The organism is Alicyclobacillus fodiniaquatilis (assembly GCF_042678105.1).
In the GTDB taxonomy this organism is placed as follows: Bacteria; Bacillota; Bacilli; order Alicyclobacillales; family Alicyclobacillaceae; genus Alicyclobacillus; species Alicyclobacillus fodiniaquatilis.
On sequence record NZ_JBHUCX010000067.1, the window covers coordinates 1 to 98693 of the forward strand.

A 98693-nucleotide genomic window follows, 5' to 3' on the forward strand; every position below is an offset into this window, starting at 1 on the left:
GACAGATACTCAGTCAGTTAATCATATACTTTCCAGACCGAGTGGAGAACTATATCCGCTAGTTTTATCGAACGGAGTTTACACAAAATTATTGACAGACCCCACTGCCGCAAGCATGACGGTTCTAGCCATACTTGCGGCTACGACAAACAACCGTCACCTCTTGATAGGAACCCACTATGCCATGAACACCTTTGACAATGTTCTTATGATTCCCGTTGCACTCGCGGCTCGTCTCATGCTGTTTCACCTCAATCAAACGCATCTTGCACGATCCCGAGAGTGACAAGCGCTCCTCTGTCATATCAGTGTATCACCATGCAAGCATGCGATTAGGCTGGTCTTCGTCATTCGCCCCGTTTATCAAAAAGATATATGCACATTATTGTTCACGTATAGGTTTCATTGCATCAACGATGAGAGAAACGAACCCGAGTCTACCATTTTGATTTCTGTGATCGAAACGCTTTGAGCGGTAGATAAATCCGTTGGCTTCATCCCAATCTCTAGAGTGGAATTGCCCTTCTTCATCGCACCATTCCAACAACTCCACTCGAAAACCTGCTTCTTCGAACATTTTTGTTATGGATCGATATGTATGAACTATTTTATGACTGGCGGCTGGATGAGCGATAGGTCCAGGTCCTCCAACTTGTACCCCGTTTTGATATTCCTCGTCAGGAAAAAAACCATCGGGAACCGCACATCTGATATATCCACCTGGCTGTAGAAAGTCAAAACAGATTTTTGCCGCTTCCCGTCCTTCGTCATAGGTTAGGTGTTCCCAGACATGCTCTGCCAGAATTGCATGCAAAGTATCTGCTTTAAATCTTTGTCCCCAATCATCCCTCTGTAGCAAATTAAGTTCGGTCTCTTGGGTTTGTATCCAACCTGGATTGTTATTATATTCGCCAGCCCCAACAACAACTCTCAATTTTTCTTCAGTCATCAGCGGTCCTCCGGTTCCAGATATTCGTCTACTCATGTCCCAATTGGTGTGTCAATGATGGTGAGATTGCGCTTTGTTATCTCCTAGCCACTGTGCCATCAATTCCAATAGTTCTAGCGAACCCTCCCGTTCCATAGGTTCTATATTGTGTGATTCCCTACATATGGTTTCGATATTGTCATCTATCGTTGTGGCTTCGAGTAACCTCACAAACCCAGGTCTAATGTCATTCATTGCGTTAAAATACCTTTTCTGTGGTTCGATGAAGGCTAAATGATCCTCAAAACCTCTACGACTTCTTGTGGCATCGTTATCCTTACGAAGTCTCAATTGATTTTCGCCGATATGTAAAATAAAGTACTTGTCTGGAAATCCAATCTTGCCGTCAATGATATTCGTTCTATAAGAAGTTCGTTATCGTTTCTAGGCTCTGATTGAACAATGAAAAATTGTAGGACCAGTTGTACCACATCGGTTGGAATAGGTCCCCGTCAAATAACACGATTTCGTAATCCTTAAGTTTCTCTTGTGCAATTGCCCATCGCTCGACTTGCTTTTCAAAATACCAAAACAACGGCTCTGGATTGGGGCGATTGCGCCATAAAGCATTGACCTCTTGGATATGATAGGCATTGTATCTCTTGGATAACGCTCTACAAGTCGTAGTCTTACCCACTGCACTTGCTCCGTCAACACATATCAATGGCATCCTTTGTCCTCCTGTTGGATCATTCTGTCTATGCTCTATTTTCTCACAGCCCCATGGGGTAAAAACGCGTGAACCCCTTTTGTTCCATTGACGATTTGCGTGATTCTCAGATCCACGATCAAACTCGACAACGCCAAGGCTTCTTTACGATCAAATCCATATAGTTCCTGTAATACTTCCAACATGCCTTCTAATGCAATCACGGTTGCTTCGTTTAAGTCTTCATGAAACCCGAATGTGATCCATCCATTTGCCGTTTTGGCCCTTGGCATCGAGAGCTTTATATCCGATCTCAGGTTGAAGGTCAGATCAACAAGTTCCATAGGACATTCCAATGCGGGAACGCCGACTTCTCCATCTCCCTGCACCGCGTGGCCATCGCCGACAGAGAATAAACCGCCACATACCGCAATCGGAAGATATAGCGTACTACCTGCTACGAGTTCCTTACAATCGATGTTCCCTCCACAAAAACGAGGAGGAAAGGTTGGCTGCATGCCTTCTAGATCTGGGGGCATACCCATAATCCCCATGAGCCAGGTACAACCTGATTGATTTGAATTTCAAGAACCATCCCTGGCCGCGCACCTTTCATCTCGACTGGGCCGCACAGTGCATGCCCTTGTTCAGGTGTCTCAAGCCGCTTCCTCGTGCCATCTTCAGCGAAGGGTTCTAACCCCCATCCCGCATCTAATGTGGTAAATCTAACGGTGTCACCGCTTTCAATTGATATAATTGGCTTTCTATCACGTGAAAAAGGGCCATGAAGCGTTTCTCTGCTTGGAGAAATATAATGAACCGTCATTAAGCTTCCCTCCACTCATATCCATAAATATCTATTTTTGTTAAGTATAACGTATATAGCCGGTGTTAGCTTAAACACCCACATAAGACTAAGGCCCCTGTACTCAGCGCGATTACCGTCCAAGGCGGTAAATATTTGTTCCAGTTCGATCCGCTGTAAACCGAATACAAAAACAAGCCCGGAAAAGTAAACCGGACTTCAATGCTTGTTCCATATTCGTTTCAGTTCCTCATAAAAATTTCCCCGCGTCCCAACCAACAAAATCAACACGAACGGCTCAATGCCATCTTCTTCGACCACGGCGTACGCCACACGATGTTCACCGTCCACATAACGGAAACCGACAGCGTATACGCCGCTCAGATCGCCAACCTTTGGATCGCCCTCAAATGGAGATTCGCAAATGTCTCGCATCGTCTCTTGATATTTACGCAACAGCGGCTTGTCTTTGAGCTTTTTCAAAACCTGTTTTGCTCGCGATGACAGTTTGTATGGATAATCACTCATCAGTATTGATCAACTCATCCATGAAGTCATCGCCATCCGACTCAGAGCCACTGAGAGCCTCTTTTCGCGCATCCGTGACCAGTTCTTTCATGGCGGCCATCATACCCTCTCGTCGCCTTGCAAACTCTTTTTTTAGTTCCTCGCCGGTTAGGCCAGCGTCCGCCAAGTCGTTTATGATCTCCTGTGAAAAGTCCATCGGGTCTTCTGGGCGCACAGGTTCCAAAATGAGGCACCCACCTTCAATGAAAGCGTGGAGCACTGTCCCCATATCCAGTTGTTCAAAAAATTCCTTTGGAATCGTGACTTGCCGTTTTCCAGTAATACGGACATATTTGTCCATACCAGAGTGCCCCCTTTCCAGCACATTCTTAGCATATGCCGATTGCGTCATGTTTAAACGACCTCCTTGTATCCTTGATTCAAGGATACAACAGAATCTAATCATCGCAAAAAAAACTATAAAACCGCCCCATGTGTCCGAGATCGGCTTTTATAGTTGACATCACTAGCGTTACCTCGTTCGTCAATGATCCGCGTTCATGATTCGTTTCATCTCTTATGACGTGGATCATCAACTATCTATGGTCGTTCGTAAAACAAAATGGATTCACCTTGAGGCAGTGAATCCTTTTGCAGTACAAATCAGCGAGGGGATTTTTCAATCCCCTGTCACTGACCGCCGAATGCCAATCACCGGCCCAACTGTTCTGCCAAAAACGCAAATGCGGCTTCCTGGGCATCGGCAGGAAATGCGTGAGGGCCGTCGAAAAAGCGCAGACGCACTTCAGCGTAAGCGCGCGCGGCGTCGGCAAATGCCTGAACCCCGCGCTGCGGAAAGATGGGATCCTTTGATCCTTGGCTGATAAAGATTGATTTTGCGTTCAACAATGGAGCCAGTCCTGGCGTGTCGCCGAGTTTCAACAGACCGGGAATATACCAGGCGATGTTGTGTTGAATCCCTTCCTCGGTAAACGACTTTGCGGTGCCGATGCCGCAACTCGAAACGCCCACCCGCACACGGTCGTCCAACAACAGTGTGAACAATACGTTCTGGCCGCCCAAGCTATGGCCGATGGTCGCCAGGGAATCCGTCAGCACTTCTGGCCTAGACAAAAGATAATCCGTGACATACATCGCATCCAGTGTGTACTCTCGCTGTAGACATGCCCCTTCCAGCAAAGCCTTGGTGCCCAGAAATTGTTCGTGCGCCCGGCCAAAAAAGGCGTTGTTCCGCTCCTCGAAGCCAATGGCATCCCAAGTGACAACCACATAACCGCGCTCGGCAAGTCTGTGCGCATAATGCATATCCGGATTGCCGGCAATTCCAGCAGGCTCGCTTTTGCCCAAATGATACTCGCCATTGTGCTGATGGTGGGCCAAAATCGCCGGACGCGGCTGGTCGGTGCGCGGCAGAAGCAGATAAGTCGGAATGACGCGTCCACCTGCGCTCAACAGCAGCTTTTCGCGTCGGTACAGCGGCAATTCGACTTGGTCCACGACAGTGGCCGTGACCTTCTCGCGGTTGTGTAAACCGCCGCCAAGCACTTCTACAAATTGCTCATACAAGTCGTTCACCAACGTATGCCCCCATCCCAAAATTGACGAACTTTTCGCGACATCATACTGGCAATGGCTCGATACTTACAAAATGTTCAGCACATTACGAGCTCGACGTCCGCTACAGACGTTGATCGCGACAGCTGACCTCGCGTTTCTTCCATTATAAATGACCGTATTGCTTGGGCGCGATCACGATGCAAAGAATGACGAACACATCGCCAGCCTCTGCATCGCGAAATTAGCAATATTCCAACACGCCAGCCTCAACGAATATCTTTCGGCTCATCCGTCGGATGTTCAATCGTCAGGCCTTCTGCATGTTTGCGCCGCATGATGTTTCGCTTTTTCCGCACCTCTTTTGACTCCAGCACAATCGCCAAATCGTAGTTCTCGGGATACAATTCCTCACGCGAAAGATAAGGCGATATGCGCTTGACATTGATGGTCAATTTCTCTTTCTTGACGATGACACCCAACTTCCCGCGCGCATCAGGCAGTCGATAGACTATCCCGCTTTGCTTGAGCGGATGAACCCACACCCTATCCCCGATTTGAAATGCGACGTCACTCGCTTCCGATTTCTGCGGTCCCTCACTTGGCAATCGCTTGCGGATACGTTCCCGTACTAATCCACTTTGAGCGGCAGTCGACTCAGATGTCTTCTGTTCCGACTGCGAACTGTCCACCGACGTCTGCGCCCCCCGCGCTTCAGGCGTCCCTTCCATCTGTACAGATGCATTGCGTTGATCTCCAGCAATCTCGCGCGAGCGCGCGATGATTTCTGGCGCCACACCCAACTTCAGCGCAATTTCAAATGCGTAACTGCGTCCCGCCTCACCAATGCGCAAGCGATATTGCGGTTCTAGTGTCTCGATGTCAAATTCCATCCGCGCGTTCTCAAAGCCAGCGGATCGCTTCGCAAACTGCTTGATCTCGTTGAAGTGCGTCGTCGCGACAATGGTGGCGCCGCGCCGATACAGTTCCTCCAGCACGGCGATGGACAGTCCAATCCCCTCGCCGGGGTCTGTCCCTGACGCCAATTCGTCGAGCAGAATTAACGTGTTGGGCCCTGCCGCTTCCAGAATCTCGATCACGCTTTTGACGTGCGCCGAAAACGTGCTCAACGCGTGCTCGATGCTTTGACCATCGCCGATATCGACGAACACATCGCGAAAAACCGCAAATTCACTGTCCGCTTCCACCGGAACCAAAAGTCCAGACTGTACCATCAACGAAAGCAACCCAACTGTTTTCAAACTGACCGTTTTGCCCCCTGTATTGGGACCGGTAATCAGCAACGCCCGATATCCTGCCGTCGGACCAATGGCAAAATCAAGCGGCACGCGCTTTCCTTCAAGCAGTGGATGACGTCCGCCACGGATGACAATGCGCCCCACATCGTTTAGACGAACGGATCGCCCGTCGAGCACCTTCGCGTATTTGGCCTTGGCGAACAGAAAATCGTAGTGGCCGACCAATTCCAAATTGGCTGTCAACGCCTCGGCATCCGCTTCCACCAACCCAGTCAGCCTGCTTAACACCCTCGTCTTTTCCAAATCTTCCTCCGCGCGGCAGGCCTCCAGTTCCTCCTGCAGCGGCAAAATGTCGGCAGGCTCGATAAAGACGGTTTGCCCACTGGCTGATTCATCTATCAACGCCCCCTTCACACTCCGCTTGTGATCCCGTTTGACCGCCAACACATAGCGTCCGCCGCGCATGGTGACAATGTGTTCCTGCAGATAACTGCGATACTTCTGCAGCGTGCTGTCCAATTTCTTTTTCACGCGCTCTTCGATCACGCCCGCTCTTTTGCGCAACTTGGCGAGCGTGTCACTGGCGTGATCGGCCAGTTGCCCGTGCTGGATACACCGATTCAACTCGGCAAGCAAAGGCTCCAAATCGTGCAGCGCCCACACATACGCGGCAACGCGCGGCGCAATGGACTCTTTCTTCGCCATATAGCGCTTGAGCTGTTGCGTGCTATCGATAAACCGCGCCATGTCTGCCAATTCCCGTTCGGACATGAGGAATCCTTTACCAAGATGGCTCATCCCCATTTCAATCCCTTCCAGCGATGGGATCGGCACACTGGAGCCGGTATTGACGATGGCCAACGCTTCTTCCACTTCGGCGAGTTGTTGGGAAATCTTTGGCAAATGATCAATCGGCGCCAGCGCTGCCACATGTGCTTTGCCCAGGTAGGACATGGCGTAATGGCGCAATTCATCTTTCATTTTGTCATATTCCAGTTGTTGCATCACTTTGTGATTCAAGGCGTAGACCCTCCCGCTGGTCTTATTGTGAAACCATGTACACATCCCTGCGGAACGGAGGCGTACCTCCTGCATCGCCCTGACAACTTCGACGTATGCCGAATACAAAACATAAAAAGGCAGGGAAGAACCTCCGGTTCATCCCTGCCATACGACGCGCCACATCAGCTGCAATTGTGCACAATGATGGCGTCATCCGCTAAATGCGCATAAAAAAAGCGTGCATCAGTGCACGGCTTTACGCAGATATGTCGGTATCTGGCGATGTTTTCCCGTTGTCCTGAACGAATTTCCGCAGGCATGTTGAAGCGTACCCAAATACAACACATCAAAAATGTGCTCATACGCCGTGCGCGCATTGAAAAAACGAATCTCCATTCGTCAATGTCGCACATGTCTGCTGCCTAAGGTCAAAACGACCTCACGGCTGATATGAAATTCATTTAATTCAGAACAACGACCTTTGACATAAAAACATCCCCCTAACAAGTTGCAATAAAAGCGTAAAACCTTTTGCGCGCTTTGTCAATTGCGCTTTGCAAAACGGGCAACCTGCTTTATCATCGCGTTTCCGTAACCTCGCCAGACGCGTATCGCTACTGACGAAGTTGTTCGTAACGGAAACAACTTGTCACGTGGTCCATCACCAGGCCTGTGGCCTGCAGATACGAATAGATGATGGTTGGTCCAACAAAATTGAAACCGCGTCGTTTCAAGTCTTTGCTGATCCGTTCCGATAAGGCTGTGCTGGCTGGCACTTCAGCCAAACTGGCCCAATGATTGACCAGCGGCTTCCCATCGACATATTGCCACAAGTAGTCGGCAAAACTGCCAAACTCGTCTTGCACTTGCAGAAAAGCTTTGGCATTGCGAATGGCAGCGGCGACTTTCAACCGATTGCGCACGATGCCTGAATCGGCAGACAACAGGTCAGCCACCTTCTCCGTTCCATATGCAGCGACACGTTCAACATCAAAGCCGTCAAACGCGCGGCGATAATGTTCTCGTTTGCGCAAAATCGTATACCAGCTAAGCCCTGCTTGGGCGCCCTCCAAAATCAGGAGCTCGAACAGCTTTTGGTCATCGAAAACGGGCACGCCCCACTCCTCGTCGTGGTAGGCAATGTAAAGTGGGTCCGCATTGACCCAACCGCATCTTTGCAAATGATCCCTCTTTTCTGCAACATGGCCACCAGCCACAGTGGCCATTTGATGTCTCCATTCACCCGTTACCGCTTTTCCTCTTCCATGCCAAGCACTGCTGGCTGCACGTGGATGGAGCGACTCGCCACCATACTCCAGTCCATTTTGAGATAACGGAATCCGTAGGACAAGCAGATCAGCACAATCAGTGTGCACAAAGAAAACCATGCGCCGCTTTGACCCAAATGAAATACCGTGGTCAGGACAATCGTCAACGGAATGAACACAATCCAGTTTAAGATCAGCGACATTCGGAACAAAAACGTCGTATCGCCGCTGCCGCGCAACCCGCCGGAGAAGATGATGCCAGCGCCGTCAAACAATTGAATAAACGAGGCAATGTGAATCAATGAGACAGCCAGTGTATACACAGCGGCATCTGCAGTGTATATCTTGGCCACACGCAAGGCAAACAACCACAAAAAGATGGAGAACAACGCCATGAATATCAACCCGAAACCGACTGTGTACAAGCCGCCTCGTTTGGCGTCAAGCGGCCTTTTTCTGCCTACATCCTGACCGACAATAATGGTCGCGGCCGCAGAAAAGCCGTTTGCAGGCATAAAGCCGAGCGACAGAATATTCAAGGCCATCTCGTTGGCGGCGACGGCGACTGTGCCTAACCGCGTAATACAGGCGGTAAACACCAACATGCCCAGACTCATCGACAACTCCATCACGCTCAACTTGGCGCTTTCCCAGATAATAAGACGCATAGGTTCCCAGTGGATGCGTTGCCATACACGCGTGCTGAACTTGCGCTGATACAGCACATAGTAAACAAACAAACTCGAGGTAAAACCGATACCCTCCGTGATAACCATACTCCAGCCAGCGCCATCGAGCCCCAAACCATGAAAGGAAAAAGCACCGTAGGTCAAGATGTACGTGAGCACAATCAGCGCTGAATTGGTGAACATGGAGATCAGCATCGGTGTTTTTGTATCTCCGACAGCGCGCATATAGGCGTAAAACACGTTTGTAAACATCGAGAACAAAAAAGCGAACATGCGAATGCGCAAATAAGACGTCCCAGCGTGAATCAGGGATGGATTTGCCCCCACCCACGTCAAAATTTCGCGCGGCAACGTGAGACTGGCGACGAACCAGAGCACATCCAGGACGAGCGAGAGCAACAGCGCAATTTGCATGCGCTGGTTGCCTGCTGACATCGACTTTTCGCCATAATTCTGCGAGACCAAGTAGTTGATGGATTCGTTCAAACCCGCAAACAAAGCCCAACAATTGTACATCAAGATGTTGCATATCCCGACAATCGCAATCGCCGACGCACCCAACCGACCAACGATGATCAGCGTCAACATGCCTGTTAACGTCTGTGATGAAAACGTCGCAATGGACGGCAACGCCAACTTCAAAATCCGTCTCCCCAGCGGCAACACAGATTCCTTCTTTCCCGAAATGATGGTGAAATCCCAGATGCGGCAAAACAATGACCAAATGAAGTTTGAACGCAACGACCAGATGGCACAAAAAAGAGGCTACAGGTAAGCGACCCGTAGCCTCTGTCCTATCTATCGGTCAGAAGTGAGGATGTGCTTACGTCTTGACATCGGTTTGCAAATCAGCAAATTGGTTTGATGCTCCATTTGCCAAAGTCGTCTGGCACACCCATTTTGCACCAACAACCACCCATGTCAATCCGTACAACATATCCACCACCACCTTTAAAATCGTGTCAAATTCGCAATGCTTAGACAGTATATCTGAATTCATCATCGGCGTACAGCACAATTTGACCGACATTTGCCAGACATGCGCAGCGCCTTCATGAATCCTTATTCGCGTTCCACTCCGCCACGTAATCCGCCAGCACCTGATGCAGTGCATGACCAATTTGCACATATGACGCATCATCCAAATTTGCAAGCGACACGCGGATGGACCATTCCGGCCCATAAAATCCGCCGCCGTTCAACAAGACAATCGACGAATTCTCCGCCAAGCGGAACAGGATGTCGATAGGTTCATAATTTTTTTGCAGATAATCTGTAAATGCTTGTCCGTAATGGTGATTCGCCCACTCTTCCAAATCAAACTCGGTGTAATAATCCGCATCCTTCGGCAAATTGGGTTGCGGCAAATCCAGCCCCTCATACAACAGCTTCATCCGCCGCTGGCAAATCTCTTTGGTCAGCTGCTTATATCGATTCTCCTTATCCAAGAGGGCAAAGGCCGCAAAAAGAGCCATTTGCACCTGTTGCGGCGTAGATAATCCCGCAGTGTGATTGAGCGCAACCTGTCGGCTATCTGCAACCAATCGGTCGATAAATCGCAGTTGTTCAGGATGTTCGTTTAACGACGCATACCGGGCGTGCAGCAAATTCACTTGTTTCTCCGGCAACTGCTGCAGCAGTTTGTCAAATATGTTATCTTGATGAATCGCGACGACACCAAGCCGCCAGCCCGTCACGCCAAAGTACTTGGAAAATGAATACACGCCAATGGTGTTGTGTGGCAGATCCGCCATCAACGAACGATAACCATCCACAAATGTGCCATAGACGTCATCGCTGATGATCATCAAATTCGGATTCTTGTGCTGAACGATGTCCACCAACTGCTTGACTGTGTCCTCGGACATTGCCACCGAAGGCGGATTGCTGGGATTGACGAGGAATAGCACTTTAATCGACGGATCGACCAATTTTTCAATCTCAGAGGCCGGGTATTGCCATGTGTGATCCCCATGCGCATCGAGATCTGAGGCCTTGATTTGCACCACGTCAAATTGATAGCGCGCCAAATGGGGAATTTCGACGTATGGCGGAAAAATAGGCACCATGATGGCCACTTTATCTCCACGTGAAAGCAGATAGTTCTCCAGCAAGGAATCAAATATGTAGCACATTGCTGCAGTTGCGCCCTCGACGGCAAACAAATCGAATTTACCGCAAGCAGGATTGTTCTCGCACATCTCTTGAATGAGAAAATCATGGACAATCTTCTCAACTCGCACAAGCATCCGATCAGGCATGGGATAATTGTCCCCGATGATGCCATCGACCAACTCGTGCACCCATTCATCGGCGGCAAATCCTTGCTCCTTGACGCCATACTCCACAATGGATGCAAGCAATTTGATGCCTGGTATATGCGCATTCGCTTTGATGTACGCATCTAAGCGAGACGCTGCGCCTTCAATAGCCGGTTTACCCGCCAAATCCTGCTCATCCCAAACCCTGCGGCTCTCCTCAACGGCAAATTGGCCCAACGCAAAAAAAGCCTCTCGCGGCGTCGCGGCAATCCAATTGGGATTCCCCCGCCCAGCGTTGAGCATCGCACGCGCGCTTTTCTTCTCATTGTCCTCAGCCAGATGGATCAGTTTATTTTTAAATTCAAAAGGGCTAATTTTTTCAAACGGACGCTCTATGTCACGCTGTGCGGCAATCTTTTTATCCATAGCTGCTAAACTCCTCTCACAGACCGCTGCTCCCACATATCCCACACGGTATTATTTGCCCGGGAATCCAGAACTATACTTGCCACTTCACGCTGGGCGCGTCCAGCGTTCAATCAAAAAAGCAGGCGCACACCTTGGATGCGCGCCTGCGAAAAGGACAAACTGGCGTTGGCCTTTCAACCAGCCAGACCGTTCATATCTTTAGTTTGACAGCGTCCAATCGGGTGCCACAGGCCATGCGCCAAGCGGTCCGAAATGGCTGGCTGGAATGTTCAACTTGCTGCTATACACCGTCACATCTTGCAAATCCCACAAGAAGACGAGCGGCAATTGTTGGTTTACAAACTTGTTGAACTTTTGGAACTGCTCACCACGACCCGCTTGCGTGAAATCGGACGGCAGTGCCCAAGTGTTGTAAATCAACTTGTCGATCTCGGTGTTCGAATAACGACCGAAGTTATCTGGGTCTTTTGTTCCCCACATGCCACGCGGATCAGGGTCGGCACCCAGTTCGTTGGACATCAGCCACATATCAATGTTTGAGTCATTGTTTTCCAAGCGTGAGATGAGCGTGTTGAAATCAAGCGGCGTGTCAACGACCACGTCCAAGCCAACCGCCTGGAGATCTTGTTGAATCGCCGTTCCTTCACTTTGCGTCACGGTGTTGCCACTTGAATAAACCAAATGAATTTGCAACGTCTTGCCTGTTTTCGGATCAATTCTCCATTGTCCTTTTTTGACATAACCCGCTGCGTCCAACAGTTGTTCGGCTTTCTTCGGATCGTATTTGTACTGGTTCAACTGGCTCGCAGGTGTCGCGGCCCAAGAAAAGCTGTCCGGCGTCGGCGAGTTGATAGGTACCGCCATCCCCTTGTACAACCCTTGGATCATTTCCTGGCGATTCAATGCGTACTCGATGGCTTGACGCACTCTCACATCTGAGAAATACGGTTTTTTATCTTCTAATCCCAAAAACGAATATTCGAGACTGGGATCCGTATGTTCCGAGACGCCAGGCTGCCCTTTCAGCTTCAGCTTATCATCAGAGGGAATGCCGTTGATGGCATAATCCAACTGGCCGTTCTGAATCATACTTGGCTCGACATCTGGACTCACATACTGCAAAACGACGTTTGCGATTTTGGGTTTTCCCCGCCAGTAATCCGGGTTCGCCTTAAACTTGTCCACGGATTGACCATTCGCAGATGTCGGAATATACGCGCCTGAGACGACCGTCGGTTTACGGTCAAATGGCATGGTCAACCATTTGGAAAACGGAATATTTTTCAGCACATGCGCTGGCAGCGGCGTGATCCAAGCTAGATCCGCAGTCAAAAACGCAGCGTCTGCCTGATTGACGTGAACCTGAAATTCCTTGTCATTGATGATCGTAAAACCGCCTGTATCGGCAAAGGATTTCGCCTTGCCACTTTGAATCTTGCTTTCCCCGACCACGTTATCGACCAGATATTCAGATTGCCCCTGAAGATGTGGCCCGTTATAAGCGGGTGAAGCCAAAAAATTCATATCCAATAAAACGTCTTGGGAAACAATCGGCTTCCCATCCGACCAATTGGCGTTCGGCTGAATCCAGCAAGTCAAAGTTTTGTGATCCGCCGAATATTTATACTTCGACACCAACCAAGGTTCGATACCCAATTTGTTGTTAAAGTTCAGCAGCGGATCGAAAGACAATTGCCACATTGCACTTGTATATCCACTGGAATCAAGGTTGGGAATGAATTCGTCATTCCACTTGGTCCCTTGCGCCACGTGAAGTGTCGTGTCGGTCGATGTACCGCTCTGTTGTGTGCTAGATGTGTTTGTCTGATTGCCGCACCCAGCAAGCAATATCGCGGTTGAAGCAACCACAGAGGCGCCTGTCAGCCATGCACGCGTCGTTTTTCTCATAAGAGCAATCCCCCGTTTTCCACATTCACATCCTGCAGATAGATGAGGTAGCTGTCAGATGACAGCACCACCATGTCTCCACGTGTGAATCTGTCTTGAAAATGATTCTGTACCTTGGTGTGCGCCATCCGCGATGCCTGGATTGACTGGCATTTTCATGATGCTGTCGGTGCGGGACGCATCACGCATAGCAGTATGTCGTTTCCTTTGCCGCAGCAACTTATAGCATTTGCCCAGCCCTGCCAAATATGCGCTCTATTATCTTATAAAGCATATAGGTACAGTGGGATTATAGGGATATGCACTCATCATGTCAACAATTCTCCATTATGAAGAATAAAAAAAATTTCGCACACCGAAAAGAAAGCCTTTTCAAGGCTATGCTGAAAATAAAGCCGGTACCTTTGCACGCATCACTCGCGATGCCTCGATTGATTGGAATTTTATGGTTATTATGGTGGGGACGCGTCACGCTTGGCGGTCTACTACGCTCATATATGGCGATCTCGTTGCTTGATTCATGCTCATAGAGGTACAATTGCCTTCGTCATGCGGTATGCCGCAATCATGTTTGTAAGGTGGTTCTGCGATGAGTGCCAAGCTTACACCGAAACATCTTCAATTGAAAGAACAGATTAAAGAGTGGATCGTTCTCGGGACGTTTCTGCCCGGGCAACAAATTCCTACAGAGCACGAGCTGGCGCAGCAATTTTCCATGAGCCGTCATACCGTTCGCCAAGCCATCGCTGCTTTGGTGCATGAAAAGTGGCTTTATCGCACACAAGGCAAAGGAACCTTTGTCAGCAATCTCCCGCTGTCTACGTCTGCTTCTCTGACACCAAAATCGCAGAGCCATTTGATTGGCGTAGTGACTACCTATATATCCGATTATATTTTTCCCTGGATCATTCGTGGCATTGAGGCGCAACTTCGTCCTAGAGGGTATGCGATTTTACTGTTGAACACAAACAATGACTTCAACCAAGAGGCGCAAGCCCTGAGAGTCATCTTGGAGAAACAGGTGGATGGCGCCATCATCGAACCGACGCGGAGCGCCTACCCCAATCCGAATATGGATCACTATTTTTCCTTGCTACAACAACAGATTCCCATTGTCATGTTGAACAGTATGTACCCGGAGCTCAATGCGCCATCTGTGCGCATCAACGATAAAAGAGGCGGCGAACTGGTGACAAGCCATCTGGTTGAGCATGGGCATCAACAAATAGGTGGCATCTTTAAATCTGATGATTTGCAGGGGAAGTTCCGCTTTCAAGGGTTCCTGCAGGCACTGCAGGCAAACAGTGTGACTTTCCAAGCAAAACTAGTGAAATTTTACACCACTGACGAACGGCACAGTATTGCGCAACAATATGTGAACCTAGTCTTGCAACTGCCGTCCGGTGAACGCCCCAGTGCAGTGGTGTGCTATAACGATGAGATCGCCATCGATTTGATGCAGACATTCAAGCAACACGGCATCAGCGTGCCCACTGATATATCTGTCGTGGGATTTGACGATTGCCAGTTGGCATCGGCTGGGGATATCAAGTTGACGACCATCAAACACCCAAAGTTCGCCATGGGTGAACAAGCCGGTGAAATGATTCTCAAAGCCATTCAAAAAGAGCCGACGGATGATCTGATGTTCGAACCCGAACTGATTGTCCGTTCATCTAGCAAATAAACGGCCATGCTGCGACATCATCAGCATGGCCGTGATGTGTAAAATTCCATTCCACGCGAAAGCATCCTCGCTCGCCTCGCTCGCGCCCATACGGACGCTTCAATGCTTCAACGTTGGTGTAAATCTCATATCACCTGTTCGTCATATGAGCACCTGCGCATGCTTACACATGACTGCGCGAATTTCAAAATAGCTGACTTCTGCCGGCAACTGCGCTTTGAGCGGCTTCAGTTTTTCCACACCCACTTCCGCAATCGCCGCCAAAATCTGCTGTTCATGTTCACTATTAATGATGGTGTCCCAATCCATCGCATGGCCTTCCTGCGCGCTGCGAATGATGTGATTCTCAATGGTGATGCGGGACATATCGCGTTTTTTGGCGATGTCAGCAATGGTTTCCCCCGCTTGGTACAACTGATAGGAAACAAGATGACTCGGTGTCTGGCCGTCGTCCACTCCAGCTTCACCTGCGTGCTGTGTCGCTTGCGCACCAACCGTCCGCATGTGCGTTGCCCGTGTTTGCTTGGAATCTTCTGTTGAAGCCGCTGCATACGCTTGTAGACAGGTCAAAAAAGCGTGACCATACTTCGCAAATTTGAGTTCACCGACCCCCTTCACCGCCAACATGCCCTGCTCATCCGTCGGACAAAGTGCAGCCATTTCCCGCAGCGTGCTGTCCGAAAAAATCACATACGGCGGCACGTGTTCGCGCTGCGAAATCTCTTTGCGAAGCGCGCGCAATTGCTCAAACAACCCATTGTCCAAGCGTTGCGCCTGTGTTTGTTGCACGACTTTGACAAACACCTGCGCTTCGTTCTTCAGAACTCGCGCTGCCTGTGGTAACAATTGCAACACCGGATACTGTCCTTCTGACAGCTTCAAATATCCATCCGCCACCAGCGTATGGATATAGCCGACAATCTCTTTCTCTGTGCGCCCGCGCATCAAGCCATAGGTCGGCAAGGCGTCAAACCCCAATTGCCGTATCCGCTTTTCCTTTGCGCCACGCAGAATACCGGCAATCAACGTGGTGCCAAACCGCTCCTTCGTTCGATACACACAAGAGAAAATCTGCTGCGCCAACACGGTGATATCCTGCAATTCGAACGCTTCATCACAGTTGCTGCAATGATCACAACGCGCTGGCGCATCCTCCCCGAAATAGCGCAGGATATACGCGCGCAGACACATGGTCGTATGGCAGTAATCAATCATCGCCTGCAGTTTTTTATATTCGCTCACTTTGCGCTCGGGCGCTGAAGTCGTTTGTTCAATCAAGAACTTCTGCACCTGCACATCCTGCGGACTGAACAACATCACACATTCGCCTGGATCCCCATCGCGCCCAGCGCGCCCAGCTTCCTGATAATAGCCCTCCAGATTTTTTGGCATATTGTAGTGGATGACAAACCGGATATTCGATTTGTCGATCCCCATGCCAAACGCGTTTGTAGCTACCATCACCCGCGTTTCATCATAGAGGAACTGATCTTGACTCGTGGCGCGTTCATCATCGCTCAATCCGGCGTGATATCGACCGACCGCATGCCCCTTCTGGCGCAAAAATTGGTATAGACCGTCCACTTCTTTCCGGGTTGCCGCGTAAATTACCCCCGCCTGCCCAGGATGATTCGCCAGATATTTGAGCACATAATCCTTTTTATCTTGGCCGTGCAACACCGAAAACGCGAGATTTTCGCGATCAAACCCCGTGACGAACACGTTCGGGCTTTGCAAAGACAACAGTTCGCCAATATCTGCGATGACTTCTGTGGTCGCTGTCGCCGTAAATGCCGCGATGACAGGACGATTCGGCAATTTGGCCAAAAATGGCGCAATGGCGCGATAACTCGGCCGGAAATCATGCCCCCACTGCGACAGACAGTGCGCTTCGTCAATGGCGACAAGCGCTGGCTGCAGCGACTGCAACAGGTTGACAAACGCCTCCACTTCAAGTCGCTCCGGCGCGACATAAAGCAGTTTGAATTCGCCGCGCCTCGTGCGTCGCAACCTGTCTTGCGCCTCAGACGCCGTCAATGTGCTGTTGATAAACGTGGCTGCAATGCCCAAGCTCTGCAATGCGTCCACCTGGTCTTTCATCAGCGAAACTAAGGGCGAGATGACCAACGTCAGTCGCGCATACATCAACGCAGGCAATTGATAGCAGATGGACTTCCCGCCGCCGGTCGGCATGATGCCAACCGTGTCTTGCCCATGCAAAATGCTGGAGACGATGTCGCGCTGTCCGACCCGAAACGCGTCATATCCGTAGTATTGTTTTAAGAGCCGCTCGGCTGCTTGCAATTTCGCGCTATCTTCACCCATCATATCCGTCCTCCGAGGTATGTCCCTGCTTCCATCGTAAACCAAGCTGCAACGCGCGTCGATATCGGATCGAACAGTGATCATATGGTGAAATATCAATTTCAGACAAAAGCTCGTCAAAAGCGTGCATTCTTTTTGGCAGAAGAACAGTTTATTGTAGAGCTATCTTGAAACTCAACGTTTGTCAAACCTAATCACAATGGAGGCGTTTACAGATGACCTTGCAGGTTGCTGCTGATCGACTGTCCCCACTGACGGAAGAACAACTGAATCAGTATGAGAACGACGGGTACATCATTTTGCGAAAAGCGTGCAGCGATGACCTCATCGATATGTACAATGCACATATTCATCATATACGCGCGCAAGATGACATGCCGGAGTGGGCGGTGCCCAAAAGAGGGGCATGGACGGACGCAGACAGGTTTTCCATTCGCGTTTTCAACCCGCACTTACACGACGGTTTCTCATTGCAGATGCTAAAACTTCCAATTGTCCGCGGCGCTTTGGCGCAAGTGTTGGGCGACGAAGCTGTCGGCGTGCAAAGCATGTATTTTTATAAAGAACCTGGCTCACATGGTCAAGCGGCCCACCAGGACTACTACTACATTCGCAACGAGCCGAATACACTGACTGCAGCGTGGATGGCGCTTGAAGATATCGACGAGGAAAACGGTTGCTTGTTTGCCATTCCCGGCAGCCACAAGTTAGGGTTGCTTCCACATGGCAAGGTGAAAAATGTGGAGGAACATGAGCCATGGACGGATGAAACAGAAGGGGCGGATCTGTCAAAGGAAATTCCCCTAGTGATGGAGAAAGGAGATATTGTGATTTTTCACAATCTCTTAATCCACTCTTCCCGTAAAAACCGTTCTACAGATCGCTGGCGCAGATCATATGTCGGTCACTATATCCGTCATGACTCAGTGATTGAACGGGAAGATTTGAAGAAGAAAATCCCACTATATTGATTTTTCAAAGGGGGGACGACATCCAATATGGCGATGCGCAGTTGGAGCAACCAAAGTCCCCCTTTTTATGCCCAATGCGTCAGTTGCGGTTCTGTCGTCTATCCACCAGGCGGGACATACGGCCCGCGCATTCAACAGTACCTTCAATTGGTCATCCTGCATACAGGTCACGCCGAGATCCACATCGATGGCCAGATTCATCACCTGTTGCCAGGACACGTCGCTTTGCTGCACCCTGGTCATCAGGAGGAATTCATCTTCTGCAAAGAGGCGGAAACTTGGCACCGCTGGATTGATGTTCTGCCACAGTCGATATCCAATCGTGGCGAGCAAATGCTCGATCACCTGCCGTTTGCCATTCCGCTGTCAGATGCGATGAACCAACTGACAGATTTGCTCTACGCGTTATCCCACAGCCCAGGCGCAAACAAGAAGGATGCGCACATAGGCGCTTTAGGTGTCAGCGCACTCTTGCTTTACATCGCTGAAAGCCAGCAGAAGGGGGCAGCGTGCGCAACACATCCGTCGTTCCTGTCTGTCAAAGCGGAAATTCACGAGAACTACGCGAAACCGCTGACCCTGAAAACACTCGCGCAAATTGCGAATGTCTCTCCCGAATATCTGATCCGGTTATTCCGTCAATATGAGCAGATCACGCCGATGCGCTACTTGTGGAAAGTCAGGGTGCACCGCGCCGTCGAACTTCTGCGCAACACCGGCTTGTCATTGGCAGAAATCGCCGAGCAGACAGGTTTTCAAACAAGCTACCATCTGTCCCGTTTGGTCAAAGAGCACATGGATGCGACACCCACTGAAATCCGTCGCGCCAGTTGGCGCGGCACCCTCTACGAATGATTGTAAATGATGCCGCAAATCTAATCTCTGACTTGGCCTTCGCCGCGCACTACATATTTGTAACTGGTCATTTCGCGCAAACCCATCGGTCCACGGGCGTGCAACTTTTGCGTCGAAATGCCAATTTCCGCGCCATAGCCGAACTCAAAGCCATCTGTAAAACGTGTCGATGCGTTGTGATAGACCACGGCTGCATCGACACCGTTTAAAAATGTCTCCGCTGCATCCGCGTCCTCTGTCACAATCGCTTCCGAGTGCAGACTGCCGTATTGCGCGATGTGTGCCATCGCTTCCTCCAGACTGCCCACCACTTTGACGGCCAACGTAAAATCGAGATACTCGGTTGCCCAATCTTCTTCCGTCGCAGGCAATAGTTCACCTGACTGCCAAGCGAGATTTGCACCCTTCAGAATGGCCAGGCTCTGTGCACACGCCCGGAGTTCAACGCCGCGCGCGAGCAAGTCACGCGCCACCTGCGGCAACCAGTTTGCAGCAACAGATGCGTGAACCAACAAGGTTTCTATCGCATTGCAGACAGACGGCCGCTGTGTCTTCGCATTGATGACAATTGGCTGTGCTTTCGCCAAATCCGCTTCTTTGTCCACATAGACGTGACAATTGCCAACCCCTGTCTCGATGACCGGGACTTTGGCGTTTTGTACCACACGTTGAATCAGACCTGCTCCGCCGCGCGGAATCACCAGATCTACCAGACCACGCGCTTCGAGCAACACATCGACAGAGGCGTGATCGACCATTTCAATCAGTTGAATCGCTTCGATGGGCAGGCCAGCGTTTTGCATCCCTGTTCGCAATGCGGCCACCAGCGCCTGATTGGAGCGCAGCGCCTCGCGCCCGCCGCGCAGCACGATGGCGTTGCCTGTCTTGATGAGCAGACCTGTGGCATCGACGGTGACATTCGGGCGCGATTCGTAAATCATCGCAATGACGCCCATCGGCACGCGAAGTTTGGTGATTTCCAAGCCGTTTTGCAGCTCGTTTTTGTCCAGCACTTCCCCTACAGGATCCGCCAACTCCGCCACCTGCTCCAAGCCTTCCATCATCTGCAATATGCGCGTTTCATTCAGCAACAGCCTGTCGATGCGCGCCTGAAGCTGCCCTGCAGCCTGCGCATCTGCCACATCAGCTGCGTTTGCCGCGATGATGCCTGCCCGCTGTTCCCACAATGCGGCTGCCATGTTGCGCAGTGCTTCATTTTTCACAGCCGTGGATGCGGCTGCCAGTGCACCTGTCGTCCTCTTTGCGCCTTCAAGCTTGTTGAGCACATGTTCTGTCAATGTCGTGGATATTGTCATCCGAGCGCGCCTCCTTTGCATACGACCATATCGTTGCGATGGACAACCTCTTGTAAATTGTAAAGCCTCTCGCCTGCTTGGCGCTGCATCAGCAACATCGCCAAATCACGCGAGGAAAAATTGACGACCCCTCGGCCAATCATCAACCCTTCCTGTGTCACCAGTCCGATGACCGCGCCTTCCTGAAAATCTCCCTCCACCCCAGTCACACCAGGCATCAACAGGCTTTTCGACTGGCGGGTCAACGCACTCGCTGCACCGGCGTCAACGATGATGCGGCCATCCAAGCGCGATCCATGCATCAACCATGACTTGCGTAGGCCGACACGAGATGGCGTCGCGTGAAATGTGGTGCCAACGCGCTCCCCGCGCGCAATTTTAAGCAAAACATCAGGTTCCTCACTGGCTGCGATCACGACATCTGCGCCCGATTGCACCGCGATTTTCGCAGCTGCGATCTTCGTGCGCATCCCGCCTGTCCCGACCGAGCTGTTCGAGTCACCGGCCATCCGCTCCACGTCATCGGTGATCTCCCAGATATCCGATATGCGACGAACATCCCCGCCCGCTGCCGGATTCCCAGTATACAGTCCATCGATATCCGTCAGTAAAACGAGTCGATCCGCCTCCGCCACCAATGCCACCAGACTGGCCAGTGTATCGTTGTCACCAAAGCGAATCTCCTCGACCGCCACCGTGTCATTTTCGTTGACGACCGGCACAATGCCGTTCTTCACCAGGGTCAGTACCGTATTGCGCACATGCACAAAGCGTTTGCGATCCTCCACATCCGCGCGCGTGAGCAGCAGTTGTCCAATCAGAATTTGCTCATCGCGAAACAGTCGTTCATACGTATCCATCAACAATCCCTGGCCGACCGCCGCCGCTGCTTGCTTCTCTGGAATGGTGATGTTGGCGCGCCGCCATCCCAATTTGCTCAACCCAGCTGCGACTGCGCCAGAGGACACCAGCAACACCTGCCAATCGCCTTGGCGCTGGATGTTGGCCACTTGCGCCACAAGCTGTTCCATCTTTTGCACACATAAACCGCGCTGGGCATCGGCAATGGAGCTAGACCCCACCTTTACCACCATCCGCCGTCGCGTTCTCCCAGACTTCATCTGCCTACCCCTCCTTTGCCAGTAGCTTTTCTCCATGCAAAAAAGCCCTTCATCCTGAAGGACGAAAGGGCTTTTCCGCGGTACCACCTTCATAGACGTCTGCACAAAAGATGTCAGATGACAATCCGACACATTTGCTTGAGCGTCCACTCTACCCGAGTAACGGTCGGTACCGTTCCGCTTTTCACGGAATGCTCTGGAGACGGGGAGCGAAAAAATTTACACCGACGCAGGCTTGCAGCCATGGACCTGCGCTCTCTGACGGTTGACCATTTCGCTAAACTCCATCATTGCGTGTTATGCAATTCACGTTTCACTGACGATTTCGTCATTTATATACCAATACACGCAGAATGTCAAGGAAGTTGAAGTGAAAATCACACTCTAGTCGTTGAATCGCTCAAGTCCAGCCAGTTTCTTTCTTCGGCAGTCAACTGAATATCTGCAGCCTCGCGGCAAGATTGCATCTCAGCCTCATTTTGCGGTCCGATGATGGCACAAGCCGGGAATGCCTGATTCAATACATACGCAAGGGCGATTTGAATGGTCGTAACCCCTTTTTCTTTCGCCAGTTGCTCTGCTCGGCGATAGCGCGTCCAGTTCGCGTCATTGTAAAACACGCGCACCAGATCCGCATTGCTCCGATCCTCCGGCGTAAATCGCCCTGTGAAAAAGCCGCGCGCCTGCGAAGACCAAGACAACAGCGGCATTTGCGTCTTTTCGTGCCATGCGAGCGTCTCTGCGTCTGCCGATACACAGCCTGCCCAATATGGCTCAATCGCTTTGGCAAGACTCAAATTGGGGCTGTTGAAAGCAAAGCCTTTCAGGCCGTGCGCCGCCGCGTAGTCATTCGCTTCCTGCAGTCGCTCATGTGTCCAGTTGGAAGCGCCAAAACAATGAATGCGACCAGCCTCCAAGTGTTCGTTCAACGCTTCCACAATGGGCCCGACCTCGACGCTTGGGTCATCCCGGTGCAACGCGTATAAATCGACGTAATCTGTTTGCAGCCTGTCGAGACTGATGGCCAACTCTTCGTCAATCGCCGCCTTGTTCACACGCGGACCGTCCGCATTGTGATGCGCGCCTTTGGTCAATATATTGACATCTTTGCGATTATTGCGAGATTGTGTCCAAAGACCAATCGCCTTTTCGCTGTTGCCGCCAGCATAGATAAAGGCGGAATCGATGGTATTGCCGCCGATTTCTACGAACGAGTCCAGAATTTCACCCACGCGTTCAATGTTGTCAGGATGGAAATAATCTGAACCCATCACCAATTGTGAAACCGGTTTGTTTACGCTTGGAATTTCGATGTACTTCATGCTGAATCGCTCCTCATTCTCTCAAATTAGGCAATGCCGTCGCTTGTCAGATCATGCGCGATATCGCTGATAATGCATGGCGGCGTAAGCCACATGGCGGGTTTATTCAACGCTGTGCAAAACGCCCGATTCCGCAATGCTGACCCGTTTATGCTCGCTGGCCGACTGCAAACAAGCATCAATCAACCGCATATTCTGAATGGCGTCTTCGGGCTCAAAGCGCAAGGGTTCCTCTTGCCAGACACTGCGCGCAAAACTGTCCGCCTGCAGCGAGTATTGGTTCAGAGGCTCGAACACCTCTTCACGCCGCTCCCCGCGCGAAATCACGTAAAAATTCGGATTGCCGATGAAAGCCGACGGCACTTCGATTCGTCCCGTCGTCCCCAAAATCTCCAAGGTGTTCCGACCATCTGCCCACATCGCGCAGTCGAACGTCAACCCGATATCATCTGGAAATTCCACCAAACCAGACGCCATCATGTCGACCTCATCGTGCTCCGGTGAAAAGAACGCTTGCACGGTCGCCGCCACAGGCTCTGTTCCCAAAATCAAGCGGGCAGCGCTCAATGGATAACAACCGACATCGTAGATGGATCCGCCTCCCATAAAGCGTTTATAGCGCACATTCCCGCTATCCTTTGCATTGTTGAATGTAAAGGTGCCATGGATGCCGCGAACCACTCCAATCTCGCCCGCCTCGATGATCTCCTTAATGCGCGTATAGCGAGGGTGGTGGCGATACATAAAAGCCTCAACCAGTTGAACGCCCGCCTGCCTACAAGCATCGACCATCTCTTCAGCCTCTTTCGCGTTCAAGGCAATCGGCTTCTCACAAAGCACGTGCTTGCCTGCCGCCGCCGCGCGAATGGTCCATTCCTTGTGCAGATGATTGGGCAGCGGAATGTAGACCGCATCTATCGTCGCATCTGCCAACAAATCTTCATAACTTCCGTACGCTGTCGCAATGCCCAGTTCATCCGCCGTCTGTTTGGCCTTTTCCATATCCCGGCTGGCAATGGCCGCAACGACACCGGTTTCCGACTGTTGAATGCCTGGAATGACGGCGCGCTTCGCGATACCGGCACATCCCAGGACGCCCCAACGCAATTTCTTATCGCTCATTTTAATTCCTCCATCATTCGTTGACGTCTTGAGACGCAGGGTGCAATTTCAAACAAACAGGATGTGATTGGGTATAGACTTCTCCCGTCGCATGCGGCATGCCATCCGCATCCAGTTGCATCACCACCACATCATTTGAGTCTTGATTTGCAACCAGGAGAAATTTTTCGTTGGGCACGACCGCAAAATTGCGCGGCGTCTGTCCACTGGTTGACGCAAATCCCACTGATTCCAGCTCGCCGTTTGCAAGAATGCGAAAGGCTGCAATGCTATCATGTCCCCTGTTAGAACCGTACAGGAAGCGGCCTGATGAGGTCACATGGACATCTGCGCAAGTGTTGCTGCCTGCAAAGTCATCCGGCAATGTCGTCACCGTTTGCAGCGGCGTCAAGGCCATTGAGTCCGCGTCATACGCGTAGGTCGTCACGGTTGAACTCAGTTCTTCAATCACATACAGCACACGCAACGTAGGGTGGAACGCGATATGACGCGGACCTGCTCCTGGTGTTGTTTGGGTCGTCGCGTGCAGTGTGAACGTCATCTGTGCCACATCATGGCGGTACACGTAGATGGTGTCCGTCCCCAAATCAGTGACCAACAGATAATCGCTGTTCGGAACCGTGACGATGGTATGTGGATGTGGCGCCTCTTGCCTATCCGCATTGACACTATGTCCGACATGCGCTGTCTCATGTCGCATCTCGCCAATGTTACCGTTTTCCTCAATCGGAAAGACACAGACGCTGCCACTGCTGTAGTTGAGAGAATAGAGCCATTTTCCGGTGTCATCTACACTCAGATAGCACGGTGCGCTCCCCGCCGTAGATTGGCGATTGATTTCGCGAAACACGCCGTTACTTGGCTCAACCGCGTAAGAGACAACAGCCCCATTCTTTGTCTCACTGACAGCAAATAGCTGGGTCGCGTCTTCCCCCAAGGCCAAAAAGGAAGGGTTTTCAATCCCAGATACGCCGCCGATGTGCTTGAGCTTCCCCGTTGCGGTGTCAAACAAGAGCAACTGTATCCCCGTTTCATCAGAAGCGGCATAAGCGCCTGAGAACACATACCAGTACCGATTTGTCACATCGTTTTTCAATGCCAATTCTACACCTTCTTTTTTCATTGTGAAACCCGTTTCAAAGTTCAAGAGATTTCGAGACGCCTTGCCGCTGCGGCCGAGGCGCAAGGACAAACGTCAAGCCCATCGCCAGGACGCTTATCAGCGCAACCATGACAAAACTACCTTGCAAATTCGCTACATCTCCGATGATTCCTGCTAATGCGGGCCCGCCAAACATCCCTAGGGAGTATATCGCCTGATAGAATCCCATCGCCGTGGCGCGACGCTGTGGATCGATGTGCTTGATGGCCAGCCCCATCAAGACCGGCATGCAAAGTCCTTGACCAAACCCGTTGAAACACTGTGTCACATACAGCCAAGGCAAGGCATGTACGAACGGAATGGTGCCAGTGAAAATCGCTGCGATCACAAATCCGACCACCACGACGTTTCGCTCGCCCAATTTACTCGCCAATATCCCCCCGCTCAACAGAGAAGCCACCGCATTGGGAAGCGTTGTCACGAGCGCCAGCCAACTCAAGTCCGCCTTGCTGGCCCCCAAGTGAACAGCCGCATCCGGCGTAAAGCCGAACATCGTCGAAAAAGTGATGATCTGGGCCAAAATCGCCAGAGACGACACGCCAAGCACAATTTTGTCTTGTCCGACTTTCAGCAAATCAGCCGGTCGAATGCCCACTCTATCTGGGTCCGGCGGTTGATCCCGAATCCACAAGGCCATCACGCAGGCCACCGCGCCGCCTGCCACCGCCAGCCAAAAAGCCGCGTGCCAACCGTACACTTGCGCAAGCAAACCGCCAGCCGTCGTCGCCACCATCTGCCCAATGGACGTGTAAAAACTGATGATCCCCATCGCCTTCGGGGCGCTGTCGTGATCGTGATAACTGGCGTACAACACGGTAAACACAACCCAACTGGCCGCTGCCACGCCTGCCAGCGCACGAAACAAGAGCGCCGATACCACCGATGAGCTGAGCGCGAAGCCGAGGCTGCTGAGCGTGCCGACCACGATGCCGGCAATGATGAACGGTTTGCGGCTGCCGACACGGTCAGACCACACACCGAGCGGGATACGTATGAGCATTTGCGTAAATCCGTAAGCGCCGACGATAATGCCCGCCATGGTCAAAGAGCCGCCAAGGGATTTCACATACGGCGACAACAACGGCACGTATGTATACGTGGAGAACCAATATAACATTGTCACAGTGTAGTATAATGGGAGCCGATTGGAGACCATGCCAACCCTCCATTCCAAAATTTCAATTCTACCTTGAAAATCATGTGGCATATTGGTGAGGTGCCATCCGTGATGCCTTGATTGATTTGCATTTTCATGGTGCTGTTGGCGCGCTCATTACACCTGTGTTCAGTTTAAAAACAGGGCTGTGCTCGGCCAACTGTGACGAAACCGTGTCGTCCCCCATAGCCGTCGCTTCATGTGCGAACATATAGGAATCGTGTTAGGTATCACAACGAGATAGCGGAGACACGTGAAAATCCATCAATTGTTCACAGGTCTCCTCGTACAAGCTGTTTGGTTGACTGACAATTGCCGAATCTCTGTTTACATTTTGTAAATGAAAAGGTGACAACGATGCAAGAGGCATATATCAATGCAAATCCATTAATTCGATCCGTCGTTCACAAGCCGTTCACTGAAGCCATTCGCAGCATTGGTCTGCCCGCATTTCCCCAACTGGCGTTCACGGACAGCATCTCTCCCTATTTGCACGTGCCCGGCAGTCTCTTCGAAGATGATGAACACACCCGCGCGAAACTCTGGAATTCAGTCATGCATGGCGAGGTGATCGCCACCGATGTCTGGGACGACATGCCCGTCTTTTACGTGCGCGGCGGCTTTGGCGGCAGGTGCATGGACGTGCGCCTGATTTATCGCGATAGGCAGTGGGCGCTCCAATCCGTCGTGTCGATGCATCACCGTCCGCTTATGCGCACGCCTTGGTTTTTGCGTCTCGTCACCATCGCTGCAATTGTGGTGGCCGGCATATTAGGTTATGTCTTACATCAACCGAAACATGCCCCGACACCAGCCGTCAACGCCATGCCAACAACACAACCGAAAATACCGTCAACTACACCGGCGACGAAGCAAGATGCAAAAACACAGCCAAGCACACAAAAAAATACCACTGCACCCACCAAGACAAAAACCGCGAAACCGCCCACGCCAACCACGTTCACATTCACGTTAGAACCTGGGATGCCGTTGAACGACCTCTCCAAGTTCCTGAATGAGCACCACCTTTTCAGCGGCATTGTCAAATTTGACATGGCGATGAAAAACACGCACATCGACCAAGCCGTCAGACCTGGCAAATACACATTTAAAACTGGTATGAGCGAGAAACAACTGCTTCAGGTCCTGAAAAATGGACCGAACAATTAAAATAAGTGGTAAAAAAGGGGCCAGACGGCCCCTTTTACTGCTTACCGCGCTTTGCCATGCGCCACTGGTATTCGTGGCGCCGCCTCGGCGCCCACCCACATTCTGGTGAATTAAATCCGCTTCAAGTCAATTCCATGGATTGCGCTTCGCCGCATTTGGCAACACACAACAAAAAATAACTCATGCTGTCAGCCAACGCTTCCCAGCTGGCCTCAATGACATTTTCCGATACACCGATGGTCCGCCAAATGTCATACCCGTTCGTGGATTCAATCAACACGCGCACTTTCGCAGCCGTGCCGTCCTTCTCGTCGAGCACACGCACTTTGTAGTCGGTCAGATGCATCGTGTCAATCACCGGATAAAATGGCCGCATGGCTTTGCGCAGCGCTTCATCAAGGGCGTTGACCGGGCCATTGCCCTCCGCCACCGTGTGCACCATCTCGCCTTGCACAGACAATTTCACAATGGCCTCCGATGTGATAGCGGAGCCGACTTGCTGTGTCGCTTCCACCCGCATGGACTCAAATTGGAACAATTCTTCATACCCGCCAAGCAGCTTGACGAACAATAGTTCCTGTGACGCCTCGGCGCCCTCAAACTGGTAGCCCTCGTATTCCAATTGCTTGATTCTGTTGAGCAACGTCCGCACTTCTTGTGTGCGACCCTCAATATTGAGTCCCAATTCCTCTGCACGATGCTGAAGATTGGAAAGCCCAGACAACTCGGATACGAGAATTCGGCGCTCATTGCCCACAAGCTCTGGGCGTATATGCTCGTACGTGTCCGGATTGCGTGCAATGGCGCTCACATGAATGCCGCCTTTATGCGCAAAAGCGCTATGACCGACAAAAGGCTGGTAACTGTGCGGCACTAAATTGGCGATCTCGCTGACAAAGCGAGACAGCTCCGTCAGATGAACCAAATGCGCTTTGGTCGGCAGACAAGGCCGCTCCAGCTTCAGTTCAAGATTGGGGATGATGGATATCAAATTGGCATTGCCACACCGCTCACCGATGCCATTGATGGTGCCATGCGCCATCAATGCCCCCTCTTTGACCGCAGCGAGCGTATTGGCCACGGCCAACTCGCAATCATTATGAGCATGGATGCCGATGGGCACGCTGACCACTTGGCGCACCTGTTTGACGATGTCTGCCACCACATCCGGCAGTGTGCCGCCATTGGTGTCGCAAAGCGTCACCCAATCCACGCCAGCATCCGCGGCCGCCTGAAGCGTCGAAATCGCGTATTCGGAGTTGTGGCGATATCCATCAAAAAAGTGTTCAGCGTCAAAAATCACTTCTCGATCATGTTTTTTCAGCCACGCCACCGTCTCGACAATCATCGCAAGATTGTCAGCCAGCTCAACGCGCAATGCCTCATGCACATGAAAGTCCCACGCTTTGCCGACGATGGTGATGACCGGCGCGCCCGAATCCAAGAGTGCGCGCACCCCTTCATCTGTCTCCACTGTGGTGGAAGGGCGTCGCGTACTGCCAAATGCCGTAATTTTCGCATTTTTTAACGTCAATTCCGACTGAGCACGTCGAAAAAAATCCTGATCTTTGGGATTGGCGGCCGGAAAGCCACCTTCAATATAAGCGATTCCCAAATCATCGAGTTTTTGGGCGATGCGAAGCTTATCTGCTACAGTTAGACTGATGCCCTCGCCCTGAGTGCCGTCACGAAGTGTAGTATCTAATAATCGAACGCGGTTCATAGTACCTCCTAGCTGCGCAGCAAGCCAAATTATTTAGACTATTTATGTATCTTACCAGATGATAATCCACCTAGCCAGACTCGCGAAACATGGCAACGGTTACATTTTTATCAGGTAAACTGTTCCAGATTGTCCAAGCTGATTGATTTTTAACATGACAAGTGTACGATGGAGTTGAATCAGTATTTGAATTTTTCTAACTGCATTCATGCAGCCCATTTCTACTTGTTTGAACCACGTGCCTTGTGCCATGGCTTAAACAACAATAGGTGAATGTATCGGGAGGCGGCGAATCCATGGGCGTAGAAGTAAAACAGCAACACGCAATCTCCAAAGCGCAACTTGACAAATTCGCATCGGATTATCAAAACAGTCCTCAACACCGCGCCTTGGCCAATGCAATTCAAAAGAATGGCGTCAATGCAGTCGCCATCAATCAAGCATCTCTGATCAATATGCAGTATACGTTCTCACATGAAATCAAAACAGGTGAAATCACGAACCAAAAGCAGAGCGGCCGTTGCTGGATGTTTGCGGGGCTCAACACCCTTCGCGTACCCGTGGCCAAACAATGCAATCTCGACTCCTTCGAACTCTCCCAGAACTACCAGATGTTTTGGGATAAATTCGAAAAAGCCAACTACTATCTGGAGAGCATACTGGAAACGTTGGACGAAGCGACAGACAGCCGCCTTGTGGCTTGGTTGCTGAGCGGTCCGGTGCAAGATGGCGGCCAATGGGATATGTTTGTCAACTTGGTCGCAAAATATGGCGTCGTGCCAAAATATGTGATGCCCGAGACCTTCCACAGCAGCAGAACGGGCGTCATGAATCATCTCATCACGCTGAAACTGCGTGAATACGCTGTCAAACTGCGGAATCTCTCCAGCAACCAACACGCCTCGGTCAATGAGCTCCGGCTGGAGAAAGCGCAAATGTTGAGCGAAATCTACACCATGCTCTGTCACTTCCTTGGGCAACCCCCCAGCCAGTTCGACTTTGAATACCGTGACAAGGACAACGAGTTTCACCGCGATGCCAACCTGACGCCACAGCAATTTTACGAAAAATACGTCGGTGTGAATCTCGACGACTACGTGAGCATCATCAATGCGCCGACCCAAGACAAACCATTTGACAGAACCTATACAGTGAGATACCTCGGCAATGTCAAGGACGGCAAGCAGGTATTGTATCTCAACGTCGAGATCGACCAACTGCGTGATTTGGCTTTGCAGCAATTGAAAGATGACGAACCTGTCTGGTTCGGTTGTGACGTCGGCAAGATGTTGGATAGGGATGCGGGCATCATGGACACCGCGCTGTATGATTACGAAGCTGTGTTGGGTGTGCCGTTCAACATGTCCAAAGCTGAACGCCTGGACTACGGTGAAAGCTTGATGACACACGCCATGGTCTTCACAGGTGTAAACGTGGTTGACGGCAAGCCGAACCGTTGGAAAGTGGAAAACAGCTGGGGTACCGACCCAGGGAACAAAGGATTCTTCATCATGAGTGACCCTTGGTTTGACGAATTTATGTACCAGATTGTGGTGCAGAAAAAATATCTGCCAGCGCATCTGCAGTCGGCATTGGAACAGGAGCCGATTGAGTTGCAACCATGGGATCCAATGGGCTCTTTGGCGATGATGCGCTGACGGTTGCCTATTGAACTTAAGATGCATCTTGTGACAAAAAGTCGCTAATCTTCCATAAAGGAAGCGTGAGCGGCTTTTTGTCGACCAAGATGAACGCGTTAAACTGTTAGAACTCTGAAAGATAGACGCCTTTATGATCCGCTTTTATGATGAAGCGCCATTCACTGCAGCTTTCATCGCCTTCCATACAGAGCCTGCCACATCGGTAAATGCGACATTCCCAATTTGCACATCCAAGTAGCTTTGTCCGCGCTTGTTCGCCACAACCGTGAACTTTTGCCCGTCTGTCGTGCTAAAGACCATTGTGGCCTGCTGCTGGGTTGTACCTGTCGCTTGGTTCGGCGCATTGGCAGCCGTGGCACCTGAACTGCTCGCGGAACCGCCGCTTGAGACGCCAGGCGGATCGATTTGAGTGAGTCCGTTGACTGCAGCGACGAGGTTCTTGATGGCTGTCGGATCTGTGACAAGCTCATCCGTTGTCCCTGCTGCAGACTGGGATGATGTCGTGGCATTCTGCGCACCAGATTGATTGGCCAACGTGATGTCCACTTGCGTCACATTCGCAGGAATCAGCGTATCCGCTGGACGTTGCGGCAGAACCAAGTCGGTCACCCAATACGAAATCAGCGTCTCGTCCGATCCCGCCGCCTTAAAGCTCATGGTCACATTCATTTGCTGATTCGCTGGTTGTGTTGTAGGCGCAAAATCCAGGCTCTCGGTATAGTCACCCGTTTTGAAGTTTATCGCCTGGCCGGAACCAGTTTGATGATACCCCTGCGCTTGATAGGCTTTCTTGAACCACGCTTCCACATCGGCAACGTGGGCATTTACGGCGTACTCGGCCTGGCCGCTTTGAATATAATCTTCCATAGGCAAACTGTCGTTGGTATCTGTAAAAGAAATGCTCGATGTTTGAAAGAGCGGATTCATCGGCAACGTGACGGTGACTGGCGCGGCAGGCGGAACTGGCGGCGTTGGCAGGCCCAGCTTCGTCGCATCTGTGTTCGCCAAAGCGAGCGAGAACGTCGCATTCAGGTCCCCGGATATCGGCGTGGCAGGCGGATTGGGCAATTTCCCAGCCAACGCCCAAGTGCCCGTTGTCCACTTGCTTTTGATACCCAATTTGTCAAATGTCTCTTTGACGTAATAGAGAGGCAAATATGTCGTCCCACCCGTTCCGTTTTTCTGCAGGAGGGGTCCATATTGCATCGTTGTCGAGTTGACCAAGGTCACAAATTGGTCTTGTTTGACTGCGTGGTAGTGGAGGTTGCTTTTGATGGACAACTCATTTCCCACAGGCAACATCAAGACCAATTGGTTTACACCATCGACCCACTCTGCGCTTAACCCGACATCGCTCGCCACATCCTTGACATCTTGAGCAGGAATCCAAGTCGTCAACTGATGTGATGTTGGATCCGGCGCTACAATTGCGCGCAGGGACAAAACTTGTTTGCCGCCCAGCGTGACATTCACCTGCTGACTCGTTGTCGCTGCGTCTGCAGCAGGAATACTTGCCATAAAAAGGAGTGTGGAAGCCACAGCCCCAATGGACAACCCATTTACAACTTTCATCTACCATTCCGCCCTTTCCAAAACATAACATGCTACAAGTCCATTTTTATCCTGACGTATTATAAAGACGTTCGAGTATACCAGTCTGTTACACATACGTGAAAAAACGAATCTGTGGTGGACAATACCAGTTGTTTGCGCTTTAAAATGATCTTGCGCTGTGTTACCGTCAAATGGTGTCAGGGCCTTTGCCCATAGGAAATTCAAGACTACTTCAGGTGGGTGAAGTCACAAAGTGAATCAACAACAAAGATATCGAAGAGCAGATGCGAAGAAGAAGCCGGAGAAGCCAAAACATGCAAAACAACCAACTGGCAAGCGGAAGCTGCGTTGGATCGCATTCATTTGCGTTTGTTTTGTATATTTTTGCGTGTCTACGTCACTGTGGATATTTCACGGCCCTTTTCCGTCCGTGCGAAACTACGTCATCGACACAGTCGACGAGACAAGACATGGTTACTTGCTAAGACCACTGTCCCTATATACGCTATCAAATTCCGTCATCCAAGCGAACGCTTTATCCAATGGTGGAATGGTGTCAAAAACCATCCCCATCAACGAGATTCCAACACAAAATTACGACAACGGCGATGGCACTATTCATCTGTACACCTATCATGGAGAAACATTCACCGCGCACATCATGGTGATCGACAATCCAAAGCGCATCAAAGTCGCTACGACCAAATACTTGGGTAAAAGCGGTGAAACCGTACAACAAATGGTCGCCATTGCAGGCGCAGTCGCTGGCGTGAACGGCGGTGCCTTTTCCGATACGGATCAGCAAGGGACTGGTGCCAATCCGCTCGGCATCACCATCCACGACGGAAAAGTCATCACAGGTGCTCACTCCAGCGAAAAGTACCCGGAGATTGCGTTCACAAACGGCGGACAGATGATTGCTGGCGACTATTCGCTCGCGGAACTTCAGCAAAAAGACGTACAGGAAGCACTGAGCTTTGGGCCTGTCCTGGTGTTGAACGGACAACCGGTTTCTGTGCCTGACCAAGGGTACAATCCGCGGACGGCCATCGGCCAAACTGCGGACGGCAAAGTCATTCTGATTGTCACGGACGGGCGCGGTCAGTATGGACAACTTGGCGCGTCAATGACGGATATTACCGAATTGATGCTGAAATATCACGCGAAAATCGCGGCCGATCTCGACGGCGGATCGTCAACGACTATGGTCTACAACAACAAGCTGGTCAACACGCCGGTGGACTTGACAGGCGCGCGCAGCGTGGGCACATCGATTGTCGTCATGCCGCAGGATGGGGGTGAGTGAGCATGCTTAGAAAGCGAACATTTGGCCGCTTGTTTCTGTTATTTGTCGTCGTGCTCACACTCACGCAGGTTCTGTTTCTGCATCACCTAAACAGGTTGTTTAATAACCAAGAAGCGAAAACCAATCAAGAAATTCAACAAATCTTGAATCCTACGATCTCGCTGTCGTCCCGTGAACGTCAGATTTTAACGGGACTGAAACAACAGTACCAAGGCGTCACCGTTTCACCTGACGGCCAGTACGCCACATACGTGGATACAGCCAGTGATGGAACGGATGTCGTACACGTGGAGTCGTTGGATACCGGAAAACAGGTCAGCGAAGCGACTGACTTGTACCCGGTTCAATACCTCGATTGGCTTGGCGATGAAGAGGTTTTTGTCGGTGAAGAGAAAGCGCCCGGCGAATTGGAATTGAATGCATTCTATGTATCCAACGGCCAACAGGCCGATCTCACGGCGTCAAGCGTACCCGAGTTCTCAGAGCTTTCCTCTGATGCGGAAATCACCAAAGTGACATACAGCAACCAGACGAACGATGTGTTCGTACTGGTAGAGTCAGGCGGCGGAAGCGCTCTGTATCATATTGGCACAATGGAGGATGTCCAGAGTGTGCCGTTCAGTGGCGGATACGTGAAGAATATCGCGCTCTCGCAAACCGGAGACAACCTGTACGTCGAAGATAACCAGGATGGCACATGGGACGTCGTTCGCCTGCAGCAAACAAGCGCGACCAGCAGCTACAGCCCGGACTACGATGTCAATGAACAGGTGGTTCAAACAAATGCCGCCTTAATCAACGTCGTCGGAAATGTGCTTTATTTTGGCAAAGTGAATCAGAATGGTTTGGTCACCGCTGTGTACAAAGAGGGAACAAAAGGGAGCACGACCCTAGTGAAACGTCTCTCCAGTCCGACTGTCGCGAGCAAAATCAATGTCTCGGGCGACGGTCAGATCACCGTCAATCCACTTGCCGTCAGCAGCACGGCAGTTCAGGAGACCTAACAGATGACAAGGAACCGTCCCACAGACGCTAACCACAAGGGACGGTTCCTTGCATTAAGGCAAGTACACCAGTTAAGACAAGCGATAAAAACGTCACCACAAATGTTCCAAATAGAAAACCATCGAGGTCATCGCATCATGATTTCAACCAACTGTTCACCAGAGCTTGATTATCCTGTATCCATTTTTTCACGCCCGCCTCTTTGGTGGAAGCGTTGATGTCGTTCTCCAACTGGCCCAGTTGGTTTTGTGTCAATGTAAAATGTTTTAGCCAATCAACAGCCTGTGCGTGACTGCTCATCCAATCCTTATTGGCCTCCGCCTGAATCGTCCCACCCTTGCCGAACACGCCTTTTGGATCAGCCAGATACTTCAGTTTGTATGTTGCAAAAGCCCAATGTGGACTCCAGAGGACGACAGCGATATCCTGCTTTGCATCGTAGGCTTTTTTCAAAGCACTCAACATCGCAGGTGAAGAACTCGAAACCAACGTCGTATCTAGCCCATACTCCGAAATGGCTTTCTTGACGAGATCCATCTCCACGGAACCGGGATCGATACCTACAATCTGATTTTCTTGCGACGGAAGCTTTTTCAAATCAGCAATCGAGTTCACGTTTTTCATATAGGTGGGGACGACCAATCCTTCTGTCGTCTGTCCTTTGTACCATTTCCCAAGTGTCGCGACGTTGTCTTGATACTTCTTGATATACGGAGTCTGCTCAGGCAGCCATGAATCAAAGAAGACATCGACGCCACCTTGGGACAAGCCGACAAACATTGGACCGAGTGCAACAGATTTCAATGTGACATGGTATCCCTTTTGCTTGAGTAGTTGCGCCCACAGATAGGTGGTCGCGACATCCTCATCCCAATCGATGTAGCCGATGGTGATGTTTTTGTCCGTCTGCTGTACACCAACCGCTTCGTCCGGTCCCGTGCCGGGGACATGTTGTGTTCCGCACCCTGCTGATACCATTCCACATAAAGCAGTTCCTACCAACGCGACACTTATCCTTTTGCTCAACTTCACTCGCATCCCTCCGCGTGATTTTACTTGTGCAACGAGCGTCCACAAAAGACAACTCACCTCACCGATGAACGACCACCTCTTCACCTTCTACCACGACATTGAAACTCGGCAGACACCGGGTGTCATCAGCCAACATGCGTCCGCCCCGCAACACATCATATTCGCGGCCGTGCCATGGACAGCGCAAAATTTCCCCCTCGCGAACATAGCGATACTCGCCAGGTGTATCTGTCGGCGCAGTTGCACCACATAGCTTGCCCTTGGCCATCGGCGCGCCTTGATGGACGCATCTATTGGACAGCGCATAGTATTCCCCGTCAGGGGTCCGGCAGATCACGATTGAAATTCTCCCCAGCATCGCCTCCTTTATCTCACCAGGCTGCAGTGCATCCACTTTGCAGATGACATGTCTCATATCGGCTCCCCTCCTTCTTATTTGACTTGGGTTGTTACGACTGCCCCGCATAGCGAGACGAGTGCGCTGGAAGTTTAGGATAAAGCGCCTTCGCATTGTCGGAAAAAATCTTTTGTTTCAGCGCCTTCTCCAAGGAAGGAAGCGCCTGAAACGGCGAATCATAATCCCAATGCGGATAATCCGTCGAAAAACAAACCATCTCGTCAGAACCCATTTGTTCGATGATGTGCATAAATTCCTGACGATTCATCTCTTCCATCGGCTGTGTGGTGAAACGCACATGTTCGCGCACGATGTCGCTGGGCATCCGTTTGATCCAGGGCACTTCGTGGCGCAAATCGCGATACTGCTGATCCATCTTGCGCATCAAGTATGGCGCAAACGCAAAGCCGCCTTCTATCATCAGCAATTTCAATCCAGGAAATTTTTCAAACACGCCATTGAAGACCATATTGGTCACCTGCATCATGTGGACAGTCGGAATCAACGTATGCCACTCAATAAAATACCGAGGAAAGCGACCGAAATGCACCGGCGGCTCGTTGTGGTGCATGGCAATCGTCAGATTGTGCCGCTCGGCCGCCGCAAAGATGGGGTGATAATATGGATCCCCCCACAAAAAGTCATCCATGGGCAGCAATACCTGCACCATTTTAGGATGCGGTCCGATCCGCTCGATTTCGCGCACCGCCGCTTGAGGGTCCTGTGCGGCAATGTGCACAGATCCGTAGAGTCGGTCATCTTGCTCCAACCAATGTTCAACCTGCCAGTCGTTGTAGGCTGTCGCCAAGGCGACGGCCATTTCATGCCAGCCGTGCATCGAAGATGGCGATGGATCAAGCGCGCCGGTCAGAATACCAAACTGATGTTGACAGGCATCGAGCAATTGAGCGCGCATAAAATCGAGATCCGTCCCAGCCGGACGTCCATCTGGAACACGCGCATCTGCCCTATCGACACCAGCCACCGCGGGTTGCGTATAAGGCAAATGCTTCTCTTGCTTCCATTCGCAATCTGTCACATATCGTCGCCATGGATTGTCTAGATACGACACCAAATCCCGATACAACACACGTTCGTGTATATCTGTGTCCACCAGATAAGGAACATCATTCGACTTGTCTGGCGTTTCACGGTCTAGCATTTACTCACCCTTCCTCATCTTGATTTGGGAATGGGACAATCGTTTCTCCACGTTCAAATACAGTTGTCAACTGTTGAAGCCATGTGTAATAGCGCTTTGCTTCTGCCAAGTGATGGAGATCTCTATGTGCCTTATCGCGCACGTCCGCATCCAAATGAGCATCCTCAAGCAAAACGCAAATCTGACGCTCACTCTCGCTGATGCCTTTCATGTTCAACTCAACGGCGCGCCCCCAAATTTGTGTAAAGAATTCGACAAATGAACGGAATTGATCTCGCTCAACCTCATATAGATCTTTTCGAACACCCGCGACAAACTTCTTGCGTACCAACTTCAGCCGCGCCAACTCTCGAACGCCTGTACTCATGCTGGTCTTGCTCATGCCAGTTTCTTTGCACATTTCGTCCAGCGTCATGGGCTCATCACGAAAGACCATGGCTCCATACAACATCCCCATGGAGCGGTTTAGGCCATACATCTCCATCGTTTCGGCCTGGGATTGAGTAAAATGGCGGCGCGCCTGTTCCAAACGTTGATAATCTTCCATCATCACAACACCGTCACTTCAAGTTTGTTTATCACGTTTGTACGGTATATACTGTACAAACAGAATATATCACACAAATCATGCAATATCCAATCACGTTCACCTGTGATCTGTTGCATAAAGTCCTCCACCCTAAAGAAGACGCCGACAAATAATATCCCCACCGCATTTATCGAAAGGAAGGAAGCCATTGAGTGTCGATCCATTGATTCAAACCATGTCCCGCCAACTGTATATCAACGGTGAATGGACAGCGGCGCACACACGTGCAACTCGCCCTGTCATCAATCCGTTTAATCAGAACGTCCTGACAGAAGTTGCCGAAGGCAATGAGGAAGATGCAAAATCAGCCATCAAAGCTGCCCGCGCCGCATTCGACACAGGGCCATGGCCACATCAGCCTGGGGCAGAACGAGGCGAAAAATTGTGGGCCATCAGTGAACAAATCAAACGCCAGCGCACAGAACTCGCCCGCCTGGAAACATTGGACACTGGCAAAACGCTCACCGAAAGTCTTGCGGATATGGACGGCATCGCCAATGTCTTTCAGTACTTTGCTGGACTGGCGGACAAATATTGCGGCGAGGTGATTGACGCCCCCATGCCAAACGCGGTGAGTCATGTATTGTATGAACCGATTGGCGTCTGCGCACTCATCACGCCTTGGAACTATCCCCTGCTCCAGGCCGCGTGGAAAGTGGCCCCGGCCCTAGCCGCAGGCTGTACGATGGTCCTGAAACCTAGTGAATTGACGCCCCTGACCACGCTCAGGCTGGCGCAAATCATCCATAAGGTCGGCTTGCCGAACGGCGTTTTCAACGTCGTCACTGGCGCTGGCAGCACCGTCGGCGCCGCACTCGCCCATGCGCCCGCGGTAGACCTCGTCTCCTTTACAGGCGGCGGCTCGACCGGGAGGAGCATCATGCAAGCGGCGGCAGGCAATTTCAAGCGCGTCGCCCTCGAATTGGGCGGTAAGAATCCCAACATCGTGTTTGCAGACGCCGATCTTGATGCAGCGCTCGATCACGCCCTAAACGCCGCCTTCTTCCACGCGGGCCAGGTGTGCTCAGCTGGCGCGCGTCTTCTGCTTGAGGACAACATTCACGATCATTTTCTCGAACGGTTGGTCAACCGCGTCCAGCACATTCGCTTGGGCAATGGCCTCGATGCGGCGACGGAAATGGGACCGCTCATCTCACAAGCACACCGCGAAAAAGTGGAACGATATATCCGCTTGGGCATCGACGAAGGCGCCACGCTGTTGACAGGGGGGACTCGTCCAAGTGCGCCGTCACTCGCGGCTGGATTTTTCTTGGAGCCGACCGTATTTGTAGATTGCCGCGCTGACATGCGAATCGTTCAAGAGGAGATATTCGGTCCGGTGCTCACCGTTGAATCATTCGCGACCGAAAAAAGCGCGATTCACCTGGCAAATGACACCGTGTATGGACTGGCAGGCGCCGTGTGGACTCAGGATGTACAACGCGCCCAACGGATGAGCAAAGCATTGCGCTTGGGCACTGTGTGGATCAACGATTTTCATCCGTACTTCCCACAAGCGCCTTGGGGTGGCTACAAACAGTCGGGCATTGGCCGCGAACTCGGCCATCGCGGTTTAGAGGAATTTATGGAACAAAAACATATTTTTCAGAACCTAGCACCACAATCGCTGCACTGGTTTGGCAGAAATGACCGCATAAGATGAAAAGTGTCTCACAACATGCAGAACAAATCAGACCGCCTGGAGCAATCGCCAGACGGCCTGATGCATGATGTAATGCATACGATGGATATTTTCCTCCTTCCTGACTTACACATATAGTTTCTTTAAATCCTGCCAAAAACGTGGATAGGTTTTTTCCACACATTGAGCCCCTGTGATGACCATCCCGCCTGTTTTGCTGCCAAGCACAGCCATGCTCATGGCGATACGGTGATCATCATACGTGCGAATCGACACCTGTTTTGCACTGTCTGCTTCCGGCGCCGACCAAAACGGAATCTCAACCCAATCGGGGCCTGCAGTGACTTCAATGCCTAGTTTCCGCATCTCTGTGACAGGCACTTCAATGCGATCACACTCTTTTATCCGCAATGTGGAAAGTCCAGTGATTCGCGTTGTACCTGGAATAAAGGGCGCAATGGCAAATAGCGTCACCGCCACATCAGGCATCATTTCCATGTCCAATGGCTCACTCATTGCATTCAATTTGCCGGCTTTGGGACCGATGATGGTGGTCGTTGCGGCGGTCCGAATGACGCGTGCGCCAAGTCGCTCGCAGATATCGAAGAAGCCATAGTCCCCTTGTTTTGTACTATTTCCAAGGTTGTCGATGGTGACTTTCCCGCCATGCACCGTCGCCAGCGCACTGAAATAGGATGCGGCTGATGCATCACCTTCAACAACGAGATCGACAGGGTGGTATGTCTGAGGGCGTACAGTGAATGAGCGATAGTTGTCGTTCTCCACGATCACGCCAAACTTCGCCATCTCATGGATGGTGATGTCGATATACGGTTTGCTGACCAGTTCTCCCTTGACGTCTATGCGTAACCCGCGCTCGAAGAGCGGCGCAATTTGCATCAACGCAGAGAAATACTGACTGGACTTATCGCCATTCATCGCGATGGTATCGGCGCTTTGACCGATTCCCGTCACTGTTGCTGGTAAATATCCATCATTGGCAGACTCGACATCGGCGCATATGTGTCGCAGCGCATCCAAAAGGTATTTGTTTGGGCGTACGCGCATGGACTCGTGTCCATCGATATGCGTCGCGCCTTTGCGCAACGCGCACAAGGCCATTAAGCTGCGGGTGGATGTGGCGCTTTGTCCCACATTGAGGGTCACTGGTTCAGTGGGAAAGTGCCCATTTAATCCGTGTACGATGAGCGAATCATCTGGCGTCTCATCAATGGGGATGCCCATCTTGCGCAGGGAATCCGCCATGCGAAACGTATCATCACAGAAGCCTGGGGATCTTATCGTGCTTGTTCCATTGGCCAAAGCCGCCAGGGCTAAATCCCGAATGGTAATGGACTTGCTGCCTGGCATGCGCAACTGGATTTGAAATGGTTTGTCTATTTTCTCTACGGCTTGCTCCACATATGTAACCTCCAATTGTGATACGAAACTTGGCAGCAATCTCTCATTCGATTTTACGATACATGGTATCAGGTGTGGGAATGTTTTCTTCCGTTGTTACGCCCGACGGCGAAATTGAATATGTCACGCGCCGATTCATGAAAAAGCCTATATTTACCTAGACAACGGAGTCAGGAATGACAATCGCCGCTCACTGCGTCACTCGTACAGCTTTCTCAAGCATTTCTAGTCCGACTTTGATTTGCTCCCTCTCCTCGTCCTTTAACTGGCTTAGAGCAGCAATCAGAGGCGCATCGAGTGACGCCGGCAATTCTCTCGTCACATAAGCATCCACTGCTTCGGAAAGATACAAGCGTGAAAACCGCTTATCCGCAGCATCAGCACGCCTTTCGACATACCCTTTTTTCTCAAGTCTATCGATGATACCGGAAACTGTACTATGCGCCATGCCCAGTCGCGCGCTCAAGTCTTTTAACGAGACACCCGGCAAATGATACAACGCTTGAAACACGTTGACTTGCGCCCGGGTAAGCCCACTTTTCTGTGCCTCGACTTCCCATGTTTGATCAATGAGTTTGTTGAGATTCTTGACAACTTTCCTTATATAAACTGCGTCATCAATCACGGATGTCATATACTCAATCCTCGCGAACCTTTTTTGAAATCATCATGATTTATGGCTTGACAGAGAAATCATAACAGATTACATTATACGTCGCAAACGACATGTCGTATACGACGTATATATCGAGGTGATTTCTATGCTGTTGATTGCATTCATTCCTGTTCTTCTCTACCTGTTTCTAGAGTTTGCCCGTCGCGATCCGATAAAAGAAGCCAAAAAGAATCGTGGCTCCAGCATGCTGATTGGCTCCGTTTTTGCGTGGATGTTCATCATCCCGACTATCATTCATTTGTTCGTGCATGTTTGGCTGTTGCCCACTTATACCATCGCCGTTGGCGTCTTCATTAGTTTTGGCGGCGTTTGGATTCGATACGCTGCTATGGCGATGCTGGGGCGGTTTTACAGCCGCAATGTCGGGATTCAGGAAAAACATGAATTGATTCAAACGGGGTGGTATCGTCTGATTCGTCACCCCGGCTACCTTGGTACATGCTTGACCTTTCTCGGTTTTGCGCTTGCCACAGCATACTCGCTGTCCGTTCTGTTCGATGGGCTCCTGTTCTTTAGTGCGTACACGTATCGAATCCGAGTTGAGGAAACTGTCTTAGTGGCACATTTCGGAGATGCCTATGTGCGGTATCAACAAAAAACGTGGAGATTGATTCCGTTCATTTATTGAATATATTACACAAAACGGTCATTAATGTTACAAATCATTGCTTTGCTGATTGACTCACTTATTGACAGAAAACTGCGATAACCGTACCATTAAATAAGGACGAAAAACGTCCTTCAGGGACAAATAACGTCCCTTGGATGGGGGGTTCTTTAATGAACAAGGGAATTATTGAATATGCCGACATCATTTTGCCCCGCTTGCGTTATCAGTTTTGTCCTATGTGTCGAACTTCCTTATCGACTGCCGTCATCAATGACGATGACATCAGACGAGTAATATGTCCTTCGTGCGGATGGGTTCACTATCCTACCAATGCGATGGGCGTCAACATCGTCATCAGAGTGGGGAAAAACGGAATCGTCGCCTTGCTCCCCCCCAATTCACCGAAAGAAGCGCCTGCAGCGCTCCCTGGCGGACATATCGAATATGGAGAATCGCCCGATGAGGCCGCAGTGCGAGAGGCGAAAGAAGAGACAGGATTAGATGTTGAAGTGGTACGATTTCTAGGGTGGGAATTCAAACGTAATTTAGGGTATCCAGGCCCCATGGCTAGTTTCTTTTTCGAAGCAAAAGCCGTTGGTGGATGCCTTAGTGAAAGCGAAGAAGGTAAGGTTCAAGTCTATCCAATTGATGATTTTCCAGCCATATCACCAAAGCGCAGTGGTAGTTTTCATACATTGAGGTTGTTTAAAGAGCACCTCTAAATCGAGATTTTGACGACCTCTAACGATAGCGATCGCGTTGAAAAGCATGGCTTATCTACTATAAACACACCTGCCATCAGCCTTTAAACAGGTGTGTTTTTGCTGTTCAATTGGCGGCAGAGGTATTATACAATTCAACGTCTACTGCGACACACCAGGATTTGTCCTCTAGAAACCAGTACCCAGGTGATGCATTATGATGTTCAACCACGCGAAAATCCGTTATATCCCCTGATGCCGCTGACAAACCATCAGGCAGTTGTCCATCCCAAGGCGCTGGAGTTGTGCCAAAGCCAGCCATCGGGATCGAAATGGACTCAAATTGCATTGCCGGGTGATATACCCCGTCCTGCCCACTCTCAAGTCTTTGTCATTATCGGATTTCCAATTCCATGCGCACACTTTTCACATTCATACCCATCGCGTGATAGAAATCAATCGCCCGTTCATTAAAAGCCAGCACGCCCAATTCCAGACTTGAAGCGCCGACGCTTTTCGCATAATCCTTCACCTTTTGGAACAGCAATTTGCCGATCCCTTTGCCACGACACGCTTCATCTACACAGATATCATTGACATACAAGCTTCGCCGCGGAACTAGAATCGGGCGGTTTGGCGCTTCCTGTACCTTTAAAATTGTATATGCAACAAGTTTGTCATTTCCCACGACAAGAATTTTGCTTTTTTCATCGTTCAACAGCTCCGTGAAATAATGCAAATCAAGCGTACTTTGGGCTGATCGATATAAATCAGGTCGATGCTCGACGTGGATTTCATGTACCTGACCATGCAGTTGTAAAATGTCAGCGTAATCTTGTATGTCTGCCTCTCTGATTTGCAACGCCAAAGTTCGTCCTCCTTACACATCATACGATCATCAGGATTGAGCTCTATCATACTACCTATAGCGGCAACGTGAGAATGTCTTTTCAGCAGCGAACACAGGAACATGGCGACAGGATGTCAAAATCAATATCTGAATCGTTCTGCTAGAAACGAAGTCTCTCCGTATCCGATGGGCACAAAAATATCACTGTATGCTCAAAATGAGGAGTGAATTACGAGTGGACTACACGACGTTTGGAAGAACAGAACTCCAAGTCAGCGTGATGGGGTTGGGCGGCGGTGGACACAGCCGCTTAGGTCTCAGTCAGCAAAAATCGGAATCGGAATCTGTGGAGATCATTCAAAAAGCGCTGCAACTGGGCATCAACTTTATCGATACCGCTGAAGCGTATGGCACTGAAGCTCGGATTGGCAAGGCTTTGTCAGCGGATCAAAGAAAAAACGTGATCCTGTCGTCAAAATACACTTTGTATGCTGACGCAGTGTTGAGAAAGCCAGCGCAACTTGAACAGAGCCTGGACGCAAGTCTGAAGCATCTCAACACAGACTACATCGACGTTTATCATTTACACGGCGTAAGGTTGCAGGACTACGACTATGCACAATCCTACTTGGCCCCGGAGCTATTCAAGATGAGAGACAAGGGGAAGATTCGCTTTCTCGGAATCACAGAGGCGTTCGTGCCAGATCCTTCGCATATGATGCTCAGAAGGGCCGTACAAGACGATATTTGGGATGTCGTCATGGTTGGTTTTAACATATTGAATCAGAGCGCCAGAGAAATCGTGCTGCAACCTTGCATTGAGAAAAATATCGCGGTGTTGGACATGTTTGCCGTAAGAAGAGCACTCACCCGTTCCGATATTTTAGCCGAGTTTGCGCGTGACATGATGAATCAAGGTCTGCTGCCAGAAAATGCAGTAGATTTGCAGAATCCACTGGGCTTCCTGATTCATCCTGAGGGCGCGGTCAGTCTGCCGGACGCCGCTTACCGTTTCGTCCGATATGAACCAGGCATTCACTGCGTTCTGTCTGGCACAGGCAATGTAGCGCACCTAGAAGCCAATGTCGAATCAGCCAACAGAGCCCCGTTGCCCGATGCGCATGTGGCAACGCTGCGCAAATTGTTTGCCAATATTAACAGTGTCTCTGGCAATTAAACGTAAATGGAGCAGCGTGTCGAGCTGTCACACGCTCCTCTTCTTTACTTCAAAAATGAAAGCAAGTATACCGAAGTCTATTATACGCAAACGAATTCACTACTTCCGAGTTTAAACAATCATTTCTATAATGATAGAGAACGACTGCGGCGCGAATGATTCAATTTGAATTGTTTGCCACTCTGATGGCTGTTTATCGCCTTCGATTTAGCCCCGCTTATCGCAGAAGTGAATGCCCTTTCTGCAGCGCCAGCTATCCGAAATGTTAGGAGGGTAACCAATGGATTATGTACGGCTTGGCAATTCAGGTCTGAAAGTTTCACGAATTAGCCTCGGATGTTGGATTTTTGGGGGTCCCAATCCCGCCTACGGTAAGCCTGGCAAAGTTTCTCCTTTGGAGTCCGCCCGAATCATTGATAGAGCTTTGGATTTAGGCATCAATCTGCTAGACAATGCGAATCGATACACCGGTGGCGAGGCTGAAGAAATTCTTGGCAAGGCCATCAAGGGGAGAAGGTCTGAAGTCGTGATTGCCACGAAAGTCAGAGGGCGCATGGGACCAGGTCCGAATGACGAAGGATTGTCGCGTGGGCACATCATGCGGGAGGTGGAAAATAGCTTACGAAGACTCGGCACAGATTATATTGATCTCTACCAAGCGCATTCGGTTGACTGGGAGACACCGCTTGAAGAAACATTGCGAGCGTTTGATGATTTGATTGCCCAAGGCAAAGTCAGATACATCGGCTGCTCTAATTTTCCTGCCTGGGTGTTGACCAAATCTTTGTGGATCAGCGACGTCCACAATCTGACGAAGTTCGTATCTCTGCAACCGATTTACAGTTTGGTCAATCGTGAAATTGAGAAGGAAATTCAACCGCTGTGTGTAGACCAAGGTATCGGGATGATCTTATACAGCCCGTTGGGCGGCGGCGTGCTCACGGGAAAATATGAAAACGGCGTACCAGTTGGTAGCCGCGGTGAAGCTGAACCACAACTGCTCGAACAGCGTGTGCACCCCTTCGAGCGAGGATTGCGAGTGCTGAAAGAAATAGCGGATGAAGTAGACAAAACACCCGCCCAGGTCGCGCTGAACTGGGTCATTCATCGACCCGCTGTATCTTCGGCCATCATTGGGGCAAGTCGGGTGGAACAGTTGGAGGAAAACGTAGGCGCTGTCGGTTGGCGCTTGCCTGCGGAACTTTCCCAAAAACTCGACGAGGCATTTACCGTCTAAAGTGCTGGCCTATATGTGATTTCAAGAGCGATTTGCTCATGAATTCCGCATCATTAAAACGAAATGGTATCATCAAACAACAACTTGAGGAGGACACAACATATGAGAACAATGCGTCTTGGCAACAGTTCATTAGAAGTGCCGGTCGTTGCAGTCGGCTGTATGCGAATCAGTTCATTGGACAAAGCGGAAGCAGAACGTTTTGTCCAAACATCCCTGGAGGCAGGCGCGAATTTCTTTGACCATGCAGATATTTACGGTGGCGGCACATGTGAGGAGATCTTCGCCGATGCCATCCACATGAACGCGGACATTCGCGAAAAGATCATCCTGCAATCGAAATGTGGCATTCGAAAAGGCATGTTCGATTTTTCCAAAGAACACATTTTGGAGGCAGTCGATGGCAGCCTGAAACGGTTGAAAACGGATTATCTCGACATTTTGCTTTTGCATCGTCCAGATGCACTCGTCGAACCTGAAGAGGTCGCAGAAGCTTTCGATATCCTTGAAAGTGCGGGTAAAGTGCGGCATTTCGGCGTTTCCAATCAGAATCCAATGCAGATCCAACTGCTGAAAAAATTCGTCAAACAAACGATTGTAGCAAACCAACTGCAATTAAGCATCACCAACGCCACCATGATCTCCAATGGCGTCAACGTGAATATGGAGAATGCGCCTGCCGTGAACCGGGATGGCAGCATCCTTGATTACTGTCGCCTAAATGACATCACCATTCAACCCTGGTCCCCTTTCCAATACGGATTCTTTGAAGGCGTATTTCTCGACAACGACAAGTTCCCGGAATTAAATCAAAAAATCGACGAGATCGCCAAAAAATATGATGTCAGCAACACGACCATCGCCATCGCGTGGCTCTTGCGCCATCCGGCAAAAATGCAACCAGTGACTGGGACAATGAACATTGGCCGGTTACAGGATTGCTGCAAGGCGAGCGATGTCTACCTGACACGCGAAGAATGGTATGAAATCTATCGTGCGGCAGGCAATGTGCTTCCGTAACGAGTGGCTCATACTCGGTGACTTCTTGTACCCTGTGTACATAGGTTTCTCGTGAAGTGACCAAATGGGTCTGCACAACAAGGCAACCTCAAGTCTGTATTGACTGGGGTTGCCTTATTTTTAATAGGACAAACGCTGTCAATCACATGCACCATTTGCGGCATAAAGATGACTATAGCCCAATCCCCTTCAAGCGCGTCCGCATCTGATCGGCGACAGCTTTGGCCCCAACGTCTGCCGACACACCAAGGTTTGCAATGACCCGTTCTTGGACCGCCACCGGCTTGTTTTGGCTGAGTTTTGCCACACCTTGCATGTCCGTGATGTCTATGCGAAAACCGACAATCGCTTTCATCATGTTGCGATAAAACATTTCATCGGCTTGCGACGGCAAATCCGAATCTGGTTCGTAAAAACGCACGGTCCGCTCCAACACCTCAGCCAACTCACCTTCACTTTCGATCACGCTGCATTTCCCATATACATGTACAGCCATGTAGTTCCACGTCGGCACAGAGGCGGGCAATTCATACCAAGCAGGGGAAATGTAAGCGTGCGGTCCCGAAAATACCGCCAACACCGTCCGCCCATCAAGATGCTGCCACTGTGGATTCTCCTTGGCCATATGGGAGAACAGGGCGTTTTGTTCGGCATCATAAAAGAACGGAAGGTGCGTGGCCAACGGTGTTCCGTTGTCGTCACTCATCAAAATGCCAAAGCTGTGCTTTCGGATGAAACTTTCGATTTCCGCCGGATCGCTCATTGTAAAGGGTTTTGGTATATACACGAAGCCACTCTCCTCCGAAGGATGTGAACACACCCCCACCAGGATGTCATTCTTGTGTTTCTCCAACCTTTTTGAATTTCCTTTGAGCCCCTTGAACAACCGCAATTCGAGAACGTCTCTCAATATGCGAATTTGAAAGACAATCTCCCTGACTTCGATCCCCCCTACAACCCCGCACTCCGTCTAGACGCTGTCAAAGATGAGTTTTATCATGAATGAAGGGTAATCAGGACATGTTTACTCTGTGGCTCCATACGGACAAACATGATTAAAGTATCCTAGTTTACCATGTCACTTACTAGTAAACTTATGGTACGGTACTAGCTAAATCTGGGGTGACGCCTTCCTGCAAGTCTTCGGACTGGGGGAGGTCGGACGATGTACGTGACATATCAAGCACTAGGGGTAGCACTTCAGGGGAGCATGTTGCTACTTGCTCTTCTAACACTCATAGTAACGATCATAGTCGCTTTTCGTTCACATAAATAAAAGTCACCCCGTAACGGTTTAGCGGCCTGTTCGGGGTGACTTTTTGCTACGCCACGTAATGTGGCTTTGAATTAAGTCGTCCGAGTGCGGGAAATTCCGTCACTCAAGGCGATGTACCGTAAGGTGTCGGAGTAGCAGCTCCGGCACCTTCTTAATTAGGATAGAGCTTTTGTCTATATTTTATGCGAGAAGGTCTACAAACACAACAACAATTAGTGACTATTCCAGATCTATCAGTTTAGACGTTTTTCTCCATGCGCATATGCCGTTGCTTGGCCAAGCTATGAAAAGTATTGCGTTCTTCTTTAGCTTTCCCCGGCATTCCTAAAAGAAAGATGATTTGATCTCTCCGCCATTCACGAACCCGAAATCACCCGTCGCAAGACATGCGCATAGTAATACTGGCGCCGCTCCAATGTCGAGGCATCCGCAGAACTCGAAAGAGGTTGCTTCCATCCATTACTCGTGACTCGTATATTACCGGGTCGAAGGTCGCCGTGGTCCACAGAATCGGGAATCGGATATTTTTCGATCTCGCCTAAAACATCGCTAAAATGCGATTGTCTAGAACGCAACAATGAGATCTCCTCTGCCTTCAGCTCATATGGTGAACCGTCCAGCAGACACATTCCTTCATCAACTAGCTCATCAAGTTTCTTACGCAGCACAGGCAGCCTCAAATCATAAAACGGATACGGCGCTTCATGGTTCAAAAAAGGCAGCGCATCGATTTGCAACTGCGCCCATTGGTCAATCACCGAACCGAGCAAATCGAAGGCTGAATCAGCAGGGAGATCATAACCACCCATGTCCGACATCAGAAACACATTGAGCGGTACATCCGCCGCAACCCATTCGGGTAATTTGGCAATGCCCCATTCTCGCACCCTGTTTGTCATTGCGATTTCCCGAATATAAGCAGAACCAGGTATTTTCATGTAAAAGTCACCCTGGTTCGTCGGACATCGAAACACAGTAGAGACAAAGGCGTTCTTGATCTGTTGAATCTCCCCGTTCACCGTCATGTTTCTATGTCGCATTTCAGCGCTCATCCATTCAAGATATGGCGTATAGCCATCCGTGCCAACCCAAGGCATCAATTCACTTTTTGAGTAATCCTCTGACAGGTTCATCAGCACGTTCTGCAAGAAAGGGTTGGCGTCATATAAAGCAGCCACACGAACACTGGGGACAAATTCCCCTGTTTGCAGACCGATACTTGGATCCACCAATTCAAAGAGAAAAATTGTGCTATCCATATCTTCAAGCTCAATAATGTATCGTCGAAAGACTGGAATACCGTACGCCTGTTCAAACCAGCGATTATACACATGCGGATTTTCAAGCCCGATGTGATGATCCACCATTTCCGGAAACTCAGGAATGCGCATATCCCCGTCCTTCGTCACAAAAACGCTTTTTCCATTGTCTGCGGAAAGAACGAAATACAAAGTTCGATTGCCCAAATTGGTTCCCCCTGTGTTACATGATCATGCTTCTTCATAGGCAACACGCCCACAAAAAAAGGGCTCCCCTGGTCACTTACGTTACCCGTGGGGCAGCCCTATTACAATACGCAAAATACAATCGGTCGATATCTACTCTACTTCACGCCAATTACAGCTTGATGATCAAAGGTTCATAACCACTCAACGTTAAATCAATGGCCTTGGTGTGATGGAGCGTCTGAACTGGTGACGTACCCGTCGTTGGATTGTAGATCTCCACATCATTGGACGCCTTCGCTAAATTCACCGTGACACTGCTCGATCCACTTGCCTGTTCGTCCCACACGGCCAAGTAAAACTCACCATTGCTCTTTTGCATCAATAAGTCATGCACAGTGGACGGTTCATTTGGAATGGAATAATCAAGTTGACCCGGCGCTTTTTTCGATCCCGCTTGTCCCTTTGTTCCCTTATCTGCCAAAATGGTCGTCAGATTGTGCATATCCACCCCAGATGGCTTAGGCTGATAATTGGTGTCGACAAGCCCCCAATAGCCTTGAACGGGATCATCCCGCAGCATATACAAGAAGGTATACTTCCATCCTCTTGCGAAATTGGACAGGTACACGTCCATCAGTACGTCTCCCTGTTGCGCCTCGCTCAGGCTACCGCTCCCTTGTGTGTTCCAACCTGTTTCCGTCATCACCCGCGGCAGTGTCTTCAATTGTTGGTCAGAATAACCACTGAATCCACCATTCCAAGTTTGACCATACTCGACATACAATCCATCCCAGGAACTGTTCAAAGTCGGATCGCTGGCATTCCAGGCCATATTGTCAATCAAACTGCCCACGTGACCCATGACGTAGGTATGTGTGTTCGCATAGTCAGCGTATTTCGTGCCGGCCGGCATCAGCGTGTTGGCGCCATTCGGAATGGTCAGGTACTGTAGTCCGACATTATCTGGTTCACTGCCCCCCGCCTCACTCGAAGCAAACACAGGGATTCCCTTGAGCAGCGGATCGGAATGGACGGCGCTGTATAAGTCTCTTTGAAAATAGGCGACGGGGAGAAACGTAGAAGAATTTGACGTCTGTCCGTCATAGGTCACCGGCTGATTATTCGGTTCATTTGGCCCCTCCACATCCAACAATGCGCCAGCCTTGCGCAATTGGTCGGCGATCTCAATATTGCTCGAAACGCTGGCGCCACCGTCGGCCAAAAGATCTATGGTATCCCCTGATTGCTTATGGAGTTGAATCCAATCCTGTACGTAATCAGGATTCGCATCTTCGCGAGTATGGTGTATGCCAAGGTAATTCAATGCAGTGGCTGTCTGCGACGCATTGTCTACTCCTTGGCCAATATGTGTATTGACGCCGAGTGAATTCAGAAAATCACTCACTTTAACAGCCGTTGTTCCGGTTTCAGGATGATGTGCGTTCCCACTCGTATCTGCAAAAACAGGAACGACAGCCATGACCTGCGATGCGATAGATGAGACCGCAAAAATAGAAACACATCTTTTTACATGCTTTTTCATGCCAACACTCCTCGTATCCTTTTCGTGTGCATCTCATTGCATGATGTACAGCAAACGATTGGGATGACGATACTCACAGCGATCCTGATGCTGCAAGTGACAACCCAACAAAATAACAATATGCGGTCACATAAAGCTTCACCCCCTTAAGTGGGATAAAAGCATTTGGATACATAAATTCCTGATGTCATGCGGAAACATGCGCACGATGATGGAAAAAATCGAGGTTGAATAAAAGGTGAATTCTATTAAAATTTTCCGATGAATGTATACGATCACGGCACTTGACATTGTTACTAACCAGGTGCCGTGATGAATTAATTCAAGACCCAACTGAGCCGATTAATACATTGACTCCGCAACTTTTTCCGAGGTAGAAATTGGTACCTCTCCATATATCGCAATAAGCAATCCCTTTGAATTTGTCCAACAAATCGCATTGGGCGAAACATATTATGTTCGGATACCTCCGTCACTTGCTTGTTGCCGAGTTGCACTTGATGCACGACTTCGTTTGGCGAATCTTTTCATCGCATCAACTATCTCTTGCGCCGCCCATCGTCAAACCGCTGATAAAGGATCGCTGCATGATAATAAACACCGCCACAGGCGGTAAACTGGCAAGGGCGGCTCCCGCCATCATCACGCCATATTGAGCGTCACCGCCACTTGATGCGTCGCTCAATAAGGAATAAAGGCCTAAGGGCAAAGTAAATTTCGATGAATCGTTCAACATCACCAAAGGCCATAAAAAATTGCCCCATGCTGCGACGAATGTGATGATCGCCAACGCCGCAATGGCCGGTTTAAGCAAAGGCAACACAATCCTCACAAAAAGCATGAATTCATGACAACCGTCAATACGTCCTGCATCCAGCAACTCGTCGGGAATGGTGGTGATGAATTGCCGCATCAGAAAAATCCCAATCGGTGGCGCGATAAAAGGGACGATGAGCGAAACGTACGTATTGGCGATGTGCATGCGGGCCATTTCGCTGTAGAGCGGGATGAGAATGCTCTGAAACGGGATCGACAACCCCATAATGATGATGGCGAACAACCAACCTTTGCCCGAAAAGCGATATTTCGAAAATCCGTATCCTGATAAGGCGGAGAGCAGTACCGTAAGCACTGTCAGTATCACTGCTACAAGCACACTGTTCCGATACCAAGCGAAAAAAGGCCACTGCGCAAAAAGAGCAGCGTAATTCTGCACGTCTAAAGCGCGCGGCAGCGAAAATGGAGATTGGAAGATTTGAGCTTGGGTTTTAAAGGAGCTGATAATCATCCACAAAAAGGGGATCACGATGATGATTCCCCCCAGCCAAACAAAGATGTTGAGGATGATATCTGATACTCGAATTTTCATGTGTGGGCCCCCTGTTTATCGGGTGGAAAATCTGCGATATTGAATCAGCGAAATACAAGCGACCACGACCAAAAGCAACATGCCCATGGCTGAAGAGTAGCCGAGATGTAAGTAAGACATGCCTTGTTGGTAGAGGTAATTGGCGTAACTTAAACTCGAATTTAAAGGACCGCCGTTTGTGAGAATAAATGGTTGATCAAAAATCTGCGACGATCCCACAAATGTGGTGATGAGGACAAATACCATCATCGGCGACAGGGATGGGAGCGTGATATGCCGAATCAGCCGCCAACGATTTGCGCCGTCCAATGCAGCCGCTTCATATAAACTTTCGGGAATCGCTTGCAGGCCAGCGATAAAATATAAGGAGTTGAGGCCCGTCCATTGCCAGGCAACGAGGCCGAGAACGGATATCTTAGACCAAAAAGTGCTATCTAGCCATGGGACAGCAGGGATGCCAAAAATGTGAAGGAAAGAATTTAATAAACCGAAATCTTTGTCATAAATCATGTTAAATACGATAACCACGGCTACAGCAGGCGTCACAATGGGCGTAAAGTACAACACTCTGAGTATCTTTTTACCAACCACGCGTTTACTGCTTAACGCCATCGCCAAAGGCAAAGATAAGAAAAAAGCGATGATCAAGCTGCCAATGATGTAGACGACTGTGTTGACCACTGATTGTATAAAGTAAGAATCCGTGAACAGATGGACGTAGTTGCTCAGTCCGACCCATTGCATAGGGGAAGCTTGATCCCATCGCGTAAAACTGAGAACTGCTGCGAACCCCAGCGGGTAGACAAAGAATATCGCAAACAAGATGTAAAACGGGCTAATAAACAGGTACGGCGCAATGGTCCCCCGCCGGGCCTTCCTTCGCAGTCGACGCGCTTTTGCAGACACCGTTGTCTTTGTTTCGTTCGTGCCAATCATCCATTCATCCTCCATGGTCTGTCGCATTCACAACCGTAACCCTTAATACCCGAAGAACTCCTGCGCTTTCAATTGTTGCGCTATACTCGAAATCGCTTTCTTTTGGTTCGACTTGCCCAAATAGATGGATTCTAGCGCGTTGTCTAGGTAAGTTTGGAACTCGGATTCCAAAGGGCTTTGCCAGAACGAAGGTATATCTTTTGCTGCCTGTTCCCATACAGAACCGATTTTCTCCCCACCAAAATAGGAGAATTTTTGATTCGTCACAGCGGGATCCGTCATTGCCGACTTCATGTTGGGAAAATAGCCAATGTCGGCAAACCGCTGCACTTGTCCTTGTTCTGTCGCGTACACGTAACGCAACAGACTCCAAGCCAATTGTGCATTCGGACTATTTTTCGCCACCGCAATGCCCGTGCCACCCCATGTGCTGGTTGTGTAGTTTGAACCTGGCCATTTGGGCATGGTCTGCAAACGCCATTGCCCTGACATTTTGGAAGCCGAAGACTCCAATTCCGCACCAGCATACCAATCCGGCGCGATCACGCCGGCGACCTTCCCCTGCTCGTAATCCTGGTAAATGCCTGGCCCCCAAAACGTGTTGGAATTCACCATTTTAAACACGCCATGGCTGATGGATTTCGTGATATAGTCCAATGTCTGATAGGTCACCGGCTGATTGATGGTCAAATCACCAGATTTGTTAAAAAAGGAACCGCCGTGCTCATAAAGCAAATTTTGAAATACGGCTGCGCCGCCGTCCTCCGAGATGGGCGCCATGGCAATCCCATGTTTGCTTAATTTCAATCCATCTTGATAAAATTCGCTCCAGGTTTTTATCGGTGTCTTAATCCCATACTTCTTGAATATTGCGGGTTGATAGTAATAACTAACGGGACTGAGCGCGCTTTCAAGGGCGTAGACGTTTCCCTGATAGGTGTAAGGAGAGAGCTTAACGAGATCTTGCCGTGTTTTGCCAAGCAGCGGAGTTAAATTCAACACGTATTTAGATAAGATCCCCGGTTTCATAAACAGCGAAAAGTGACTAATTTCCAAGTCCAGAAAATTGGGCAATTGTTCATTGGAAACCATGGCCGTTAACTCTTTGTTCCAAAAATCACCGGCCGGAAACACCTGTGCTTGAAAATGAATACTGTATTGTGGATATTGCTTGGCCCAAACCTTCTCCTCCTTTTTGAAAAGATTTGCGTACTCTTGATCATGCGTCCACATCGTCAATGTGATATTCTTTTTTGCCTGCTGTTGTCCAGAAGCAGGTGTACTGGCGCATCCACTTAAGAGTTGGGTCGTGACAGCAATGCCAAGCAGACTGAAAGCAATTTTCCTTCTCAATACCTTCCCCCCAACCTAGAAACAGATTTCTGGTATTTCATTTTATGGACTGTGTAGACGGTTTCAGAGGTTTTTGGTGCTTCCCGACACATTTGAGAATCTATCAGCCCATATCTTCAGACACTACCTTTCAAAGTGATAAGATATATATTGGCGTATAGCTTGAAATAGCATTCACGATACGGCTGATTTTTTATACGATTCTGCTACTGATGCACATTCATCCGCGTTACTACATAGTCAACGAGGTCGTGTTGAGCAATAAATGCGATGCTGCGCACAACAAAAAAAGAGCCGGAAGTTCCCTTCCGACTCCTTAAAACACGCCGCAACCGACTACAGCACCGGAAACTCGCCAATGCGCAAGCGTGCGCAACCGTATGGCACCAATTCCAACCGCGTCGCTTCACCCGGATATGGCCGCGGGTTCAATGGCGGATCGCCTGCCGAATGCTGTTCCATCAGCCAGTTGGCTAGTATTTTTCCTTCTGTCACAAGCTTGACGGGCGCACTCGCCGTTTGATAGGGCTGATGGCTCACCGCCTGTTCTGTGCGTTCAAAAGCCGCATCCCGCACCAACGCATACTGCCAGGCACTCGTCGGATACACTTCCCAGTCGTGGAACCGTTCACGTTCGCGTACGCGAATCCACTGCTCACCAAGCGGCAGCACATAAACCAACGGGCCGCTCTGCACGTTCACTGCATGGTTGTTCCGCTCGTCCAATTCGACATCCATCGGCAGGATCATTTCGATGCAATCGCCATCTTGCCACAGTCGGTCAATCCGGGCGAACCCATTTACAACTTGCAACTGCTGCCATTGCTTGTTCACCCTGACTTCCGGCCGCTTGCACCATCCCGGAATGCGCAACAAAATCGGAAATGCTGCCGCTTTGGAAAGTGCCACATCCATACGAATTTGTTCGCGAAACGGATATTCGGTTTGCACTGTCAAAGAAAGGTCCGTGTCATCCGCCACACTCGTTTGTAACTGGCATGGCGCATACGAAACAGCTGCGATCCCGCCATCATGTGTGCCCATCCACAAACTTGCGGCCAATTTTGGCCACCCTTGATGCATATTGGCTGTGCAGCAACCAAAATTCGGTTCAAGCCCAAAGCGGTTCGCATCGGGCGAATTGACCCAAGGCCGCTTGGCCGCATTGCACATGACCTGATTGACCTGTTGATCGTACTGATGAGAATCCCACTCCGGCGATATCGCTGCAGGTAACGCATTGAAGCCGACCTTTTCCAGAATGTCGCCAAACAAGCCGTCACCGAGGATGCGAACGAGATTTTCCATGCTAAACATATACTCCACCACGGCGCAAAGCTCGACCCCTTGGCTGGGATGTGTGCCGGACAACCACTCATCTCCCGAAAACATGCCGTGCGCCTGACCGTGATACCGCATCAAATCTGTGATACCCTGGTAAACTGCCTCGCGTTCTTCGTCACGCCCCGTCTGGCGATAGATGACTGCGGGCGCTTTTACCGCCATGGCGACGTTGACCACATGGATGCGGTGATCCCACTCATTTTGTTTGCGCTGATATGGAAACTTGCGAAAAATCGCGCCCCAATCGATCATCTGCCCTTGGATGGTTTCAGCTAATTCAAGCAGGACGCTATCCTGTGTCCGCTCATAGAGCCAGTGAATGGACAGCAACAAGTCCGCGCCGCGCGCCTGTGCCCACTCTTTGAGCGGCAAGTCCTTTACCGCATTGTTCATGTAGTGAAAATACCGCGTCATAAAAGGAATAACCCGTTCGTCCTGTGTCACTTCCTGATACTGTGTCAGCACCTTTAGCATGATAAAATACTGCCACCAGTCCTGCTGGGCCACTTCGTGGTTGACCGTTTTCAGCGCCGGACCGAATGATCCATCTTCTTTTTGACTCGCCAGCGTCCACTCAATCCACTTGTTTGCCTTCTCAATTAAAGTTTGATCCTCCAACAGATACGCCAAAGGCAAGAGGCCGTCCACATAGTATGGACCGCGTTCCCATCCCTCGCCCGAACCGCCTAGCCAGCCGCTGTTTGGGCCAACGTCCTCCCAATGCGCATCCAAATGACCGGTCAATCCATTCTTTTGAATTTCCAACTGATTGCGCAGCCAGCCCATCGGTTTGATGCTTCCGAGCCGCAACGCCTGGAATGCGCTGTTCAACAATGCGTTATTGCTCACCTGGTCTTGCACAGCCATCAAGGTTCACCTCTATTTCAGAATGATCACAATATGAATCCATCTGGGTTTATGATAATGCTATAATCTCTAGTAAATCAGCGCCAATCATAACTTGAACTTGTACGATCACAACATTTTCATCGAAGGAGAGAAGCCATTGCTGCAACTGAGCGCGCCGCCGCTGCCGACATTTTTGGCTGCGGGTGAAGACACGTACACCATTGGTCAATCTCATCCCAATCGCAATCGGATTGGCGTTTTCGATTTATTAGTTGTGACAAAAGGGTGCTTGCTGCTTGGCGAAGATAAACAACATCTACGTGTGGAGGCTGGCCAATCCCTGATTCTCTATCCAGATAGGCACCATTTTGCGACTGGACCTTGTGAAACAGAGACGCACTTTTATTGGTTTCATTTCACGACAGCCAAGGAATGGGAAGATCTATCAGACCTGTCATCTCAGCCAACCTACATGTCCACCGCACCGAGAGTCGACCAGGGAAACGCCTTTTCTGAACCTCCTTTTACCATTCGAGTGGCAAAGCAATGCCATATACTCAATTGGGACAAAGTACTCCACCTCTGCCGCCAAATTTTGTTTCCGTACCACGCATCAACTGCCTGGGAGTGGGAACAACAGATCCTTTTTCAGCAATTGCTGCAGGCATTGTCAAACCAGACACATCGCGCTGGTCCGTCACCGACGATTGCCGTTGCGGAGAAAGCAGCGCGTTATCTGCGCCAACACTACACAGAAAAAATCAACTACAAAGCGCTTGGCGAGGCGCTTCGCTTTCACCCAAACCATGTAGCGCGCTGTATGATTCGCGTCTTTGGCTGCACACCGCTTCAATATGTAAATCGCATCCGCATCGAACAGGCCAAACTGCTGCTCATTTCTACAGACTGGAGCATTGAGCGGATCGCAGAATGTTGTGGGTTTGGCCAGATGGCCTATTTCAGTCGCTTATTCAAGAAAACAGAGGGGATGCAGCCGAACCAGTTGCGCAAGAAATACAGCGGACAATTGGAGACAACCGAGCGTGTGCTGGACGCTGATTAACATGCGCCAAACCACGTCTCGGTCAATCGCGAAACACGGTCAATGAACACCAATCTTATCTGCCTTCAGCGGGTATCCTCCACACGGATGATAGGCAGCATCCGCGTCATTGTGCCCATCGTTTCCTCCAGCCGCATCAATGCCACCGCAAGATAACCAGCTGGCAGAAAAGAAACCATCTCCGGGTTGATGTCCGTATGGGCAAAAGCGTCGCGCGGCACCGCTGCGTATGTCTCGCGGACACAATGTTCCACTTGCGCGAGCACAGCCTCCAACTGACTTGCCCAGTGCGCCAACGCCTTATGCTGAAAAATCTGTTCATGTTCCGCGTTCAAGCCAGACTCCAAGGAAAGCAGCGTGTCCGAAAAGCGATGAAGCGCGGTCAACAGCCCTGAAACCGCATGGGCATCCAGTGTTTGCGCGGCTGGTTCGTGCATAAATCCATCGATGACGCGCGCCGCGTTAGTCCGGGCCAAACGCGCCTGTTTGCGCCGCAACTGCGTCTGTGTGGACTGTGCGGTTTGACTGATGATGGCATGAAAATATTGGCGCTCAGCGCCAATCAAATCAGCAAGCACACTTGGCACGTTTTGGCGCTGCCAAGTTGGCCAAACCACATAGGCAAGCATCGCCAACATACTGCCGCAAATGGTGTAGATCAGTCGGGCGGTAATCGCCACCGCTGGCGGGGTGATGTCAAAGAAGGACAGCAACATGACAATTTCCGCCGTCATGAAGAAGGAAAACAGCGCAAAGTTGTAATTTGTGACGGTGTACATCGCCCAGCCGAAGAGGATGATGAGCAAGATGGCAAGCAGATGATTCACATCGGGAATCATCGTCAACAGTGTCGCCACAATCAGCCCGCCCACCGTGCCAAGCACGCGGGCAATGCCGCGACTCAACGTGGAAAAGAAGTCGACTTTCAGGATGATCCCTGTGGTCAGTGGCAGCCAATAACCATAAGGATATGGCAAAGTTCTGTATATGACCGCTGCAATCAGCAACGCCGCCGCAAGACGGATTGCATGCCGAAATGAGGTGGACTGAAAGGTGAAATTGGCGCGCAATGTCGTGCGAAGCCGCTTCAATTCGGCGAAAGGAGAGCGGCGCGGCGCATATGCGACCACATAGGCGTCATCCGGCGTGATCGGACGAAGAAGATCCACCACCTGCGCCAGTTTCGAGTACAGTTGGTGTATGCACAAATGCGCATCGGAGCTTGCGCCAGATGTCAATTGCGCTGATGTCGTAGCTAACGCGCTTCTCAAATCTGCCGTGATCATCTCTTGTTCACTGTCGGCAGGTTTGCCAGCTTGCATATGGGTGGAGGCCCACGACAAAATATGGGCTGCTTTGCTCAACGCATCGTTTAGCGACGCCATATCGTCCCGGTGACCTGTCTGCTGATTCTGCTGAAGCTTCGTCATACCTGTCAGCGTGACAATGTCAATTCGGACAAGCTCGGCGAGATTCATCAGGATGCGCAACTTCTGCCAACGGTGTTTGCGCATATAGGAGTCATTCAAAAAATTGTCTGCTTCCATCAGAGAGGATGCCACGTGTAAATCCGCTTTGCGCGTGCGTTGCACCGCATAACTGGCAATGGCCGCATAAGACGCCATCACCGCTTCCGTTTCCGCATCCGATTTGTTGAGCCAATCCGAACAGAACATCAACAACAGTTGCAACAAACCGCCTGCCATGACAAACAATGCATGCTCCAGGGCATGGAGCGGCCCCTGCGGCACATGCGAAATGATGATGAGCGCATTGGTGGTCAACACGCCAATCTGCGCGGCGGCCCCACTCACTGCGGTGACCATGCCAGCGGCAAAACCGCTGGCCACAATGAAGAGCACAGTCAGCCAAGTGATGCCGCCAGCCAACGCGCCAACAAACGTCGCAAGCGTCAACCACACGATGATGAAGATCATCGTGCGCATCCGCGTGCGAAGCGTCCCGTTCACTGTGCCAAACGCCGCAATCAGAGCCCCAATGGCAATGCCGACACCCACCAAGACGTGTCCGGTGAGCACGCCTGCGACCAACGGCAGCGCAATGGCGATGGCATTGTGGAAGGCTGGTACAATTCGAAGTTGTGTGCGGTCATGCTTCGTGATGTCATCTAAGCTTCGAAACGTACGTTTTCGCCACATACTACATTGGCCGCCTTTCCTGTATGTATTCAGGTTATCGGACGTATTTTACACACAAAGGCGCATACAGCGCTCCCGCAGTGGCTGTATGCGCGCTTGCCTCTTCGGATTTTCAAGTTTGCCCCATATGTATCTCAAGTGCGCACAAACGCTTTGATGGTCGCGTACGGCTTTTGCAGCGCAGAAGACGTAGGCCGCACGGTATACGCCCCTACAGCAGCCGGGATGATAAACGTCTCGGCATAATGGACGACAAACGGCGCGAAAGCGCCTGTTGGGCTTTCCACAACCACTTCGTCCCCTGCCACTAAATTTAACACATTCACGACGTCTTCTGTATGGTGCAACACCGGCTGTGTAAACCAATGGCGCCGCGTTTCGATAAATTGTAACGCATGCAGGCCAGTCCGCTCTTCTCTCCAGCCCTCACCCTCGGCAACGACTTCGACGCGGCTGACCAAATTGTCTTTCACCCAGTCTGTCGTCCGATCCCACGCGATGTTCTGACGTCCATGCGCCAAATGAATGGGCCGTGGCTTGCCGTCAAGCCCAAGTCGATCCCAATCCCACAATTTGAAGGTAAAGATATAGGGTGTCGCGCTGATCTCCAGCACCATGCTGTTCGCGCCAGAACAATGCACCGTCCCTGCGGGAATCAAGAAGTGATCATGCGCTTTCGCCGCAAAGACGTTCACATACGCCTCGGCTGGAAACGACTGTTCTCCTTGTTGCGCCAGTTCCAAATCCTCAAGCATCGCTTCTGGCTCGACGCCCGCTTTCAAACCCAAGTAAACAACCGCGTCTTCCCCAGCGTCCAACATGTAGTAACTCTCATCCTGCGTATAGTGCATGCCAAATGTCTCTTTGATGTAGTCTGTCGACGGATGAACTTGCAAGCTCAAATTTTGGCCGCCCATGGTGTCCAAGAAGTCAAAACGGATGGGAAACTCGGCGCCAAAACGCGCGTACACCTTTTCACCAAGCAACGATTTCGGTTCAAAAAAGACCAGATTGATGGATGGCAGTTCTACCCGAATGTCCCCATATTGGAAATACAAGCTGTTTTCCTCAGGCACCCCGTCAAATCCCCAAGCATACGGCGCATCTTTCGGTGTTAAGCCGATGTTTTCCTTCAGCCAATGCCCACCCCAGACACCCGGATCAAAATAGGGCACAAGCCGAAAGGGGCGCGCCACCGTCTGGCGCAATCCGTCAAACAGCGCAGCGCACGTCAGCATTTTGGGATCGTTCCGGACGTTCGTATCCAAGTAATAATCAGCCTCGCCAAGCAAAGACCGCTTTAGTCGATCCGCCATGCGCCATTCGACAAAATAGCCCCGCTTGTACTTACGCAGCATATCCTCTTTCTGGTTCGCCGCACGCCAGTTGCCAAACTCCCCACTGCGATACCGCTGTTGGATTTCCCACCGCGCCAGATCTGCGTAGACGAGTACATCCCCCTTGGTCACGAGGGAAGCGCCGAACCCAATCACGATGACCAGACCGCTTTGCACCTCATCCACACGCTGCCGCAGTTGGTCCAATTTCTCCACGTCATAGACATCATGGATGTTCAAAGGCGACATGTAGCCAAAAACGCGATCCTCCGTGAGATAAGGCGACATCTTGTCCGTGATTTCCGCTGGATCCAGCGCCGCCTTTTCCGCATCGACGACCAACGCCAGCGGCAACGCAGAGAGACCTGCCAGCACTTCATCGCGCCGCACGGCCGGGTAACACTCGATGGTCAACACCGTTTTCGTACGATGCGCGATTCTTTTCGCCAATTCCTCTCTAATCGCTCTATATCCCTGCCAAACTTCAACGTCCCTGCCCTGAATGGAGACAACCGGTGCTTGATCATAACGCGCCACACAAACCCATCCTTTCCTTCGATATCGCATCACACATCCCAGTTCACCTAGTCTTGCTCGTTCGCCAACTGGTCACCATCCGATAAACGCCCAAAAGCGTACTTGCATTCACGTCTGTTGCCACTTCACAAACCACATCATCACGCCCGATCCCCTGTTGCAGGCCAGTTGCAAACAAGGGATAGCTACGCGCGATTTGGCCGCCAAAAATCAGGACATCCGGTTGAAACGATTCCACAAACGGCCGCAAAACGGTTCCAAGCCACATCCCAAATTCCGCCATCACAAATAAGGCAACCGCATCGCCCTGCGTCGCCAATTGCGCAATCTCCTTCACATCGTTGACGCTTGTGTCGATCCCGGCCGATGAAGCCAGCCGCAAAATTCCACGTCGCGACACATAATCATCCACGATGCTTTCCTTGAATGGCATGTCATAGACCCATCCTTGCTCGGGAATGCCCCGTTCACCGCGGATTAACATCCCCTGCTCCACAAACGCCGAACCAAGCCCTGTCCCGAGCGTCAGACAAATGGCGCGCTGATATCCTCGCCCCTTCCCCTGAAAGGTCTCGCCTAGGGCAAACAGCCGCGCGTCATTTTCAAACATCAGCGGATAATTCGAATGTAGTCTTGAACGGATGCTATCACGCTGTGAAATCTCCGTTTGGATGGCTTGCCGCACATCTACTTGATATAAGGACTCAAATTTGTTCAAGCCGCGAATTAAACTGATGCCACGTTGATAATCAAAGGGGCCGGGAAAAGCGTACCCAATGCCCAAACATGAATGTTCTGTTTGTGTAATACTGTCCATCTGCTGTTCTATCAAATCGACCATATGTGTGATAATTTCATCCTTGGTCCCATGTGCCAGTGCATCGTAGACAGCCAGTGTCTCCTGCATCACCTCTCCAGTTTCGGAGATGACCCCTGCCTGTATGGAAGTGCCCCCGACATCAAACGCCAACACATAGTTTGTAGCCATTTGTGTACACCTACCCAAGGGGATTTTTGAAAAATCCCCAGTTTTCTTTCTGCAATTGCGTGTTTGAAGCATACTCGGCCGTGCGCTCAATGAATCAACCGATAAGCCAGCATCGCCGCGCCCATCGCCGCTGAACGCCCCTTCAATTTGGCGCGTTCAATCCGAATCTGGTGCGTAAATTCAGGAAGCATGCGCTGACGAGCCGTCAACTGAGCATGCTGAAAATAGAGTTCACTCTCGATGGGCAAGCGACCGCCCAAAATCACCATTGTTGGATTCAAAGCGTTGCATAAACTCGCAATGGCCACCCCAAGTCCATCCCCCGCTTTGGCTACCAATGCAGACAAGTTGGCGTTGTCCGGTGCCTCAGCCAAAATGCTGGACAGATTCATCTCCACACCAGTCGCCTGGAGAACGCTTCGCTCAATGGCAATGCCTGACGCGACTGCCTCCACACAGCCCCGTCCACCGCAATTGCACCGTGGTCCCTCCATGTCGATAATCGTGTGGCCAATATCACCGGCATCGTTGAGAAAACCGCGATATACATGCCCGTTGAAAATCAATCCACCGCCAATGCCAACGTCGGACATCACATAAATCATGTGCTCCGTACGCTGCCCTGCACCATATCGATTCTCACCATAAGCAGCCGCATTCGCATCCTTTTCCAACATGCAAGGAACCTGGAGTTCTTCCTGCACCATCTGACGAAACGGCACATTTCGCCATCCAGGCATATTCGGTGGAGAAAGAATAATGCCCGCTTCGCCATCTACGGGACCGGGGGTAGAGATGCCAGCGCCGCCGACTTGCGAGATATCCAGTTGCCGAGCGGCCAACATCTCCCTCACTTGCTGACAGACCAATGCCACCGCCGCATGTGGACCCTCGCTCGTCGCAAAGGGCACAGAAGAAGAGACAATCAATCGACCCTCAATGTCCATCAGTACACATACCATCTGATCGACCTGAACATCGACGCCGAAGAAGACTTTGGAAAGCGGGTTGAGTCGATATAACAACGGTTTGCGGCCCCCGCCTGATTTGGCATAGCCCGCTTCCCGCACATAACCGGCTGTCATGAGTTCATTGAGCAAATTGGAAACCGTGGCAAATGTAAGCCCCGTCCGCTCGGCGATCTCCGGTTTTGTCAAAGGTGAACCGTTCAAAAGTGCATCAATAATCGTCGTTTTGTTCATTTGCTTCAAGCTGCTCGCATTGACGCCAGAAGAACTGTTCAAGTTTCCAATCTCCCAATACTTATTATAACTATTTTTATAACTCATTTAATTAAACAAGTAAAGCACTTATGGGATTGACTTTTACGCAACGTAAAGGTTTACAGTTTCGTTGTCAGGAGGTGATACCGATGGAATACACGGTCCAAAAGCTTGCCAAATTGGCAGGCATCAGCACCAGAACACTGCGATATTACGATGAAATTGGGCTGCTGCATCCAGCAAGGACGAATACAGCGGGATACCGACTCTATGGACAAGCGGAAGTGGACATTTTGCAACAGATCCTCTTTTACAGGGAATTGGGCGTCCGTCTCGGCACCATTCAAGCGCTCTTGACCGATCCCGCCTTCGACAGGGCGAAAGCGCTGAAAGCGCACCGCGCGCAACTGTTAGCCAAGAGAAAGCAGTTGGATCAATTGATTACAAATGTCGACAAGACCATTGCGATGACCGAAGGGAGAATTACCATGAGCGACAAGGAGAAATTCGAAGGCTTTAAACAAAAGATGATCGAGGACAACGAGCAAACATACGGAAAGGAAATCCGCGAGAAATATGAGGACGACAGCTTCAACCAGTCGAACGAAAAAGTGTTGAACATGACACCCGAGGCGTATGAAGCAGTCACACAACTGGAATCTGAACTGAAGGCCACTTTGGCAGAGGCCATGCAAACGGGTGATGCTGCCAGTGCCCTTGCCCAAAGGGCAGCGGAACTGCACAGACAGTGGTTGAGCTATTTTTGGTCGGCCTACAACAAAGAGGCCCACGCAAACCTCGCCCAAATGTACGTGGATGATGCGCGATTCAAGGCGTACTACGATGAACAGCAACCAGGTACTGCAGCATTCCTGCGAGATGCCATCCACATCTACACAGGCGTCAAGTAAACGATTCAGCAAATGTATCATGTCGACTGGGCGATCACGCCATTGAACAAGCGGTTTTTCATCAACCCAAACCTGTTGGCGGACCGTCATTCCGCGTCCCCCAACAGGTTTGCTCACGCTACTGCTTATGCTACTTCTCTTCAAATAACTTCTCACCCCGCTGCAGGCGCCAAGCAATCCGGACGACGTGCGGTAATTCCCTCGCTGTCGGCGCATGAGCGGCCAGATACCGTGTCAAAGCAAACAACATCGTCTCTTTCGCGCATTCAGACATCGGAGAATCCACGCTTGCCCAACGTTCATACTCATTGAGCGCCGCCTCGTACATCTGGAAGGAATGGAATTCCGCATCCTCCCGCAACAACGTATGGCCTAGCGTGTTCAACAATGCATCAACGTCCCCATTGTTGTTCAAGTAGTTTGCAACCCAGTTGGCCGCTTCTGAAACCTGCTGGCGCTGATCCATCAGTTCCAACAGTTCCTCCGGCTGCGTCGAGTACGCTTGCGGCGCCTGTTTTCCCGTCCCTGGACGCCGAGCGGGAGGAATATTGAGAAAGCGATCCAGATAAATCCGCATCGCAGTATAATAGATGGCACGTATCGCCAGCGCGTCCGTCCCCCGCAACAAACGCTCGTGAACGGCGTGCGCGTGGGTAAACGTATGCAAAACCGCGATCCAATCGCCAAAGTCGTTCTGGATGTGAAAGCGCGTGATCCGCTCGGCTGCAGCAAGAGCGACCAATTGCGCGACACGTGCTGGCAGAACGCCGCGCTTCAACGTCTGGCTAATGACCTGGACAGTTGCCAGCGGATCGTCACTGAGGATCTGGTTGACAAACTGTGCCTCATCCAGCTCGGGCGCTTTTACAAGCTGCATATCATTCACGATTTCCGGCAGTTCACGAAACGCTTCCTGAAGCGGTTTCACCAAATTCACAGGCGCATTCCAATTTTGCGATTCCTCACTGCGGCTCGGATTGGCGAGCAGCGGCACCAGAGAAGTCAACGTCGTCTTGCGTTGCGCTTCACCGACATGTTCCAACATTTCGAACGCTTTATTGTGAAAATCGAAAGTGTGTCCGCCATTCAGATAAAAGTGATCCGTCGCCGCAACGAGCATCATGTCGGCCAACTGGTTTTCATCCGCGCCTTTTTCGATAGCAGTCAACAACACCCGCTCGGCGCCTTGTGTGTCGCGCACTTCAACGCACTCTCGGTACCATGCAGCCAAACGTTCGAGCGAAAAGTTGGTTGTCGGCAGCGATTGCAGCATATGTCGCGTCGACTGACCGGCACAATCTCTGGCCACATGCGCCAAGCCCTGGGACAAGGCCAAGATGCGCCCGTAAGCATCCAGTTTCGGCAGCACGTTGACCATCGCGGTGAGGATGGTCAGCCCCGGCCCCCAACCTGCCGCACGTTCGGCAGTGCCGAATGCCACGCCCACTTTCGCAATTTCCACCTCAGACACGCCAGCTTCTATCAATGCGATGACCGATTTGGCGATCACCAGGGAAATATTTTGCTCCAATCCTTCCCTCAGGCGTTGGAAGTGTTTCGAGATGTCTTTCTTGGTTTTAGGCAGCGGATCGACCCAAACTTCACCGTTTTCCACCTTGACCTGATGGGCAGGCACGTCGTCGGCAAACGGATCCAAGGTGCCGCCGCTACATACATCGAATCGCGCGTGATGCCAGTGACAAGTGAGAATACCGTTGCACAAGCTGCCATGTGCAGAGGAAAGCCCATATGCGGACAGCGATTTTCAACTGCATAGAAATTGTCCTCGTGGGCAAAAACTGCGATACTCCCGGGAATCACTTTTACGCCTTTCTGGCGGATTTCCGCTTCCTCGCCAGCAAGGACCCAATTCGTCGGCATAGAATCCCCTCCTTCATATAATTGTTTGACTTATATTTGTCGTGAAGACTGAGGACTATTGATACACTATGCGTAACATCCTGTAATGCTGAGGTTATGCGGAATAAGAACGTGGATACGCGCCGCCGTTATAGTTTTTAAACGTATTTTAAGTTGCTGCCGATCATCACGTCATTATTTATCCTAATACTGTTTCACTTATAGCCCTCCGTCGCTCTTTCCGTTTTGTTAATAACTTATTCGCTCTCTCTTCCATGATTACAAGTTGGTTTTTAACAGTCGTCCATTCTCGATCCACAACGGAGAAAACAAACTTGTCCCAATACCGACCTTGGTAATAGGCATCTTCCCGTAAAATTGCATCCAAGTTTAAGTATTGTTTGAAATTGTTTAGACTTGATTTATTAAATTCCCATACCGCAAATTGAACTTTATGAAGACTAAGCGTATCGAAGAGCAAAGAAAGGAATGGGCGCATAACCAAGTGTGAAATGCCCCACCCACGTGCCTTGGGAACTAAGTACAATGAAACATTGGCATTTTTATCATCTGGATTCACATTGGCTTTGACAAATCCAATTGGCGATTCAGTAACAATTATCTGAAGTACGTTCCAACTGTACATGTCATCCTTAAATCTTTCTGGAGAAATTCGGTATGTATATCCAAGCATTCGCATGCCTTCAACATCACTGTTACAAGATATCAGGAATGGAAGATGTGCCTCAGTAGCTGTGATTAGATCTACTGGACCAATTTTTACATTGTATTTGAATATAGATTCTATTACAGAGTCGGTACAAGCGGGTATCCACGTATACTCTGTTGGTGTATTTGGCTTCAGACTTTGCGAAGTCACCTTTCGCCACATGCGTGTCAATTCATCCATCTATTCTACATTCCCCATATAATCGATTAACATTATCTAAAATACTGAACAAATCGCATTGTTCGCGCACATTATAAGGTACGAAATCTAGCTCAGGAATGAGCTAGATTTTGCACAACCACAATAAAATTAAATTGATTAAGGAATAATTTTGGTACCAGGTGATGATGGTGACGGTGGTGACGAATGCGATGGCGGTGACGAATGTGACGGTGGAGAAGAGTGGCTCGGTGGGGATGCCGGTGACGACATGGCCGTCTCGAATACCAAAGCTTGATGTTCTAATACGACTGGCGAACTGTACAACTTTTTCATAGCACATACACCTCCTTTCCCACAGTATATATCCAATACTTTTGAAATTGTAAAAAAACTTTGATGTTTCACGAATTTATACCGGAAGATATCTTGACCGTTACAACCATTGGTGACCACTCCCCATGCCTAAAGGCAGGGGCTTCTCAGAACACGCATGGCGCAACCCGCCTACATAACGCCAGGTGAGAATAAAATCATCAAAGCCGGAAACTATGAAGTTTCACTGCTGGATGAGTTGACGGAACGCGAGCTTGAAGTCTTGCAGGAAATGGCCAAAGGATTGCGCAACAATGAGATTGCTCGCAATCTGTTTGTCACAGAAGGCACAGCGAAAACACATGTGCATCGAATCCTGCAGAAGTTAGGCGTGGATGCTCGGACACAGACTGTAATTTTAGCTTTGAGGCATGGTATCATAGCCTGACAACAATCCCCCGCATCATGCACGTTCCACCTCGTCGTCTATCCATGGATAGATTCTTCCGAAAACACTATAGTCACCAAATGTCTATCGCAGTATAGACGTTAACGTGCGCATCTCTGGCGTATCCTGAGACCACAAGGGCGAAGCGGAAGAGCAAATCCACAGAACCCCTCGGGGCTCTACCACCACTTCCGCATGCATCGTGCCATAAAGGGTCTGGCTAAATGAGTTCCCTTCCTTATCTTTTCTCAATTTCTGGATTACTGTTTGAACGAGCGCTGATGCTCGCTTTTCGCCACCCAGAAGCCGTCCGCCAAGCGCGCCAAGATCATCAGATAGATCGTGCAGAGCGGCGGCGTGATCGTGACTAGGATGATGGGTACGCGCAAACCGAACTAGAGCTCTCAAAATTGAAAGAAAGGTATGTGAGATAACTATGGTTCAATCCCTCCCTTCCATAATCACAAAAATCTGGTTGGTATATGAGATTTGGCTTCTGATTAGAGACAGAATCCATGGCAAAGGAAAAACTGAGATGGACCGGGGAACCAGGTACTATAACTTCATTGCAATCATCGGCGGAATAACTGTTGCCTCAATTGTAAGCGGGAACGCCAACTTTTATTTTCCTGCCAGTTGGACTGGCACAAGCTTCTGGAGCGGAGTGTGTGTCATTGTGTTGGGATTTGGGTTGCGGATATGGTCAGTTACAACGCTTGGGGCGTCATTCCGTACGACAGTTGAGACACATTCAGATCAACTCGTAGTAAAACGTGGCCCTTACAGACTTGTACGACATCCCTCATATAGTGGATTGATATTAATGTGTTTTGGCTTTGGCTTATCTACTCATAACTGGCTGTCGTTAGCGTTCGCGGTTGTCCCAGGACTTGTTGCTCTTTTATATAGAATTCACATCGAGGAAGCAGTACTGGTTTCAACCCTAGGCTCTGACTATGAAGCGTACCAAAGCAAGACAAAAAGGCTAATCCCTTGGATATGGTGATCCGTTCTTGGATTGTGCGCTTGGCATGGCAGACACCATATCATTGATATAACATCTGTGCGGGAGCGTGTGGTTTGGTAAAATGGCTCCGGTGTGTTGCTGCAAGTCAAAAAAACTTATTCATCTTTAAACAATTCTCTCATCATAGCCTCAGGAGAATTTAAAAACTGGCGTGAAATGATGTAATGAGCCGTATCTTGATATTGTATTGGCTCAATGGAGTTCCCATCAAAACTCATCAAACGAGCACCTGGATACCCCATGAGAATAGGGGAATGTGTAGCGATGATGAACTGAGAACGCCCAGATTGTTGATGATCATGCAATACACGCAAAAGAGCAAGTTGCCGGGAAGGCGACAAGGCTGCTTCTGGTTCGTCCAGTATATACAAAGCCGGTCTTCGGTTTGTTAACCTACCTGTAAAAAGGTTGAGAAACGATTCGCCATGTGATTGTTCATGCAAAGACCTGCCACCATAGGACTGATAAGGATTAGGTGCAAAAGGCTCCTTTGCAGCAGTATCAATGTGACTTGCGAAATTAAAAAAGCTTTCTGCTCGGAAAAAGAAACCTGCTGTAACCTTTGGCATCCAACTAAGTTTGAGGTAGTTAAATAGGTTTGATTCCGTCTGTGCTGTAGTGAAGTAGTTACCTTTAGAACCGCCTTCCGGATTAAACCCTGCTTGAATCGCGATTGCCTCAAGTAATGTTGATTTTCCGCTTCCGTTTTCGCCAACAAAGAAAGTCAAAAAACAGCTTAAATCCAGTTTTTTCATTGTACGAAAGACAGGTAAGTTAAAAGGGTGTTTCCTCTCATCGGGTAAATCATCAAGTCGAACTTCACGTAAAAACATGAGCTAGAGCCCCCAAGACGATTATCGAAAAGTATTTGTCGTAACCGAGTTTGCGCGCAAACACAAGAGATGATTGATGGCCAACACGAAAGGAATCTCTGACTTTTTGGGTTCCACCCGCCCGCAATTTGGGGATAAATTTGTTACAGTTAATAAACACAGAAAATTGAGCAAACATTTTGAACGAGAAATCACTTAAATTATAGAGCAAGGCAGATGATTGCGGAACGATTGAAAGCGGGAGTGATATGAATGTTTAGTATATCACGCGGTGTTTGGCCGACGATGGTTACTCCGTTTACACCAACGTACGAGGTGGATTATGCAGCCTTAGAAAGATTGGTGGAGTGGTACATTGCCAAAGGCGTCGACGGTTTGTTTGCAGTGTGTCAATCTAGTGAGATGTTCCATCTGAGTCTAGATGAACGTGTACGTATCGCGCGCATTGTGAAACAATGTGCCGGTAGTCGAATCCCTGTTATTGCATCCGGGCATGTCTCAGATTCGGCTGAAGAGCAACAAAAAGAGTTACAATTGATGGCGCAAACAGGAATTGATGGGCTGGTTTTAGTGACGAATCGCATAGCGGGACCTGATACTCCGGAAGATGTGTGGCGCGAAAATCTCGTCTCTTTACTGGAGGGCATGAACCTTGATGTGCCACTCGGTTGGTACGAATGTCCGCACCCATACAAGCATTTGATGAGTCCAGAACGATTGAAATGGTGCGCAGAGTATAAAGACTTTGTGTTTCTAAAGGACACCAGTTGCAATATTGACAGTATTAAAGCAAAAATCAGTGCCGTCCATGCAACCAATCTCAAGCTATTCAATGCCAATTCCGCTACGCTGTTGGATTCTCTCAAGCTCGGCGCTGCGGGGTTTAGTGGTGTAATGGCAAACATTCATCCAGAATTGTATGTCTGGTTAATCTCCAACTGGCGAGACCAGCCAAAGCGAGCAGAGAAACTCATGGATTTCCTGAGTATGGCTTCCTTACTAGAGACGCAGTTATATCCTGCCTGCGCCAAGTATTACCTCGTGCTGGAGGGCGTGTTGGACAATATCGCGTGCCGCTCCCTCTTAGACTGCCAATTCACGGATGTCCAGCGTTTGCAGGTGGAACAGTTGCGCAGGTTAACGCATTGCGTTTCGGATGATGTAGGCATCTCTCGTTCTGGCTCATTTTAAGAATTCATCGATCGCCTCCTTTTGCAGTATGCCGCATATGTTGTGAACTTCTACAAGTGATTGAGGGGGGAAACGTAATGACAGACAGCACGTCCAATTCAGCAGACGATGGAATCTTACTTGAACTTTCTAACGCAATCCTATATATGCCCGAGACAAACTCATTGCAAGAAGAGAAAGCGCTATCAGTGCTGACCGAGGAAGTCGAGAAACGGACTGCACTCACGCTGCAACGTGTTCAAACATGGCCAAATGACACATTGGTCATTATGGTGGGATCAATTCGACGTCTTAAACCCGACGTTGAAAAATTCACAGAGATTCAAGCGGATGTGAAAACACTGCAACCGGAAGGTTATCTCATTCGAAACATTCGACAAGATGGGCAAGATATTCTCGTCATTCTCGGGGCCGATGCACGAGGTATGCTTTACGGTGTCGGAAAATTCTTACGGAAAGCGCAGTTGAGGGATAGTTCAATCAAAATTGACTCAGCACTTTTTATAAAGAGTAGTCCCAGGTCGCTCGTCAGAGGACACCAATTAGGTTATCGTCCGAAGACGAATGCCTACGATGCATGGATTCCAGCGCAATTCGAACAGTACATCAGAGAACTGGCCATTTTTGGCGCAAACAGTATTGAACTCTTACCACCGCGAACGGACGATGATGAGACGGGGCCACATTTTAAAGTACCTCCATTGGATATGATGATTCAGCTGTCCGAAATGATTCACTCCTATGGACTTGATACCTGGGTGTGGTATCCGAATCTAGCTGCTGATTATCGTGATCCCCAAACACAAAGTGATGAACTTGCTGAACGAGACGAGATTTTCAGGCGCGTCCCTCATATTCATGCCCTATTCATGCCAGGCGGCGATCCCGGGGATTTAGATGCAGATCTCTTGTTTGAATGGGCTGGGCAAGTTGCCGAAGTTCTGCATAAATATCACCCGAACGCCAAGATTTGGCTATCCCCTCAGGTGATGCGGAATGATGTGATTGATGATTGGCTTAAGACCTTTTTTGAAAAGGTCAATCAAGAACCGGCTTGGCTCGGAGGTATTGTATTTGGGCCGTGGGAAAAGACTCCGTTGCCCGACCTGCGCAGCAAAATCAACCCGAAATATCCTATCCGGCGTTATGAAGATATTTGCCACAACTTTCGCTGTCAATATCCAATCCATGATTGGGATTTAGCGTTCGCCTTGACCTACGGCCGAGAAAGCATAAATCCACGACCTGTGGCATTTAAGCACATTCATAACTTACTCACCGATTACTCGATTGGAACGATAACTTACTCTGAAGGCATATATGATGATGTCAATAAGTTTGTTTGGTCTGATCAGGATTGGAACCCAGATACACCTGTCATTGAAACAATAAGGGACTATGCGCGCTTTTTCATTGACTGTGATCTCACCGAAGAGATAGCCCAGGGAATGATGTCACTTGAACGAAATTGGAAGGGCAGTCTCCTACTGAATGAAGTTGTTGATGTAACGCTCAACCAATGGCGTGAACTGGAAGCTGCGGTTCAACCCCATACGCTAAGGAACTATCGGTTTCAAATGGGCCTGTTGAGAGCATATTATGATGCATACCAACGAAGGCGCTTGTTCTACGAGACAGAATTAGAGCGAGCGGCCTTGGACGCGCTACAGGAGGCTTCCGTGATTGGAAGTTTAGCATCATTGACCAAAATGGAAGCCATTTTAAATCAATCCGTGTTGAAGCCAGTTGCACGCGCACTGCGCGAACGCTGCGACGAGTTAGCGGATGAACTCTTCGTGCGCATTGGCGCACAGACAACCGTGGAGAGACATCAGGCAATATCGTGGGACAGAGGGGCATTTGTCACGACGATTGATACACCTTTGAACAATGCAAAGTTTCTATACGGGCGTGCCGCTTCGATTCGAAACATAGGCAGTGAGCAGAAGCGACTAACGGCGATTTCTGAAGTGATTCATCGCACAGCCCCCGGACCCGGTGGATTCTATGACAATTTTGGATTGCCCAACAGTTTGGAGAGGGTCGACTTCGAGGTGAAGTGGGAACATGATCCCGGACATTTAGCGTCTCCACGATTGATGTATTTGGATTTTCTGACGAGGTCTGATTGGGAATCGAGTACCCCCCATGACGGAATACCACTATCTTGGATTCAGAGCATTTCAGCAGTGTATGATGTTCCGTTGAAAATCCTCTATTGTGATTTGGATCCCGCAGGAAGATACGTGATTCGTGTGGTGTATACCGGCAAACGAAACGCGCCGTATAAAGTGAAAATGGTCGCGAATCAACGATTTGTACTTCATGAAAATGTCACAGTCTGCAATGTGACTGTCGTTGATTCCGAAATTCCCGCCGCGGCATTGGCCGACGGCAAGTTAGAACTAACATGTTTTAATCAAGGTGGTGATAGGGGCAGAGAAATCGCCGAGATCCTAATCCGAAAATTGTGAATGAGTTGTTGGACTTCGGACATGTGAAAAGTCTTCTATGCAATCAAAATCGAACACATCTGGTGTTTGAGGCTTTTGCCAAACACCAGATGAAGAAGTAGATGGATAAATTGCATGCGGCCTTCATCTCAAAAGAAAATGTTTAACTCTGTGAAGTAGAGATGAGGGCCGAAATGATTCAAGAAACTCAGTCCCTCCCACAAAAGGCCTGCCTACCATCCCCGCGCGGCCCGGCCCAATCAACTTGACCGAACCCGGTTACCGGCTCACGAGCCCCATCGAACATTGGGTCTACATATCTGGAGATCCAATCCTGGAGCACTGCCCGCATATGTACCTGAACCTCCCGTGTACGCTCATCGTCCATCAGATTCACCCGTTCATCCGGGTCACTAACGAGATCGTAAAGTTCATGTGGCCCATATGGATAGCGGTGAACATACTTCCATTCCCTTGTCCGCACCATCCGCACCGGACCGTATTCATCGAAGACCACCACACTGTCGCGCTGTAGCATCTCATCCCCTTGCAACAGAGATGCGAAACTTCTCCCCGGCAATGAATCGGCGTATGAATTTTCCATCTCTAGGTAATTCAACAGCGTTGGAAACACATCGTATTGGCTTAGCAGTTCACTGCATACCCTATCAGCATCGACGCGCCCAGGGTGCGAAAAAATCGCTGGCACTTTGACTGATGTATCGTACATATTCAAAGGAAATGTGCCGTTGCCCTTGCCCCAGATACCATGATGTCCCATGTTCATACCGTTGTCGCCCATAAAAATCAGCAGCGTATCCTGGCGAATGCCCAGTTGATCCAGCTTATCGAGAATCTCTCCGATGCCCCGATCCATCGCCGTCACCGCTGTATAATAGCCTCTGAGCAGTTCTTTTCTCCGCTCCCCCTCTCCCTGCGGTGCCGTCGGGCTCTGCCAAGGGTTTCTCGGTTCCTCCGGGACTGATGCAAACGCACAGTCTTCATAGAGACGATAGATGTCTTCTGGATGCTGCTCCCGTTCCCACGGCGAGTGCGGCGCCGTGTAGTGCACGCTCAGATAAAACGGTTGCTCGTTATTTCCGTTACGCTCCAAAAATTCCAGCGCATCCTCTGTAATGAGGTCGGTAATATAGCGGTCCTCAAACATCACCCGACCGTCGCGCACGACATCCGGGTGATGATAATCACAACCGCCGCGGGCAATCGTAAACCAATGGGAGAAACCTTTCTGTGGAACCACACTGTCTCCGAGATGCCACTTGCCGCTCAAACCACAAAAATACCCGTGCTGGCTGAGGATGTCCGTGTAAGCGACTTGACCATCTAGGTACTGGATCGGCCGATGTTCGCTGTTGAACTGCGGCATACCCTTGATGTCGAGATCGAGCTTCTCTGCGTCCAGATTTCCTCCCCGTAGCCAATCGAGCACCCCATGCTGAGAAGGGATACGTCCTGTAAAGATGGAGGCCCGGGCTGGAGAGCACACGGGAGAGGCACAGAAGAAATGGTCGAAGCGAATGCCTTCCTTCGCCAGTCTATCTAAGTTCGGTGTCCGAATTTCGGAATTTCCTGCGCACCCCATCGCCCACGCGCCTTGGTCATCCGAAAGAATGAATACAATATTAGGTTTACGCATCAATGTTCTGCCTCTTTTCGGTTTTCACCTAGGTTTTTATTCATTCCAAACAGTGCACGCCTGTGATATTCCTTAAACCACTCGTATCAAACGGCTGTCCCACTGCGAGCTTCCTGAAAGTACAAATGACGAATATTTCACCATGTTCAAGGTCGTACAACGTTGAGGTTGTAGTCTTGCCAATAATATTGAACATCTTTCTCGATCCAATCGGAGTATATTTCGCCCCATTGCAACCGTCCATAGTGCGGTTGTAGGGAGTCCTCACGGACAGGTTGGGATATCGGTTGATAGCGATAATCAGCCGACAGCCTCAATCGGTTTTCGGTAAGGTTGGGGAGTGCTTTATGAATTGTGTGACTGTGAAACATAAGTACGTCTCCGCACGCCATATCTCCCTTGACCCACTGATACGAGAACCCTTCTGTATCAACGCTCCTGCCACCAACGCCGATATGTTCATGATGCGGAAGTACGGGTTCCCGGTGCGATCCTGATAGAATCGTCAATCCACCTAACGACATTGGACAGTCACCTAACGGAATCCATGTAGTCCATGTCTCATCAGTGCCGCCAATTTGAACAAAATCCTGATGTGCAGGTGTACTATACTCGTGCGTATTCGGGAAAAAAATCCGGCAGATATTTCGGGGATGGACAAGTACATCTTCTTGAAAGATGGCCTCAAACACGGAAATAATACTTGGATGCAAGGATAGTCGATGAAATGATTCCAACTTTTGAACTTTATCATACACGTTAAAAAAATCCGGTTGTCCCTCTATAACGTGAAATCCCTCTCGCGATATGCCATCGTTTATACACGCATTCTGTTCCAGCCAGCCTTCCTGTTCACATGCCCTAAGCACATCTTCCCTTACTAAAGATACATCGTTCTGTGGGAGTAATTCCCTAAAATACAAGTATCCCTGTTCATGGGCTCTTTGGTGAATCTGCTCGTTATGGCCCAATAAATTAGACGAATCTAAAAATTTAGCAGCCTGTCCCGCCATCATCATCTCTCCCTACAATATTATTCACTGGTCAAGCAGCGACCAAGCGCTATGCCACTCTGAGGTGCGTAATAGGATTGAATGTTCTGAATCATATTTATGCGTATCGTTGCAGCACGAGCGTGTGATAATTTGCGTATGAACCAAATCAAAAAATCGCCTTGCATATTGAGTATAAGTTCGATCCCAGCGCGCGTCGTTAAACTTTTCACAGATATGATTTTACTTTTCATAACATACCAAATATTTCGGTGTAAATTGTGTATACCTTGATTTTGAATGCTCTCGGACCGCTTGTTCGGAGATTTAAACGGACAAGTCATTACCGTGGAAGTGAGTGGCAATTGATTGGCTATCTAAGAGAGCACATATTTCAGAGAATCATGGTTGACGTCTCGTGCAGAAAATGTGAATTCGGAAAGGAAATGGAAAGCAGTGGGGTAAAATTCGTATCGTTAAGTCACGTAGGTGTATCAACTAGCAGATAGTCAAAGGGTTTCGAACTGGTGTCAACCATTAATATAACAGCAAGCCAATCTGCTCAACGGAACCCTTGACAGCAGTTTGGAATATCAGTTGTGAATGTAGTTGAAGTTTGATCCACTCGTTGCGTTTGACCTGGTCCCAGGCTAGGTATGGTAGCCCCGCAATCAGGCTTACGGGGTCTTTGCACCCGTTTAACAACTACTCTTTCTCCACTTTATACGCCTGTGATAGCAAGGTACTAATCACCGAATCCACTCGATCTCGATGGGTTCCTGAAACAGCCCAGATCCGATCTTGGGATTTAAAGTAACCCGTTAACACTTCGTCTGTGATGACCCAAATGATTGAATGATTGTCCAAGCTGGAAACCTCCATAGTTGATTCACCGTGGCTTACAATACAGTGCCCCAGCTCGGGCATGATCGGCATGGGTAACCACCATACTTCCATTTCATCATTGTTATCATTTATCCATCTCCACTCATAGTTGTTTTGATAGACTGTGCCCAGCCCATTCAGACTCAAGTCGAACCTAGAATGTCTTCTTAATTGCTCACCGAACACATCTCCAAATACTAGTATTCTATCAATACATATCACTTTTACGGTCAAGTTATCGGCAGTCAACGTATTGCAAATTCGCATCTGAGGCATGCCAACGATATCATTCATAGCAAACTGATCTCTTTCCGAAGCTAGCCCCCACATCAAACGGTCTTCACTCGTGCATTTTCCGTCAATTTTAGGAAGGCGATATATACCACCGAAGTTCACCAGTTGTGTGCCGTATCGGATTGGTTCCCCCTGCCCTAACAACCATCTGTCGTATGCTGCCGCTCCGAGCCATCTCGCTCGTTCAGTCCCCAGTTCAACAGCCTTTGTGGCAAACTGATAAGCAGTCCACCAATCTTCTAATTTTTCTCCATGCTGAAATATCAGGGCAGCCATGCTGTAATCGACACCTTCAGAAAATCCACCTTCTTGGAGGATTTCCATAACACGCCCCCGGCGAGCTCTATCTCGTTCAATACGCAAGGGCGCTTGGGTTTTCAAATCTATTTGATCTTGCGCGCACAGGATTGCCAACTCTTGATTCAAGTCAAAAACGCTCCTTTTTTCAACCAAGACAATGCCAATAATGAAGATCGAATGAGATTATAATACATTCAGATAACCGTAGTTAGGAGAGTCGATGAATGCATGAATTGAGCACTGGGGAACGAGAATGTCGCTTATATTCGCATTCCTGCTTTCAGTGCGCCCCATCTTGAAGAAAAAGCGCTCACATACATCCACGAGTTTTCAAAAGCACACACCATTGTGATCGACATTCGACAAAATAGCGGCGATAGCACACCCTCTCAATTAGTATCTGCTTTGATGGATACTGGCGCTGATCCCGTACTCGAAAAAGCGATGGAACTCATTTGAGGCTGTGGCAGTATTTTGTTTGCTTAGGAACAAAAAAACGAAGTGCGGTGCATGCGGACTATGATTATGGTCCGCAGCCTTTTGATAGACTACTGAATTATTTTAGCGGTTAAAGTCCACATGTCACCACCGCCTTCCACAGTGACGCTCTACTGTCCATATGTGCAGCAAGGGTAAAACTAATTGATTGAATATCCGTCCAAAGCTCATAACAGAGCCTATTCAGTTCCCACTTCGGGTTTAGTTCTCCTTAGTCTGATGCCCCGTCTTTTAAGGGGTTCGATCACATTAAAATCATTAATTTCAGTATCCCTTGTTCAGCAAAAGGCTGGTAATCCGATTTTATGAGATGTAAACTGCCAGCGAAATGCCCCTCATAGAACCCAATAACGTGATTCTTTCACCATTTTGATTCTCATTCCAACATCTCACAACATAAGCTCTATGTCTTTTTATACCGTGTTCATTTGTCGTGCCAGCCAGCCCATGATCGTTGCCTCGGTTTCGGAGTCGAGCTGGGCGTCGTCTGCATTGTAACGCTGCATGACCGCACTAGCTTCTAATACCGCACGACCCTGGGATTCATACTTCAGCACGTGGTTGGCATTGTCGGGGAACACCAGGGTCACATTCAGCTTTCCCTGCGCGGCCTGCACCAGTGTTTGGCCGTCTGCCTGCCAATCCACTTGGATGTCTTTCTTTCCAATGACGACCAATACTGGTACATCGATTCGTGCCAGCAGCGAGGCGGCGTCCGCGGTCCACAACTCACGGGCGAGCGGGAGATTCACCGGAGCCTCCAGCGCAGCGATAAGGTTCCTCACTCCCTCGGGAAGGGCGGGATCCGGTGCGGCCGATTGGCCAGCAAGGAATCGTGCGATTGCTTCATCGTATAACGCCAACAGCGCCTCACCATTCGCAACAGCCGCAGCTTGCGCCGCCAATTGGGAGCGGACGACCGAACTCACAGCGCGGCCCGGTGGTGCCGCAAGAATCAGGCCGGCCAGCGACACTGCAGGACTTTTCAGTTGATAATTTAGGACATGCAGCGTGCCCTCGCTATTGCCCAGCCCAAAAATTGCATCGGAACGAATCTCGGATCTCCCTGCAAGGAGTTTCACAGCACCGGCGTACTCCTCGACATGAGACTGCATGCTCACCGTACCGACGAGCACCCGCATATTGTCCATCGCGTGCGGCCCTGAAACCCGTTTGTCATACCGCAACGAAGCAAATCCCGCCAGCGCCAGCGCTTCAGCTAGAAGCTTGGCACTGCCGTTTGTTCCCGGCAGCAGAGGTGAGTTCCAGTCACGGTCCGTCGGCCCACTGCCTGCTGCCATGATCACCGCGGGGAATGGACCAGTTCCGGTCGGCTTGACCAGCGTACCGTGCACAGTCGTGTCCCCCATCTCCCAGTTCACTTCGACACTTTCCCTACTTTTCCATGCTTCCAATTCCGAGACCTCCTCCGCATCGCGGCCGCATCCTCAACAATGACAAGAAGTCAAATGCGCAATACGATACAATAAATTTATTATGTTCATTGCTCACGCACGACAACGGCTGTGCCGTAAGCTACGATTTCAGACCTTGTCCAATCACCGTCCCAATTTCGTGTCCATAAATGCTTTCTGTTGTTACAATAATCATCCTAAAATCCTCCACTCACATTTTTTGCTCAAAGTGTTTATCTATCGAGTTCGCCATACCTTTTTGTAATTCCGGAGGAAGTGGTTTCACACTTTCAGCCACGAAACTGTCGACGCCAAACCTTGCGTACGAAAAGCAAATAGATAATTGTGGGCGCTGGAAAATTAATAAGTCCCCATAGGCCCCACAACCACGGCCATCGTGACCGGTGACGTGCATCGACAAATAACCAAATCCCCTGTGCCAGTAAAATTGTGACGATCAATACGACTGTTACCCATGGAATCCCGAGCGCTTTCACGAAGATCGCACCTCTCGTCGCGCAAGCAACCAGCCGACAGGAATGGTCGCAATAGACACGAAAGACGTAGCAATAAGTACATCTACAAAGTAATTTAAAATCGCACTAATGACCCAACCAACGCCAGCGCACACCGCAATCATAATGAACAGGGCTAGATCACGCTGCAAAATTCGAGATTGGCGACGATTGGTGTCCTCGACCAGACGGATCATCTGCTCTAGCTGTGGCGGAGATACTGGTGCTGTAGACTCCACCTGCTTCAGGGCGCAACGCAAATCAGATTCGAAAACATCCATGTCGATTGCTTCTCCATTTTGGCTCGTTGAAATTTCTTCTCGCACACCTGATTTCATCTCAATCTCATTGGTTAAAGTTCGTGTCTTCTTCACTTTGTGCCCACTCCTTTCTAAGCGCGCGAAGACCATAATGAACTCGCGATTTTGCTGTTCCCGTGGGGATGTTCAAAATGTCGCCAATCTCGTTGTAATCGTAACCGTAATAATGCTTGAGTATCACAGCTGCCCGCGTATCATTCGGTAAACGCGCCAGTGCATCGATGAGCAAAAACCACTCACCATCCATGCTTTCTATTTGCCAGCGGAGATGCCGCGTTTCCTCTTCAACATCTTGCCTAGCCAACGTCGACGCGTTGGTCTCTCTTCGCTTTTTACGCTGATGATCGAGAAACAAACGAGTAGCGATAGTCAGCAGCCAAGATGAAAATTTGCTACGGTGTTCATCATAGAGCCGGATTTTCTCGATTGCCCGAACAACCGTATCCTGTGTCAGATCCTCGGCGGATTGGCGATGAAGCGTCAACTGCAGAAGGTACTTGAATACAAACAGGTAATGCTCCTGCAGTAATTTCGCGAGGGCCTCATCGTCACCTCGCTTCGCAGCATGAACACGCTGTGTTTCATTCATGAAAGGTGGCCACCTATTCAAAAGTCGTCAGTCGTTTTTGTACGACATAGATAATACGAACGAGATCCTCAATGGGTTCACTGTAATATGATTTGCTGATAGAGTTAAAATTCGGGCAGGAGTCGAAAGAAATTTGGCAGGGGATAATTCTTCGTGATTTATTTTAATCGAGCAGGAAGTGGAACCTATCTATGGACGGTATACTATCCGAACATTAGTCTTTCTTTTCAGCAAGAAGATAAATCGACTCCCTAGTTCGTGCTTTACCTATGTATCCTTTATGGACGGAAAAATTCGCTTCCTGAAATTATGTCTGTTAATAATGTAATCCATCGGCCAAGCAGGTCTTCAGCCATTCCGGTTTAACTGAAGAAGCACTACGCAATAAACGTGTTCCTTGCTCACTTCGAACGAAGAAGGATAGTCATCGCTGACTATCTTCCTTTTTACCGTGAGGCCGGTACAGCATCCTGAAATGATTTGAGCAGAGAATATCCTCCGCAATTATCGTTGGACTCTTACTTGATGTGTCGTAAAGAAAAGAACGATTGGTATCTGATTTTTTCAGTTTATTGAGTAGAAAAAGTGAACGCTCTGAGAGCTCTGGAGAGCCACGGCGGTTAATTCTTTCGAGAAGAGTCGTTTCGTCAGCAACGAGAACAATGTAGTGAAAGCTGACTGACATATCTTCTAGTTCGTGAATGAACCATTCCAGTTCGTCCTCGACCACAAAATCGATCACGATATTCCATCCATTGCGAATAAAGTTTCGAGTCACGCTTAGAATATTTGTCCATGCCAGGGATAATCGTTCTTCCCAGGGCGCATCGTACCCTTGATACATGTGCAAGAGGTTGTCACCAATCAGGAGTACCGAACGTGGGATGCGTTGCGCTACCTCTTTAGACACAGTCGACTTGCCAACGCCACAGGGGCCAGATATCAGATATATCGTGCTATCAACGCTATAGTTATCCATAAAATAGGGACCCATCCTCACACTAGTTGTATCACGCTTAACGATTGTACTACTATATTGAAGAAAATAGTGCTTCTGTCGCTATTCTGTCCAGATGCTCAATAAAAAACAGAAGAGATTTTTCTCGATCCAGAAGTGTTCCATCCAGTTCTCTCCTGACAAATCCCTATTTCCGATATTGCTGTGTCAACATACTAGTTGTAATTACTTCGCTCCCAATAAGATGCAGCTCGAATTCATTAGTCCTGAAGTTCCCCCAGTTTAGCAACCGTAAGTGATGGAATCGAAACAGCTTCTCCATATAAAAAAGTTTACCATTCAAGGACCAAAGTGACGTGTTCATGGTCAGATATTCACTTAAAAACCGCCTCAAAAAGGCATGACATTTGTCATATTTATATCCGATAGAATGTCACTTCCGGCGCTAACTATTTGTTGCTAGTGTATGCGTATGCTGCTGACGGCCGATAAATAGCAACATAAAACGTAATTACACAAATCTGGGAGGTTCTTCTTATGGTGAATAAAAGCCATGATGATACAGCCGTTATGCTGAGAAATGTATCAAAACACTTCGGAGAGGTAACCGCTCTAAACGATGTCAGCTTTACCGTAAATAAGGGGGAAATCGTCGCACTGTTGGGACCGAATGGTGCAGGCAAAACGACTGCCATCTCGCTCATGTTGGGGCTTCGGAAACCGACGTACGGGGATATCACATTGTTTGGAGAAGATCCGCGAACACCAGCAAGTCACAGATACGTGGCATCCATGCTCCAGGAATCAAAAGTGCCTGATACACTTCATGTTCGTGAAGTGATTGAACTGTTCAAACGACTCTATATGAGTCGAAAGACTGTAGAAGAAGCATTGAAAGCTTCCGCTTTAGAATCGAAAGCGAACAGTCGCGTTGGTAAACTCTCAGGCGGCGAGCGCCAACGCCTGTACTTTGCGCTTTGCGTTGTAGCTGATGCCGCTCTTTTATTTCTTGATGAACCGACTGTTGCCATGGATGTCGAATCTCGACGGCTATTTTGGGAACAGGTTGAAAGCATGTCCAGTCTCGGAAAAACAATCGTGCTTACGACCCACTATCTTGAAGAAGCAGACGCGCTCGCAAACCGAGTCATTGTAATCAATCACGGCAAGATTATCGCTCAAGGCACACCATCTGCCATTAAGTCGCAAGTAAATGGCAAGTTCGTACGCTTTCATTCATCAAACTTGAAAGATGGTGTGCTGTCAAATCTTGTGGGTGTCCATCACGTCAAGAGCAAGGATGATCTGATTTCATTTCGGACATTTCATCCTGAACAAGTCCTTCAACAACTTTTCGCTTGGGGAGTCGACATTAAAGATTTGGAAGTAAACAGTGTTGGATTGGAAGAAGCGTTCGTTACACTTACGAGCAATCGAACCGAGGAGAGCTAAATATGATTGAAATCGGTGCAACACAACCATCAAAGCGTGAAAGTATCGGCAGATGGTGCTCACTTTGGGCGTATTATGTGCGCTCAGAAATCCTGAAATTATTCCGAATGCCTATGTTTTCTCTACCGACGTTGTTATTCCCGATTGCATTTTTCGCGATGTTCGGTATGCCTTTTAAGAATGTTCAGCAATTAGGTATTAACAATGGTATGTTCATGATGGCATCATTTGGAACATATGCTGTCATGTCTGTAGCGATGTCCTCCTTTAGCGCTTCCATCGCCGTTGAACGTGGTACTGGTTGGAATCAACTTCTAAAGACAACACCCATGCGGACTTGGACGTTTTTTAGCGGTAAAATTGCGATGGCGCTCTTTTTTGAACTGATTACACTCGTGGCTTTCTTGATGTTCGGTGATGTAGTTGGGCACATACATATGGCATTTTCCTCGTGGTGCCAGTTGACAGGACTACTACTCATCGGACTCTTCCCATTTGTCACGCTTGGATTCTTTTTAGGGTATGTGTCCGGTCCCACGTCGGCAACCATTGTCGCGAATCTCATTTTCTTGCCGTTATCGTTCGCATCTGGATTATTCATTCCGTTACAAATGCTTCCGAAGTTTATTCAACAAGTGGCACCCTATCTCCCGTCATATAATGTTGCAGAACTTGGTTGGACTGCTTTAGGAGCACATACTGATCGATCTATATGGACGAATCTTGGTTGGATCACGATATACACAATTGCCTTCTTGGCTATGTCTATTCTTGTATACCGCCGAGACCAAGGGCAAAAATTCGGTTGAATAGTACACGAAAACTGCAGATACTATGGTCATAGAAAAGAAAGAGAGGCACGAATGTTGGACAGACGATCATCGTATTTCGGCCTCCCTCCTGTCTTTGAGCGGACGTTCATCTTAATTTGGGTGATTTTTGCACTGTCGCCCGTGCAGCAATTGTTTTCCGCTCAAAACAACATAGCGCGAACGATACTCGGTCTTGGTTTATTGACACTTTATCTTCTCGTGTATGTCGTTCTTGTTTGTCAAAAACGCCCGCAAATGGATACATCCGACCGGATTGATCTCGGTTTTCTCGTAGCCATGATGTTGTTTTCCGTTTGCATGACCACCATCTTTGGAAGTGCATGGATAGATTTGTTCTATTATATTGGAACCGCTTGTGGCCTTAGACTTCCGATGCGGCGTGCGCCGTGGGCGATCACTGTGATCGCGCTGATTGCTTTCATCGTCGGAGCATCTGTGGATGCCGGTTTTCAAACGATAGCTATCGTTGTATTTGTCAACTTTGGACTTGGCTTTATGATGATGGGATTGGTTCGGATGGGATCGACCATTTTCGAACTTCGTGAAGCAAGGGCTCGAATTGCCGATTTCGCCGCTGCCGAAGCAATTTCTGCGGAACGGCTGCGTTTCGCGCGTGATCTCCATGATTTACTCGGACATAGCTTATCGTTGATCGCACTGAAAAGTGATCTGACCAGTCGACTTCTCGATACAGCACCCGATCATGCTCGAAGAGAAATTCAAGACATTGAATCGACGGCGCGCGAAGCCCTGCGCGAAGTGAGACAGGTAGTACTCAATTATCGCCAACCGACTTTATTGGAAGAATTAGAGGGTGCAAAGGAAATGCTCGCGGCGGCTGGGGTCGACTGTGAGATAGAATACGCAGGAGAATCAATCCCCATACAAATCAATGCTGTATTAGCCTGGGCGGTACGGGAAGCCGTTACGAACGTTATCCGCCACGCGAAAGCTACCTATTGTCATATCGGTATAGCGTACGTGAATGACGAGATCAGGGCTCGAATCGTCAATGATGGTTGCATACCAGGCAGTACTTTGACTCAGTCACCGTCTATTTCTGGTGGAAGCGGGTTGGCTGGTATTTCGGACCGTGTGATGGCTGTGCATGGTAAATTTCACGTAGATCGCCGTACAGATGACTATTTCTGTTTGGATATTTCCATTCCCATCAATGCCAAAGTTCTTAAGGAGTAGGATTTTATGATTCGTGTGTTGTTGGCAGAAGATCAGGCGATGGTCAGAGGTGCACTCAGTGCACTGCTCACACTGGAAGAGGACATCGAAATTGTCTCTGAAGTCTCACGCGCTGATCAAATCGTTGAATGTGCACTCGCAACGCAACCAGATATTGCGCTCCTCGACATCGAAATGCCAGGCGGCGACGGACTTACTGCGGCAGCGAGTCTCCACGAAACCGTTTCTGATTGTCGAATCATTATTTTAACCACCTTCGGACGTCCTGGATATCTGAGAAAGGCGATGGAAAGTGGGGTTGTCGGTTTTCTCGTGAAGGATACACCGGCCTCTGAGTTAGCCATCGCGATCCGGCGTGTCATGGCAGGAGAACGAGTGATTGACCCAGAGCTTGCAACTGCAGCTTTAAGTGCGGGGCGAAACCCGTTGACGGATCGAGAACAATCTGTTCTGAGCGTTGCGGCCAATGGGTCAAGCAACGCGAAGGTCGCACGCATACTACATCTTTCCGAAGGAACCGTTCGCAACCACTTATCTTCCGCTATACAGAAGCTTGATGCACGCAATCGTACCGAAGCTGTTCACATTGCCAGCCAGAAGGGTTGGTTATAATTGGGTGAATCATAAATCTTTCTAAAATATAGGCATCCCCCAAATCAACGATTACGTTTTCATGTACAATAAAGGCAGGTTGGTCAATAAAAGAAACGGCCCAGCGACACCGTAGAGGTGAGGTACCATAGTGAATTCTGCACAGAACGACAAGCTAAAAGTAGCGCAACTGTACGACGGCATCGCCGAAGTCTACGAGGAAGTTACGCCCCCTCTGACTCACTTTCAAGCTTCCGTGCGAGCGTTCCTCGCGGAGAACGTGCATGCTGGACAGCGTGTACTCGATCTCGGTTGTGGGCCTGGACACTTGACAAGTGCACTGCCATTGGACGTGGAGGTCGTCGGGTTCGATATATCGACCGCCATGGTCAACGCGGCGCGGCTAAAACGTCCTTCCGGCACCTACCTCATGCATGACTTCCACCAGTCAATACCTACTGAACTCGGAAAGTTCGACGTGATAGTGGCAAACGGATGTTTCGACTTCTGTGAGAATCTGGTGCAAGTCATCGGCAACGTGGCTGCAGCCCTTGCTCACGGCGGTCGCTTCTACTTCACCATCAACGAGCGCCGTCCGGAATTGCCCTTTCACGATGCACACTGGCTTGATGTGGCTGGTGGGCAGGCTGATATCCGGATGTTCTTCTGGACGTTTTCCGAAACCGCTGCCGCGATAGAGACGTCTGGACTTCGGCCTCTGACGTACCGTCACGCACCTGGGTGGGAAAGCCAAGATCTACAGACAACGATCTACTACGGCTACTGGGTGGTGGAACATCCTTGGGCTATGGGGCAAGTCGCTCAGGCGTTACGTTCGACCGACGATAAAAGGACGCTGCCTTGATCCCCCCTCTCCCCTTGGTAAGAAGGTACACATCACCTATTTATCATTTTTTTGCATCGGCCATCCACTGGGGGTAACCCGCCCGTTGCCTGAAGAACATGGGCCCCAGTGGCAGAACACTGAATACTTATGCTGTGCTACCGCCGACCGCTTCTTGCTTCAAGCCCGTCCCAATCGACGCTCCGGCTGCGACAATCTTCATCGCGATCACGCTTCCTTTCTGCAACCCTACCAGATGACGAACAGTAAACGGTATCCATCACTCAAACGCTTTGAGGAAATGGGCGTTGTAGAGCGGGAGGTGATTCGTCAGGAAGGGAAGCCAGACAAACATCTGTACCATTTCACTTCCGTCGGTCAGGAAATCCTGCATGATCTCATCACAGATTTTCAGGAAGACAAAGCGCGACGGGAAGGAGAGTTTTATGTACGGGTCACCTGCTTTCCGCTGTTAACGGTGGAAGAACGACTGGCGATCCTGCGATCACGCATGGCCGTCCTTAGCAAACGGCGCGCGAATGTTCGACAATAGGATGTCAAAGGCAAGACGAATGAGGAGGAAAGTCCTGTAGATCTTTCGGAGTCAACGCTGAAAAGAGCCCGGATGTACAGCCTGCCGGTCATCATCGGGTGCATTGTGTATCTATTCTCGACATCATCGTACAAATGCTGCCGCCGTATTACAGCCCCATTCGTCAGGCGGAAAGTGACCTTGCCGTTGGACCATACGGGTTTATCATGAACATCAACTTTATAGTTCGAGGAATACTGTCCTTTCTGATGGCCCTCGCTCTCTCACAAATCTTTCCTAAGTCAGGAGCGGTGAGAGTCGGACTGGTCTTTCTTGCAATATGGAGCGTCTGCTCCTTCCTGCTGGCCTTCTTCAACACCGACATACTGGATGATCCCAAGGTGGCGCCCACGCACACGTGGCATGGGGAACTTCACATCCTGTTCGCCTTCATCGCATTCATAGCCGCAGCTGCTGGTGAACTGATCCTGTCGCAGAGCCTGTCACGGACCCGCATCTTAAAATCGCTGAAAGGTGTCGCGTTGACGCTCTCGATCCTCGCAATCCTTGCCCTTCTCGCCATGGAGAAGATGCCTCACCGGGGCGGATTGGCCGAGCGTCTCTTCCTGTTCTTCATTTTGCTGTGGATGTTTGTATTAGCAGTCGGGATGAGAGGCAAAGCCACAAGAACGCCAGCAGACTTCTGAATGGATCCGCGTCCTCACTGTCTCACTGCTTTCTCCGGTCTACGGCTCTCTGTGAAGACGCTGTATTTGCATGCACACAAAAGCGGTTGGAATTGAACCCTGAAAAACATCCCGTCTGTTGTTGTATGTCACCTGGTGCTGTTGATTTCCTCAACTAATTTTCTAAATATTGTTTTATTTTTCACCAATTCCATATGTGATTATTTTCCCAATCCCACACCCTTGTTCAAAATACGCGTGCTACTAAGCTCAACAACAGACGTAACTTTTCTAATCATCAGAAAATAATCCACAGCGCACACAGGCTACCTGTGGATAAATTGCACTAAAATTTATCTAGGTGTACCAAATTGTTTAATCTTGAATCATTTGGATAAGTCGTGATGTAGGCCTTGCGCTGTGCTGTGGTATTCACAAAAGTCACACGCGCTACTCGTCCAGCATCGATATAAAAGAAATCATGACCCTCTTTGATAAGACGAATAATGTCAGATACCGAATATACCCGCTCCCCCTCTTTCACTCTTAGTTTCACTTTTGAAATGAGGCTTTCATGCGTTTTTGGGTTATCGGCGTGTACTGCGATGATCTGATAACGACCCATATCTCCATCCTTTCCTTGATGTATATTTCCACACCAATGATACATAAACCTTCAGAATTTTATAGAAAAATAAAGGAAATTTCTCGAGCTAGAAGAATTGATGATAAGGAGCGTGATAAAGATGGACGATAAAGATTGGATGAAAGAAATCGCTGGTAGAATCAAAGCCAAAGATAAAGCTATAAATGCAGAGAAAGATAGGATAGCGCGAATTGGGCAAATCATCGAACGGTGCGTCGTTGAATTAAAAGAAAATTACAACATCCATGCCACCTTAACAGAAAAGGGTGATGGATGGGAATTTGTCATCCATGATAAACAAATTTATGTGACGACGAGCGAGATTGAGAATTACAGCAAACCTGTTTGGGGTGTTAAGGGATCCGAAAGTGTTAATGATGAGGAAGCTTTAAAACGACTCATTTTAGACAAATTTAAATGGGATTGATTTAACCCGCTTCAGCGGGTTTTATTTTTCCAGTGACCAAACCCGATTCACTGCATATTCCCGAACTAGGATGACATCTAATGCAAGACAAAGAAGCCCTGACGGTGATGAAGTATTTGAGATTTCCCAGCAACATTGCAGTCAAGTCATCGGAGTTGGAGGTCATGACACAATACGCATGACAAAGCGCAAAAATGATCATTATACAGGTGAGGAAAGGGGGTTTATCGTGCAGAAAATCAAAGTGCTATTCTGCGTCACCTTACTTTGTACTATCGCCTGTATAGGAACTGTTATCCATGTACCTAAAACGTATGCTCAAACATCGTCAGTCAGCGCCAATGTGGAGTTCCGAGTTGTATCAGCAGAGAACTTCAAATCTCTTCAGGGAGCTCGGCTAATTATTGCCGACAGGAGTGGCAATGTCCTAACTACTGGACTGACAGACGCAAACGGTGTATGGAATGTGCCTCTGAACGTGAACGTTGATCCTCGTTTTAAGGATTTAGGCGTAGTCACTGCCATTTGCGTTGCCAATGGACATAATGAAAATGTGGTGTTTGAAGTGCCTGTAAGGAAAGGAACCGTTCAGCCAATCACGATGTACCCGATAAGGCCGAAGCTTAGAAATGAAGCATCTGCCTCACTAGGGCAGTTACACCACTTAGATGTCATCAACATCGTAAATCAATATGCGCAGAAAGTCGGGTTGACTCGACAACCTGCAATTGCAGGCGAGTCCGGTTATGCACCATGGGGTCCAGCACTTAAGGCCCCCCGGTGAAGTCGAGTAAGTTGATTTTCAACATAAACAGCCCTCACATAGCGGGGCTGTTTTCGATCTCAGCGCTGCCAGCAGCTAATCCCCTTCTGAAAACGCCGCGATTGTATATAGGAACGGGTTACACTATCCCTGTTGAAGTACATATGTCATTCATGATTCAGCCGTTTGTATGCATTTTCGGCATTCGTCCAAATTAGAATCTCCATATCCCTGAGTACCTCAATGTCACAGTGTGTCCATATACAGCCACCACGTTTTGACGCAGTAGATATTTTAAATCCCCGATGAATGTCATATTCAGCAGTTGAACACTCATTGGGATAAACCTTGCCATTCCATCGTTCCTCAATAGCCTTCTTCAAAAGCTCTGCTTGTTTGTTGATATGTGTCGCCTCCTCTGAGTTATATACTAACATGTAATCCGTGATAATTTCCAACCCTGCTCCCTCCATCTATCGACATTGACGATATAAACCCGCTTTTTTGTTGGGATCATCAAGCAAATTTGTACGTTGACGCGAATACGAATTCTAAACGAAGCAATGATAAGGAATTTCATGGTTCCTTGACATTTGCAACTCAACAGGTGTATGATCCTTATGTAGGAAACTGTTTCTTTAAAATGTAAACATATTGAGCCGTTTTTTTCGCGCCTCACTGTGAGTGCAGAAAAAGAACGGCTCATCTACTTTTGAACAATCACTATCCTCCTGGAGCACCTATAGCGCGTTTGGTTTTATTCAGGGGATGGTTCAAAAGGTCCGCAGATAGCAAGTGTTGCATAAGTTGTTGTGAATAGTGGGACTGTTCTTTTGAAGCGTCATATATCCTTCTAAAGGACGATTTCTTTTGAGTACCTCGTCTCATTTCAGGGCTGGAGTTCAGTACGTAGAATGGCGGGAGGTGGTATCTCAGTGAGTTACTTTAACAATAGGAAAAAACCAACTTCTGAACACGTATACGCTGAAACGGTCATCTGGCAGTGTTCGAGATGTAATTGTTGGTCAAGAAAAGAATTTGTGTACGTCGATGAGCCCCATTGCCCCATATGTAAGAGTAGGATGAATCAAGAAGAAAAATCCATTCGTGTAGAATAAACCATTTAAACGGTTTTGATATCCTATCCAATTTACCTCATGTCGCAACCAAAGGTTGTTTTGCCACTCTCCATCCAATTCACTTTATCCTGAAAATAAAGTCGATACCTGCGCGTGCGCCATCCGTGATGTCTCGATTGACTGATATTTTCATGATTTTGCTGGTGCGGGATGTATCACGCATGGCGGTCTATTTTCAAAAAAATCTTTTAAGTTAAGTATTAAAATTTTTTCTCACTTCAAAATAAGAAAGGTTGATGATGATAAACACTTCTGGCGAACACAACAATTGGAGAAATGACATTGCCCCTTTTCAAAAAGCGAATACAAGAAAAAGTATATGGCAACTCACCAACACAGTAGTGCCCTTCTTGGGACTGTGGGTTCTAGCCTATTTCAGTTTTTCCATTTCACTTTGGATAACCATCCCTCTCGCCGTCTTAGCTTCAGGGTTTTTTATACGGATCTTCATCATATTTCATGACTGCTGTCACCATTCTTTCTTTAAAAGTCGAAAGGCGAATGAGATGGTGGGGATTATAACCGGGATTCTGACCTTTTTTCCGTACCATCAGTGGAAGTACGAACATTCTGTTCATCACGCGACAAGCAGCGATTTAGCTCGAAGAGGTACCGGCGATATGTGGATGGTGACGGTGAATGAATATGCTGAAATGGCTCCATTATGGCGTATCATTTATCGACTTTATCGGAATCCCATTGTGATGTTTGGCTTTGGACCCATCCATCTATTTTTAAATCAATACAGGTTAAACAGGAAAGGTGCTGGAAAAAAGGAGCGCCTGAATACCCATGTCACCAATTTTACGCTAGCCGTGATATTAACAGGGCTTTGTTTTATATTGGGTTGGAAAAGCGTTCTTTTTGTGGAAGGCCCGATCCTTTATGTTGCTGGTGTGGTAGGCATTTGGTTGTTTTATGTGCAACATCAATTTGAGAATACTTATTTTGAAGAATCAGAGAAATGGGACTATGTGCGTGCGGCCTTGCACGGTAGTTCATTCTATAAATTGCCGAGAATTTTACAATGGATGACAGGCAATATCGGGTTTCATCATATTCACCATTTAGGTCCCCGAATTCCGAATTATAATCTGCAGCGTGTTCATGAAGGAAATCCGTCCTTTCAGAATGCGCCAACGATTGGTTTGCAAACTAGTTTACGTTCTCTCCGCTACCGGCTATGGGATGAACAGCAGAATAAATTTGTGGGATTTGAGGGATTTAATGATTTTGAAGAAATAAAATTCCTGTTAAAAGAAAAAACCTCATATGTTTCGGATTTATTCATCCGAGTAGCCGTTCGTTTATTGCGCATCATGGTACGTTGACGTATAAGATAATTGCGACAAAAAGCTGGTTTAGCCCTCGAGGCTAAACCAGCTTAGAAATCGCATGAATCACCGATATGTCAGGTTGTCATATGTTGTTTTGCAACAGCTTTTTCCCTGCGCTCCACCCGCTTCGAATACCATGCTGTGATAATCGGCACGAGAATGGATGTGACGATGACTGCTGCTGCGACTTGAACGGTAGCTGTTGCAGCAATCCCCTTATAGCCAGCATATAATGCAGCGACCGCAACTGGAACAGCTGCGGCATTGCCTGCCGTTGTAGCAGCGGCCATACCAGCAAGTCCAGAGCCACCCGTCAATTTATCCAACAAGAACAACACGATACCGGTTATCACGACGACAGCTAAACCGAGCAACACACCAGACATGCCAGCCGTGACGACATTCTTGAGATTGATCCCAAAGCCGAGTGCAAGTGCAAACATCGGAATCAATACACCTTGACCTTGACCGAGAAACTTCTTCATATCGACGTCCAAGTTGCCGAGAATCATGCCAATAATAAGTGGCAGCAGAGCGAATACAAAGCCCATCACTGGGAATGTAGCCAGTCCAGCGACGCCTAAAATGAGCATCGTGAAGAAAGGACCTGATTCCAGAGACATGATGGAATATGCCGCGACATCCTCTGGACGTTTGCTAAATTGCCCCATCAAGGCCATATACATACCGCCATTTGAATCTGAGAAGGCCGCGACAATGGCCAATGCGGAGAGGCCCAAAAACATGTGATTTTGATCCGGCGCAAGGAACTTAATCAGTAGACCAATAATGGCCGCCAGTGCGATCTTGCCGATCCACAACGCGAAACCTTTCTTTAAAATATAACCGGCTGCTTTAAACTCGATGGTCGAGCCCAAGCAAATGTAAAATGCAGCAAGCAGGGCCGAAGAACCCGTCATCAGACCGCCCGAAAACGAAGACTGGAACACGGTGTTATCGGCTAATTGCGGGAAAATGGTGCGAATCACTGCGCCAATCAGCAGTGGAATGAGCATCATGCCGCCGGGAATTCTGTCAATTGTTCGTTTTATGCGCATCGTAGTTGTCTCCTCACATTAGAAATTTAAGAATGATGGCAGCGGCCAAGCGCTTACATTCTCCCCCAAATATCTGGGGCGGGACTCACCTTCCGCCCCAGAGCAGGCAAAATCTATTGCCTGCCTTGAAGAAAGTCTGCAGCAACCATCATCGCAGCAATCATGCTTTGATCCCGGGCGATCCCTTTGCCTGCGATGTCGAATGCGGTACCGTGATCGACAGAAGTACGAAGGATGGGCAACCCCAGGGTCACGTTGATCCCTGTGTCAAAACCAAGCATCTTGATGGCGATATGTCCCTGGTCGTGATACATGGCGATGACGACATCAAACTCGCCGGACGCTGCACGCGAGAATACGGAATCTGGCGGCAATGGCCCTGTGACTTGATATCCTTCAGCGCGAGCCTGCTCAATGGCCGGTATCAATTCCTGTGCCTCCTCGTCGCCAAACAATCCACCTTCTCCGGCGTGCGGATTTAACCCGGCCACGGCAATTTTGGGATTGGGTACGCCAAATTGCGATAAGGATTGCGCGGTCAAGCGAATGCGGCCAAGCACGCGCTCTTTCGTTGCCATTTCAATCGCTTTTTTGAGACTCACGTGTGTCGTCACATGAACAACCCGCAGCCCTGCGTTGACCAACATCATGGCCGATCCCGGCGCGCCTGAAAGCTCAGCGAGCGCTTCTGTATGTCCTGGATATTTCACGCCCGCCAACTTCCACGCCTCTTTATTCAGCGGCGCTGTGCAAATTGCGTCGATTTCCTTTTGCACAGCCAGTTGAACAGCCTTGTTCAGATAATCAAATGCGCACTGTCCAGCGATTGCACTCAACTCACCCCAAGGCAAGTCGTTGGGGACGTTGTGCAGGTCGATGACTTCAATCACACCCTGCTCAAATCTCGCCTCTTGAATCGTGTTGATGGGGCGAATCTCTGGTTTGACGGTCATTTTTCCTTTTTCCGCCAATATATCAATAGCCTTCTGCAGGCGAGTGGCGTCCCCAATGATCAACGTGTTCACCCTGTCAGTCACTTTCGAATTGACCGCAGCTTGAACCGAAATTTCCGGACCGATTCCAGCTGGATCTCCCATCGTCATCGCAACTGTTGGCTTTTTCATCATGACTCATCTCCAAATTGAACTTTTGCTGTATTCGGAAGCCCTTGTCCAATCAACGCGGTCACCGCAGTATGTAGCGCATCAACGGTGCCAAATCCACCAGCTTTCGAAACGATTGGGAACATACCCAATTCAGTTTCCAACCAACTCCAAGGCATGCCAGGAACAAGCTCCCCTTGCGGCCAAAACGCCTTGGCAGACAGCGCCTGGCACAATGCAAAAGCAGTATCCCCACCCGTTGCCACAAGCCCAACTGGTATCTCATCGTTCGCTTTTAGCATCTCCAAATAGCGATGAACCACTGTCGCTAAATCGCGCTCAAACGTGCCAGGAATCGAATCACTGCGTACCGCTCGTTCCTTTGAAAAACTGACGGTCAGTATTTGATTGTCAATCTCCGCTATCTCATGCATCGCTTGTTCGAACGCAAGCGATCGCGTACTCGACTGCGCCAATTTTGGCGGAGACATGACCACTTCTGACGATTGGCATCGGGATCGAACGTACGCCAATTGTTCAGCTGCAACCGGATTGGCGCTCCCGACCGCGACCACAACTCGTTCACAAGCAGGTAGTTCATCTAACAAATCGCCGGGTTGATGCTCGATATCCGGGCTGCACCAAATCGGCGCGAGTTGTCTCGCCAATCCAGCGGAACCACATGGCAGGATCCTTTCGTCATTGGCAATGACGCTCGCGATCACGGCCAAATCCTCATCGGTTTGTGCATCGGCCACAATGACGACATTCGTTTCTCCCACGTCGGCCAAGAAATGTTCAATCGCATCAACACCGCTGTGAATCACCGATAAATCCATGAGAGAGGTCGGCACTTGGGTCGTTTGCTGAACAATTCCGGTGACGTCATCTTGAGTAATCGGACTGTGCGGATCTTTTGAAAATGCCGTTTGGCTGACGCCAATTCCGTCGATAAACAACTTTCCATTCAAGATCGTGCGACCATTTGCCGGAAATGCTGGGGCCAACAACGCAATCTGACGTCCACTACCTAGCAATAGCGCTTCGATCTCGGCGCCAATGTGTCCACGCATGGTCGAATCGACCTTTTTATACAATGCGGCATGAGACACACCATGATGCACCAACTGCTGACTGGCGTCATATATTCTCTTCCTTGCCGCATCAGATGCAATTGCGCGACTCTCTGTGTCAAACACTTGTACGACTTGTTCATTTCGAGAAAAGTCCCAGGGCTTTTCCAAATCGAAACTGACACGCACTTTCCGTCCGCCAATGCAAAAATAATTGGCTGTATCAGCGGATCCAGTAAAATCATCCGCAACCATGTAAATTTCTCGTCTCTTCGCCACATAAATCCTCCCTTCCGTTCACTTCGAATCGTTCAAGGGCGCTTTGTTTCAATGACTTGAACACCACTTTTTGCGATCGCTTCGCGAAAAGAATCAGGTATAAAATCCGTGACGAGCACATCAATTGCATTTAACGGTGCATAGGATGCCAAACCGGCATCGCAAAACTTGTCATGATGAACCATCAGCACCTTTGTACGGGTCTGCTCCATCATGACTCGCTTGACGCTGTAGGTCGTAGGATTTACATTGAAAAGTCCTGTTCGAACGTCTACCCGTGCCGACGACAAAAAATATTTCGTAAAGTGACGTTGACGAAAATAGTCCTCTGTCTCCTCCCCGAATACAGCTGCCATGGCCGGAACATACAATCCCGGCGACAAATGTACGTGGGCGCCACGTCGCGCAGCAGGTTGCAACACGGCCAAAGAATTGGTGTACACGAGCATGTTCGTCGGCAGATGATATGCAAGTTGACCAACCGTGGAACCAGAGTCCAATACAATCAAATCAGACGACTCGATGAATTGGGCTGCTCGCTCCGCTATCGCCCGCTTTGACTGTAAGTCCTGTTGAGAGCGGACATCGAAGACAGGTCCAAACTCCTCATCCGTGCCCATTCTCAAGTTTCTGCCCGCAGCATTCGGTTGATAATCCATTTCCTGAGCAATTTCACGGATTCGCTCCGCTAATGCTTGATCTCGAATAGACATCCCATTCAACACACGTGACACGGTAGATGTCGAAGTGTTGGCTAAGGAAGCAATGTCCTTAATCGTCACCATTTCTGACACCCCACAAACTGAATACGATTGCAGAAAACGAATTCAGTTTAGATTGTACAAGACATCATACAGATTGTAAAGCTTTATTCGTATTATGTTCGCCCAAAGCAGGCGAACGATGCATATATATTGGAAAACACGGCACCGAGAGGTGAAATTAGAAATAGATACGGATGTCTAGATGGGTACGGTGATCACTGTGTGAAATGCCTGGAATGGAGAGGCGGAATGCGGTGAGCGTGGCAAGGCGGTTTGAAAAAGAGTCCGAGCGCACGCCAAACTGCCCCCCCTCTTGGGTGAGGCGGCTCGGGCTTATTCTACAGAAAGACTTAATTCCACATTTGCGGGTCAAAGCAAGTACATTTCAGTCCGAATTTAGGAAATATGCTTTCTTCGCAAAGTATTGAGCCATGCATAGAAGGCTGTCATATAACTTGGACTAGAATCCGATACCACGCTTCATTCGTATGAGTCCAAGGGCATCATGGACACCATCGGCACAATACTCGAAGTTCCGGATAGCGTGACCACTCCCCATGCCTAAAGGCAGGGGCTTCTCAGAACACGCATGGCGCAACCCGCCTACGTTATGTCCTGAAGGCTCAGTCCAAGCCAACCAGTAACGCTATATTGCACGCTTCAAAATGTTTTTTGCGGCGTTGATATCTCTGTCCTGAACGTATCCGCAGTGTTCGCAATGGTGGGTACGTTCAGAGAGCTTCTTCGGTACCATTTCACCGCAGTTTGAGCAACGTTGACTTGTGTTCTTGGGATCAACCAGCACAACACCACGACCAGCTTCTTCCGCTTTGTACGCGGTGAATGTGACGAGTTGATTCCATGACGCATCAACGATGCTCTT

Annotated in this window: 90 protein-coding genes and 1 pseudogene; 32 read left to right on the top strand and 59 right to left on the bottom strand. The window is 49.4% G+C overall.

The genetic code is table 11. From position 1 onward, the window contains the following. Window positions 1–382: 382 nt before the first annotated feature. The 12 genes from ACFSB2_RS17330 to ACFSB2_RS17385 form a co-directional block, all read right to left on the bottom strand. Complete coding sequence (locus ACFSB2_RS17330; protein WP_377944362.1) at window positions 383–949, bottom strand: class I SAM-dependent methyltransferase; 567 nt, start codon at window positions 947–949, stop codon at window positions 383–385. 400 nt (window positions 950–1349) lie between these two features. Further along, on the bottom strand, window positions 1350–1658 hold the full coding sequence (locus ACFSB2_RS17335) for a deoxynucleoside kinase (protein ID WP_377944363.1): 309 nt from the start codon (window positions 1656–1658) through the stop codon (window positions 1350–1352). A 35-nt stretch (window positions 1659–1693) separates the two neighbouring features. Beyond that, a complete protein-coding gene (locus ACFSB2_RS17340; protein WP_377944364.1) occupies window positions 1694–2176 on the bottom strand; it encodes an acetamidase/formamidase family protein in 483 nt (160 codons plus the stop codon). Next, the gene (locus ACFSB2_RS17345; RefSeq protein ID WP_377944365.1) at window positions 2161–2463 is read right to left on the bottom strand and encodes a hypothetical protein; all 303 of its coding nucleotides are present in this window, start codon (window positions 2461–2463) and stop codon (window positions 2161–2163) included. The genes ACFSB2_RS17340 and ACFSB2_RS17345 overlap by 16 nt, the downstream gene beginning before the upstream one ends. A 198-nt stretch (window positions 2464–2661) precedes the next feature. Further along, on the bottom strand, window positions 2662–2970 hold the full coding sequence (locus ACFSB2_RS17350) for a type II toxin-antitoxin system RelE/ParE family toxin (RefSeq protein WP_377944366.1): 309 nt from the start codon (window positions 2968–2970) through the stop codon (window positions 2662–2664). Continuing rightward, window positions 2963–3361 carry an AbrB/MazE/SpoVT family DNA-binding domain-containing protein gene (locus tag ACFSB2_RS17355; protein ID WP_377944367.1) on the bottom strand — a complete coding sequence of 133 codons (399 nt, stop codon included), beginning with the start codon at window positions 3359–3361 and terminating at the stop codon, window positions 2963–2965. Before ACFSB2_RS17355 ends, ACFSB2_RS17350 begins: the two co-directional genes overlap by 8 nt. A gap of 299 nt (window positions 3362–3660) precedes the next feature. Next, window positions 3661–4545 (bottom strand): alpha/beta hydrolase family protein, encoded by an 885-nt coding sequence (locus ACFSB2_RS17360; RefSeq protein WP_377944368.1) that lies wholly within the window; start codon window positions 4543–4545, stop codon window positions 3661–3663. 248 nt (window positions 4546–4793) lie between these two features. Further along, complete coding sequence (locus tag ACFSB2_RS17365) at window positions 4794–6803, bottom strand: endonuclease MutS2 (protein ID WP_377944369.1); 2010 nt, start codon at window positions 6801–6803, stop codon at window positions 4794–4796. A gap of 596 nt (window positions 6804–7399) precedes the next feature. Next, window positions 7400–8011, bottom strand: a complete 612-nt coding sequence (locus ACFSB2_RS17370) for a DNA-3-methyladenine glycosylase I (RefSeq protein WP_377944370.1) — start codon at window positions 8009–8011, stop codon at window positions 7400–7402. A gap of 20 nt (window positions 8012–8031) precedes the next feature. Continuing rightward, window positions 8032–9405, bottom strand: a complete 1374-nt coding sequence (locus ACFSB2_RS17375; RefSeq protein WP_377944371.1) for an MATE family efflux transporter — start codon at window positions 9403–9405, stop codon at window positions 8032–8034. 389 nt (window positions 9406–9794) lie between these two features. Next, the gene (gene aspD, locus ACFSB2_RS17380) at window positions 9795–11429 is read right to left on the bottom strand and encodes an aspartate 4-decarboxylase (RefSeq protein WP_377944373.1); all 1635 of its coding nucleotides are present in this window, start codon (window positions 11427–11429) and stop codon (window positions 9795–9797) included. A 201-nt stretch (window positions 11430–11630) separates the two neighbouring features. Further along, window positions 11631–13340 carry an ABC transporter substrate-binding protein gene (locus tag ACFSB2_RS17385; protein WP_377944375.1) on the bottom strand — a complete coding sequence of 570 codons (1710 nt, stop codon included), beginning with the start codon at window positions 13338–13340 and terminating at the stop codon, window positions 11631–11633. Window positions 13341–13929: 589 nt separating this feature from the next. Here ACFSB2_RS17385 and ACFSB2_RS17390 point away from each other — a divergent pair. Further along, window positions 13930–15027, top strand: a complete 1098-nt coding sequence (locus ACFSB2_RS17390) for a GntR family transcriptional regulator (RefSeq protein ID WP_377944376.1) — start codon at window positions 13930–13932, stop codon at window positions 15025–15027. Window positions 15028–15168: 141 nt separating this feature from the next. Here ACFSB2_RS17390 and recQ read toward each other — a convergent pair whose 3' ends face one another. Beyond that, window positions 15169–17352: a DNA helicase RecQ gene (gene recQ / locus ACFSB2_RS17395; protein WP_377944377.1), complete on the bottom strand. Its 2184-nt coding sequence runs from the start codon at window positions 17350–17352 to the stop codon at window positions 15169–15171. A 215-nt stretch (window positions 17353–17567) separates the two neighbouring features. Between recQ and ACFSB2_RS17400 the strand changes: the two genes are divergently transcribed. Continuing rightward, complete coding sequence (locus tag ACFSB2_RS17400) at window positions 17568–18323, top strand: phytanoyl-CoA dioxygenase family protein (protein ID WP_377944378.1); 756 nt, start codon at window positions 17568–17570, stop codon at window positions 18321–18323. Window positions 18324–18350: 27 nt separating this feature from the next. Next, complete coding sequence (locus ACFSB2_RS17405) at window positions 18351–19178, top strand: AraC family transcriptional regulator (protein ID WP_377944379.1); 828 nt, start codon at window positions 18351–18353, stop codon at window positions 19176–19178. Window positions 19179–19198: 20 nt separating this feature from the next. Here the strand turns inward: ACFSB2_RS17405 and ACFSB2_RS17410 are convergent, their stop codons facing one another. The 6 genes from ACFSB2_RS17410 to ACFSB2_RS17435 all read right to left on the bottom strand — a co-directional run bounded on the left by ACFSB2_RS17410 (window position 19199) and on the right by ACFSB2_RS17435 (window position 26377). Beyond that, window positions 19199–20494: a glutamate-5-semialdehyde dehydrogenase gene (locus ACFSB2_RS17410; protein ID WP_377944380.1), complete on the bottom strand. Its 1296-nt coding sequence runs from the start codon at window positions 20492–20494 to the stop codon at window positions 19199–19201. After that, a complete protein-coding gene (proB, locus tag ACFSB2_RS17415) occupies window positions 20491–21615 on the bottom strand; it encodes a glutamate 5-kinase (RefSeq protein WP_377944381.1) in 1125 nt (374 codons plus the stop codon). Before proB ends, ACFSB2_RS17410 begins: the two co-directional genes overlap by 4 nt. Window positions 21616–21992: 377 nt before the next feature. Continuing rightward, window positions 21993–22937, bottom strand: a complete 945-nt coding sequence (locus ACFSB2_RS17420) for an aldo/keto reductase (RefSeq protein WP_377944382.1) — start codon at window positions 22935–22937, stop codon at window positions 21993–21995. Window positions 22938–23039: 102 nt separating this feature from the next. Then, on the bottom strand, window positions 23040–24059 hold the full coding sequence (locus tag ACFSB2_RS17425) for a Gfo/Idh/MocA family protein (protein WP_377944383.1): 1020 nt from the start codon (window positions 24057–24059) through the stop codon (window positions 23040–23042). A gap of 13 nt (window positions 24060–24072) precedes the next feature. Continuing rightward, complete coding sequence (locus ACFSB2_RS17430; protein WP_377944384.1) at window positions 24073–25182, bottom strand: lactonase family protein; 1110 nt, start codon at window positions 25180–25182, stop codon at window positions 24073–24075. A gap of 13 nt (window positions 25183–25195) precedes the next feature. Beyond that, window positions 25196–26377 (bottom strand): MFS transporter, encoded by a 1182-nt coding sequence (locus ACFSB2_RS17435; RefSeq protein WP_377944385.1) that lies wholly within the window; start codon window positions 26375–26377, stop codon window positions 25196–25198. Window positions 26378–26734: 357 nt separating this feature from the next. On the opposite strand from ACFSB2_RS17435, the gene ACFSB2_RS17440 reads away from it, so the two are divergent. After that, window positions 26735–27547, top strand: a complete 813-nt coding sequence (locus ACFSB2_RS17440) for a hypothetical protein (RefSeq protein WP_377944386.1) — start codon at window positions 26735–26737, stop codon at window positions 27545–27547. Window positions 27548–27668: 121 nt separating this feature from the next. On the opposite strand, the gene cimA is transcribed toward ACFSB2_RS17440, so the two are convergent. Then, window positions 27669–29270 carry a citramalate synthase gene (gene cimA, locus ACFSB2_RS17445; RefSeq protein ID WP_377944387.1) on the bottom strand — a complete coding sequence of 534 codons (1602 nt, stop codon included), beginning with the start codon at window positions 29268–29270 and terminating at the stop codon, window positions 27669–27671. 296 nt (window positions 29271–29566) lie between these two features. Between cimA and ACFSB2_RS17450 the strand changes: the two genes are divergently transcribed. Beyond that, complete coding sequence (locus ACFSB2_RS17450) at window positions 29567–30928, top strand: C1 family peptidase (RefSeq protein WP_377944388.1); 1362 nt, start codon at window positions 29567–29569, stop codon at window positions 30926–30928. 144 nt (window positions 30929–31072) lie between these two features. Here the strand turns inward: ACFSB2_RS17450 and ACFSB2_RS17455 are convergent, their stop codons facing one another. After that, on the bottom strand, window positions 31073–32503 hold the full coding sequence (locus ACFSB2_RS17455) for a hypothetical protein (protein ID WP_377944389.1): 1431 nt from the start codon (window positions 32501–32503) through the stop codon (window positions 31073–31075). A gap of 235 nt (window positions 32504–32738) precedes the next feature. On the opposite strand from ACFSB2_RS17455, the gene ACFSB2_RS17460 reads away from it, so the two are divergent. Both ACFSB2_RS17460 and ACFSB2_RS17465 read left to right on the top strand, forming a co-directional pair. Continuing rightward, window positions 32739–33791, top strand: a complete 1053-nt coding sequence (locus ACFSB2_RS17460; RefSeq protein WP_377944390.1) for a phosphodiester glycosidase family protein — start codon at window positions 32739–32741, stop codon at window positions 33789–33791. Window positions 33792–33793: 2 nt separating this feature from the next. Next, on the top strand, window positions 33794–34795 hold the full coding sequence (locus ACFSB2_RS17465) for a hypothetical protein (RefSeq protein ID WP_377944391.1): 1002 nt from the start codon (window positions 33794–33796) through the stop codon (window positions 34793–34795). 136 nt (window positions 34796–34931) lie between these two features. Here the strand turns inward: ACFSB2_RS17465 and ACFSB2_RS17470 are convergent, their stop codons facing one another. Genes ACFSB2_RS17470 through ACFSB2_RS17485 form a run of 4 tightly spaced genes read right to left on the bottom strand, consistent with a single transcriptional unit; the run spans window position 34932 to window position 37934 of the window. Next, complete coding sequence (locus ACFSB2_RS17470) at window positions 34932–35828, bottom strand: glycine betaine ABC transporter substrate-binding protein (protein ID WP_377944392.1); 897 nt, start codon at window positions 35826–35828, stop codon at window positions 34932–34934. Between the two features lie 58 nt (window positions 35829–35886). Next, on the bottom strand, window positions 35887–36243 hold the full coding sequence (locus tag ACFSB2_RS17475) for a Rieske (2Fe-2S) protein (protein ID WP_377944393.1): 357 nt from the start codon (window positions 36241–36243) through the stop codon (window positions 35887–35889). Between the two features lie 34 nt (window positions 36244–36277). After that, window positions 36278–37387, bottom strand: a complete 1110-nt coding sequence (locus ACFSB2_RS17480; RefSeq protein ID WP_377944394.1) for an amidohydrolase family protein — start codon at window positions 37385–37387, stop codon at window positions 36278–36280. Between the two features lie 4 nt (window positions 37388–37391). Beyond that, on the bottom strand, window positions 37392–37934 hold the full coding sequence (locus ACFSB2_RS17485) for a GbsR/MarR family transcriptional regulator (RefSeq protein ID WP_377944395.1): 543 nt from the start codon (window positions 37932–37934) through the stop codon (window positions 37392–37394). A gap of 217 nt (window positions 37935–38151) precedes the next feature. Here ACFSB2_RS17485 and betB point away from each other — a divergent pair, with 217 nt between their 5' ends. Next, window positions 38152–39639, top strand: a complete 1488-nt coding sequence (gene betB / locus ACFSB2_RS17490) for a betaine-aldehyde dehydrogenase (RefSeq protein WP_377944452.1) — start codon at window positions 38152–38154, stop codon at window positions 39637–39639. Window positions 39640–39744: 105 nt separating this feature from the next. On the opposite strand, the gene aroA is transcribed toward betB, so the two are convergent. Beyond that, a complete protein-coding gene (gene aroA / locus ACFSB2_RS17495; protein WP_377944396.1) occupies window positions 39745–41040 on the bottom strand; it encodes a 3-phosphoshikimate 1-carboxyvinyltransferase in 1296 nt (431 codons plus the stop codon). A 190-nt stretch (window positions 41041–41230) separates the two neighbouring features. Further along, entirely contained in the window at window positions 41231–41674 is a 444-nt protein-coding gene (locus tag ACFSB2_RS17500) for a MarR family winged helix-turn-helix transcriptional regulator (RefSeq protein WP_377944397.1), read from the bottom strand. Between the two features lie 127 nt (window positions 41675–41801). On the opposite strand from ACFSB2_RS17500, the gene ACFSB2_RS17505 reads away from it, so the two are divergent. Further along, window positions 41802–42344, top strand: a complete 543-nt coding sequence (locus tag ACFSB2_RS17505) for a methyltransferase family protein (RefSeq protein ID WP_377944398.1) — start codon at window positions 41802–41804, stop codon at window positions 42342–42344. A gap of 152 nt (window positions 42345–42496) precedes the next feature. After that, window positions 42497–43048, top strand: a complete 552-nt coding sequence (locus ACFSB2_RS17510; RefSeq protein ID WP_377944399.1) for an NUDIX domain-containing protein — start codon at window positions 42497–42499, stop codon at window positions 43046–43048. Between the two features lie 106 nt (window positions 43049–43154). Here the strand turns inward: ACFSB2_RS17510 and ACFSB2_RS17515 are convergent, their stop codons facing one another. Together ACFSB2_RS17515 and ACFSB2_RS17520 are read right to left on the bottom strand one after the other, a co-directional pair. Continuing rightward, window positions 43155–43376, bottom strand: coding sequence for a hypothetical protein (locus ACFSB2_RS17515; protein WP_377944400.1), 222 nt, complete (start codon window positions 43374–43376; stop codon window positions 43155–43157). Between the two features lie 45 nt (window positions 43377–43421). After that, window positions 43422–43895: a GNAT family N-acetyltransferase gene (locus ACFSB2_RS17520; protein WP_377944401.1), complete on the bottom strand. Its 474-nt coding sequence runs from the start codon at window positions 43893–43895 to the stop codon at window positions 43422–43424. A 217-nt stretch (window positions 43896–44112) separates the two neighbouring features. Between ACFSB2_RS17520 and ACFSB2_RS17525 the strand changes: the two genes are divergently transcribed. From ACFSB2_RS17525 to ACFSB2_RS17535, 3 genes are all read left to right on the top strand, one after another. Further along, window positions 44113–45054 (top strand): aldo/keto reductase, encoded by a 942-nt coding sequence (locus tag ACFSB2_RS17525; protein ID WP_377944402.1) that lies wholly within the window; start codon window positions 44113–44115, stop codon window positions 45052–45054. A gap of 280 nt (window positions 45055–45334) precedes the next feature. Beyond that, window positions 45335–46291, top strand: coding sequence for an aldo/keto reductase (locus ACFSB2_RS17530; RefSeq protein WP_377944403.1), 957 nt, complete (start codon window positions 45335–45337; stop codon window positions 46289–46291). Between the two features lie 102 nt (window positions 46292–46393). Continuing rightward, window positions 46394–47311 carry an aldo/keto reductase gene (locus tag ACFSB2_RS17535; RefSeq protein ID WP_377944404.1) on the top strand — a complete coding sequence of 306 codons (918 nt, stop codon included), beginning with the start codon at window positions 46394–46396 and terminating at the stop codon, window positions 47309–47311. A gap of 172 nt (window positions 47312–47483) precedes the next feature. Here ACFSB2_RS17535 and ACFSB2_RS17540 read toward each other — a convergent pair whose 3' ends face one another. Next, on the bottom strand, window positions 47484–48098 hold the full coding sequence (locus tag ACFSB2_RS17540) for an FMN-binding negative transcriptional regulator (RefSeq protein ID WP_377944405.1): 615 nt from the start codon (window positions 48096–48098) through the stop codon (window positions 47484–47486). 378 nt (window positions 48099–48476) lie between these two features. Here ACFSB2_RS17540 and ACFSB2_RS17545 point away from each other — a divergent pair, with 378 nt between their 5' ends. Next, window positions 48477–48587 (top strand): putative holin-like toxin, encoded by a 111-nt coding sequence (locus tag ACFSB2_RS17545; RefSeq protein WP_377944406.1) that lies wholly within the window; start codon window positions 48477–48479, stop codon window positions 48585–48587. Window positions 48588–48943: 356 nt separating this feature from the next. Here the strand turns inward: ACFSB2_RS17545 and ACFSB2_RS17550 are convergent, their stop codons facing one another. The 6 genes from ACFSB2_RS17550 to ACFSB2_RS17575 form a co-directional block, all read right to left on the bottom strand. After that, the gene (locus ACFSB2_RS17550; protein WP_377944407.1) at window positions 48944–50053 is read right to left on the bottom strand and encodes an aminoglycoside phosphotransferase family protein; all 1110 of its coding nucleotides are present in this window, start codon (window positions 50051–50053) and stop codon (window positions 48944–48946) included. A 151-nt stretch (window positions 50054–50204) separates the two neighbouring features. After that, window positions 50205–51578, bottom strand: coding sequence for a hypothetical protein (locus ACFSB2_RS17555; RefSeq protein WP_377944408.1), 1374 nt, complete (start codon window positions 51576–51578; stop codon window positions 50205–50207). Window positions 51579–52113: 535 nt separating this feature from the next. Continuing rightward, the gene (locus tag ACFSB2_RS17560) at window positions 52114–52947 is read right to left on the bottom strand and encodes a carbohydrate ABC transporter permease (protein WP_377944409.1); all 834 of its coding nucleotides are present in this window, start codon (window positions 52945–52947) and stop codon (window positions 52114–52116) included. A 15-nt stretch (window positions 52948–52962) separates the two neighbouring features. Further along, window positions 52963–53883, bottom strand: coding sequence for a carbohydrate ABC transporter permease (locus ACFSB2_RS17565; RefSeq protein WP_377944410.1), 921 nt, complete (start codon window positions 53881–53883; stop codon window positions 52963–52965). A 42-nt stretch (window positions 53884–53925) separates the two neighbouring features. Beyond that, complete coding sequence (locus tag ACFSB2_RS17570; RefSeq protein ID WP_377944411.1) at window positions 53926–55236, bottom strand: ABC transporter substrate-binding protein; 1311 nt, start codon at window positions 55234–55236, stop codon at window positions 53926–53928. 336 nt (window positions 55237–55572) lie between these two features. Further along, window positions 55573–57447 (bottom strand): beta-L-arabinofuranosidase domain-containing protein, encoded by a 1875-nt coding sequence (locus ACFSB2_RS17575; protein WP_377944412.1) that lies wholly within the window; start codon window positions 57445–57447, stop codon window positions 55573–55575. Between the two features lie 139 nt (window positions 57448–57586). Between ACFSB2_RS17575 and ACFSB2_RS17580 the strand changes: the two genes are divergently transcribed. Next, entirely contained in the window at window positions 57587–58492 is a 906-nt protein-coding gene (locus tag ACFSB2_RS17580) for a helix-turn-helix transcriptional regulator (RefSeq protein ID WP_377944413.1), read from the top strand. 65 nt (window positions 58493–58557) lie between these two features. Here the strand turns inward: ACFSB2_RS17580 and ACFSB2_RS17585 are convergent, their stop codons facing one another. The 4 genes from ACFSB2_RS17585 to ACFSB2_RS17600 form a co-directional block, all read right to left on the bottom strand. Beyond that, the gene (locus ACFSB2_RS17585; RefSeq protein ID WP_377944414.1) at window positions 58558–60651 is read right to left on the bottom strand and encodes an FUSC family protein; all 2094 of its coding nucleotides are present in this window, start codon (window positions 60649–60651) and stop codon (window positions 58558–58560) included. Between the two features lie 134 nt (window positions 60652–60785). Then, window positions 60786–62525: a class I mannose-6-phosphate isomerase gene (locus tag ACFSB2_RS17590; protein WP_377944415.1), complete on the bottom strand. Its 1740-nt coding sequence runs from the start codon at window positions 62523–62525 to the stop codon at window positions 60786–60788. 43 nt (window positions 62526–62568) lie between these two features. Further along, window positions 62569–63513 (bottom strand): ROK family protein, encoded by a 945-nt coding sequence (locus ACFSB2_RS17595; RefSeq protein ID WP_377944416.1) that lies wholly within the window; start codon window positions 63511–63513, stop codon window positions 62569–62571. A gap of 86 nt (window positions 63514–63599) precedes the next feature. Continuing rightward, window positions 63600–64757, bottom strand: a complete 1158-nt coding sequence (locus ACFSB2_RS17600) for an ROK family transcriptional regulator (RefSeq protein ID WP_377944417.1) — start codon at window positions 64755–64757, stop codon at window positions 63600–63602. Window positions 64758–64885: 128 nt separating this feature from the next. Here ACFSB2_RS17600 and ACFSB2_RS17605 point away from each other — a divergent pair, with 128 nt between their 5' ends. After that, window positions 64886–65647 carry a MerR family transcriptional regulator gene (locus tag ACFSB2_RS17605; protein WP_377944418.1) on the top strand — a complete coding sequence of 254 codons (762 nt, stop codon included), beginning with the start codon at window positions 64886–64888 and terminating at the stop codon, window positions 65645–65647. Window positions 65648–65777: 130 nt separating this feature from the next. On the opposite strand, the gene ACFSB2_RS17610 is transcribed toward ACFSB2_RS17605, so the two are convergent. From ACFSB2_RS17610 to ACFSB2_RS17625, 4 genes are all read right to left on the bottom strand, one after another. Then, window positions 65778–67178 (bottom strand): Rieske (2Fe-2S) protein, encoded by a 1401-nt coding sequence (locus ACFSB2_RS17610; RefSeq protein WP_377944419.1) that lies wholly within the window; start codon window positions 67176–67178, stop codon window positions 65778–65780. An 8-nt stretch (window positions 67179–67186) separates the two neighbouring features. After that, on the bottom strand, window positions 67187–67528 hold the full coding sequence (locus ACFSB2_RS17615) for a Rieske (2Fe-2S) protein (RefSeq protein ID WP_377944420.1): 342 nt from the start codon (window positions 67526–67528) through the stop codon (window positions 67187–67189). Between the two features lie 178 nt (window positions 67529–67706). Beyond that, window positions 67707–68417, bottom strand: a complete 711-nt coding sequence (locus tag ACFSB2_RS17620) for a GNAT family N-acetyltransferase (RefSeq protein ID WP_377944421.1) — start codon at window positions 68415–68417, stop codon at window positions 67707–67709. A gap of 103 nt (window positions 68418–68520) precedes the next feature. Beyond that, entirely contained in the window at window positions 68521–68739 is a 219-nt protein-coding gene (locus ACFSB2_RS17625; RefSeq protein ID WP_377944422.1) for a hypothetical protein, read from the bottom strand. 219 nt (window positions 68740–68958) lie between these two features. Between ACFSB2_RS17625 and ACFSB2_RS17630 the strand changes: the two are divergent. Next, window positions 68959–69159 (top strand): annotated as a pseudogene (locus ACFSB2_RS17630) (response regulator transcription factor); the annotation flags it as partial. A 535-nt stretch (window positions 69160–69694) separates the two neighbouring features. Further along, window positions 69695–70165, top strand: coding sequence for a methyltransferase family protein (locus ACFSB2_RS17635; protein WP_377944423.1), 471 nt, complete (start codon window positions 69695–69697; stop codon window positions 70163–70165). 116 nt (window positions 70166–70281) lie between these two features. Here ACFSB2_RS17635 and ACFSB2_RS17640 read toward each other — a convergent pair whose 3' ends face one another. After that, window positions 70282–71019 (bottom strand): AAA family ATPase, encoded by a 738-nt coding sequence (locus ACFSB2_RS17640; RefSeq protein ID WP_377944424.1) that lies wholly within the window; start codon window positions 71017–71019, stop codon window positions 70282–70284. Window positions 71020–71271: 252 nt separating this feature from the next. Between ACFSB2_RS17640 and ACFSB2_RS17645 the strand changes: the two genes are divergently transcribed. Beyond that, window positions 71272–72210, top strand: coding sequence for a dihydrodipicolinate synthase family protein (locus ACFSB2_RS17645; RefSeq protein WP_377944425.1), 939 nt, complete (start codon window positions 71272–71274; stop codon window positions 72208–72210). A gap of 77 nt (window positions 72211–72287) precedes the next feature. Beyond that, entirely contained in the window at window positions 72288–74684 is a 2397-nt protein-coding gene (locus tag ACFSB2_RS17650; RefSeq protein ID WP_377944426.1) for an alpha-glucuronidase family glycosyl hydrolase, read from the top strand. 187 nt (window positions 74685–74871) lie between these two features. Here the strand turns inward: ACFSB2_RS17650 and ACFSB2_RS17655 are convergent, their stop codons facing one another. From ACFSB2_RS17655 to ACFSB2_RS17665, 3 genes are all read right to left on the bottom strand, one after another. Then, the gene (locus tag ACFSB2_RS17655) at window positions 74872–76320 is read right to left on the bottom strand and encodes a sulfatase-like hydrolase/transferase (RefSeq protein ID WP_377944427.1); all 1449 of its coding nucleotides are present in this window, start codon (window positions 76318–76320) and stop codon (window positions 74872–74874) included. A 146-nt stretch (window positions 76321–76466) separates the two neighbouring features. Next, the gene (locus ACFSB2_RS17660; RefSeq protein WP_377944428.1) at window positions 76467–77333 is read right to left on the bottom strand and encodes a phytanoyl-CoA dioxygenase family protein; all 867 of its coding nucleotides are present in this window, start codon (window positions 77331–77333) and stop codon (window positions 76467–76469) included. 684 nt (window positions 77334–78017) lie between these two features. After that, window positions 78018–78917 (bottom strand): hypothetical protein, encoded by a 900-nt coding sequence (locus ACFSB2_RS17665; protein WP_377944429.1) that lies wholly within the window; start codon window positions 78915–78917, stop codon window positions 78018–78020. A gap of 138 nt (window positions 78918–79055) precedes the next feature. Between ACFSB2_RS17665 and ACFSB2_RS17670 the strand changes: the two genes are divergently transcribed. Next, window positions 79056–79250 (top strand): S41 family peptidase, encoded by a 195-nt coding sequence (locus ACFSB2_RS17670; RefSeq protein WP_377944453.1) that lies wholly within the window; start codon window positions 79056–79058, stop codon window positions 79248–79250. Window positions 79251–79702: 452 nt separating this feature from the next. Here ACFSB2_RS17670 and ACFSB2_RS17675 read toward each other — a convergent pair whose 3' ends face one another. The 4 genes from ACFSB2_RS17675 to ACFSB2_RS17690 form a co-directional block, all read right to left on the bottom strand. Next, window positions 79703–80704 carry an alpha/beta hydrolase gene (locus tag ACFSB2_RS17675; protein ID WP_377944430.1) on the bottom strand — a complete coding sequence of 334 codons (1002 nt, stop codon included), beginning with the start codon at window positions 80702–80704 and terminating at the stop codon, window positions 79703–79705. Between the two features lie 493 nt (window positions 80705–81197). After that, window positions 81198–81593 (bottom strand): DUF5345 family protein, encoded by a 396-nt coding sequence (locus tag ACFSB2_RS17680; protein WP_377944431.1) that lies wholly within the window; start codon window positions 81591–81593, stop codon window positions 81198–81200. Continuing rightward, entirely contained in the window at window positions 81565–82128 is a 564-nt protein-coding gene (gene sigY / locus ACFSB2_RS17685; protein ID WP_377944432.1) for an RNA polymerase sigma factor SigY, read from the bottom strand. Before sigY ends, ACFSB2_RS17680 begins: the two co-directional genes overlap by 29 nt. A gap of 424 nt (window positions 82129–82552) precedes the next feature. Beyond that, window positions 82553–83107: a P-loop nucleotide/nucleoside kinase family protein gene (locus ACFSB2_RS17690; protein WP_377944433.1), complete on the bottom strand. Its 555-nt coding sequence runs from the start codon at window positions 83105–83107 to the stop codon at window positions 82553–82555. 519 nt (window positions 83108–83626) lie between these two features. Here ACFSB2_RS17690 and ACFSB2_RS17695 point away from each other — a divergent pair. The 7 genes from ACFSB2_RS17695 to ACFSB2_RS17725 all read left to right on the top strand — a co-directional run bounded on the left by ACFSB2_RS17695 (window position 83627) and on the right by ACFSB2_RS17725 (window position 89242). Beyond that, window positions 83627–84538 (top strand): ABC transporter ATP-binding protein, encoded by a 912-nt coding sequence (locus ACFSB2_RS17695; protein ID WP_377944434.1) that lies wholly within the window; start codon window positions 83627–83629, stop codon window positions 84536–84538. 2 nt (window positions 84539–84540) lie between these two features. Next, window positions 84541–85347, top strand: a complete 807-nt coding sequence (locus ACFSB2_RS17700; RefSeq protein ID WP_377944435.1) for an ABC transporter permease — start codon at window positions 84541–84543, stop codon at window positions 85345–85347. 54 nt (window positions 85348–85401) lie between these two features. Beyond that, window positions 85402–86568, top strand: a complete 1167-nt coding sequence (locus ACFSB2_RS17705) for a sensor histidine kinase (RefSeq protein WP_377944436.1) — start codon at window positions 85402–85404, stop codon at window positions 86566–86568. Window positions 86569–86574: 6 nt separating this feature from the next. Then, window positions 86575–87180 carry a response regulator transcription factor gene (locus tag ACFSB2_RS17710; RefSeq protein WP_377944437.1) on the top strand — a complete coding sequence of 202 codons (606 nt, stop codon included), beginning with the start codon at window positions 86575–86577 and terminating at the stop codon, window positions 87178–87180. Window positions 87181–87310: 130 nt separating this feature from the next. Then, a complete protein-coding gene (locus ACFSB2_RS17715; RefSeq protein WP_377944438.1) occupies window positions 87311–88024 on the top strand; it encodes a class I SAM-dependent DNA methyltransferase in 714 nt (237 codons plus the stop codon). 85 nt (window positions 88025–88109) lie between these two features. Then, window positions 88110–88556 (top strand): hypothetical protein, encoded by a 447-nt coding sequence (locus ACFSB2_RS17720; RefSeq protein ID WP_377944439.1) that lies wholly within the window; start codon window positions 88110–88112, stop codon window positions 88554–88556. A gap of 98 nt (window positions 88557–88654) precedes the next feature. After that, a complete protein-coding gene (locus tag ACFSB2_RS17725) occupies window positions 88655–89242 on the top strand; it encodes a DUF998 domain-containing protein (protein ID WP_377944440.1) in 588 nt (195 codons plus the stop codon). A gap of 325 nt (window positions 89243–89567) precedes the next feature. Here the strand turns inward: ACFSB2_RS17725 and ACFSB2_RS17730 are convergent, their stop codons facing one another. Next, complete coding sequence (locus ACFSB2_RS17730) at window positions 89568–89846, bottom strand: DUF3892 domain-containing protein (protein WP_377944441.1); 279 nt, start codon at window positions 89844–89846, stop codon at window positions 89568–89570. A 121-nt stretch (window positions 89847–89967) separates the two neighbouring features. Between ACFSB2_RS17730 and ACFSB2_RS17735 the strand changes: the two genes are divergently transcribed. Together ACFSB2_RS17735 and ACFSB2_RS17740 are read left to right on the top strand one after the other, a co-directional pair. Beyond that, a complete protein-coding gene (locus tag ACFSB2_RS17735; RefSeq protein WP_377944442.1) occupies window positions 89968–90294 on the top strand; it encodes a hypothetical protein in 327 nt (108 codons plus the stop codon). 229 nt (window positions 90295–90523) lie between these two features. Next, on the top strand, window positions 90524–91078 hold the full coding sequence (locus tag ACFSB2_RS17740) for a hypothetical protein (RefSeq protein ID WP_377944443.1): 555 nt from the start codon (window positions 90524–90526) through the stop codon (window positions 91076–91078). A gap of 146 nt (window positions 91079–91224) precedes the next feature. On the opposite strand, the gene ACFSB2_RS17745 is transcribed toward ACFSB2_RS17740, so the two are convergent. Next, the gene (locus ACFSB2_RS17745) at window positions 91225–91515 is read right to left on the bottom strand and encodes a hypothetical protein (protein ID WP_377944444.1); all 291 of its coding nucleotides are present in this window, start codon (window positions 91513–91515) and stop codon (window positions 91225–91227) included. A gap of 456 nt (window positions 91516–91971) precedes the next feature. On the opposite strand from ACFSB2_RS17745, the gene ACFSB2_RS17750 reads away from it, so the two are divergent. Both ACFSB2_RS17750 and desA read left to right on the top strand, forming a co-directional pair. Further along, complete coding sequence (locus ACFSB2_RS17750) at window positions 91972–92175, top strand: cold-inducible protein YdjO-related protein (RefSeq protein ID WP_377944445.1); 204 nt, start codon at window positions 91972–91974, stop codon at window positions 92173–92175. A gap of 260 nt (window positions 92176–92435) precedes the next feature. Then, window positions 92436–93527, top strand: a complete 1092-nt coding sequence (gene desA / locus ACFSB2_RS17755) for a Delta(5) desaturase DesA (RefSeq protein ID WP_377944446.1) — start codon at window positions 92436–92438, stop codon at window positions 93525–93527. A gap of 80 nt (window positions 93528–93607) precedes the next feature. Here the strand turns inward: desA and ACFSB2_RS17760 are convergent, their stop codons facing one another. From ACFSB2_RS17760 to ACFSB2_RS17780, 5 genes are all read right to left on the bottom strand, one after another. Continuing rightward, window positions 93608–94591 carry a 2-keto-3-deoxygluconate permease gene (locus tag ACFSB2_RS17760; RefSeq protein WP_377944447.1) on the bottom strand — a complete coding sequence of 328 codons (984 nt, stop codon included), beginning with the start codon at window positions 94589–94591 and terminating at the stop codon, window positions 93608–93610. A 113-nt stretch (window positions 94592–94704) separates the two neighbouring features. Beyond that, window positions 94705–95715, bottom strand: a complete 1011-nt coding sequence (gene pdxA / locus ACFSB2_RS17765) for a 4-hydroxythreonine-4-phosphate dehydrogenase PdxA (RefSeq protein ID WP_377944448.1) — start codon at window positions 95713–95715, stop codon at window positions 94705–94707. Next, window positions 95715–97046, bottom strand: coding sequence for a four-carbon acid sugar kinase family protein (locus ACFSB2_RS17770; RefSeq protein WP_377944449.1), 1332 nt, complete (start codon window positions 97044–97046; stop codon window positions 95715–95717). Before ACFSB2_RS17770 ends, pdxA begins: the two co-directional genes overlap by 1 nt. A 32-nt stretch (window positions 97047–97078) precedes the next feature. Next, window positions 97079–97831, bottom strand: a complete 753-nt coding sequence (locus ACFSB2_RS17775; protein WP_377944450.1) for a DeoR/GlpR family DNA-binding transcription regulator — start codon at window positions 97829–97831, stop codon at window positions 97079–97081. Between the two features lie 625 nt (window positions 97832–98456). Next, a partial coding sequence (locus ACFSB2_RS17780; protein ID WP_377944451.1) for an RNA-guided endonuclease InsQ/TnpB family protein occupies window positions 98457–98693 on the bottom strand: 237 nt, incomplete at its 5' end.

What these genes read in the sequence shown, in the direction of transcription:
- ACFSB2_RS17330 (WP_377944362.1), bottom strand. Translation starts at nt 949, where the DNA reads ATGACTGAAGAAAAATTGAGAGTTGTTGTTGGGGCTGGCGAATATAAT.
- ACFSB2_RS17335 (WP_377944363.1), bottom strand. Translation starts at nt 1,658, where the DNA reads ATGCCATTGATATGTGTTGACGGAGCAAGTGCAGTGGGTAAGACTACG.
- ACFSB2_RS17340 (WP_377944364.1), bottom strand. Translation starts at nt 2,176, where the DNA reads ATGCCCCCAGATCTAGAAGGCATGCAGCCAACCTTTCCTCCTCGTTTT.
- ACFSB2_RS17345 (WP_377944365.1), bottom strand. Translation starts at nt 2,463, where the DNA reads ATGACGGTTCATTATATTTCTCCAAGCAGAGAAACGCTTCATGGCCCT.
- ACFSB2_RS17350 (WP_377944366.1), bottom strand. Translation starts at nt 2,970, where the DNA reads ATGAGTGATTATCCATACAAACTGTCATCGCGAGCAAAACAGGTTTTG.
- ACFSB2_RS17355 (WP_377944367.1), bottom strand. Translation starts at nt 3,361, where the DNA reads ATGACGCAATCGGCATATGCTAAGAATGTGCTGGAAAGGGGGCACTCT.
- ACFSB2_RS17370 (WP_377944370.1), bottom strand. Translation starts at nt 8,011, where the DNA reads ATGGCCACTGTGGCTGGTGGCCATGTTGCAGAAAAGAGGGATCATTTG.
- aspD (WP_377944373.1), bottom strand. Translation starts at nt 11,429, where the DNA reads ATGGATAAAAAGATTGCCGCACAGCGTGACATAGAGCGTCCGTTTGAA.
- ACFSB2_RS17385 (WP_377944375.1), bottom strand. Translation starts at nt 13,340, where the DNA reads ATGAGAAAAACGACGCGTGCATGGCTGACAGGCGCCTCTGTGGTTGCT.
- ACFSB2_RS17390 (WP_377944376.1), top strand. Translation starts at nt 13,930, where the DNA reads ATGAGTGCCAAGCTTACACCGAAACATCTTCAATTGAAAGAACAGATT.
- recQ (WP_377944377.1), bottom strand. Translation starts at nt 17,352, where the DNA reads ATGGGTGAAGATAGCGCGAAATTGCAAGCAGCCGAGCGGCTCTTAAAA.
- ACFSB2_RS17400 (WP_377944378.1), top strand. Translation starts at nt 17,568, where the DNA reads ATGACCTTGCAGGTTGCTGCTGATCGACTGTCCCCACTGACGGAAGAA.
- ACFSB2_RS17405 (WP_377944379.1), top strand. Translation starts at nt 18,351, where the DNA reads ATGGCGATGCGCAGTTGGAGCAACCAAAGTCCCCCTTTTTATGCCCAA.
- ACFSB2_RS17410 (WP_377944380.1), bottom strand. Translation starts at nt 20,494, where the DNA reads ATGACAATATCCACGACATTGACAGAACATGTGCTCAACAAGCTTGAA.
- proB (WP_377944381.1), bottom strand. Translation starts at nt 21,615, where the DNA reads ATGAAGTCTGGGAGAACGCGACGGCGGATGGTGGTAAAGGTGGGGTCT.
- ACFSB2_RS17420 (WP_377944382.1), bottom strand. Translation starts at nt 22,937, where the DNA reads ATGAAGTACATCGAAATTCCAAGCGTAAACAAACCGGTTTCACAATTG.
- ACFSB2_RS17425 (WP_377944383.1), bottom strand. Translation starts at nt 24,059, where the DNA reads ATGAGCGATAAGAAATTGCGTTGGGGCGTCCTGGGATGTGCCGGTATC.
- ACFSB2_RS17430 (WP_377944384.1), bottom strand. Translation starts at nt 25,182, where the DNA reads ATGAAAAAAGAAGGTGTAGAATTGGCATTGAAAAACGATGTGACAAAT.
- ACFSB2_RS17435 (WP_377944385.1), bottom strand. Translation starts at nt 26,377, where the DNA reads ATGGTCTCCAATCGGCTCCCATTATACTACACTGTGACAATGTTATAT.
- ACFSB2_RS17440 (WP_377944386.1), top strand. Translation starts at nt 26,735, where the DNA reads ATGCAAGAGGCATATATCAATGCAAATCCATTAATTCGATCCGTCGTT.
- cimA (WP_377944387.1), bottom strand. Translation starts at nt 29,270, where the DNA reads ATGAACCGCGTTCGATTATTAGATACTACACTTCGTGACGGCACTCAG.
- ACFSB2_RS17450 (WP_377944388.1), top strand. Translation starts at nt 29,567, where the DNA reads ATGGGCGTAGAAGTAAAACAGCAACACGCAATCTCCAAAGCGCAACTT.
- ACFSB2_RS17455 (WP_377944389.1), bottom strand. Translation starts at nt 32,503, where the DNA reads ATGAAAGTTGTAAATGGGTTGTCCATTGGGGCTGTGGCTTCCACACTC.
- ACFSB2_RS17465 (WP_377944391.1), top strand. Translation starts at nt 33,794, where the DNA reads ATGCTTAGAAAGCGAACATTTGGCCGCTTGTTTCTGTTATTTGTCGTC.
- ACFSB2_RS17475 (WP_377944393.1), bottom strand. Translation starts at nt 36,243, where the DNA reads ATGAGACATGTCATCTGCAAAGTGGATGCACTGCAGCCTGGTGAGATA.
- ACFSB2_RS17480 (WP_377944394.1), bottom strand. Translation starts at nt 37,387, where the DNA reads ATGCTAGACCGTGAAACGCCAGACAAGTCGAATGATGTTCCTTATCTG.
- ACFSB2_RS17485 (WP_377944395.1), bottom strand. Translation starts at nt 37,934, where the DNA reads ATGGAAGATTATCAACGTTTGGAACAGGCGCGCCGCCATTTTACTCAA.
- betB (WP_377944452.1), top strand. Translation starts at nt 38,152, where the DNA reads ATGTCCCGCCAACTGTATATCAACGGTGAATGGACAGCGGCGCACACA.
- ACFSB2_RS17500 (WP_377944397.1), bottom strand. Translation starts at nt 41,674, where the DNA reads ATGACATCCGTGATTGATGACGCAGTTTATATAAGGAAAGTTGTCAAG.
- ACFSB2_RS17505 (WP_377944398.1), top strand. Translation starts at nt 41,802, where the DNA reads ATGCTGTTGATTGCATTCATTCCTGTTCTTCTCTACCTGTTTCTAGAG.
- ACFSB2_RS17510 (WP_377944399.1), top strand. Translation starts at nt 42,497, where the DNA reads ATGAACAAGGGAATTATTGAATATGCCGACATCATTTTGCCCCGCTTG.
- ACFSB2_RS17515 (WP_377944400.1), bottom strand. Translation starts at nt 43,376, where the DNA reads ATGCAATTTGAGTCCATTTCGATCCCGATGGCTGGCTTTGGCACAACT.
- ACFSB2_RS17530 (WP_377944403.1), top strand. Translation starts at nt 45,335, where the DNA reads ATGGATTATGTACGGCTTGGCAATTCAGGTCTGAAAGTTTCACGAATT.
- ACFSB2_RS17535 (WP_377944404.1), top strand. Translation starts at nt 46,394, where the DNA reads ATGAGAACAATGCGTCTTGGCAACAGTTCATTAGAAGTGCCGGTCGTT.
- ACFSB2_RS17545 (WP_377944406.1), top strand. Translation starts at nt 48,477, where the DNA reads ATGTACGTGACATATCAAGCACTAGGGGTAGCACTTCAGGGGAGCATG.
- ACFSB2_RS17555 (WP_377944408.1), bottom strand. Translation starts at nt 51,578, where the DNA reads ATGAAAAAGCATGTAAAAAGATGTGTTTCTATTTTTGCGGTCTCATCT.
- ACFSB2_RS17560 (WP_377944409.1), bottom strand. Translation starts at nt 52,947, where the DNA reads ATGAAAATTCGAGTATCAGATATCATCCTCAACATCTTTGTTTGGCTG.
- ACFSB2_RS17565 (WP_377944410.1), bottom strand. Translation starts at nt 53,883, where the DNA reads ATGATTGGCACGAACGAAACAAAGACAACGGTGTCTGCAAAAGCGCGT.
- ACFSB2_RS17575 (WP_377944412.1), bottom strand. Translation starts at nt 57,447, where the DNA reads ATGGCTGTGCAAGACCAGGTGAGCAATAACGCATTGTTGAACAGCGCA.
- ACFSB2_RS17585 (WP_377944414.1), bottom strand. Translation starts at nt 60,651, where the DNA reads ATGTGGCGAAAACGTACGTTTCGAAGCTTAGATGACATCACGAAGCAT.
- ACFSB2_RS17595 (WP_377944416.1), bottom strand. Translation starts at nt 63,513, where the DNA reads ATGGCTACAAACTATGTGTTGGCGTTTGATGTCGGGGGCACTTCCATA.
- ACFSB2_RS17605 (WP_377944418.1), top strand. Translation starts at nt 64,886, where the DNA reads ATGGAATACACGGTCCAAAAGCTTGCCAAATTGGCAGGCATCAGCACC.
- ACFSB2_RS17615 (WP_377944420.1), bottom strand. Translation starts at nt 67,528, where the DNA reads ATGCCGACGAATTGGGTCCTTGCTGGCGAGGAAGCGGAAATCCGCCAG.
- ACFSB2_RS17620 (WP_377944421.1), bottom strand. Translation starts at nt 68,417, where the DNA reads ATGGATGAATTGACACGCATGTGGCGAAAGGTGACTTCGCAAAGTCTG.
- ACFSB2_RS17625 (WP_377944422.1), bottom strand. Translation starts at nt 68,739, where the DNA reads ATGTGCTATGAAAAAGTTGTACAGTTCGCCAGTCGTATTAGAACATCA.
- ACFSB2_RS17635 (WP_377944423.1), top strand. Translation starts at nt 69,695, where the DNA reads ATGGACCGGGGAACCAGGTACTATAACTTCATTGCAATCATCGGCGGA.
- ACFSB2_RS17640 (WP_377944424.1), bottom strand. Translation starts at nt 71,019, where the DNA reads ATGTTTTTACGTGAAGTTCGACTTGATGATTTACCCGATGAGAGGAAA.
- ACFSB2_RS17645 (WP_377944425.1), top strand. Translation starts at nt 71,272, where the DNA reads ATGTTTAGTATATCACGCGGTGTTTGGCCGACGATGGTTACTCCGTTT.
- ACFSB2_RS17650 (WP_377944426.1), top strand. Translation starts at nt 72,288, where the DNA reads ATGACAGACAGCACGTCCAATTCAGCAGACGATGGAATCTTACTTGAA.
- ACFSB2_RS17655 (WP_377944427.1), bottom strand. Translation starts at nt 76,320, where the DNA reads ATGCGTAAACCTAATATTGTATTCATTCTTTCGGATGACCAAGGCGCG.
- ACFSB2_RS17660 (WP_377944428.1), bottom strand. Translation starts at nt 77,333, where the DNA reads ATGGCGGGACAGGCTGCTAAATTTTTAGATTCGTCTAATTTATTGGGC.
- sigY (WP_377944432.1), bottom strand. Translation starts at nt 82,128, where the DNA reads ATGAATGAAACACAGCGTGTTCATGCTGCGAAGCGAGGTGACGATGAG.
- ACFSB2_RS17690 (WP_377944433.1), bottom strand. Translation starts at nt 83,107, where the DNA reads ATGGATAACTATAGCGTTGATAGCACGATATATCTGATATCTGGCCCC.
- ACFSB2_RS17700 (WP_377944435.1), top strand. Translation starts at nt 84,541, where the DNA reads ATGATTGAAATCGGTGCAACACAACCATCAAAGCGTGAAAGTATCGGC.
- ACFSB2_RS17705 (WP_377944436.1), top strand. Translation starts at nt 85,402, where the DNA reads ATGTTGGACAGACGATCATCGTATTTCGGCCTCCCTCCTGTCTTTGAG.
- ACFSB2_RS17710 (WP_377944437.1), top strand. Translation starts at nt 86,575, where the DNA reads ATGATTCGTGTGTTGTTGGCAGAAGATCAGGCGATGGTCAGAGGTGCA.
- ACFSB2_RS17730 (WP_377944441.1), bottom strand. Translation starts at nt 89,846, where the DNA reads ATGGGTCGTTATCAGATCATCGCAGTACACGCCGATAACCCAAAAACG.
- ACFSB2_RS17735 (WP_377944442.1), top strand. Translation starts at nt 89,968, where the DNA reads ATGGACGATAAAGATTGGATGAAAGAAATCGCTGGTAGAATCAAAGCC.
- ACFSB2_RS17750 (WP_377944445.1), top strand. Translation starts at nt 91,972, where the DNA reads ATGGCGGGAGGTGGTATCTCAGTGAGTTACTTTAACAATAGGAAAAAA.
- desA (WP_377944446.1), top strand. Translation starts at nt 92,436, where the DNA reads ATGATAAACACTTCTGGCGAACACAACAATTGGAGAAATGACATTGCC.
- ACFSB2_RS17760 (WP_377944447.1), bottom strand. Translation starts at nt 94,591, where the DNA reads ATGCGCATAAAACGAACAATTGACAGAATTCCCGGCGGCATGATGCTC.
- pdxA (WP_377944448.1), bottom strand. Translation starts at nt 95,715, where the DNA reads ATGAAAAAGCCAACAGTTGCGATGACGATGGGAGATCCAGCTGGAATC.
- ACFSB2_RS17775 (WP_377944450.1), bottom strand. Translation starts at nt 97,831, where the DNA reads ATGGTGACGATTAAGGACATTGCTTCCTTAGCCAACACTTCGACATCT.